The following is a 111,038-nucleotide window of genomic DNA, read 5'->3' as shown; positions in this document are numbered from 1 at the left end:
TCCGCACAACACCTCCGGCGGGCAACTCTCGGTCGGGCAGGCCGGCGCAGCCGGCGCCTATCTCGGTCTCGTCGAAGGGCTGCGGCAGGTCCTGGGAATTGCAGGTCCGACTCAGGTCAGGGATGCGAGTCTCGGCCTGGCGTCCGGCTTCGGTATGATCAATTATGACCGCGGACTTGCCTCCGGTGCCGCGATCTTTGCCGGGCCTTCGCGATGATCGATCCGATTGAACCGCCTCGACGCAAGAACCCGCTGCTGCGGACGCGCCTGCCGACCGCGCCGCCGCGCGCCCGCAGCTGGACCTCGCACGGCTTTACGCGCGCTGCCGCCGAAGGGCGCTTTATGCTCCAGCGCTGCGAGGGCTGCGGCGCCTTCACCTATCCGGCGCGCGAGGCGTGCCCGTCGTGCCTGTCCGCCGCGCTTGCGTTCGTCGACGCGCCGGCCCGCGGCGTGCTGCTGGCGCACACCACGGCGCACGTGCCGAGTGACGTCTATTTCCGGGAGCGGGCGCCCTGGCGCGTCGGCCTCGTCAAGATGGATTGTGGTCCGACCGTCGTGGCGCATCTTCATTCCGATTGTATCGAGGGTGCTCCAGTCTGCGTGTCGTTCCAGCTCGACAAGAGCGGTCAGGCGGTGGCCTTTGCCCGACCCGAAGGGGAGACGCCCAATATGGCTGACGACAGGCAGTGGCGCGAAATGACTGCCGATCCCAAATTTCGGCGCGTGCTCGTGACCAGCGGCCGCAGTGCCGTCGGGCGGGAGGTCGCCTTGGCGTTGAAGGCCGCGGGGACCAAGACCGTGTTCGTGGGCATCGCCGAGCCGTGGCGGCCGTTTGCCGGCGAAGAGCTGCTGCGCGGGCAGGATGGCATCGAGCTCTTACCCCTCGACGCCGCCGATGAAAAATCAACCGCTGATCTCGCTGCCGACATCGGCGGCAAGGTCGACATCCTGGTGAATACGATCGATTATGTGAGGCCCGGCGGCTTGTTGGACCGCAAGGGCACGAGCATCGCGCGCGACGAGATCGATCAGGCTTATCTCGGCTTCATCAATCTCGCACAGGCCTTCGGACCCGCGATGCGGATGCGGGGAGCGGACGGCATCAACAACAGCGTTGCCTGGGTCAACATCCTGTCCGTCCACGCGTTGGCGAACTGGCCCGCCTTCGGCGCTTACTCCGCCTCGCAAGCCGCCTGCCTGTCGCTCTCGCATTGTCTTCGCGCCGAGCTTCGGCCCGGCGGCATCAAGTTGATGAACGTCTTCACGGGGCCCGTCGACACGGAGTGGTTTCAGACCGTGCCGCCGCCGAAGGTGGCGCCGCGGGCCATCGCGCAGGCGGTCGTGGCCGGGCTCAGGGGCGGACTCGAGGAAATGTATGTCGGAGACGTTGCCCAGGAGATTCGGCAACGTCTGGCGGCGAATCCGAAAGCGCTCGAGCGCGAGCTCGACCGGTAAGTGAGACCTTTTCGACCAAGGTGGAGGACGCGACAATGCACGGCAAGGCTCTCCTGGATCTCGCGGGCGCGATCGCTTCGGATGCGGTGCGCGTCATCGACCTGAGCTTCACGCTCAGCCCCGACTTTCCCGTGATCGTGCTGCCGCCCGAATTCGGCCAGGCGGCGCCGGTGCGCATCCAGGAGATCTCGCGCTATGACGCGCGCGGCCCGGCCTGGTATTGGAATAACGTGACTTTCGGCGAGCATACCGGCACGCATTTCGACGCGCCGATACACTGGTTCACCGGCAAGGACCTCGCCAACAATGCGGTCGATACCATGCCGGCCAAGGACATGATCGCGCCCGCCTGCGTCATCGATTGCTCCGCGCAGGCGGCTCTGGATCCGGACTTCGTGCTCACGGTGCCGATCGTCGAGGCCTGGGAAGCCGAGCACGGCCGAATTCCGGCCCGGCACTGGGTGCTGCTGCGGACGGACTGGTCGAAGAAGGGCTGGCGCGATTATTCGAACCTCCGGGACGACGGGGCGCACACGCCGGGTCCGAATGCAGCCGTGATGAAATGGCTGGTGGAGGAGCGCGGCATCATCGGTTTCGGCACCGAGACGATCGGCACCGATGCAGGACAGGCCGGGCATTTCGAGCCGCCTTATCCGGCGCATCATTTCCTCCACGGCGCGGGCCGCTATGGGCTCCAATGCCTGTGCAACCTGGATCAGCTTCCTGCGACTGGCGCGATCATCGTCGCCTCCCCGCTGAAGATCCAGAACGGCTCGGGCAGTCCGCTGCGCGTGATCGCGCTGGTTTCGTCCACGTGAGATGCGCGTACGGCTTGCCGGAATTGACGCATCCAAACCACCAATGACAGGTGCCATGACTTCGATGAAATCACTGCTGGGTTCAGCGCTGCTCCTTCTGGCGGTTCCGTGCTGCGCGCAAGCCGACATTCTCGTCGGCTTCGTCACCGGCCTCAGCGGGCCGGTATCCTCGATCGGCATTCCCAACGCAAAGGGGATCGCTGCGGGAGAGGCCTATGTCGGCGAGATTGGCGGCGAGAAGGTGCGCCTCATCCAGCTCGACGATGCCTCCGATGCAACCGCTTCGGCGCGCAACGCGCGCAAGCTCGTCGAGCAGGAGAAGGTCGACGTCCTGATCGGGACGTCGGGCGCGCCGCAGACGCTGGCGATGGCCACCGCCGCGATCGAGATGCAGGTGCCGATGATCGCGGTCTCTCCGATCGCATCCGTTCCGGCCGGCGAAGGCGGCCCTTGGGTCGTCCAGACACCCCAACCGATGCCGCTGCTGGTCCAGGGCATCGTCGACCACATGAAGGCGCGCGGGCTGAAGACGGTCGCCTTCATCGGATTCTCGGATGCGCTCGGCGATCTCCTGTACGATTCGTTGTCGCAGAGCGCCAAGGCGGCGGAGATCAAGGTCATCGCCAACGAACGCTATGCCCGATCCGATTCGTCGGTGACGGCGCAGGTGCTGCGCGCGCTTGCGGCCCGCCCCGACGCCATCATGCTCGGCGGCACCGGAACGCCGGGCGCGCTGCCCGCCATTGCCTTGTCCGAGCGTGGCTACAGGGGGCCGCTCTACGGCAACAACGGAATGATCAGCGCCGACTTCCTTCGTCTCGCCGGCAAGGCCGCCGATGGCATCATCTGCCCCACCGGGCCGGTGATCGCGGCCGAGCAGCTGCCGCCGAGCAATCCCATCCAGAAGGTCGCCCTGGCCTACCGGGCCGCCTACGAGAAGGCGAACGGCGAGCAGCCGACGGACGGGTTCTCCTCCTACTCGTTCGATGGCTGGGTCGTCTTCGTCGATGCTGCCAAGCGCGCGCTGGCGACCGGGGCCAAGCCAGGCTCGCCGGAATTCCGTAGCGCGCTGCGCCAGGCCCTGTTCGCCACCAAGGAAGTCGTAGGCACGCAAGCCGTCTACAATTTCACGCCGGCGGACCGTCATGGTGTCGACGCACGTTCGCGCGTCCTCGTCCAGATCGAGGACGGTAAGTACAAGCTCCTGCCTTGATCTCGGGCAGGCCATTCGGGCCGGATGACGGAGCATTGCATGCGGGATGACGCCGGGCAGGAGCAGGATACGCCGGCCTGGGCACGTGCGGTCGAGTTGTTTCCCCCGTCCGATCGCGTGCTTTCGACCATCCTGGCCAGGCAGGCGCGCCGCTACGGCGACCGCATCCTGCTGGTTGCAGGAGGGGCGCGCTGGACCTACGCGCAGACTGCGGCGATTGCGGCTGCATCGGCGCAGACGCTGATCGAGGCCGGCATCAAGCGGGGAGACCGGGTCGCCTTGATGTGCTCGAACCGGCCCGAGTTTCTTCAAGTCTATCTCGGCTGCGCCTGGCTCGGCGCCATCACGGTGCCGATCAACACGGCGCTGCGCGGCCTCCAGCTCGCACACATCTTCCGCAACTCGCGCCCTGCGCTCCTCGTCGTCGAGGCCGGATTTCTGGACGCAATCGAGACGATCGGCATCGAGGCCGGCCTGCCGCCGCTGGTGTGGACCATCGATCAGGTCGCGGAGGGGACGGCGAAGGGATCCATGCCGCTGCCCGCGCTCGCATCCATGGCGCCGCCCGGTGCCGTGCGGCCGGGAGATATTGTTGCCATCCTCTACACATCCGGCACCACGGGGCCGGCCAAGGGCGTGTGCTGTCCGCAAGCGCAGCTGTTCTGGTGGGGCATCTGCTCGGCGCGGGCGCTCGGCATCCGCGAGGGCGACGTGCTGTTCACGACCTTGCCGCTGTTCCACACCAACGCGCTCAATGCATTCTATCAAGCGGTGCTGAACGGTTGCACTTACGTGCTCGAGCAAAAATTCTCCGCGTCGGGCTTCTGGGCCGCCGCGCGCCTCCACAATGCAAGCGTAGGTTACCTGCTCGGCGCCATGGCATCCATGCTCATGGCTCAGCCTCGCAAGGAGGAGGATCATGCTCACGGCCTTCGCGTCGCCTTGGGTGGAGGCGTGCCACCGCAGATCCATCGGCCGTTCCTCGAGCGGTTCGGCGTGACGCTGGTCGACGGCTATGGATCGACCGAGACCAATTTCGTGTTTGCCGGCGCAATTCCCTCCGACCGTCCGGGAACGATGGGCTATCTGGCCGATGGCTTCGAGGCGCGGATCGTCGACGACAACGATTCGGAGCTGCCCGACGGCCAGGCGGGCGAACTCGTCCTGCGCGCCAGGGAGCCGTTCGCCTTCGCCACCGGATATTTTGGCATGGCGGAGAAGACGGTCGAAGCCTGGCGGAATCTCTGGTTTCATTCCGGAGATCGCGTCGTCAGGGATGCCGACGGACATTACCGCTTCATCGATCGCATGAAGGACTCGATCCGCCGGCGCGGCGAGAACGTGTCATCCTGGGAGGTCGAGCAGATCATCCTTTCCCATCCGGCGGTTGCGGCGTGCGCGGTCTATCCGCTGCCCTCCGAACTGGGCGAAGACGAGGTTGCGGCGGCGATCTTGCTGGAGCCGGGGCAGTCGCTGGAGCCTGTCGATATCATCAGGCATTGCGAAGGGCAGATCGCCTATTTCGCAGTACCGCGCTATGTGCGCATCGTGAAAGAGATGCCGCTGACGGAGAACGGCAAGATCAAGAAGGGCGCGCTGCAACAGGCCGGCGTAACGACGGAGACCTGGGATCGCGAAGCTGCCGGGATTCGAATTCGGCGTTGAGGCTCATGACCGCTCGCGCCGTTGCAGGGCGTCCCTCACGGCACTCTTCACGTCGTCGAGTTCGCCGACGAGGCCGTCGAGACGGTCGATTGGAAGATCGGCGAGCAATTCGGCGAGCCAGGCGCCGTGACTCTTCGCCATCCGCCTGAAGGTCTTTCGGCCCTCGACCGTCATGCAGACGATCTGGACGCGCCGGTCCAGATGCGAGGGCGTGCGGGTGATGTATCCATCCTCGACGAGGCGGTCGACGATCGGTGTCAGGTTGCCGGCCGACACCATCAGGCGCTTGGGCAGTTCCCCCAGGACCAATCCACTCGGCTCACGGTCGAGCTGGGCGAGGACGTCGAAGCGGGGCATCGTGAAGTCGTATTCCTCGCGAAACCGGCGCCGCAACTCTCCCTCGATCATGGACGTGCAGGCCAGCAGCCGAAGCCAGAGCCTTGTCTGAGCCCTGTACTCGGCCTCCGCGTCGGTCGCCTTCCTGCTGGAGGCCGGAGAGGACTCCTTTGCGAGTGCCAAATCGATCTCCTAAGCCTCGTTCGGGCTGCAAGCGAGTGGAATTCCGTTCAGCTCGTAGAATAGTTCGTGCCAAAACTAAATTCAAGGCGTGACAGGATCAGGACTGGTCCTGATGTGGCGGAACCGTCAGCTTTTCTTCGCTAGTCCTGACGCAACGAAGAGGTGTTCGAATATGGTCCGCGCCTGACGACTTGACAACGGCCCCGGCCAGGGAAATAGTTTATACTTGAAATAATTGATGGTGCGGACGGCTTGGGCGGTCGCTGGTGCGGCAGAGAGCATGCCGGGTCCGGCGGGCCCCCGACCTTGCGGAGCGACCGATGAACTCACCGGCACAGACAATCTCCCGCGACTGGCTGGACTGGCCGTTCTTCGAGCCGCATCATCGTGTGACCTGCGACGCGCTCGATCGTTTCGTCGCACAGGGTGGTGTTCAGGCCGTCGATCACCGCGACATCGACGGCGCCTGCCGCAAGCTCGTGCGGGCGCTCGGTGCCGCGGGGCTGCTCGATTGCGCGGTCGCGGCGCCGGACGGCGACGTGACCAGCATCGATTCCCGCTCGATCTGCCTGTCGCGTGAGACGCTGGCCTATGCCGATGGCCTTGCCGACTTCGCCTTTGCGATGCAGGGCCTGGGATCCGGCGCCATTGCGCTTGCGGGCTCGTCGGAGCTGCGACACGCCGTGCTGCCGAAAGTCCGTTCGGGCGAATGGCTGGCCGCGTTCGCGCTTTCGGAGCAGGGGGCTGGCTCCGACGTGGCGGCCATGACCTGCGCGGCGCGCGAAGACGGCGACAGCTATGTTCTGAACGGCGAGAAGACCTGGATCTCCAACGGCGGCATCGCCGACGTCTACACGCTGTTTGCCCGAACCGGCGAGGCGCCCGGCGCGCGCGGCATCTCGGCGTTCGTCGTGTTTCCGGACGACCCCGGCTTCAGCGTGGCCGAGCGCATCGACATCGTCGCGCCGCATCCGCTGGCGACGCTGCGCCTGGACAATTGCCGCATTCCGAACAGCCGGCGATTGGGAGCGCCCGGTGGCGGCTTCAAGATCGCGATGCAGACCCTCGACATCTTCCGGGCTTCGGTTGCTGCAGCCGCCTTGGGCTTTGCCCGACGTGCGCTGGAGGAGGCGCGACTGCACGCACAAACGCGCCGCATGTTCGGGGCGACGCTGGCGGATCTGCAGCTCACCCAGGCCGCGCTCGGAGACATGGCGACCGAAACCGACGCCGCGGCGCTGCTGACCTACCGCGCCGCCTGGCGTCGCGACGTCCAGAAGCTTCCCACAACGCGTGAAGCTGCGATGGCGAAGCTGGCGGCCACCGAGACCGCCCAGCAGGTTGTCGATCGCGCCGTGCAGATGTTCGGCGGTCGCGGCGTGCGCAAGGGCGAAATCGTGGAGAGCCTGTATCGCGAGGTCCGCGCCCTTCGAATCTATGAAGGTGCGACCGAGGTGCAGAAGCTGATCGTCGCGCGCGAACTGCTCAAGCCGCGCTAAGCCGGCCCCGGGTATCTGTCACTCGCTCCGCCGGCGGAGCTAGCCTGGCCTGATCTCAGGCCCGGGCCCGACAGGCAGCCGGAGCTGTGACGGCCGGGACGGGCCGTGCCAGACCGCAATCGTGGTCACGACGGCATGGGTCCTTGGGGTGCTCACCGGATCTTCGCCCGTTCCTGGGTTGACGGGATAGGCCGGATAGTCGGCCCCCGCGATGGAGAGGCGCAGCCGCTCGCCCTTCCTCAGCGTCACGCACGTGGTGGCCAGCTTCAGCTTGTATCGGCCTGTCATCGCGGTGCGGTAATGCGCATATCCGCTCGAGATCTGAAGAACCCTTTCGTCGGACGTGATGAGCGAAAGAATGCAGCAAAGATCGAAGCTCGGGCGGTCGCAACTCAGCTCGAGCTCGACTTCGGGCTCGCCGACCACCTCGATGGCGTCTTCCAGAGCTCGGGTCGTGAAGGTCACGACGTCGCCGCGTTCATCGGCCGCCCGGCGGTCGACGGGTCCGGTCGGAGCGCCGTAATAGCCGCCGACCGTCGGCGCAGGACGCCAGGGATCATGCACGATGTGCTCGACATCCTCCTCTTGGCTCGGCCGAACACCGAGCGTGCCGTCCTGCACGTCCAGCGATGCCCGTCCCGTGCCGCCAAGGAACAGTGCCTGCGTGCTCTCAGGCAGATCCTGATGCTGCCGCCATGTCTTCAAACCCATGTCGAACAGCTCGATCGGTCGGTCTTCCGCCGGCCCTGACGCCCGCTTGAGGATGCGGTCGAAGAACCGGATGTGATCGATGTCGACGTTGCGCTCCGCCTCCCGGCCGAAGTCGACCGCGCCCACTTTCCGTGTCCACGGAAAATGGATCCAGGGGCCGACGATGAGCCTGGTGTGGTCGCAGCTGCCTGCGACGGCCCGAAAGGACTCGACCGTAGCCGGCAGGAAAGGATCGAACCAGCCACCGACGAACAGCATCGGCAGATGGCGGGCACGAATGGCATCCAGATGTGCCAAGGGTGAAATGCGGTCCCAGTACGGCGAATCCGGCGGCGTTTCGAGCCAGTCCATGACGTGCGAATAATGCCGGTATTTTTGCAGCAGCTGCGGCATTGCCGCGATCGGGCCGCTGAGCGGCAGGTTGGTCCCGGCGGCCTGCAGCGCGCTGAAGGCTTCGTCATCACCGGCACGACGTGCCGCCTCCGCGGTGATCTGGATGCCCCAGCCGATCATGTGCTTCATCTGCAGGGCGCCGTTCTCATAGGCCCAATGCGCGGGATGCCACGGTCCCATCGCCGGCGCGAGGGCCTTCAGCGACGGGCAGTCTCCCGCCGCGGCGAGCAGCTGGTTGTAGGCTTGATAGGAGAAGCCGTACATGCCGACCTCGCCGTTCGCGCCATCGAGACGCGCCGCCCATTCGACCGCTTCGGCGCCGTCCTCGATCTCGGTTTCACCTGGGCGGAATATCCCTTCCGAAGTGCCGCGTCCCCTGACGTCCTGCACCACGACGATATAGCCGTGTGAGGCGTACCAGGACGGATGCGCGTAGCAGATGCTGCAGGCGATGCGCCTGCTATAGGCCTGGCGCTGAAGCAGAATCGGATAGGGCCCCGGTACCGCCGGACGGTAGACGTCGGCATCGAGCCGCGTGCCGTCCTTCAGCGTCATGGTCTCGACTTCGGGCGGCAGCACGGGCAATCGCAAAGACTTCGCTGACATCTGCTGAAACTTCATCGCAGTGAATTCATGGGTCTGAACCTGTTCGAGCTTCTCACCGCTCCAGCGCTCATCTCGCGGCCGAGGAGACGGGGTCTGGCCGAATCCGCGATAGCGGATAGCGCTCGACCTCGGCGATCAGCTTGATCAAGCGGCCCGCCGCGCGTTCGACGGCGGCGCGGCCACGCTCGGCATCGGCGAGCGCGGCGTTGCCGCAGGCTCCCTTAGGATTGATGTCCTGCATCTGCCAGCCGAACCCGACCGGGCCTTCCGGCATCAGGATCTCGCACTCGGTCTCCAGAGCCTGGGACAACGACCTGAAGTCCTCCGCCGATGCCATGTCGACGAGACCTGGATGCAGATGGAGCATCACGCTGGTCTCGATCTCTCCGGCATGGATTCCATGCTTGCGTTCGGCCGCGCTGAAAAGGTCCGAGAGGTCCGTGAAGCGCGACCATTGCGAGGAGACGGCCAGCATGCCCAGCCTGACGCGGAGCTCGCGGCATACGATCTCCATGACCTGCGGCTGGCCGCCATGCGCGTTGACGAAGACGACCTTGCGGACCCCGGCCCGGTGCACGCTCTCGCAGACCTCGTACCAGACGCGGCCGAGGGTTTCCGCCGAGAGCGTCAGCGTGCCGGGAAAGGCGGAATGCTCGTTCGACTTGCCGATCGACATCGTCGGCAGGACGAGGGCCGGAAAATCGTCGGCCATCTGCGCAACCGCGTGGCGGATGATGCCCTCGACGATCGCCGTATCGACCCGAACCGGCAGATGCGGCCCGTGCTGCTCGACGGCGCCGACCGGCAGCACGGCGACGATCCTGCTCATGTCCAGCTGACGGAAATCCTCGGTCGACAGGTCCCACCACCAATGCGACTTCAGTTTCATCTCGCTTGCCTTGTCGATTGTCTTGTCGGTTGCATTGGCCCGGATTGGCGGACGAATCCGGCGAGGCTTGCTCGCCCGTCGGCCTGCCAATCATTGTTGGGCATCCGCACAAGCATGAAAAGTGCTTAATTTCGTCTGTTGTGTTGCCGTTTCGGCAACGCCCTGACGACCGAGGCGACGATCTCGTCTGCCGCTCGGTTCAGCTGGCGACCTCGCGGATCATTGCCTTCAGCATCTCCGCAAGCACGCTGGCGATCGCGCTGGTGCCCCGGACATGGCCGATCAGCATCAGCGCCTGCGCGTCCTGCGCGAGCTCGCGAACGGGAACGTAGCTCAGCCGCCCGGCACGCCGCTCGGATTCCACATCGAACGGGGTGAGGAAGGAGATGCCATCGTTCAGAATGACCGCGTGCCGCATGATCTCGATCGAATTGGTCTCGATCGCCGGCTGCAGGTCGATTGCGACCCGCGCGAACGCCGCCTCCAGATAAGGGCGGATCGCACTCGTGGCGTCGGCGATGACGAGCGGGTAGTCGATGCAGTCGCTGAGCCGGACGTTGCTTCGCTTCGCCAATGGATGGTTCGGCGTCATGACGGCACCGAGCCGGCCGACGGCGCGCGCGAGCACCTTCAGATTACTGTCCTTGCCGAAATCGAACCCGATGCCGAGATCGGCCTCGCCGCTGGCGACCGCAACCTGAATTTCCGCTCCCGTATTGAAGAGCGTCAGGTTGAGCTTGACGCGCGGATTGGCCGCGCGAAACTCCTTCACCTTGTTTGGGACGAGGTTGGAGGCGAGGCCGCTCATCATCGCCAAGGTGATTTCGCCGCGGCGCAGGCCCTTCAATTCCTCGATCTTGACCTGGGTGCGGGCCAGCTCCTTGAGCGTCTGGCGGACATGCCCGATCAAGACTTCCCCTGCGGCGGTCAGGATCAGCTTCTTCGGAAGGCGCTGGAAGATCGGCGTCCCCAGCTGGGTTTCGAGCGCGAGAATCTGGCGGCTGATCGCGGACGCCGCGACGTTGAGACGGTCCGCCGCCTTGCGGATCGAGCCCGTGCGGGCAACCTCGTCGATGTAGTTCAACAATCGGCTGTGAAGCATGTCCTGGGCCCCGATCAATGTCCGCAGGATGGTGGCTCGTTGCCGAAAAGGCAACGGGTCTGTCGAATCAAAGCGCTTTGAGGCGATGCCTCGGCGTGCGACATCGGTCACCGACGAGAGTTGCGCATCGTTCGAGGAAAATGATCCCATGTCGTTCAGCGTCGCCGATCTCAGCCATGCGAAGGTCTTCCGCATCGCGCCGAAGGACACCAATTATTTCGCGGTCCTGTTCGACCAGGTGACCGATCGGATCGGCAACATCTTCGTCATCGAAATCTTCCAGCCCGGCGGCGCGACACCGCCCAACGAGCACGCCGTGGCGCATGAATTCTTTCACGTGCTGCACGGCGTCGGTGTTGCCCGCTGTGACGGCAAGACCCTGCCGATCAAGAAGGGCGACTCGCTTCTGTTGCACCCGGGCTCCGAGCACGTCATCGAGAACACCGGGCCGGGCAAGCTCTACACGCTCACGGTGATGACGCCCAACGAAGGATTTTCCGAGCTGATCCGCAGCGGTGAGCCGGTCGCGCTCGACGCCGAGGACATGCGCGTCCTGCAAGGGCTCTAGGCGATGGGCGTCATGTCATCCGATCCTGCTGTGAACGAAGGCCTGCTGCCGCTCGGTTCGAGCCGCGCCAATCGCTGGATGGTCGCTGAGGGGAGGGCCGATCTGGTGCGCCAGCCGGTTCTGCCGCGGCCGGCGACGGTCCAGGCCATGGGCAAGCTCATCACGTTCGACCTCGCGCGCACCGCGCTCGTCGTCGTCGACATGCAGAACGACTTCTGCCATCCGAGCGGCTGGCTGGCGCATATCGGCGTGGACGTCGCGCCGGCGCGGCGACCGATCGCGCCGCTAAGGCGGTTGCTGCCGCTGCTGCGCAGCTGCGACGTGCCGATCGTCTGGCTGAACTGGGGCAACCGGCCCGACCGGCTCAATCTCAGCCCGTCGCTGCTGCATGTGTACAATCCGAACGGCGCCGGCGTCGGCCTCGGTGACGCGCTGCCGGGCTCGGGCGCGAAAGTGCTGGAGCGGGGCAGCTGGTCGGCGGCCATCGTCGATGAGCTTGCGACGGAGCCGACGGACATCCACGTCGCCAAGTACCGGATGTCGGGCTTCCAGGATAGCGAGCTCGACAGCATTCTTCGCAATCTCGGCGTGAACACCTTGATGTTCGCGGGGGTCAACGCCGATCAATGCGTGCTCTGCACGCTGCAGGACGCGAACTTCCGCGGTTATGACTGCCTGCTCCTGGAGGATTGCGCGGCCACGACCTCGCCCGATTACTGCATGGCCGCGACCATCTACAACGTCAACCAGTGCTTCGGCTTCGTCGTCGGATCCGAAGCGGTCGCGGCGGAGCTCGTGCATCGGGCATCGAAGGGGGCCAATGGTGACTGATCTCGCATCCGATGCGTTGGACCGGCTGATCGCCGATCTCGGCGACGTTCCGGTGGTGACCGAGGAGAAGGTCGTGCGCCGGCGCTCGCGCGACTTCTTCTGGTACAGCCCCATCCTCAACGCGCAGCTCGACGGCAAGTCGGCCGACCTGATCGCGTTGCCGCGCGACGAACGCGACGTGATCCGGATCGCATCCGTCTGCGCGCGACATCGGGTGCCGATCACCGTGCGTGGCGGCGGCACCGGCAACTACGGCCAGGCCGTGCCGCTGCAGGGCGGCGTGCTGCTGGACATCTCCGGGCTCGAGAACATCGAGTGGATCAGGCCGGGCGCGACGCGCGTCGGGGCCGGCGCCAAGATGCACATCATCGATGCGGCCGCGCAGGCGCAGGGATGGGAGCTACGGATGCATCCGTCCACGAAGCGCATGGCGACGATCGGCGGCTTCGTCGCGGGTGGATCGGGCGGTATCGGCTCCATCGCCTATGGCGGCCTGCGGGAGCCCGGGAACATCCTGGCTGCGCGCGTCGTCACGGTCGAGGAGGAGCCGCGCGTGATCGAGTTGCGCGGCGATGCGGCGCAGAAGGTCAACCGTGCCTATGGCACGACCGGCATCATCACGGCGCTCGAAATGCCGCTCGCGCCCGCCTGGAAATGGATCGACGTCGTGGTGGCCTTCGACGATTTCATGGAGGCGGCAAGGTTCGGCTACGAAGCAGCCCTCGCCGACGGCATCGTGAAGAAGGTGCTCTCGCCGATCACCTGGCCGCTGCCGTCCTATTTCGGGGCGCTGAAGCCGTCCTGCCCGGAGGGAAAGAGCGTGCTCATGGCGATGATCGCCGAGCCCTCTCTCGACAGCTTCAAGTCGCTGCTCGGCGGTCGCGGCACGATCACGCTGGAGACCCCGACGGACGAGAGCCCCAGCCGCGTCCCGCTCTACGAATATTGCTGGAACCACACCACGCTGCAGGTGCTGAAGAGCGATCGTTCCGTGACGTATCTGCAGTGTCTCTATCCGCATGACCGCGTGCTGGAGAAGGTTGCCGAGATGCGGGAGCTGTTTCCGGACGAGGTGCTGCAGCACCTCGAATTCATCCGCTTCGGTGGCCGCGTCACCTGCAGCAGCCTGCCCGTGATCCGTTACACCAATGCCGATCGACTGAACGAGATCATGCGGCTGCACGAGGAGCGCGGCGTCTTCATCGCCAACCCGCATGTCTACACGGTCGAGGACGGCAGCCGGTACAAGCGCGCCGATGCCGATCAGCTTGGCTTCAAGCATGAAGCCGATCCGCACGGTCTGCTCAATCCCGGCAAGATGCGCAGCTTCGTGAGCGCGAGGCGATGAGCAGTGCACGTGCTCTACGTGTATTGCCATCCGCTCGCCGATAGCTTCCACGCGGCCATTCGCAGCGAAGCGCTGGCAGGCCTCTCCGAGGCCGGCCATACGATCGATCTGCTCGATCTCTACGCCGAGGGATTCGACCCCGTCCTGAATGCCGAGCTCCGCCGCGACTACCACGATCCCGTGCTGAACCGGCGCAACAACGAGGCTTACGCTGCGCGCCTGCTGGCGGCAAACGCGCTCGTCGTACAGTTTCCCACCTGGTCATTCGGGCCGCCGGCGATGCTCAAAGGCTGGTTTGATCGCATGTTCGGTCCCGGCATCGCGCTCGATCTGTCCGATCCCGCCCATGCGAGGCCGATGTTGCAGCACATCGGACGCATCGTGGGCATCGCCACCTACGGTCGGCCGCGCTGGCAGGCGATCGGCATGGCCGATCCGCCGCGCAAGATCATCAAGCGATATTTGCCGTGGTTCACCGGCGGCAAGGCGCGCGTGCGCTATTACGCGCTCTATCACATGAACGTCGCCACCGCGGAGAAGCGCAGCCGCTTTCTTGCAAAGCTGCGGCGACAGATGGCCCGGCTCTAGCCGCGCGGTGTCACCGGCCCCCGGAGTGCATCATGCTTGCAGCGAGCCGAATGCCCAATTTTCCGTGGCGGATCGCCCACGAAAACGGCATGGCTGCGGGGCGTCAGCGCACGCGGAACCTTCGTTCCCTTTCTGCCAAGCCCTTGTTCGGTTGGCTCATCGGGCGGGGGCCGGACGAGGCGAAAGCGGTCATGACGCCTGCTCCATCTGCATCACACCAGCCCGCTTGCATAGCAAATCGGCGTTGCCGGAAAGGCAACGGATGGCTCGAATCTAAATGCTTTGAGGTGACAGCCGACCCATGCATCCTCACGCTCGGAAAGTCTCGCAGCGCAGTGCTCGCCGGCTGGTCCGGCGAGCTGCAGAAGGGCAACCAGCATGGCCATGAAGAATCTGTCCCGAACGATCGCAGCCGGCCTGTTGGCGAGCGCAGCCCTGGCCGCCTCCCTCGGCACGGCCCAGGCTGCCGACAAGGTGACATTCCTGACCAGCTGGTTCGCGCAGGCCGAGCACGGCGGCTTCTACCAGGCCAAAGCCACCGGGCTCTATGACAAGGCCGGAATCGACGTCACCATCAAGATGGGCGGTCCGCAGGTGAACGGCTCGCAGCTCCTGCTGGCCGGCGATACCGATTTCATGATGGGTTACGACATCCAGGTCCTCAAGGGCCGCGAGCAGAACCTGCCGCTGGTGACGGTCGCTTCGTCGTTTCAGTTCGACCTCCAGGGGATCATGACGCACGACGATGTGGCGGATCTCGCTGCGCTCAAGGGCCGGCCGATCCTGATCGGGGGATCGTCGCGCACGACCTTCTGGCCCTGGCTGCGCGCCAAGTACGGCTTCACCGACGACCAGATCCGTCCCTACACCTTCAACCTGCAGCCCTTCTTCGCCGACAACACGGTGGCGCAGCAGGCCTATCCGTCGTCGGAGCCCTATCAGGCCGAGCAGCAGAACGTGAAAGTCAAGTTCTTCCCGCTCGCCGACGGCGGCTATCCGCCCTACGGCTCGACCATCGTCACGACCGAGAAGATGATCGCGGACAAGCCAGATCTCGTCTCGCGGTTCGTCAAGGCTTCGCTCGAAGGGTGGCGCGACTATCTGAAGAACCCGGAGCCGGCCAATGCCTTGATCAAGGCAGCCAACCCCAAGATGACGGACGGGCAGCTCGCCTTCGCGATCGAGAGATTGAGGGCGATGAAGGCCATCGACGGTGGCGATGCAGCAAAGCTCGGCATCGGGATCATCACGGCTGAGCGTTACGAGAAGACCTACGATTTCCTGGTCACGAACGGGCTGCTCGGCCCAAAGGTCGACTGGCACAAGGCCTTCGACGATCGTTTCGTCAAGAATCTCAAAATCGGCGTCAATTGAGGAGCCGACATGAGGATGTTGTCGCCCGTTGAACCGCTCGCCCCGGTGGTGAAGCAAGCCACGGCCGCAGCCGATGGCGCGCCCGCCGTCGAGGTCCTCTCGGCCGAGAAGGTGTTTGCCAACGGCGCGCGCGGATTGGCGCCGATCGATCTGTCCATCGCCGACGGCGAATTCCTCACCCTGATTGGGCCGTCCGGATGCGGCAAGAGCACGCTGCTCAAGCTGATCGCCAATCTCATCGAGCCGTCCGACGGCCGGCTGCTGTGGTGGCGCGGCGATTTCGCGCAAGTGGGGCAGGAGGGGCGGCGTCTTGCCTTCGTCTTCCAGGAGCCGACCTTGATGCCCTGGGCTCGGGTCGAGGCCAACGTCCGCTTGCCGCTGGAGTTCGGCAACATGCCGCGGGCCACCGCGGATCCGAAGGTCGCCGACGCCATTGCGCGGGTCGGCCTCTCCAAGTTCAACCGGCACTTCCCGCGGCAGCTGTCCGGCGGCATGAAGATGCGTGTCTCAATCGCGCGCGCCCTGGTCACCGATCCCAATCTTCTGCTGATGGACGAGCCGTTCGGCGCCCTCGACGAGTTCACGCGCAACAAGCTGGACGACGACCTCGTCAATCTGTCGTGGGAGCGCAAGCTGACGACGGTCTTCGTGACGCATTCGATCTACGAGGCCGTGTTCCTCTCGACCAGGATCGTCGTGATGGCGGCGAATCCCGGCCGCATCTTTCGCGTCATGACCATCGACGAGCCGCAGCCGCGCGACCAGGGTTTCCGCGACAGCCCGAAATTCGCGGCTTATTGCCGCGAATTGTCGACCTGGCTTGCCGAGGCATCGCTGCAATCAGCCGGCGGAGGCGGATCATGAAGCCGTTGTTCGAATCCGAAGCCTTCGTGCGGATCGCCGCCCCGATCGCGGTGGGCATCATCCTGTTCGCGGTCTGGGAGATCGGCTTCCGGCTCGCCTCTGTTCCCGTCTATCTGTTTCCGAAGCCGACGGACATCTTCGCGAGCCTCCTGCAGAACGGGCCCTCGCTCCTGCGCGCACTCCTCGTGACCTTGCGCGTCACCTTGCAGGCCTTCGTCGCAGCCGTCATTCTGGGCACGCTGATCGCCTTCATGTTCGTGCAGAGCCGGGCGATCGAGATCAGCCTGTTTCCCTATGCTGTGCTGCTCCAGGTCACGCCCGTCGTCGCGATCGCGCCTCTCATCATCATCCTGGTGAAGAACACGCAGCTGTCGCTGACCATCTGCGCAACCCTGGTGGCGCTGTTTCCCATCATCTCCAACACGACGTTGGGCCTGCGCAGCGTCGACCCGGGGCTTGCGAATTTCTTCCGGATGAATCGTGCCAGCCGTTTCAAGACGCTGGTGAAGCTGCGCATCCCGGGAGCGCTGCCGTATTTCTTCGGCGGCCTGCGGATTTCGAGCGGTCTCGCCTTGATCGGCGCGGTGGTCGCGGAGTTCGTGGCGGGCACCGGCGGCCGCTCCTCGGGGCTCGCCTACGAGATTCTCGACGCCGGATTCTCGCTCGATATTCCCCGCATGTTCGCCGCGCTGTTCCTGATCACCTTGACCGGGGTGCTGCTGTTCGCAGCCATGGTCGCGTTGTCGCAATGGGCATTGTCGGATTGGCACGACAGCGAGACCAGGGCCGAAGCATGACCGCGATGCTGATCGACAATGCCGCCGGCATCTTCACCGGCCTGCCCGGAGCCGCGATGCGGAGCGCCGGGCAGATCCGTATCCGTGACGGAATCATCGTCGAGATCGGCGCACTGGAGCATGAGCCGGGCGAGCAGCGCCTCGATGCCCAAGGCGGGGTGATCTATCCCGGCCTGGTCTCGACCCATCACCACCTGTTCCAGAGTGTGCTGAAGGGCGTCCGGTCCGGCATCGACCTGCCGCTGGCCGGCTGGCTGCGCGCCGTGCCCTACAGGTTCTGGTCGAAATTCGACGAGGAGGCGCTTGCGGTCGCGGCCCGGATCGGGCTCGCCGAGCTGCTGCTGTCGGGAACGACCACGGTCGCCGACCATCATTACCTCTTCAGCGACACGTTCGGCTTCGACCCGGCGCAGGTGATCTTCGAGGTGGCGCGCAGCCTCGGCATCCGCCTGGTGTTCTGCCGCGGCGGCGGCACCACGGCGCGCCATGTCGAGACCGACAGGTTTGCGGCGATGCCGGTCGAAACGCTCGATCGCATGTTGCAGTCGGTCGAGGCCTGCGCGCAGCGCTTCCACGATGCCTCGCCGAGCGGTCTGTCGCGCGTTGCACTGGCGCCGACCACGCCGACCTGGTCGCTCGATCCCGGCGAGCTGCGCGAGGTCATTGCCGCGGCGCGCCGCATGGGCGTGCGGCTGCACAGTCATTTGTCCGAGACCGCGGACTATGTCGATTTCTGCCTGTCGGTGCACGGCAAGCGTCCGGTGCATTGGCTGGCCGATCACGGCTGGCTGGGCGAGGACGTCTGGTTCGCGCACCTCGTGCATCTCGACGACGACGAGGTGCGGATTCTCGCGAGCACCGGCACCGGCATGGCGCATTGCCCGCAATCCAATTGCCGCCTCGGCTCCGGTGTCGCGCCCGCCGACGCGATGGCGCGGCTCGGCGGCGCGGTTTCGCTCGGCGTGGACGGGGCAGCCTCCAACGAGGCCGCCGACATGCTCTGCGAAATGCACAGCGCCTGGCACACCCATCGCGCCGTGAAGGGGGCGGCCGCCGTGACCGCCGAGGATATCGTGCACTGGGCGACCGCGGGCGGCGCGCGCGTGCTCGGCATGCCTCACGTCGGCACGCTGGCGCCTGGGCAGCAGGCCGACATTGCCATCTTCAAGCTCGATGACGTCAGGCATTTCGGCATGCACGATCCCCTGATCGCACCCGTCACCTGCGGCGGCTCGGCGAAGCTCCGCTCTCTCCTGGTCGGCGGCCGCATCGTCGTCACAGATGGCGCCATTCCCGGCCTCGACCTGCAAAAGCTCAAATCGGATGCCGCGCGCGTGGTCACGCGCCTGGCCGCGTGATCGCGAAAGGATCATCATGCTGAGCACGAAACAGCCGGTGCTGCGCCGGTTCTGGTACGCGCTGATGCCGCTCGATCACCTCGAGGATGGACCAAAACCCTTCACGCTGCTGGGCGAGCCGATCGTGCTGTTCCTCGATGCCGAGGGCCAGCCCGCCGCGCTCGAGGACCGTTGCTGCCATCGGACCGCGAAGCTGTCGAAGGGCTGGTGCAACAACGGCAACATCGTCTGCGGCTATCACGGCTGGGAGTACGACCGCGACGGCAAGCTGGTGATGATTCCGCAGTTTCCGTTCGAGCAGCCGGTACCGGACGCCAAGGCGCGCTCGTTCCGTGCCGAGGCCCGCTACGGTTATGTCTGGGTCGCGCTCGAGGAGCCCCTGGCCGAGATCCCCGAAATTCCCGAGGACGGCACGCCCGGCTATCGCCGCATCAACCAGTTCTACGACAAGTGGAATACGGCGGCGCTTCGGCTGATGGAAAACTCGTTCGACAACGCCCACTTCGCCTTCGTTCACAAGGGCACCTTCGGCGACATCAATCAACCCAAGCCGGAGAAATACGAGATCGTCGAGACCGAAGCCGGCTTCGATGCGGAGACCATCATCACGGTCCGCAATCCGCCGGGCGCCTACAGGATCACCGGGACGAAAGAGCCGACGACGCGGCGGCATCAGCGCAACAAATGGTACATGCCGTTCTGCCGGCGTCTCGACATGGAATATCCGTCCGGGATCCGGCACATCATTTTCAATTGCGCGACGCCGATATCGGACGGCCAGATCCAGGTGGTTCAGCTGCTGTTCCGCAATGACCGCGAGGCTGATTGCTCGACGCAGGAGCTGATCGATTGGGACGCCGCGATCATCGCCGAAGATCGCGACATGCTGGAATCGACCGACCCCGATGCCATCGTCGACATGGGCCGCAAGATCGAGATGCACATGCCGTCCGATCGGCCGGGCATGATCATGCGCAGGCGCCTGCTCGACCTCCTGCGGCAGCACGGCGAGGAGGAGCGGCCGCGCTGATCGTCGGCCCCATGCCCAGCCGGCGGGGCGGAGCGGGTTCCGTCCGACGCGGTCAGACGCGGAGGAACCCTTGCACATGGTAGAAGCTTGACTCCGCGGGCCAGCCTCGCCGCCGATCGCTGGCCTGCACGGCCCCGCCTCTAAGCCCCCCATACCCCCCAGGGTGGGGCCGTGCTTCCAAGCAGGAGGTGCAATTGTCCGAGCCGACCGAGCAAGAGATCAGAGAACGCGCGCACCAATTGTGGGAGCAGGCGGGCAAGCCCGAAGGGCGCGAGGAGGAATTTTGGCACGCGGCGGAGCAGGAGCTGCGCAACGAGGACAAGTCGAACACGCTGCGGACGCCGGATACGCTGTGACCAACAAGACCTGCCCATTCTGCCAGGGTCTCGGATGGGTCTGCGAAAACCACCCGCTCCGGGTCTGGAGCGAGAAGCTCGGCGGCTGCCGCTGCGGCGAGGGCATGCCGTGCACCTGCAACACGACTGAGGACCCTGAAATCAGAGTGGTGATCGTCGAAGCCGACACGACGTGGCATTAGCGGCGCCGGCTGCGCCGGTTCAAGCGATGCTGCGCAGCTGGTCATTTCCGAAAGCGCAACACCTGAAGGAACGGACCATCCGGGAAGCGAATTTAGTGTCTGCACGGCTCCGACAACGTTCCTTACCCACGGCAGTTTCGGCGGTGGACGAGCAGAAGAAGCTAGAGCACCAGATCGAACTCGCAACGCGAGCGGCCTCGCTCGTCAAGGACGAAACCACCGGACAACGCTTCAGGAGCTTCGCCGAGGAATTGAAACGAAATCTGCTTCGCATGATGCGCCGTGGCAAGGTGCGCACACGCGCATATGAGCTCTGGGAGCAGGCCGGCCGTCCCAGCAATCGGGAGTTGGACTTCTGGCTCGAAGCCGAACGTCAGATCGAAGATGAACGCGAGGAGAAGAAGGGCGGGGGCGCTTCATAGCCAGTGCGTAAGGATGGGTAGAGCCCTTGCGAAACCCATCATGCACCCGCGCTCGAAACATATTGATGGGTTTCGCTTCGCTCTACCCATCCTTCCGAACCAGCAAAACGAAAAAGCCGCCGGGCTCTTCACCCTGACGGCTTTGCAAAGTCCGCAGCTGTTGATCGTCTTCCCAGCCTCGTGCGTACCGCCGTTACCTTGTTTGCGGCCATGCCCGATCCTTGTAGGCGATGGCGCACGATTCCGCTGTGATCTGGAGCACACAGTGGAAGGGATTCGGTGTCACGTTCTAAAAGCCCGCGCTGCGCTGCAACCACAATTGCGCTCGCGAGCCCCCTCGGATCTCGTAGGGTGGGCAAAGCGCAGCGTGCCCACGCTCCTGTGGCTGTTTCGGACAGGTGGTGGGCACGGCGCAAGTGCGCCTTTGCCCACCCTACGGCACCGCTGCTCGGATGTGTACGGTGCGCTGTGGAGCCGAGGCCATGTCGTAGCGGGCCGCGTCGCTCCTGGGTCCCGGCTCTGCGCTGCAACGCTGGCGCGTTGCAGCTTGTCCGGGACAAAAGAGCCTTAAATGCGTGGTGCCCCCTCAGACCCGATACCACGCCGCCAGGTTCCACGTGATGGTGTCCCAGCCGGAGATGTCGATCATCAAATTGTTGGCGCCGGCGTTGACGACGTGGCGCGAGAGCAGGGGCAGGAACACGTGGGCCTCGCAGAAGATCTCGTCGACCTTCATCAGCAGCGCGGCGCGCTTGACCGGATCGAGCTCGTTCTGCGCGGCCTTGTAGGCCTTGTCTGCCTCGGGATCGGAATAGCGCGAATTGTTGCGGCCGAGCCATTTGTTGTCCTTGGTGGCGATCTCCCAGGACACGCACTGGTTCAGCAAGCGCTCCGGATCGGGCTGCGGCTGCGTCGTGTTGTACATCTCCATGTCGGCATAGAATTTCGAGTACGTGTCGGGATTGCCGACGTCGGAGGAGAAGAACACGGAGGCGGTGACCGCCTTGATCTCGATGTCGATGCCGGCCTTCTGGCACGCCTGCTTGATGATGGCCTGCGTCTTCTGGCGCGGGGCATTGGTCGAGGTCTGGAACACGTATTTGAGCTTCTTGCCGTCCTTCTCGCGGATGCCGTCCGTGCCCCTGGTCCAGCCGGCCTCGTCGAGGATCTTGTTGGCCTTGTCGATGTCGAACTCGTATTTGAGCTTCGGCGACTTGAACTGCTTGGGCGCGTTGACGAAGCTCGCCGTCGCGATCGCGGCGCGTCCATAGATGAACTTCTGGATCGAATCGCGGTCGATCAGAAGATTGATCGCGCGGCGAACGGCGGGATCGGACAGCGTCGGGTGCTTGGTCTTGACGTTCGAACGCTCGCCGTCGACCTCGGTCCAGGGGTCCGTCGTGTTGAGGATGATGAACTCGACATTGCCGGACGGCACGATGTCGAGCTTGCCCTTGCCGCCGGCCTCCATGCGCTTGAGGACCTCCTCCTCCACCTGCATGTTCCAGGCAAAGTCGTATTCGCCGGTCTGCAGCACGGCGCGCGCCGCGGACACCGCGTCGCCGCCGCCCTTGATCTCGACCGTGTCGAAATGCGGCTGGTTCTTGATGTGGTAGTCGGGATTGCGTTCGGCGCGGATCATGTCGCCCGGCTTGAACTCGACGAATTTGTACGGGCCGGTGCCGACCGGCTTCAGATTGCCCGGCGCTTCGCGCGACTTGGCGCCGACATAGTCGCCGAAATGATGCTTTGGCAGGATCATCCCGACCGAGCCGACGAACGGATCGGCCCAGAACGGCGTCGGCGCCCGGAAGATCACCTTGACGGTGTGGTCGTCGATCTTCTCGACCTTGATGTCCTTGTAGGAGCCCGTGGTGTAGGCCGCGGTGGCGAGATCCGCGGCGTATTGCCAGGTGAAGACGACGTCGTCGGCGGTGAAGGGCTTGCCGTCATGCCAGGTCACGCCCCGCTTCAGCTTCCAGATCACGCTCATGCCGTCGGCTGCAAGGCCGCCGTTCGCCTTGGTCGGAGCCTCGGCGGCGAGGTAGGGGATGAGGTTGCCCTCCTTGTCCCAGCCCGCGAGCGGCTCGAAGAAGATGCGCGAGGCGATCTGGTCCTTGGTGCCGAGCGCGAAATGCGGATTGAGCAGGGTGGGCGCCTGCCACAGCAGCATCTTGAGCGTGCCGCCGCCGCCGGCCTTGGCTGGCTTGTACGGCAGCGTGGCGTCGGCCATCGCCACGTCGTGCCAGACCAGGATCTGGCTCGCGATTGGCGCTGCGATTCCGACCGCGGCCATTGTCCTGATGAACGAGCGCCGCGACAGCGTGCCTTGTTTTACCTCCGCGACCAGATTGCGAATTTCGTTCTCGTTCATCGGGATCCCCACCTCGTCGCCACCGGCTCAGTGCGCGCTAACTCAGCACGTCGGGCGTGGTGGAGTCAAAGAGAAGGGCGCAGGCCCAGGTGCGCATGGAACGAAAGTGTAATCCGGGAATCTGCCACAAGCGGCAGTGGCCCCGGATCGCGCTGGACGACGTGCGCGCACTTTGTCGCACTCTGCATTCGTTTCCCGTTTGCGGCCGAATGGAGAAAGGCTGGCCTCGACCCGCGGCCAATATGGATTTCCATTTCATTGATTTCGCACCGCAGAAAAGGGAATACGGTTCCGTTGCCGCAAGACCCATGGAGACCAAGATGTCGTTTCGCCTTCCCCTGATTCTCTCCGCCGTGCTGGCCGCATGGTCCGCCGCAGCCGCGGCCGAGACCATCAAGATCGGCGTGACGCCGGGCCCGCATGCGCAGATCCTCGAAGCCGTGAAGCCGATCGCCGCCAAGCAGGGCCTCGACATCCAGCTGCTCGAATTCTCCGATTACGTGGTGCCGAACGCCGCGCTCGATGCCGGCGAGATCCAGGCCAATTCGTTCCAGAACCAGCCCTATCTGGACAACCAGAAGGCCGACCGCGGCTACAAGATCGAAGCCGTCGGCCTGACCGTGAACTTCCCGATCGGCGTCTATTCGAAGAAGCACAAGGCGTTCGGCGATATCCCCGAGGGCGGCAAGGTCTCGATCCCGAACGACCCGACCAATGGCGGCCGCGTGCTGCTGTTGCTGCGCGACAAGGGCGTGATCAAGCTGAAGGACGGCACGGGCTTCAAGCCGACGGTGCTCGACATCACCGAGAACCCCAAGAAGCTGAAGTTCATCGAGGTCGATGCGGCGCAGGCCCCGCGCGCGCTCGACGACGTCGACGCCGCCGCGATCAACACCAATTATGCAACCCAGGCGGGCCTCGATCCGGTCAAGGATCCGATCCTGCGCGAGGACCCGAAGGGACCCTATGTCAACCTGATCGCGGTGCGCAGCGCCGACAAGGGCAAGCCCTGGGTCAAGATCCTCGTGGACAGCTACCACACGCCTGAGGTCAAGGAGTTCGTCCTGACCAAGTTCAAGGGCGCGGTGCTGCCGAGCTGGTAGGCAGACTGCCCGCCCAGAGTCCAGGCAAGGGCGATCCGGCGGGCAGCCTTGCGCAGGAGCCTTGCGCAGGAGCCTTGCGTATGAGCCTTGCGCAGAAATCTTGCGTACGTGCCCTGCGCAATGCCCGCTTGTCTGGAACTGCGGCAACCGACATCATCGGGGCCCATCCTCGCCCGACAGGGATCGTATGAAACGCTTTGCCAACCTGAAACGCCTGGGCTTCTTCACGCGTCTGCTCGACGAGGCGCTGGCGGCGGACCGCTATCGCTTCGCCGCCGAGCAGATCGTCCGCGCCGAGCAGGCCGGGCTCGATTCCGCATGGATCGCGCAGCATCATTTTCATGAGCGCGAGGGCGGCCTGCCGTCGCCCTTCACCTTCCTGGGTTACGTCGCCGCCCAGACCTCGCGCATCCGCCTCGGCACCGGCATCGTCACCCTGCCGCTGGAGAACGCGGTGCGGGTGGCGGAGGATGCCGCGGTGCTCGATCTCCTCTGCAACGGCCGCTTCGAGCTCGGCGTCGGCACCGGCGGCAACCCGTCCGCCTTCGCCGCCTTCGGCCTCGACAGCGCCCAGCGCAACGAGATCTTTGCCCGCAATCTGGAGATCGTCCGCAAGGCCCTGACCGGCAAGCCGCTCGACGGCGGCGACACGCTCTATCCGCAACGGCCGCAACTGGACAAGCGCATCTGGCAGGCGACGTTCTCCGTCGCCGGCGGTGCCCGGGCCGGCAAGGCGGGTGATGGCCTCCTGCTCTCGCGCACCCAGCCACGGGCCAAGGACGCGCCGAACGCGACGCTCGCCGAGATCCAGAACCCGATCATCGACGCCTATCTCGCCGCGCTGCCGCCGGGCTGCGAGCCGCGCATCATGGCCTCGCGCAGCGTCTTCGTCGCCGACGACCATCGCGAGGCGCTGCGCCTCGCCGACATCGGGCTGCGCCGCGCGCTACCGCAATTCATGAAGGGCGGACATCTTCCGCCGGGCGAGACGCTGGAGGAGATGATCACCGCGTTCGACACCCATGTCGGCGATGCCGACCACGTCATCGCCTCGCTCCGTACCGACGCCACGCTGGAGCGGGTGACCGATCTCGTCTTCCAGGTGCATTCGGTCGATGCGCCGCATCCTTACGTCCTGCGCTCGATCGAGCTCGTCGCCGACAAGGTCGCGCCGTCGCTGGGCTGGACCCGGACGGCCGCCAAGGACGTTGCCCTCGCAGGCTAGCCGGAATGAATGGAATCGCGTTGCACGAGGCTGAATGATGGCACCGAAGGATATCATCGACACGCTCGCCGGGATCGAGCCCGGCTCCACTCTGGATGCCATCCGCGCGCGCCGCCTGCAGGCGCGCGAGAATGCGCAGAAGAGCTATCTCTCGCTGTTCGAGCCGATCGACGCGGGCGATTTCTCGCTCGCCGAACGCGCCGCGGTCGCCGCCTTCGTGACCGGGCTGCATGGCGAATCCCCCGTCGCCGCCTTCTATCGCGACAAGCTTGCCGCGACTGCGGATGGCGCGCCGCTGTCTGATGCGATCAAGGCCGAGATCGAGCGCGGCAAGACCTCGGGCCCATACGGCGCCTATCCGGCCGGCCCGCTGTCGATCGAGAACAAGGCCGGCTTGGTCTATCGCGTCGGCGCGGAGCGCAAGCCTGTTCTCGGCGCCCGGCTGGTCGCGGCGCTTGAGCACGCGCATCTCCTGGTGTTCCACCCGCGCGATGCCGCATCCGCCGACATGAAGGCGCTGCTGGCCGCCGGTTGGTCGAACACCGGCATCGTCACGTTCTCGCAGCTCGTTGCGTTCCTGTCGTTCCAGGTGCGCGTCGTCAGCGGCTTGCGCACGCTCGCCGCGGCAAGCGCGTAAGGAGGCCCAATCATGAGCACCGTCAATCCGCCCGTCGTCTTCACCCAGGACGAGCTCGGCTGGGTCTCGTGGATCGACCCGCTGCCTGAGGCCGAGCTGACCGAGCGGCACTATGCCGGCCTCGTCGACCGCGCCCGCGCCAAGTCGGAATACTTTCGTCTCTTGGTGCGCGATCCCGAAGTGCTGGAGGCCCGCACCAAGACCGACAAGGATATCTTCTACAACGTCGCCGACGGCCTGCCGCGCGCCGAGCGTGAGCTCGCAGCCGCCGCGACCTCGCGCTACAACGGCTGCATCTATTGCGCCTCGGTGCATGCGCGCTTCGCCAGCACCTATTCCAAGCGCCGCGACGACGTGCAGCGCCTGCTCGACGAAGGCGTCAACGCCGATCTCGGCGAGCGCTGGAATGCGGTGGTCAAGGCCTCGGTGGCGCTGGCGGTCACGCCGATCGCTTTCGGGCCCGATAATATCGCGGAGCTGCGCCGCGCCGGTCTCGACGACGCCGAGATCGTCGATGTCATTAACGGCGCCTCGTTCTTCAACTGGGCAAACCGGCTGATGTTGTCGCTCGGCGAGCCCTCGAAATAGGCAATCTCACCGGCACGAGAATTGCTGCTTGTATCAACTGAAATGGATGGAGCCGTGCATGAGCAACATCGATCGTCGTACCCTGGTCAAAGGCTCGCTCGCCGCCATGATGGCGGGCGCGGCCTTCTCGCGCAGCACCTTTGCGCAATCCGCCGAGCCGATCCTGCTCGGCGTCAGCGGCCCCCTCACGGGACCGAACGCGCAATATGGTGCGCAGTGGAAGCAGGGCTTTGATCTTGCGCTCGACGAGATTCACGCCGCCGGCGGCATCAACGGCCGCAAGCTCGCCTACCAGTTCGAGGACAGCCAGAGCGATCCGCGCCAGTCGGTGGCGATCGCCCAGAAGTTCGTCTCCGATCCCCGCATCGTCATGGAGCTCGGCGATTTCTCCAGCCCCGCCTCGATGGCGGCCTCGCCGATCTATCAGCGCGGCGGCCTCGTGCAGTTCGGCTTCACCAATTCGCACCCCGACTTCACCAAGGGCGGCGACTTCATGTGGAGCACGTCCGTGAGCCAGGCCGACGAGCAGCCGCTGCTGGCGTCCTACGCCGTCAGGCGGCTCGGCCTGAAGAAGCTTGCGGTGCTGCACCTCAACACCGATTGGGGCCGTACCAGCCGCGACCATTTCGTCAAGGCGGCCAAGGAATACGGCGCCGAGATCGCGGTCACCGAGGGCTACATCGCCGAGGAGCGCGACTTCCGCTCCACCCTGGTGCGCGTGCGCGACGCCAGCCCGGACGGGCTGATCCTGATCTCCTATTATTCCGACGGTGCGCTGATCGCGCGCCAGGCCCGCCAGGTCGGCCTGAAGCAGACGATCTGCGCGGCAAGCTCGGTGTACTCGCCGAAATTCCTGGAGCTCGGCGGCGAGGCGGTCGAGGACGTCCATCTCGGCACGCGCTATTTCCCGCAGGATCCGCGGCCCGAGGTGAGGAAGTTCATCGACGGCTTCAAGGCCAAGTACAACGGGCAGGAGCCCGACGCCTTCAACGCCTATTCCTATGACGCGATGAACATGGCCGCTGCCGTGGTGAAGATCGGCGGCACCGACCGCCGCGCCATCCGCGATGCCTTCGCCAAGGTGAAGGACGTCTCCAGCGTCATCTTCGGAAAGGCGACGTTCGACGTCGAGAGCCGCCGCGTCAAAGGCGCCATGAACGCCGAGCTCGTCGTGCGCAAGGGCCAGTTCTTGCTGTGGGACGGCAAGCCGACCTGACCTGATGGCCGGAGCGCACCGCTCCGGCCGCTTCATCCCTCATTAGGAACGCTGCGTGTCCTCCTGGTTTGACTACACGATCAACGGGCTGATCATCGGCAATGTCTACGCCCTGGTCGCGGTCGGGCTGGCGCTCATCTTCGGCGTCAGCCGTCTCATCAACTTCGCGCAAGGCTCGATCTATCTGGTCGGCGCCTATATCGGCTGGGTCGCGGTGGTGCAGCTGCATACGCCGCTGCCGCTCACCATCATCGTGGTGGCGGCGGCCGCCGCGCTGGTCGGGCTGATCATCGAGCGGTTCGGCCTGCGGCCGCTGCAGAACTCGGTGCGCATCGCGCCGCTGCTCGCGACCATCGGCATCAGCTTCGTGCTCGATCAATTGGTGATGCTGACCTTCTCGCCCAATCCGCGCGCGCTGCCGAGCCAGCTGCCCGATGTGCGCTTCCAGCTCGGCGGCGGCACGATCGGGCCGCTCGATCTGCTCATCGCCGGCGTCGGCATCACCAGCGCGCTCTTGCTGTTCGTGTTCCTGCGCTACAGCAAGCTCGGCTGGGCCGTGCGCGCGGCGTCGCAGGACCGCGACGCCGCGATGCAGATGGGCGTCGACGTCAACCGCGTCAACCAGGCGGTGTTCGGCATCGCGGCGGCGCTGGGCGGCGTCTCCGGCATGCTGGTCGGGATGTACTATAACCAGATCGACACCGCGATGAGCCTGCAGGCGACGCTGAAGGGCGTCGTTGCCGAAGTGGTCGGCGGCGCCGGTAACGTGCCCGGCGCGGTGATCGGCAGCTTGCTGCTGGGCCTCGTCGAGAGCTACGGCGTTGCCGTGTTCGGCACCAGCTATCGCAACCTGTTCGCCTTCCTGCTGCTGGTCGTCGTCCTGGTGCTGCGGCCGAACGGCCTGTTCGTCAGCCCCCGGCAGGCACCGCCCGAGCCGCTCACCGGCACCTTCATCGCGCCGAGCCGCCCGTTGCGCATTCCGCGCTGGGCGTTGGCCGTTGCAGCGGCAATCTTCGCGGTGCTGCCGCTGTTCCCGGTGTCCTTCTATGTGCTCCAGACCCTGATCAATGCCTGGCTGCTCGGCATGCTCGCGCTCAGCCTCACGCTGGTTGCGGGCACCATGGGCCAGGTCTCGCTCGGGCATGCCGCGCTGCTCGCGATCGGCGCCTACACGTCGGCGTTGCTGTCGCTGACCCTCAACGTCCCGGCCGGCCTCGCCATCATCGGTGGCGGCCTGATGAGCGCTGCGCTCGGCACGCTCTTGATCTCGCCGTCCTTTCGCCTGCGCGGGCATTATGTGTCGATCGCGACGCTCGCGATCGGCGAGATCGTGTCGCTGGTGATCCTGAACTGGGAGAGCGTCACGCGCGGCCCGATCGGCATCTCCGGCATCCCGCCGCTGACGCTGTTCGGCTATGACCTGATCAGCCCATCGTCCATCTACTGGTTCAGTTTTGCCGTGATGGTCGTGCTGGCGCTGCTGCAAGGACGCCTGCTCACCTCGCATCTCGGCCGCAGCTTTCGCGCCATCCGCGACGACGATATCGCCGCGCGCGCCTACGGCCTCAGCCTGAACCGCTACAAGTCGCTCGCCTTCATCTTCGGCGGCTTCGCCGCCGGCGTCAGCGGCGGCATCGCCGCGCATCTTTATTCCTACATCAACCACGAGACCTTCAACACGCAGCAATCGATCCTGGCGCTGACGGTCGTCATCCTCGGCGGCCTCGGCAACGTCGTCGGCGCGATCGTCGGGTCGGTCGCGCTGGTCGGCCTGCCCGAGGTGTTCCGGATCGCGGCGGAGTATCGCATCCTGATCTACGGCATCGTGCTGCTGCTGCTCGTGCGGTTCAGGCCGCAGGGCCTGCTGGGGACGATCTGATGGCGGAGCAGCTTCACCCCATGCTGTCCCTGCGCGGACTGACGCGCCGTTTCGGCGGCCTCACAGCGGTCGACGCCATCGACCTCGATCTCGCCAGGGGCGAGCTGATCAGCATCATCGGTCCGAACGGCGCCGGCAAGACGACGCTGTTCAATCTCGTGACCGGGCTGGACCGGCCCGACGACGGCACCGTGAGCTTCGAAGGCCAGGACATCACCGGCCTGTCGCCGGAGCGGCTCGCGGCCGAGGGCATCGCGCGCACCTTCCAGCTCGGCCGCGTGTTCGGCAATCTCAGCGTCATGGACAACGTCCTGATCGGCGCACACACGCGGCTGCGCGCGGTCAAGCCTGCCGTGCCGGTGATCGGTCCGCTGCTAGAGTTGGGTCTGGCCTTGCTGCGTCCTTCCAGCGTCAAGGCGGAGGAAGAGCGGCTGCGCGAAGAGGTGAAAGCCATTCTCGCCCGTTTCGGCGAGCGGCTGCTGCCGCGCATCGACCAGCCCGCCTATAGCCTCTCCTACGCCAACCGCCGCCGGATCGAGATCGCCCGCGCACTCGCGCTGAAGCCGCGGCTCCTTCTGCTCGACGAGCCCACTGCCGGCATGAACCCGACCGAGACCGCGGAGATGCAGTCGCTCGTCGCCGAATTGAAAGCCGAAGGGCTGACCATCCTCCTGATCGAGCACAAGCTGGAGATGGTGATGCGCCTGTCCGACCGCGTCATCGTCATGGACGAGGGCAAGAAGATCGCGGAAGGACCGGGCGAACAGGTGCGAACCGATCCCAAGGTGATCGAGGCCTATCTCGGCCACGGGCTATCTGGGACGACCGAGCAGGAGAGCGCGGCATGACGAACTCTGCTCCCGAAGCACTGCTGGCTTTGTCGAACGTCAACACCTTCTACGGCCAGGCCCAGGTGCATTTCGACCTGTCGATCACGGTCGCGCGCGGCCACATCGTCTGCCTGCTCGGCGGCAACGCGAGCGGCAAGTCGACCACGATGAAGATCATCCTGGGCCTGGTAAAGCCGCGCTCGGGCGAGGTGACGTTCGATGGCGCCTCGCTGATCGGGCTTTCCACGCCGCAGATCGTCCGCCGCGGCATTGCCTCGGTGCCGGAGGCGCGGCGGCTGTTCGCCGACATGAGCGTGCGCGAGAACATCCTGATGGGCGCCTTCGTGCGCAACGATCGCGACGCCATTGCGCAGGATCTCGACAGGATGCTGACGCTGTTCCCGAAGCTCGGCCAGCGGCTGTCGCAGCGCGCCGGCTCGCTCTCCGGCGGCGAGCAGCAGATGGTGGCGATGGCGCGCGCGCTGATGAGCCGCCCCCGCATGATCGTGATGGACGAGCCGACCATGGGCCTGTCGCCGCTTTACGTCGACCGCGTGCTGGAGCTGATCCGCACCATCAACCAGGAGGGCGTCTCGGTCTTCATGGTCGAGCAGAACGCCAGCCTCGCGCTCGAGATCGCGCACGAGGCCTATGTGCTGCAGACCGGCAAGATCGTGCTGTCAGGCCCCGCGCGCGCGCTCAAGGACGATCCCCGCATCCGCGACGCCTATCTCGGCGGCTCCGAGGCGGCGTAGGCGTCCAACCTCTCCCCTACGCAGGCACGGCCATCGCATATGACGCAGCGGCCCGCGCGCACGCCTCGTCCTTCGAGACGGCGCTTACGCGCCTCCTCAGGATGAGGCTCATCAGCATCAGTGCGTGTGTTGCCGCGCACTCCGCCCTCATCCTGAGGAGCCCGCCTCAAGCGGGCGTCTCGAAGGATGGCCGCAGGGAAGAATTCTAAAATGCTATAGCGCTGCGCAAGGCGGGAGCGCATCTCAGTCGTGGTAACATCAAGCCGACGCCGCGCTCGCGACCCGCTCCACCGGCTGAGCATCTCCGTTGGGATCGCCCGGCGCGGTTGCCCAGGCGAGCTCCACCAGCGTCACGATCCGGCGGCCGCCGCCGTCGAGCTGGACGACGATCAGGCCCTGCTCCTCCATGTAACCGAGCAGGCGTTGCGCGCGGCGCAGCGAGTGCGAGCCGTAGGCGCGGGCGATCGCGGCATCGCCGGGGCAGGGCCAGCCTTCCTTCGCCGCGCGCGCGATCATCATGAACACGCCCTGCATGTCGTCGGGCAGGATCGAGGCGCGCAGCGCCACCTCCTGCCAGGCGTCGTCGTCGGTGAGATCCGCCCCCAATCCGGCGCGCGCATGCGTCAGCATGCGCCGGAATTCGTTGAGATCAGGGACTGCCGCCCCTAAGCCCTCGATGCGGCAGCGGACCACGAACTCCTGATAGAGCACGCCGATCGCGCGGAAGCCGGCATCGGGCTCGGCCAGCACGGCACGCAGCGTACGATCCACGCGCTCGCGCCGCTCGGCGAGCTCTTCGGCGCTGATGGGAGCCTCGACCGCCTCTGGCCGAATCTCCGGCACGGCGGCGGCCTTCGCCGCGCGAAGTTGTTCGAGCAGATCCGGCGCCGGCCGGCGTTGCGGCCGGCTGGCATCGGGCGGTGGCGCGGCGAGGATCACCGCGCGGGCGTCTTCAAGCGTGGCCTCCGGCAGCGGCATCAGCCGCGGCGTCGAATTGCGCGGGCTCGTCTCGGTCGGGCCGATGTTGAGACGCAGCGGCCGGCGCGACAGCGCAGGTCCGAGCGCCATGAACTGGCCGCGCTCGAGATCGCGGAAGGCTTCGGCCTGCCGCCGCTCCATGCCGAGCAGGTCGGCGGCGCGCGCCATGTCGATGTCGAGGAAGGTGCGGCCCATCAGGAAGTTCGAGGCTTCCGCCGCGACGTTCTTGGCGAGCTTGGCGAGGCGCTGGGTCGCGATGATGCCGGCAAGCCCGCGCTTGCGGCCGCGGCACATCAGATTGGTCATGGCGCCGAGCGAGAGTTTTCGGGCTTCGTCCGAGACTTCGCCCGCCACCGCCGGCGCAAACAGCTGGGCCTCGTCGACAACGACCAGCATCGGGTACCAATGATCGCGGTCGACGTCGAACATTCCGCCGAGGAAGGCAGCTGCGCGTCGCATCTGGTTCTCGGCATCGAGGCCTTCGAGATTGAGCACGGTGGAGACACGATGTAGCCGTGCGCGTTCGCCCGCGACCTGAAGGCCGCGCTCGGTGTGGTCCTCAGCCTCGATCACCAGATGGCCGAAGCGCTCGGCCAGCGTGACGAAATCGCCCTCGGGATCGATGATGGCCTGCTGCACCCACGGCGCGCTCTGTTCCAGCAGCCGCCGCAGCAGATGCGACTTGCCGGAGCCCGAATTGCCCTGCACCAGGAGACGGGTCGCCAGCAGTTCCTCGAGGTCCATGGCGGCCGCGGCGCCCGCCGTGGTCTGCCCCATCTCGATCGCAACCGTCATGTCCCCGACTCAAGTCCCCGTCATTCGCGGACAGCGGCTTATCAATCCAGCGGTGGCGCGTCGAGCGCTCCAGCGCGAATCAGGCGGTGTTGCCCACGTCAAAACCGGAAAGCATTCACTGTGAGCGGCAGGACCCGGTGCCGAACGGCGTCGGTTCGCCGACGATGGGGCCGCATCGGCGATCGCTCGGCCCGAAATGACGCAGATCAAGATCAGCGGGGCCGAGACCTGCTATCTGGCCGTATGACGTTTCTGACCTTCTTCACGGCGACCTATTTCCTGCTGGCGGTGCCGGGGCCGACCAACACCCTGCTCGCGACATCGGGGGCCGGAGCCGGCATCTCGCGCTCCCTTCATCTGCTCGCGGCGGAGCTGTGCGGTTATCTGCTGGCGATCGCGGTGCTGCGGCTGGCGCTCGGTCCGGTCATCAGCGACATCCCGATTGCAGCGCTGGTGCTCCGCGTCGCCGTGACGATCTACATCCTGTGCCTCGCGGCCATGCTCTGGCGCGTCAACACGCGCGAGCTGCGCGACGGTGCTGCGGTGACGTTCGGTCAGGTGCTGCTGACGACCCTGTTGAACCCGAAAGCATTGGTCTTCGCGTTCCTGCTCCTGCCGCTTGGGGCCGGCCCGCTCGAACTGGTGCCGTGGCTCGGCGTGATCGCGCTTCAGATTCTCACCGCCGGCGCCGCATGGATCATTCTGGGCGCAACGCTCGGACGCGGCGCGCGTCGCCTCGGGCGCCCTGACCTCGTCACGCGCACCGGCGCGGTCACGCTGGTCGCGGTGACCGGCCTGATCTGGCTGCAATCGTTCCTGATCGCCTGAGCGCCGACGTCGCTTGAAGCGGCGCTACTGCGCGCCGGAGCCGCCCTGCACGATCTTCTCGTTCAGCTTCTGGTCCACGGTGTCGACGGTGCGGTCGATCTCGGCGTTGGGCACGCCGAGCTGGTGCGAGATCAGCTTCACCAGGAGGTCGACGCGCTCGATGAAGGGCGCGCCGCTCGCGACCGCGCGCGCGGCCGATGACGGCTTGAGCAGGCTCTCCGCGGCCTTGGCATATTTCGCGAACGGCACCTGGTCCTGCGGATCGGCGCCGAGGCGGCGGGCGATCGCGTCGACATGGTCGTAGATCGTCTGCGAGCGCTTGAGATCGCCGTGCACGGCATCGCGGATCGACTGCGGCTCGTTCGGCGTGATGCAGCGGTAATTGCCGGTGAGCAGCATCGACCATTTCGCCAGCGGCACGAACAGGGAATCGAACACTTTCAGTTTCACCGGCACGTCGTGGCCGTCGAGCGTCACCGCGTCGATGTCGGCCTCCAGCTCGCGCAGCAGCTTGTTGTGCTTCTCGTCGGCGAAGACCGACGCCTTGAAATTGGTGGGCAGGCCGACATGCAACACGTTGGCGGCTTCTTCCGGCGGACGGAAGGCCTGCGGGTCGGGCGAGCACAGCGTCACCAGCCCGGGCTCGAACCGCTCCCACACCTGCGCATTGGTGTAGGCCTCCTCGAGATCCATGTCGGCGAGTGCCGGAATCCGCTTCAGATAGGGCAAGGGCGGCATGTTCATGATCGACAGGCACGGCAGCTTCGCCGCGGCGATCTTGACCATGAGGACGCGCACCGTGTGGTTGGTGTATTGCGGCTCCTGCATCGCGAGGCCGACCAGATCGTAACGGGAGAGGTCGACATTGGCCGGCGTCACCGCATCGAGCTTGCCGGGGAGGTTGCGGGAGAAGATCGCCCGGTGCACCGCCTCGTCACGCAACTTGATGCGGACCTCGGTACCGTCGCGGTTGATCAGCTCCGCCGTCTTGGCGCGGCAGACCAGGGTCACGTTGTGCCCGGCCATCAGCAGCTTCGTGCCCAGCAGGGAGCCGTAAGAAGCCCCGAGAATCAATATGTTGCGCGCCATGCTCCGTCCCTTTGGCAATGTGTGTGATTTTTCGGCCCCGGCCGTCATCCGCGGGGCGCGTTGGGGGGCATGTAAAGCGAACTGCGGAAGGATGGCAACTGGGATAATGCATACAAGGCGAGGCCGGGCTCCCGCCGCGCTCGCCGTCCCGCCCTTGTCCCGGACTGCGCTCCAACGCGCCTGCGCGATCGCTCCTGTTTCGCCCGCCGTCAAGCTGGTAAGGCAAAAATATTCCTCTTTACCGAAATTCGGAAATATCGTATGTCTCACCCATCCCGGCTCACCTTGAGGGGCGATCGCGTCGTCGTCTTGTTCGCGAGCCGGGCTTGCGGTGGACGCGGCAGCGTCGGGCGCGAGAGGTGCGGGCAGGGAGGGTAGTCCCCGGTGAGCCCGCGGCCGCGCGCAGACGAACGGCGCTGCTAGGCTTCGTCTCGTCTGTAAGTTTCCGGCTCTGTCGACGGAGTTGGAAAAACTGCGGCGAAATGGCGGGCCGCGCGTACGGCAAAACCGTGTGGTCCTGGCCGTCGTTGCTACGGTCAAGCCTTGGCGAATGTGACATTGGCGTCAACCGGCGTCGTGTTAGCGACTTTCGCGAAGGTGAGGGAGGCCAGAAGGAATTCGGCTCCCGGGAGAGCGCGGCATAAGCCGTCCGACCATCGCGCAGGGAAGGCCGAGTGCTTGGCTACACCTGTATGCTGCTGTGCGGTTCTTTCTGCGTGTGCTTTTCGCGCAGCGGACCGCGGGTGCCAGTCGGCACCCGGTCTTCCCTGCGCCCTCTTGCCTATGAGGGCGGCGAGACCAGTAAAGCTCGGGCGAAATGCGCCGCGAGGCTGTGAAGGCGTGTCTGCGTTCAAAATGCCAGGTGGAAGAGCGAAGCTGCACCCACATACTCCGTCATTGAGAGGAGCCCTTGCGACGAAGCAATCCAGAATCTCTCCGCTGAAAGACTCTGGATTGCTTCGCTTCGCTCGCAATGACGATGTTGATGGAGCGCATGCCGCTCCTTGGCGGCCGATCCGCTGCGCCTCAGCCCTGGCTCGCCACGCGGTCGCGGTCGAGATGCTGCTCGATCTTGGGACGGTCACGCGTGCGCTCGAAGCTGGTGCAGAGCAGCTCGGTCTCCTCGAGCGAGATCGGAGCACGATAGAGCCGGCACATGAACTCGGCGTTTCCACGTCCCTTGCCGGTGCCCGGGCCGCGCTCTGCGAGAAACATGCAGTCCCGGCAGATGCTCGCTTCGAGCCGCTGATGGGCCGCATCGAGGTGATTGAGGATCTCGCGGAGAGAGTCGCGCAGCTTGATGCACTCGTCGGTCCCGAGCGCCGTCACCGCGTTCACCACGTGATTGATCGGATCGTGCTGGCTCAGGCATTTCTCGCCCTGGGACGTGACATTCAGGACGACGGAACGCTTGTCCTCGTGCGACGGCTTTCGCACCAGGAACGACTTGCTCTCCAGAGTCTTCACGATCTGCGATGCAGTCGCTCGTGTGGCGCCGATGAAGCCGGCCAGTGCGGACGGCGTGCGCGAAAACCTGTTGGCGCGCCCGAGAAAGCGCAGCGCCATCCACTCCCGATCGCGCAATCCATGCTGATTGCCCTCGAAATACCAAGCCCTCGCCGCCTGAACCAGCAGCTCGACGGCTTCCCGCGCCAATGGCATGAATCTACCTCGTCCCCGGAACTTCGTCTGCGGCGTCCCGAAGCCGCTTTGCGCCCTGAGTGCCAGACGAGCATGTCGGATCGAACTCTTGCACAAAGGCACGGATCGCAACGCGCTCGACCTGGGCGGATGAGCCTCGCATCGTCCGGAGCGAGAAGCCGTATCGCTGATGGCATGCCGACAGCGTCGTCGTCGCGCGGGAGCTCGGGTTGCCGTCGCCGGCGAACGGTGGACCGGAATAGCTCAACCGAAGCCCCCAAAAGTTCAAGTCACAAGCAGACGTTTCTTCTACTCAACCAAAACGATGGATGAGCTTCTCAACAAAATCAAGTAGAGACCCTCTCGCAGACTGGATGTCGTTGCAGGCGAATGTAACGTTCAAGACAATTTCACTTCCAGGGACACATGATAGTGAACGCAATACGCTGCCCCGCGCGCAACATGCACGCAACTATACGACGGTTTGATTGCACGGCACGTTGTTGTCTGGCGTTGATGCAAATTGATCGAAGCTTGTGCATCACGACCGTGTTTGGCGGCACGTCATCCACAACTTGTGCGTTCTGCCGAGGAATCGTCGAGGGAACTCGTTGGAATTACACGTGACGGTTGTTTCCGCACTGCTTGCAGAATCGACCCTTCGATTGCTTGCATCGCGTTTGCGGGCTTGTGCTCACCTGAACGGGTGAATTCGCTCAAGAGAAAAATCGGCGACCGGTGTGCATGCGCATGCGCTGGAAGCGTAGCGACATGCGCAATCTCCTGTCGAAAACCACCGGCACGGCGCGCGGCAGGCGCCTCGCCCTCTCAATCCGTCAGTCGCCCTTGAGCATGTCCCGAAGCTCGCGGAACGGATCGGCGCTCGGCGGGGCCGACGCGCCTTGCCGCATCGCGCTGTAGATTCGCGGGACCATCTCGACCGCCTGGTCGAGACTCGAATCACGTCCCGGCTGATAGCCGCCCATCAGGCGAAGGTCGCGCGTATCCTCGTATTTCGCGATCATGGCGCGCAGCTTGCTCACCAATTCGCGCTCCTCCGGGTCCCAGACGTTGTGGGCGAGGCGGGAGACCGACGCCAGAACGTCGACGGCCGGATAGCGCGCCTGGTCTGCGATGTGCCTGGAGAGCACGATGTGCCCATCGAGCGTGCTGCGGATGGTGTCGGCGATGGGTTCGTTGTGATCGTCGCCGTCGACCAGCACGGAGAAGATCCCGGTGATGGTGCCGGATCCCTCCTCGCCCGGGCCGGCGCGCTCGAGCAGGCGCGGCAGATCGGTGAAGACGGTCGGCGCGTAGCCGCGTGCTACCGCGGGCTCGCCGGCGGCGAGCGCGACCTCGCGAGCGGCGTGGGCGAAGCGGGTGATCGAATCCACCATCAGCAGGACCGATTCGCCGCGGTCGCGGAAATATTCGGCGACCGCCATCGCCGTCTTCGGCGCCAGCCGGCGCATCATCGGGCTTTCGTCGCCCGTCGACACGATTGTGACAGCGCGGTGACGGTCGTTGCCCAGCACGTCCTCGATGAACTCGCGCACTTCGCGGCCGCGCTCGCCGACCAGGGCGAGCACGACGGTGTCGAAGCCCTGGCTGCGGGCGAGCATCGCGAGCAGCGTCGATTTGCCGACACCCGAGCCGGCAAAGATGCCGACGCGCTGGCCGGCGCAGATCGGCGCGAACAGGTCGATGACGCGCACGCCGGTGCGCAGCGGCTTGTGCACGCGTGCGCGCTTCATGGCCGACGGCGCTTCGGTCTCGGCCGAGACCGCCTGCGCCCCTTGCGTGAGGGGCCCCAGTCCGTCCAGCGGCGCGCCGAGGGCGTTGATGACGCGGCCCTTCCAGCTCGGATCGGGCGCAAAGGACAGAGGCGGCATGCGGGAGGCGACCGAGCCGAGCCCGCCGCCGAATTGCCGGTCGAACGGCTTGGCAATGATGCCGTCGCTGTCGATTCGAACCACCTCGCCGATCTGGCGCTTGCCGCCGCAATCGACGCCGATGAGCTCGCCGAGCCTGACGAAGCGCGACAGGCCGGAGACGCGGAAATGCGTCGGCGCGATCTCGGAGATCGCGCCGCTGACGCTTGCCAGGGGAGTGCTCTGCTGAAGCTCCAGCAGCGCCCACTCGAGTTGCCGAAGAGCGTTCAAGGAAACCGTCCAACCTTATTGCGCACGCGGCACACTCTACTTGCCGGGTTCGCCGAGCGTCCGGATCGCGTTCTGCAGCGAGCTCTCGGTGCCCTCGATCATCGAGTTGGTGCCGTCGAAGGCGCGCGAGGCCGCGATCAGCTTGGTCAATTCCATCATCGGATTGGCGCCGGAGCCCTCGACATAACCCTGCTTGAAGCCGTCGCGGGAGAAGTCCGCGATGGCGGTCGCGGGCCGGTCGGGCGTCACGCCGGAATTGCCGTAGCGTTCGAGATTGGCGTCGGCCGGGATGCTGAACAGGCCGATGGTGCCGATCTCGTTGTTGTCCTGGATGATCGCGCCGCTGCGCGCGATCGAGATCGGTCCGCCGTTCGGGTCGAGCGTGATCTGCGCGCCGCCGGAATCGACGACCGGAAAGCCGCTCACGGTCTGAAGATCGCCGTTGGGGGCGATCTGGAGCCTTCCGTCGCGCGTGTAGACCGTGCCGTTCGGACCGGCGAAGGCGATCCAACCCTGGCCGACCACGGCGACGTCGAGCGGGTTGCCGCTCTCGGTGATGTTGCCCATCTCACGCGAGATGATGTTGTCGCCGGGCGAGGAGAACGCCACCGGCGTCGGGCCCGCCTTGGACAGCACGGTCTCGAACTTCACCACGTCGGTGCGGAACGCCGCCGTGTTGACGTTGGCGACGTTGTTGGCGATCGTCTGCAGGCGCTTTTCGAGGGCGACCTGCGCCGACAATCCCACATAGAGAGCCGATTGCATGACTTACCTGTTGAACTTGATGTTCTGAAGCGTCGCCAGCACGTTGGTATCCATGCTGACCGACGTCGCGGCGCCGGCGATCAGGACCAGCGCGGGATTGGTCGAGCTGTCGTTCTGGGCCTGGGTCGCATCCCACATCGCCGCAAAGCGCTGCACGAACTTGGTCACCTTGGCCGGGTCCTGGAAGTCGGCGAGATTGATCTTGTCCGCGATCATCTTGGCCTGGGCGTCGATGTCGGCCGAGCTGATCGTCGCCGGCAGGCCGAGCGCGGTCTGCACCACCTGCGTCAGCGCCTTGTCGGCCAGGACCTGGTAGGCGGTCGTGATGGTGGAAGCCTTGCGGGTGAAATACAGCGCCAGCCGCAGGCCCTCGTTCTGGTCCCCGGCCTTCTCCTCCATCGTCTGCGTGACGAACTGGGTCGCCGTCCCGGTCGTGGCCGCGGCGGTCTGAGTCGCCTTGTCGCCGAGCGCGGCGAAATTGAAGGCGGTTGCGAATTGCCGATAGCGGACGTCGGTCAGCTTGTTGGCGAAGGCGTCCTTGCTCGCGACCCCCTCGGTCAGCACCTTGCGCATGAACGCTTTGGCGTAGGTCATGTCGCTGAGGCCATAGGCCTTCATCGCATAGGAGTAGAGACGATAGTCCTTCAGGAAGTCGTCGATGGTCTTAACCTTGCCGATATGGCTGAGGAAGTAGTCGGTCTCGCGGCTGACATCCGGCTGCTGCGCGACCTGCGTCAGCGACTTGCCCATGTCCTTGGTCAGCCTGGTGTAGTCCGCGATGGTGGATAGCATGACACGCGCCCCTCTGGCGCCGTTTGCGACGCCGCTTCAAGCTGCCGCCAATTGCTTGCGCGGGGCTGGCGACCTCGAAGCCAGCTTCGCGCAAGCGTCGCCGACTAGGTATTCCCGGTGGGATCGGCGATGGAGCGGCGCGTTGGGCAGTTTCGTGGGGATTTTCATCACGGTAGCGGCGCTGCTCGGCGGTTTTGCCGCCATGGGCGGGCACCTGGCCGTGCTCATGCAGCCGTGGGAATTCGTAATCATCATAGGCACGGCGGTCGGCACCTTCATCGTGGCCAATCCGTGGAAGACGGTCGTCGACAGCGGCGTCGCCTGCATGCAGGCCATCACCAACGCGGTGCCGGGACAGCGCTATTACCTCGACCTGCTCGGCGCGCTGCACGCCTTGATGCGAGAGCTGCGGGGCAAGGGCCGCAACGAGGTGGAGGCGCATATCGACGACCCCTCGAACTCCGAGATCTTCAAGGCATTCCCCAGCGTGCTCGGCGACCCCTCGCTGCTCCAGTTCATCTGCGATTACGTCCGTCTCATCATCATGGGCAATGCGCGCACGCACGAGATCGAGGCGCTGATGGACGAGGAGATCCACACCATCGTCAAGGGCAAGCTGGCTCCTTACCATGCACTGGTGACGGTGTCGGAGGCGATGCCGGCCCTCGGCATCGTCGCTGCGGTGCTCGGCGTCATCAAGGCGATGGGCGCGCTCGATCAGTCGCCGAAGCTGCTGGGCGGCTTCATCGGCGCCGCTCTCGTCGGCACCTTCGCCGGCATCTTCCTGTCCTACGGCATCATTTCGCCCTTCGCGATCAAGATCAAGATGATGCGCGAGAAGAAGTGCCGGCCCTACATCATCGTCAAGCAGACGCTGCTGGCGTTCATGAACGGCGCCATGCCCCAGATCGCGGTCGAGCACGGCCGCAAGATGATCTCGAGCAGCGAACGTCCCTCGATCGACGTCGTCGAGAACGAGACGATCGCAGGTCCCAAGGCCGTCGTTGCCGACGCTGCACCCAAGGCGGCGCGCGCATGATGATGGAAGACGCCGAGGTCGATCAGCGCAAGCAGCTGCCGAACTACCTGCTGGACGCTGCCGGCATATCGATCGACCGTATGCCGATGCTCAATGTGATCTTCGATCGCATGGCGGCATCGTGCACCGACAGCCTGCAGCCGATGGCCGGAACGCCCTGCTATTTCTCGGTCAACGGCATCACCAACGATCCGCTCGGCGACATCATCAAGGACTACGAGGGCAACGCGGTCGCGGCCGTCCTCTATGCCGAGCAGTGGGACTCGCGCGTCATCATCATGCTCGACCGCGACTTCGTGTTCACGATGGTCGAGGCGATGTTCGGCTCCGACGGAGCGGAACCGCCGCTTGACGTCGAACGCACGTTCTCGAACATTGAGATCCGGCTGGTCCAGGCGCTGTTCGAGCGGTTCGCCAAGGCGCTGCAGGGCGCCTTCGCCGGAACGTCCAACGTCACTTTCCGCGTCGAGCGTGTCGAGACCGCGATGGCGTCGCTGGCGATCGGACGCGCCAGCAACATGTCGATCTGCGCGAACATGATGGTGCAGGCGCTCTACCGCGGCGGTCAGATGTTCCTGATCATTCCGCACTCCGCGCTCAACCCGCTCAGGCAGAAGCTTGCAACCGTCACCGCCAGCGACGGCCGCACGACCGATCCGCGTTGGCGCGAGCAGATGGAGAGCGAGGTCCAGCGTACCGAGGTGACGCTGAGCGCGGTGCTCGACGAGAAGATGATCTCGCTCGAGGACGTCGTGAAGTTCAAGGTGGGGCAGGTGCTGGAGCTGGAGGCCACGCCGCGCACGCTGGCTCGCCTCGAGAGCAACAATCAGGTGCTGTTCTGGTGTCAGATCGGCCAGCTTGATGGCTATTACGCCATGCAGGTGTCCGATCCCGTCGATCAGAAGCGGGAGTTCGTCGATGATATCCTATCTCGTTGATGCCGTGCTGCTGATCGCGCTCGCCTTCACCAGCATGCGGGTGACCCGGATGCACCGCGAGCTGGCGCGGTTGCGCAGCTATCAGGGCGAATTCTCGACCATCGTGCACGAGACCGCGGGCGCCTTCGACACCGTGATTACCGCGGCGCACGATTCCACCGCAAATCTCGGACGCCTTGCCAACGTGCTGAGCACGAAGATCGATCAGGCCCACGAGGCGATCGCGGCGCTCGACGCGCGGAGCGGGCTCGCACCAATCGCGACGGCGGCGACCGCCGATCTGAACAAGCACTGAAGCCCTCACCCGGCAGAAGAATACGACCGGAACGCCGCGGCGCTCCGGCAGCGGAAATACCAAGAGGCAATACCAAATGGCGCAATCCTTCGACTATGAGTCTGCATCTGCATCGACTGAGGCCGAGACGTCACCGCTCGAACGCCTGGCCGAGATCGCCCAGCGCACGGCCGAGGAGACCGGCAAGTTCGCCAATGTCGACGCTATCCTGCGCATTCCCGTCACCATGCAGGTGGTGCTGGGATCGGCGACCATTCCGGTGGCGAACCTGATGAAGCTCGGACGCGGCGCGGTGGTCCCGCTCGATCACCGGGTCGGTGAGCCCGTCGATGTCGTCGTCAACGGCCGCATCGTCGCCCGCGGCGAGGTGGTCGTCGTCGAAGAGGACAATTCCCGCTTCGGCGTCTCGCTCACGGAGATCGTCGGGCCGCTGGGGCAGGGTGATACCTGACCATGGCGGCACCGGTCGGCATCGCTCCCGTCAAGCAGCGAGGCGTTACCACGCTGGGCGGCACGGAAAAGGTCGCCGCGCTCCTGCTGGCCATGGGCCGGCAGGCGGCCGCGAGCGTGCTGCAGCAGTTCGAGCCGCAGGAGATCCGCATCGTCACCAAGGCGGCGGCGGAGCTGCGGCCGATCACCGCGCAGGAGCTCGAGGGAATCGTCGAGGAGTTCGCCCAGCAATTCTCGATGGGCGCGAACATTCTCGGCACCCTCGGCGGTCTGGAGGCCGTGCTCGGCGACGTGCTTCCGGCTGATCAGGTTTCGGCGATCATGACGGACCTGCTCGGCAATTCGAGCCGCTCTGTGTGGGACCGCGTCTCGTCGGTGTCGGAAAATTCGCTGGCCACCTATCTGTCCAAGGAGCATCCGCAGACCGCGGCGCTCATCCTGTCCAAAGTCAAGCCGTCCTGCGCCGCCAAAGTGATGAGCCAGCTGCCGTCGAGCCTGCGCAACGAGTTGATGCGGCGCGTGCTCAGCCTCAAGCCGATCGTTGATGACGCGATGAAGGTCCTCGAGAAGACCCTGCACGAAGATCTGACGTTGAATTTCGCCCGCAACCTCGGCGCCGACACCTACGCTCGCGTCGCCGACATCATCAACAAGATGGAGCGCGGCCACATCGAGGACATCCTGAAGAGCCTGTCGGAGAAGCGTCCGAAGTCGGCCGAGGTGCTGAAGGAGCTGCTGTTCACCTTCGACGACGTCATCAACCTGGCGCCGAAGGCGCGCACCATGATCTTCGACCAGGTTCCGACCGACCGCATCGTGGTCGCGCTGAAGGGCACCGACAAGCATTTCCGCGAGGTGATCCTGTCCGCGGTCGCCTCGCGCGTCCGCCGCGTCGTCGAGGCCGAGCTCGCGATCGGCGAACCGTCGAACCAGCGCGACGTGCTCGAGGCGCGCCGTGTGATCACCGACCTCGCACTTGACCTCGCGGAGAAGGGCGAAATCGAGCTCAACCCCGACCAGGAGGATGAGCTGGTCTTCCGCTGACCGCTAAACGGGCATGGCAGAAACATCCGATCAGGAGAGCAAGACAGAAGAGCCGACCGAGAAGAAAGTCCGCGATGCGCTCGAACAGGGCAAGATTCCGGTCTCTCGGGAGGCCTCCATTTTCGCCTCGATGGCCGCGCTGATGGTGATCCAGGCGTTCCTGATCGGCCAGGGCGTGCAGCAATTGACGCCGACCCTGAAGAGCCTCCTCGACGATCCCGAGGGCTTCCCGCTCTCCAGCGGCGCGGACGCGCAGAACCTGCTCACCGTGGTCGGCCTGCAGGCCCTGCGGTTCCTGGTGCCGCTGGTCGTCATCCTCGTTGTGTTCGGGCTCGCCGCCTCGCTGCTGCAGAACGCGCCGCGCTTCGTGCTCGAGCGCATCAAGCCTGACTTGTCGCGAATCTCTCCCGTCAGCGGCTGGAGCCGGTTGTTCGGAACGCAGGGCCTGATCGAGTTCGCCAAGTCGCTGTTCAAGCTTGGTGCGGTGACCGCCGTCGTCGCCTTCGTGCTGCGCGCGTCCGAAGCGAAGGCATTCGAGGCGATGTACACCGATCCGGTCGCGCTGCCGGAGATGATCCTCAACATCGCGATGCGCATAGTCTCGGCGATCTGCATCGCCACCATCGTCCTGGTGGCGATCGATCTCGCCTGGGCGCGCTTCCATTGGCGGCGCGAGCTGCGCATGACCAAGCAGGAGATCAAGGACGAGCACAAGCAGGCGGAAGGCGATCCGTTGATCAAGGCGCGCCTGCGCTCGCTGGCGCGCGACCGTTCGCGCCAACGCATGATCGCCTCGGCCTCGCGCGCGACGCTGGTGATTGCCAACCCGACGCACTTCGCGATCGCGCTGCGCTACAAGCGCGAGGAAAGCGCCGCGCCGCTCGTCGTGGCCAAGGGCATGGACGTGATCGCGCTGAAGATCCGCGAGGTCGCCGAGCAGAACCGAATCCCCGTCATCGAAAACAAGGCGCTGGCGCGCGCGCTCTACGAGGCGGTCCAGGTCGACCAGGTGATTCCGGCGGAATTCTTCCGGCCCGTCGCGGAGATCATCTACTTCCTCCAATCCAAGCAGACGCCGCGGCCCGAGAACGTCCGATAGATTTCCGCGGATGGTGCTTCGCGCAACAGCTTGACGAAAGCTTAACGCCCTAGGCTCGTCCCGAATGGATCAGAATGGGGCCGTCGTGGGACCGCTTTATCTCTTCGAACTCGCATCGTCGCAGGCGCGCTATCTCGAGCTGCGTCAGTCGACCATCGCCACCAACGTCGCCAACGCCAACACGCCGGGCTTTCGGGCCCGCGACGTCGAGCCGTTCAACAAGGTGCTCGACGGCATGCCGGTCAGGCTTGCGACGACGTCGGCTTCGCACATGCAATTGTCCGCAGCCGAGACCGATACGCGGGCGACCGCGAAGAAGGACAGTTGGGAAGTGGTTCACTCCGGCAACTCCGTCAGCCTCGAGCAGGAAATGATCAAGGGCAACGACGTCAATCGCGACTATTCGATGAACGCGGCGATCGTGCGGTCGTTTCACCGCATGGTCCTGTCGAGTGCAAAAGCCTGAGGTGAACTGAGATGCTGGACTCACTGAGCGCCTCTCTGACGGTCGCAAGCTCCGGGCTCGAAGCGCAGTCGACGCGCATGCGCATCGTCTCGGAAAATCTCGCGAACGCCACCTCGACGGGACGCGCCGCCGGCGCCGATCCGTATCAGCGCAAGACCATCACCTTCGACGCCGCGATGGACCGCGCCTCGGGCGCGCAGCTCGCGAAGGTCAAGGAGATCGGGGTCGACACCACGCCCTATCGCGTCGAGTACGATCCGGGGCATCCCGCCGCCGACAAGGCCGGCTACGTCAAGCTGCCGAACGTGAACATGATGATCGAGATGGCCGACATGCGGGAAGTCAACCGCTCCTATGAAGCCAATCTTCAGGTCGTAAAGCAGGTGAGGTCCATGCTCGGCATGAGCATCGACCTCCTGAGGAGCTGACCATGCTTGAAGCGATTTCATCCACCGCGATTTCCGCAGGGCAAGCGGCGAGCCGCGCGACCGAGACGCAGGCCGTCTCGCCTGCCGCGAGAACGTCTGTCCAGGCCGGTGACGATGTCGGCTTCGAATCGGTGATGAAGCAGGTGACGTCCGACGCGATCGGGACGCTGAAGGCGGGCGAAGCCGCATCGATCTCGGCAATGCAGGGCAAGGAATCGACGCGCCGCGTCGTGGAGGCGCTGATGTCGGCCGAGCAGGCCCTGCAGACGGCGGTCGCGGTTCGCGACAAGGTCGTGCAGGCCTACCAGGAAGTCGTTCGGATGTCGATTTGATCTGAAGGAGTGAGACAAGTGAAATCGCTCGCCATTGCGGCCACGGGCATGAACGCCCAGCAGACCAACATCGAAGTCATCGCGAACAACATCGCCAACATCAACTCGACGTCGTACAAGCGGGCGCGCGCCGAGTTCACCGATCTGTTCTACCAGATGGACCGCATGCAGGGCGTCGCGAACACCAACGGCTCCTCGCCGATTCCGGAAGGCGCCAATCTCGGCCTCGGCGTCAAGTCCGCGGCGATCCGCAAGCTGCACATCCAGGGCGCGCTGACGCAGACCGGAAACCCCTACGATCTCGCGATCAACGGCCGCGGCTGGTTTCAGGTGCTCGGCCCCAACAACGAGGTGCAATACACCCGTGCGGGCTCGTTCAACACCAATGCCAACGGCCAGCTCGTCACCATTGACGGTTACCTGCTGGACCCCGCGATCACGGTGCCGCAGGGAACGGTGGAGGTCACCGTCAATGCCACCGGCCAGGTGTTTGCCAAGCTCGATACGGAAGTGAATCCGCGGCAGATCGGCCAGCTCAACCTCGCCAATTTCGCCAACGAAGCAGGCCTCGAGCCGCTGGGCGGCAATCTCTACAAGGAGACCACGGCGTCCGGCACGCCGGTCGTCGGGCTGCCGGGCGATGCCGGCTACGGCAAGATCAACCAGAAATATCTCGAGGCCTCGAACGTCGACCCGGTCAAGGAAATCACCGAGCTGATCTCGGCGCAGCGTGCCTACGAAATGAATGCCAAGGTCATCCAGGCCTCGGATGAAATGGCCCAGACGGTCTCGAAGGGCATGCGCTAGTTCCGGTGTCTCGATGTTGAACAGGGTGGGCCTGATCGTGCGCGGGTTGGCCGCCGTACTGCTGGTACTCGTCGCGGCGCGGGGCGCCGCGGCCGAGGAGAAGCGGCTTCCCGTGCCGGCCGTCTCGATCCGCGCCGGCGAGCTGATCCGCGAAGAGATGATCACCGAGCGCGCCTTCGCGCCGAGCCTGCTCGGCGTTGCCATGTTCATCGAGGGACGTCAGGTCCTGGTCGGCCGCATGGCGCGGCGCGCGCTGTTGCCGGGCCAGCCCATTCCAACCAATGCGGTCGAGGATCCCTGGACCGTCGCGCGCGGCGCCATGGTCAAGGTCGTGGTCGAGGACAGCGGCCTGTCCATCGTCACTTACGGCTCGGCGATGCAGTCGGGTGCGGCCGGTGCGCTGATCCCGGTGCGCAACACGGACACCGGCGTGATCATCAGGGGCGTCGTCCAGCCGGACGGCACCGTCAAGGTCGTGGACGGGTCATGACCAGACTCCTGCTTGCGCTCATCCTGCTGGTGTCTGCCGCCAGCGCCCAAGCCGCCGTCCGCATCAAGGACATCGCGGACATCAAGGGTCTGCGCGAAAACCAGATCGTCGGCTACGGCCTCGTCATCGGCCTCAATGGCACCGGCGACACGCTGCGTAACGCGCCGTTCACCGAACAGTCCCTGCAGTCGATGCTCGAGAACATGGGCATCAACGTCAGGAACGAGACCACGAGCACGAACAATCCCCCGCGGCCGACCACGCTGCGCACCCGCAACGTCGCAGCGGTGATGGTGACGGCGGACCTTCCGCCTTCGATCGGGCCCGGCGAGCGCATGGACGTCACCGTCTCGTCGCTCGGCGATGCGACGTCGCTGCTCGGCGGCACGCTGGTGATGACGTCGCTGCGCGCGGCGGACGGCGCGGTCTATGCGGTGGCACAGGGCGCGATCACGGTTGCCGGCTACAGCGTCGGAGGCCAGGCGCAGAACGTCAGCCAGGGCACGCCGACGGCCGGACGCATCCCGAACGGTGCGCTGGTCGAACGCGAGGTGCAGGGAAGCCTCCACGAGATGGAGTTCCTGGTGCTCCAGCTGAAGAACCCCGACTTCGTCACCGCAACGCGCATCCTCGACGCGGTCAACCGCTACGCCGGCGGTCGCTACCGCGCGCAGATCGCGTTCGAGCGCGACTACCGCACCATCGTGCTGTCGAAGCCGCGTCATGTCGGCCCTGTCCGCTTCCTTGCCGAGATCGGCGAATTGGTGGTCGAGCCGGACACGCCGGCGCGGGTCGTGATCAACGAGCGCACCGGCACGGTCGTGATCGGGCGCGACGTGCGGATATCGACCGTTGCCGTGACCCACGGCAATCTGACGGTTCGCGTCACGGAGATGCCGGTGGTATCGCAGCCGGCGCCGTTCTCGCGAGGACAGACGGTGGTCGTCCCGCAGACCGTGGTCGAAGCCAACGAGGCCGGATCGCAGGTGGCAATCCTGAGCGGGGTCGATCTCCAGCGCCTGGTGCGCGGGCTGAACCAGATCGGCCTCAAGCCATCAGGGATCATCGCGATCCTCCAGGCGATCAAGACGGCGGGCGCGCTGCAGGCCGACGTCATCGTGCAATGATGCGCAAGCGTCGTGCAAGCTTGGTCGCTCAATGCTCAGGTCTGAAGCGAGAATCGCACGCGGCCCGATGCTGAAGCTGGATCACAAAGCCAAACTCCTCCTGCTGGCCGCGGCAACAATGCTCGCGAGCGTCTCGCCGGTGCTCGCCCTGGACGAGGCCAAGCCCTCGAAACCGCTCAACCTGCTCTCCTTCGCCCGTGCTCGTGCGGGCGGACCGCAGAAGCCGCAGCCGCCGGCCACCGCGACACCTGGCGAGAATGCGTCGGTCCGGGCCACGGCATGGGCGGCTGAAGATTCGGGCCCCGTCGTCACCGGCGCGGTGCCGGCTCCGGAAACGCCGACACCTGCGCCCGCGCCGGTCCGTCCGGCCAAGCCCGGCAGCGTCACGGCGCCGCCGAAGCCTGCGCTGCCGCAGGCCGCGCCGGCTCCCGACAACGAAATCGCCCTGTTCTGCAGCAACGTCGCCGATCCCGCCGTCGACGCAAGGCTGGCTTGGCAGCTCAAGGAGCTCGAGAAGGCCGAGAGCCTGCTGCGCGAGCGCATCGCGGAAGTCGAGGCCAAGCGCGTCGAATACGAGAAGTGGATGGCGCTGCGCGACGACTTCCTGAAAAAGGCCGAAGCCAGCGTCGTCGAGATCTATTCGCGCATGAAGCCCGAAGCTGCGGCGACCCAGATCGCCGGCATGGCAGACGAGACCGCCGCGGCCGTGCTCGCCAAGCTCAGCCCGCGCAGCTCGAGTGCGATCTTCAATGAGATGGACACGGCACGCGCGGCGCACCTCGCCGACCTGCTCGGCGGCATGCGTCGCGTGGACGACGGAAAGAGCAAATAGATGAACAAGCCGATCCTCTCCCTCCTCGCGGCATCCGTGCTCCTGGCCGGGTGCTATCATGATCCGGCCGAAGTCCTGATCGGTCCGCAGATGTCGCCTGTCGGCAGCGGCCTGCGGATGCAGGCCGATCCGATCCCGGTGACGCCGCGCATGCGCACGCCCGTGAGCTACCGCTCCACCTGGGACGACGGCACCGATCTTTACCGCGATCCCCGCGCCCGCCGCACCGGCGACGTCGTGACGGTGATCATCTCGATGCAGGACAAGGCCAAGCTGGACAACAAGACCGGCCGTTCGCGCGATTCGCAGGTGAAGTTCGGGCTCGACTGGCTGATGGACGTCGCCGGATGGAAAGACACGGGTTCGGCCAACGCCAATCTCAGCACCAACACCCAGATCAAGGGCAACGGCCAGATCGACCGCACCGAAGACATCAAGCTGTCGATCGCGGCCATCGTCACCGACGTGCTGCCGAACGGCAACATGATGATCAGCGGTTCGCAGGAATTTCGCGTCAACACGGAGATGCGCGTGCTGAACGTCGGCGGCATCGTACGTCCGCGCGATATCTCGCGGGCCAACACGATCTCCTACGACAAGATCGCCGAGGCGCGCGTGTCCTATGGCGGGCGCGGAAATCTGTCGGACGTGCAGCAGCCTGGATGGGGACACCGGATCTATGATGCCGTGGCACCGTTCTGAGACCGGCACCGCGTCGCGATGGCAGGGGATGCCATGCGCCTGATCGCCGCCATCGTCGTGCTGACCCTGATCGCGATCGGCGCGGGCGCGGTTGCCGGCCTGCATCTGATCGCAACCGCCGAGCGCGTTGCCGACGCGAAGAAGAGCGCCACCCCGCCGCCGATCGCGTCGAGCTACGCCGGCAGCGCGCGGCTCAGGAAATTGTCCCCGATCGTGACCAATCTCGCCGCGCCGGCCAACAATTGGGCGCGCATCGAAGCCTCGATGGTGACCGACAGCATGAGCGACGAGGATGCCGGCATTCTGGCCGCCCATATCAGCGAGGACATCGTGACCTATCTTCGGTCGGCGACCGTTACCCAGTTCGAGGGATCGCGCGGGCTCCAGCATCTGCGCGACGACCTGACCGAGCGCGCCAATATCCGCTCGTCGGGCAAGGTCCGCGAATTGATCATCGAGACGCTGGTGATCCAGTGAGGGTGAAAGTCCTGCTGCTCGCGCTGGTTCTGGTCGTGCTGCCCGAGGCGGCGCTGGCCCAGATTCCGGACCTTAATTCCCTGCTGCCGCCCGGAAACGGCTCGACCAGCGGCCGGATCATCCAGCTGATGGCGCTGATCACGGTGCTGTCGGTGGCGCCGGGGCTGCTCATCATGGTGACGAGCTTCACGCGATTTGCGGTGGCGTTGTCGTTCCTGCGCGCCGGTCTCGGCCTCCAGACCACACCTGCCAACCTGGTGCTGATCAGTCTCGCGCTGTTCATGACCTTCTACGTGATGGCGCCGACCTTCGACCGGGCCTGGGAGAGCGGCGTCCAGCCGCTGATGAAGAACGAGATATCGGAGGAGGAGGCCTATCTGAAGATCACGGATCCGTTCCGCGAGTTCATGCTGGCCCATGTCCGCGACAAGGATCTCCAGACCTTCGAAGCGCTCGCCGCCGAAAGCTTCCGCAGGAAGTTCGACGACAAGCGGATCGATCTGCGCGTCATCATTCCGGCCTTCATGATCTCCGAGCTCCGCCGCTCGTTCGAGATCGGATTCCTCATCATCCTGCCGTTCCTGGTGATCGACATGATCGTGGCGACGCTGACCATGTCGATGGGCATGATGATGATGCCGCCGACGATCCTCGCGCTGCCGTTCAAGATGCTGTTCTTCGTGCTGATCGACGGCTGGAATCTGCTGGCCTCCGGCCTGGTCCGCTCGTTCTCGTGAGCGCCGCGATCGCCGGCCGGCCGTTATGGTTAAGCGAAACGCACTGGTTATGGTTAGCGGGGTGTAATGTTAACCATATGATTTCACTGCGGAATTCAAGCCCATCTTAATCCGGAAGCAAGATTCGGCGTGCTAGCAATGCGGCACGGCGGGTTGGACCCATACTGATCGGTCCAAAGGCATGATGCCGCCCTTCCGTACCGGTGAAAGCCCGGTATGTCCCCTCGTGAAAATGTAAACGCGTACATAAAGGGACATTCGCAATGTCAAGCCTGCTTACGAACTCGACCGCCATGACCGCACTCCAGACGCTGCGGTCTGTGGGTTCGCAACTCTCCACCACGCAGAACCGGATCTCCACCGGTCAGCGCGTGGCCACCGCTTCGGACAACGCCGCCTATTGGTCGATCGCCACCTCGATGCGCGCCGACAATGCCGCGCTCTCCGCCGTCTCCGACTCGCTCGGTCTGTCGGCTGCGACCGTCGACACCGAATATACCGCTCTGACCACGGTCATCGGTGACAAGGACTCCGGTCTGACCAAGCTCCAGTCGCTGCTGGTGCAAGCCAAGACCGCGGGTATCGACCGCACCAAGATCCAGGCGGACGTCACCCAGATCCAGCAGCAGATGAAGAGCACGGCCAATGCCGCGACCTTCAACGGCATCAACTGGCTGAGCACGACGACCGGCACCACGCCGACGAGCTTCAGCCTGGTGTCGTCGTATTCTCGCGTCGGCGGCACGCCCACCATCGGCTCGATCACCGTGACGACCGCCAACTACACGCTCTACTCGACCACCCAGACCGGCATTCTGGACACCGTGGCCGGCAGCGCCTCGGTCGACACGATCAACATCTCCGCGCTGACGGACTCGGCAGCCGACCAGACCACGCTCGATGGCTACATCGCGCAGGTGACGACCGCCATCAACTCGGTGGCCGCGTCCGCCGCCAATCTCGGTGCCGTCAAGAACCGTATTTCGACCAACACGGAGTTCGTGAAGTCGCTGATGGACTCGGTTGACCGCGGTGTCGGCCAGCTCGTCGACGCGGACATGAATGCGGAATCCACCCGCCTTGCCGCGCTTCAGGTTCAGCAGCAGCTCGGTGTTCAGGCGCTTTCGATCGCCAACAACAGCAGCCAGAGCATCCTGTCGCTGTTCCGCTAAGGCTTGGATCGTCGGGGGAGGGCCGCGCTTCTCGCGAAGCGCGGCCCTTTCGTTTGGCGTCACGCTGCGCACGCCGTCATTTCGGCTGCCAGTTGCAGGCAGAGCACAGAGCCACAAGCCCCGCACAAGCTTCGCTCGTTAACCTCGCCGCTACGACAGATTGGGCCTTGAACCCGCGTTTGCGGCACGCCCAAAGGCATGACGCCGCTCTGTCGTACCGGTGCAAGCCCGGTATGTCCCCTAAGCTCGTTTCAATCTTCAAAGGGACATCAAAATGGGTTCTAGCCTTCTCACCAACTCCTCCGCCATGACCGCGCTCCAGACCCTGCGGTCTGTCAGCGCGCAACTCGCCACCACGCAGAACCGGATCTCCACCGGTCAGCGCGTGTCCACTGCTTCGGACAACGCCGCCTACTGGTCGATCGCGACCTCGATGCGCTCCGACAACGCCGCACTGTCCGCGGTCTCCGACTCGCTCGGTCTGTCGGCTGCGACCGTCGACACCGAATACACCGCTCTGACCTCGGTGATCGGCGACAAGGAATCCGGCCTGACCAAGCTGCAGGCGCTGCTGGTCGAAGCCAAGACCGCGGGTATCGACCGCACCAAGATCCAGGCGGACATCACCCAGATCCAGCAGGACATGAAGCTCAAGGCCAATTCGGCCACCTTCAACGGCATCAACTGGCTGAGCACCACGACGGGTACCACCCCGACGAGCTTCAACCTCGTCTCGTCCTACTCGCGTGTCGGCGGAACCCCGACGATCGGTTCGATCACCATCACGACCGCCAACTACACGCTCTACTCCACCACGCAGACCGGCATTCTCGACACCGTGGCCGCCAGCGCCTCGGTCGACACGATCAACATCTCCGCGCTGACCGACTCGGCGGCCGACCAGACCACGCTCGATGGCTACATCTCGAAGGTCACCGCTGCGATCAACTCGGTGGCCTCGGCCGCTGCCGATCTCGGTGCGGTCAAGAACCGCATCTCGACCAATACGGAATTCGTCAAGACGCTGATGGACTCCGTGGATCGCGGTGTCGGCCAGCTCGTCGACGCCGACATGAACGCGGAATCGACCCGGCTCCAGGCGCTGCAGACCCAGCAGCAGCTCGGCGTTCAGGCGCTCTCGATCGCCAACCAGAACAGCCAGAGCATCCTGTCGCTGTTCCGCGGCTAAGCGGCGCACTCGAAAACGACCGTGCTCCATCGGGGAGCACGGTCCCCGCCGCGATGGTGGGCGCGCCGACGCGCGACGTGCCGGCAATCGACTTCCCGACGCCAGACTTCTTGCGACACGCTGCAGCCGGTCGGGCTGCCGAGCGCCCGAGCGCTCGCTCGCGGTTGCCAGACCGATTGCATCGTCCAGCCTTGTAAAATTGCAACGCCTCGCCAGCGAACCCGCACATTCGCGCCTGCCGCAACCTTCAGACAAGGTTGGCAGCTGAGTGTCCTCACCATTCGCATTGTACGAGGTCATATGCTCAGTCGTGCGCAGGTACAGCAACTGCTCAACAATCTGCTGGAGCTTGGGCCGCGACGCCTGATGGCCTTGGGACTGATCGGCTTTGCGGTTCTCGTCACCGTCGTCGGCGGCGCCTATTATCTCAGCCGGCCCGAGTTCGAAACGCTCTACACCGGCCTCACCCGCGAAGACGTGACGCGCATCGGCGCGGCGCTGCGCGAGCAGAACATCACCTTCGACGTCAATTCCGCCGGTGATGCGGTCTCGGTGCGTCCGAGCCAGACCATGCAGGCGCGGATGCTGCTCGCCGAAAAGGGGCTGCCGACCAGCGCCAATTCCGGTTACGAGCTGTTCGACAAGATCGGCTCGCTCGGGCTGACCTCGTTCATGCAGGAGGTCACCAAGCTGCGCGCGCTCGAGGGCGAGATCGCCCGCACCGTCCAGCTGATGAAGGGCGTGAAGGCGGCGCGCGTGCATATCGTGCTGCCGGTGCGCGGATCGTTCCGCGCGACGCAGCAGCCGCCTTCGGCCTCGGTCGTGCTGCGCACCGACGGCGCGATCGAGGCACGCACGGCGCAGTCGATCCGGCATCTCGTCGCCGCCGCCATTCCCGGCATGAGCCGCGACAAGGTGACGGTGCTCGACGCCGACGGCTCGATGCTGCTCGCTGAAGAGGACGAGGCCAGCGCCGCGCCGACCAAGATGGCGAGCCTGCAGAAGACGGTCAGCGGCATGGTGCAGGAGAACATCCGCAAGGCGCTGACGCCGTATCTCGGCCTCGACAATTTCGAGGTGAGCGTCGCTCCGCAGCTGTCCACCGACAAGCGGCAGATCAACGAGACGGTCTACGATCCCGAGAACCGCGCCGAGCGCTCGGTGCGGGCCGTGCGCGAGAAGGAATCCTCGCAGAACGCCGACCGTTCGTCGCCGACCACGGTGCAGCAGAACCTCCCCGACCAGCAGGTGAATGCAGGCGGCGGCAAGAACTCCAGCGAGGACAAGACCCGCCGCGAGGACGTTACCAATTTCGAGGTCTCGTCCAAGACCACGACGACGGTCAGCGACGGCTATTCGGTCAAGAAGCTGTTCATCGCCGTGCTGGTGAACCGCGCGCGGCTGGTCGCCGATCTCGGCGACAAGAGCAACCAGGCCATCATCGACAGCAAGCTCGCCGAGATCAGCCAGCTCGCGGCGACGGCGGGCGGATTGGACAAGGCGCGCGGCGACCAGATCCAGGTGACGGCCGTCGACTTCATCGAAGGTTCGCGTGAGCTGGCGCCGGTGCCGCCGATCAGCTTCGTCGAGATGATCAACAAGCAGCTCGGCAGCGTCATCAACGCGATCACGATCCTGGCCGTGGCCTCGATGCTGGTCTGGTTCGGGCTGCGGCCAGCGGTCAACGGAATTCTGACCCATCGCGCGCAGCAGGAGCAGGTCGAGGCGACCGAGGCCGCCCAGCTCGAAGCTTCGGCGGCCCTTGCGCTGGCCGACAGCGAGGAGGCCGAGCTCAACCTCGTCGAAGACCTCGAAGGCAAGATGCAGCGAACGCCGCAGAAGCGGCTGGAGCAGATCGTCCGGCTCGATCAGATGCAGGCGGCGGCGATCCTTAAAGACTGGATGCGACGCGAGGAGGCGGCATGAACGCGGCAATCGGAAAACTCCTGACGCAGTTCGACGCGAATGGCCGGGTCAAGTCGCCGCCGCCTCCGCCGCTGAAAATCCAGGACGTGCTGACCAGGCCGAAGGAGGCGAGGCGCGATCCGCAGCCTCAAGCGCAGCCGCAGGCCCAGACGCAGCTTCAGGCGCCGTCTCCGGTGCCTGCGACGGAAGCGCCGCCGGTCAATCTGCTGGACGATGCCTATCGACGCGGCCATGCCGCGGGCGTCGCGGAAGCCGACGCCAAGCTGGCCGAGGAGCGCGTCCGCAGTGCGATCCGGCTCGGCGAGGAGCGGGCCAAATGGTCCGACCAGCAGGCGGTCGCGATCGTCAGCGGCTTCGAGGCGGCGTGCCGCGAGATCGAAACCAACATCGCAAGCTCGGTGGCGCGGATCCTGCTGCCGTTCCTCACCGATGCGGTGCGCGACAAGGCGATCGGATCGCTGGTCGAGCAGATCGCGGCGCTGACCGGCAACTCGTCGGTGCCGGCCTTCAAGGTCACCGGCCCGAGCGAGCTGCTGGATCTCGTGAAGACGCAGCTCGAGGCATCCAGGCGAACGGGCATCGCATACGAGGCCGCCGAGACGCTCGAGGTTCGCGTCGTGGCCGACCAGACCGTGATCGAGACGCAGATCACGGCCTGGAGCGAACGCCTCAAGGAAGCGCGCCGGTAGTCCGTCATGGAGGAGGTCAAGCATGAGATCGTGATCGTCCGCCGCCGCAGCGCCTTCGCCGAGGAGGCGCATCACGGCGGCGTCTGGAAGATCGCCTATGCGGACTTCATGACCGCGATGATGGCGTTCTTCCTGGTCATGTGGCTGCTCAACGCGCTCAACCAGGACCAGAAGCAGGTGGTCGCGAGTTATTTCAACCCGATCCAGCTCGCGGAAAATGCCCCGGCGCCGAAGGGCCTGAAGAATCTCTCCAAGAAGGAGCCGACCTCGTTCGAAGGTCAGGACGGCAAGCGCCAGCCGGCTGGCACGAACGAAGAACGTCGTGGTGACTCTCCGACCGCCGAGAAGCCGGCCTCCTTCGAGGAGAAGGTCCTGTTCCGCGATCCCTATGCGACGCTCGCCGAGATCGCCAATAGCGCGAACCAGTCTAGTGGCCAGCGGCGCGCCGGCGCTCTGACCTCCGCCGAAGAGGACGGCCTCAAGGGAGGCGACGCCTATCGCGATCCGTTCGATCCCGGCTATTGGAAGCTGGCGCCGCAGGCGTCCAAGGACGCCGATCGCTTCATCGAGAGCGAGCCGAAGCCGAATGCCTCCGCGCGAGACGCCGCTGCCGGAGCCAATCCGGGCGAGCCGCAAGCGCGCCGGACACGAATGGATGATGCCGGCGGCAGCGTGGCTCCGAACCCGGAGAGCTCGAGTCTGTCGCCTCTGCTGCCACCGGGCTCCGCACCGACGCAGTCGGCGCGCGAGGGCAGCGTCCAAGCCGGCGTTCAGGCCAACGCCGCCCCGCAGGCGCGTCTTAACGATACGGCGAAGGAGTCGGAAACGCGCGAGGTGGCGCAAACGCAGCAGCCGACCCTCAAGCAGCTTCAGTCCGCGATCGCAGAGGCGCTGTCGGACATCAAGGCAGGGGCGGGACCGGCGGCCGAGGTGCGTCAAGTCGAGGAGGGGCTCCTGATCAGCCTGACCGACGATGCGAGCTTCGGAATGTTCGCGGTCGGTTCGGCGGAGCCGCGTCCCGAGCTGATCCGCGCGATCGACAAGATCGGGCCGCTGCTGATGAAGCGCCAGGGCATGATCATCGTCCGCGGCCATACCGACAATCGGCCGTATCGGTCGGAGGCTTACGACAATTGGCGACTGTCGACCGCGCGTGCGCAGATGGCCTATTACATGCTGGTTCGCTCCGGCGTCGATGTGCGGCGGATCGAGCATATCGAAGGTTACGCCGATCGGCGGCCGAAGCTTCCGAACGACCCGGCGGCCGCCCAGAACCGCCGGATCGAGATCCTGATCCGGGAGAAGCGCCCTTGATCAGGCTGCTGCGCCGCGCCGCTTGGCTGCTCCTGCCCTTCATGGCGGCAAATGCCCTTGCCCAGCCTGCGCCCCAGGGCGGCGAACCCTATGAGCTCGTCCGCGCGCTGCAAGCGGTGCAGGACGGCATCGCCAACGGCGACACTGCTGCACATGGCAGTCATATCGCGCTGATCCGGCAGATCGGGGAGAAGTTTCTCGCGGCCGATCCCGCCGTGTGGAGCAATCCGCAGAACGGCCAGGCGGTCGTCATCTACCTGCTCAGCGGCGGTGCGCCGCAAATCGTTCGCAAGCTGCCGCGGGACAAGATGAACGTCGACGAGCGGCTGTTCAATGGTGCGCTCGCCTATGTCGAGGGTCGCCAGGAGGAAGCGCGGGAGCTGCTCAAGGAGATCAAGCCGCGGACCATTCCCTCAGGACTGGGCGGACAGGTCGCGCTGGTTCAGGGCGCGCTGTTCGCGCGCGCCGAGGCGTCGCTCGCGATCGAGCGTCTGGACGATGCGCGCCTGCTGTTGCCGGGCACGCTGGTCGAGGAGGCGGCGCTGCGGCGCGAGATCCTGCTGGTGGGGCAGGCGGAGGATTTCGAGAAGTTCGAGTTCCTGACGCTGGCCTATATCCGCCATTACCGCAATTCGATCTATGCCGGCGATTTCTGGCAGCGCTTCTCCGCGGGGCTGACGCAGTCGAGCCTTGCACTCGACGAGCGCCGCTTTGCGCGGATCTCCGCCCTGCTGGAGCAGATCGATCGCGCCAGCCGCCTCAAGCTCTATCTCGTGATCGCGCGCGCGGCGATGGTGCGCGGACGGCTGGCCGTCACCCGACTTGCGGGCGAGCGGGCATTGACGCTCAGCGCGGACGCATCAGCGGAACGCGAGCGCGCCCATTTCTTCCGCGGCGCCTCGCGGGTGCTCACCGACGAATATGACGGCGGTCTCGCCGAACTCAAGGCGCTCGACCGGTCGAAGCTGCCCGAGCGCGACGTCCCCCTTCTCAATGCCGCCGTGCAGCTCGCGCTCGACGTCCGCAAGCCGTTCGCGGGCGGATCCGCCGCAGCAGCGGACAAGCCTCCGGCAACGCCGGCGCGGCTCGATCTGGCGTCATCGACCGCGACGCTCGCACGCGCGCAGAAGCAGCTCGGCGAACTCGAACTCCTGACCAAGGACCGCCGTCCATGACCAAGCTCAATGGAACCTCCGGACAGCTCTTCTCCGGTCTCGCCGAGAGTCTCAACGTGCGCGGGTCGCGCTCGGCAAAGGGCGCCGGGACCAAACCGCAGGCGAATTCGTCCTTCAACGATCTGCTCCACACCGTCTCGAACCTCGCCAAGCAGGCACTGAGCGAAGATGGCCGCGAGACGGCCGCGAAGACCGGAACGTTGCGCACGCGCCTGACCCACCCGACCGAGCAGGAGAAGCCGAAGGAGGCGACGCCGCGCGAACGTGTGGCGACAACTCCACATCCAAAGTCCATGGACGAGGCCTCCGACAACAAGTCCGAAAAGTCGACGGAGAAACCACGTCCGGTCGACGATGTCGCCGGGACGGATCGCCAGGACCAATCCGGCATCGCTGTCATGGTCGGCCAGGAGATCGCTGCCGCGCCTGCCGCGAAGCCGCAGATGCAATTGTCGTCCGCGGACAAGGACGCGCCCGCGCGCGACGAGCGGCCCCCCTCGCTGAAGCACGAGGCGCCAAGCGCCGTGAAGGCGGCGACCGCCGATACCGTCCCATCCGGTGCTGCCCAAGCCGGCGCACGCTCGCAGGCCGCGACGTCGCAAGCGATGGCCGAGTCGCAGCCGACACCGACGCAAGGTGCGGAGTCTTCGAGCGCGATGCCTGCATCATCTGGCTTCGAGGCTGTTACGGCCGATGTCGAGCGCGCTGCCAAGGCCTCAGTGCGCGCGGCGCTGCCCGAGACGACCAAGGTCACCGTGGTCCAGCAGGAAACCCATCTGCCGCCGGCGCAGTTCAACGCCCCGCAGCAGGTCGCCAACGCTGTCGTGGCCGAGCTGAAGGAACCGTCGGCCGCGGCGGCGTCCGCGGCGCCCGATCTCGCGGCAGCCCAGACCAACGCACCGGATCAGCCGCTCAGGATCCTGACCGTCAATCTCGAACCGCCCGCGCTCGGCAACGTCACGGTGCGCCTCCGCCTCGTCGGCACCGAAGTGTCCGTCCAGCTCGCGGCCGAGCGCAAGGACACGAGCCAGATGCTCGACCAGCAGCGCGACCAGATCCGCGATCTCATGCAGTCGGCGGGCTATGTCGCCGACGTCGCGCCGGTCCAGCACGGCTCGCTGGATGGATTTCAGAGCGGCTCGGGCCAGTCGCAGCCGCAGCTCTCGGGCCAGCAACAATCCTCGCCGCAGTCGCAAGACGCGTTCGGCGGTGGAGGCACGTCGTCGGGGCAGTCCGACGGCGGCGCGAAGCAGGCTCGCCAGGAGCGCCCGTTCAGCCAGGAGACGCGTCATGATCAGGATGTGGCGGCGTATCATCGTCGCGGCCCTGTTTATCTCTAGTGCGAGCGCGGCCCAGGCGGCCGCCGAAACTGCGCGCCCCTGCGAGCGCGAGATGGCGCGCGCGGCGCAGCAGCACGGGATTCCGCTCGGCATTCTCTATGCGGTCGGGCTCACCGAGACCGGACGGCGCGGCGCGCTCCATCCCTATGCTCTCGGTGCCGACGGCCAGACCGTGTTCGCCAAGGACATGGATGATGCAATCGCGAATTTCGAGACCATGCGCAGCAAGGGGATCAAATTGATTGACCTCGGATGCATGCAGATCAATCACTATTACCACGGCGACAAGTTCGCTTCGGTGCGGGCGATGTTCGATCCCGCCAGGAACGTCCAATACGCCGCGCACTTCCTCAAGGAGTTGAAGCAGCGCGAAGGCAGCTGGACCATGGCCGTCGCCCGCTACAATGCAGGTCCCAACAATCAGCCGGCGCAGAAGCGCTACGTCTGTCACATCGTCGCGCACCTCGTCTCGAGCGGCTTCGGCGCATGGACCGACAAGGCTCGCTCCTTCTGTCAGCCGAAAACGACCTGACAACATGAAGTTGTGCATCACGCCCAATCATCAGCCCCGCGCAAGCAAGACCCCGCATTGTAGCTGCAACCTGACCAAGGAGTCCAATTCATGAGCCTGTATGGTGTTATGCGCACCGGCGTTTCCGGGATGAACGCGCAGTCCAACAAGCTGTCGACGGTCTCGGACAACATCGCCAACGTCAACACGACGGGCTACAAGCGGGCTTCGACGGAGTTCTCCTCGCTGATCCTGAAGAGCGGCTCCGGCAATTACGATTCCGGCGCGGTCGAAACCACCGTCCGTTATGCCATCTCCGACGCCGGCAACTATCACTTCACGACATCGACGACGGATCTTGCGGTCCAGGGCAACGGATTCTTCGTCGTGCAGGACGCGAACGGAAATAACTTCCTCACCCGTGCGGGCGCGTTCGTGCCCGACGAAACCGGCAACCTCGTCAACACAGCCGGCTTCCAGCTGATGGGCTACAACATCGCGAACGGTGCCGTGCCCAACGTCGCCGCCAACGGTTTCGGCGGCCTTCAGGTCATCAACGTCAATCAGATGGCGCTCCAGGCCGCGCCATCGACCAAGGCGACCGTGGCCGCCAATCTCGATCCGAGCGCAACCGCGATCGCAGCGCCGGCAGGGCCCGCCAACTACACGTCGAAGACGTCGATGGTGACCTACGATAATATCGGCAATGCCGTGACGCTCGACGTCTACGCTGCCAAGACCGGCGCCAATACCTGGGATATCCAGGTCTACAACGGCGCCACTGCGTTGACGACGCCGGGCCCCGCAACCACGTTCACCTTCGACGTCACCGCGACCGGCAAGGGCAAATTGGCCGCGGCGAGCCCGACGGCGCTCTCGGTCGCGATCCCGGGCGGTTCCGCCGCCTTCAATATCGACATGTCGGCCATGACCCAGGTCGCTGCCGCCTTCGACTTCAAGGCGACGGTCGATGGCAACGCTCCGTCCGCCGTGGAGAAAGTGAACATCGACGACAAGGGCATCGTCACCGCCGTCCTCAAGAACGGCACCACGCTACCGAGCTTCCAGATCGCGCTCGCCACGGTGCCGAGCCCGGACCATCTGACGCCCGAAGTCGGCAACGTCTATTCGCCGAACCTGGAGTCCGGAAACGTGCAGGTTGGCCTCGCCGGCCAGGGCGGTCTCGGCACCGTCAAATCCGGCGCGCTGGAAGATTCCAACGTCGATCTCGCGGACGAACTGACCTCGATGATCGAGGCCCAGCGCGGCTTCACGGCGAACTCGAAATCGTTCCAGACCGGCGCGGATCTGCTGGACGTCGTCGTCAACCTGAAGCGCTGAATTCTTCGGCGCTCGTTTCGGGCAAGAGCACGCCATGTCGCTTACCGCCGCTCTCAACTCGGCTCGCTCCTCGCTCATGGCGTCGAGCATCCAGTCGTCGGTCATCTCGCGCAACATCGCCGGTGCCAGCGCCACCGGCTATTCGCGCAAGCTCACCGTGCTGGACAATCTGCCCGGCACCGGCGTCTATGTCGCGGCGATCCAGCGCGCCGCCAGCTCGGGCCTCTACAACAACGTCCTGATCGCGACCTCGTCGTCGGCCAAGCAAACCGCGATCTATGACGGCCTGCAGAAGATCGCCACCGCGACGGTGGACGATCCCGAGCTCGACCAGTCGCCGACGGCGCAGCTCAATGCGCTGAAGCAGGCATTGCAGAAATATGCCAACGCCCCTGATAACACCACGCTGGCACAGGCGGCCGTCGCGTCCGCCAAGGACATGGCGACCGCGCTCAACCAGGCGACCCGGACCGTGCAGTCGGTCCGCGAGAGCGCCGATGCCGACATGAAGACGTCGGTTCAGAACATCAACCAGCTGCTCTCGCAGTTCGAGACCGTGAACACGGCGATCGTGAAGGGCACGATCTCCGGCGACGACATCACCGACTACCTCGACCAGCGCGACAGCATCGTCTCGCAGCTGTCGCAGGAGGTCGGCGTCACCATGTCGATCCGGCCCAACGGCGACGCGGCGCTCTACGCCGACAGCGGCGTCGTGCTGTTCGACAAGACGGCGCGGTCGGTGAGCTTTGCGCCGACGACCGCCTACACCGCCGGCACCACGGGCAATGCCGTCTACATCGACGGCGTCCCCGTGACCGGGGCCAATTCGGTGATGCCGCTGAAGTCGGGCAAGCTCGCAGGGCTGGCTCAGCTGCGCGACCAGGACACCGTCACCTATCAGAGCCAGCTCGACGAAATCGCGCGCGGCCTGATCAATACGTTCAGGGAAAGCGATCAGACCGCTGCGGCACTGCCCGACGTTCCCGGTCTCTTCACCTATCCGGGCGCGCCGGCGATGCCGGCGAGCGCAACCGTCTCGGTGGGCCTCGCCGGCACGATCTCGGTCGCCGCATCGGTCGATCCGGCCCTGGGCGGCAACCCGAATCTGCTGCGCGACGGTGCGATCAGCGGCAACCCCGCCTATCAATACAACACCGCCGGCAACGGCGGCTATTCGACCCGGCTGCAGCAGCTCATCGGCGGCATGGATGCCTCGCAGCCGTTCGATGCAACGACGCAAGGCAAGCCGAGCGGCAGCCTGATCGACTTCGCATCGTCCTCGGCAAGCTGGATCGAAAACCAGCGCAAGGCCGCCAACGACAACTCCGAGTACCAGAGCACGCTGCTCAACCGCAGCATCACGGCGTTGTCCAACGTCAACGGCGTCAACATGGACGACGAGATGGCCTTGATGCTCCAGGTCGAGCGCACCTATTCGGCCTCGTCGAAGATCATCTCGACCGTCGATGAAATGCTGCAGAGCCTGCTCGCTGCCGTAGGGAACTAAGTCATGATGAGCGCGAACTACATTTCCACCCTGATGTTGTCCTCCTCGTTGAGGTATTCGATCACGAACAACCAGGCGGCGCTGAGCAAGGCCTCGACCGAGGCGACCACCGGCCGCTTCGCCGATATCGGCCTCGAGCTCGGTGCAACGACGGGAAGCGACCTCACGCTGCGGGCGGACTTCAGCTTCGCCGATCAGCTCGTCGACACCAACGGGCTCGTCTCGGGGCGCCTGGACGTGACGCAGAACCGGATCACCCAGCTCAGCAAGACCGCGACGGATTTCCTTAAGGACCTGATCGCGGCCCGCAGCACCGACGGCGGCGGGCGGGTCATCCTGCCGCCTGCATCCTCCAATCTCCAGGATCTGATCGGCGCCCTGAACGTCTCCTATAACGGCTCCTATCTGTTCTCGGGCATCAACACGCAGAACGCGCCGATCACGCCTTACGCCGCGGGCTCGGCCAGCAAGAACCAGGTCGATGCGGATTTTCTCGCGGCCTTCGGCTTCTCGCAATCCTCAGCCAGCGTCGCCACCATCACGCCGGCCCAGATGCAGACCTTCCTCGACACCACCTTCGATGCCGAGTTTGCCAGCCCGGCCTGGAACACCAACTGGTCGTCGGCGACCGACCAGACCATGCAAAGCCGGATCTCCACCACCGAGATCGCCGATACGTCCGTGAGCGCCAACCAGACCGGCTTCCGCAAGCTCGCCGAGGCCTACACCATGATGGCCGACCTCGGGAACGTGAAGCTGAGCCAGGAGACGTTCCAGGTCGTGGTGGACAAGGCCATCGGGCTCGTCGGCAACGCCATCAACGACCTCGCTGCGCTCGGCGGCAGCGTCGGCACGGTCCAGCAGCGGATCACCACAGCAACCACCAAGCTCAAGACGCAGCAGGACATCCTGAACAATCAGATCGTCGGCATGGAGAAGGTCGACCCGACCGAAGCCTCGGTCCGGGTCAACACGCTGCAGACACAGATCCAGACGGCGCTGGCGCTCACTTCGCAGCTCCAGAAGATCAGCCTCATCAATTATCTCTGAATAGGGGCTCGTAACCTTTGTCCAGTTGTTCGGTCTCCTGCGAAGAGTGGTCCTGATGACGTTTGAAGCCTATGAAGCGGTCGTCGACGAAAGTGGCTATGAGGCGCGCAGCCGCGAGCGGCAGGCGCTCAGCCTCGGCATCGACCGGCTCGAGCGGATCCAGAAGGGGCGTTTCAGCCTCGAGGACCAGGTCGAGAGCCTGCTCTATGTGCGGCGGCTGTGGACGATCTTCATCGAGGATCTCGCACACCCCGAGAACGGGCTGCCGGACAAGCTGCGCGCCGACATCATCTCGATCGGGCTGTGGGTGGTCAAGGAAGCCGACCGCCTCCGCGAGCAGAGGTCGAGCGACGTGGTGCAGCTCATCGAAATCAACCGCCTGATCCGAGACGCGCTTTAATGAAGATCTCCTTGCGCGCGGGCGAACGGATCTACATCAACGGCGCGGTGCTCCGCGTCGACCGCAAGGTCTCCGTCGAGCTCGTCAACGACGTGATGTTCCTGCTCGAAGGGCAGGTCATGCAGGCGTCCGACGCCACCACGGCGCTGCGACAGCTCTATTTCATCGTCCAGCTCATGCTGATGAACCCGACCGACGTCCGCGACGCCGCCGCGCTCTACGCGCAGCATTACGCGGCCCTGTGTGCCGTTTGCGAGAGCCGCGAGATGCTCGACGGGCTCGGCGCGATCCACGAGCTGGTCGGCGCGACCCGCTATTTCGAGGCGCTCAAGCGGATTCGGGCGCTGTTTCCGGTGGAGCAGGCCATCCTGGCGGGCGCCGCCAATGTTTCCCCAGTCGAAGCTGCCTGACAGCGGAGAGACAAGATGAACGTCAACAGCGCGACCGACACGACCGGCAAGTCGTCCAGCTCGAACGCGACCAACTCGCCGACGTCGAGCAACAGCGTGGACTACAACACGTTTCTCCAGCTCCTCATTGCCGAGATGAAGAATCAGGATCCGACCAATCCAATGGATACCTCGCAATATATGAGCCAGTTCGCCCAGCTCTCGACCGTCGAGCAGGCGATGCAGACGAATTCGAAGCTCGACGCGCTGCTGTCCTCGCAGTCCTTGTCGCAGGCCAACGGGTTGATCGGGAAGACGGTCAGCTTCACCGACTCGACCGGCGCCACCTTCAGCGGCAAGGTCGTCTCGGTCTCCATCAACAGCGACGGCTCCATCGCGACCCTTCAGGACGGCACGAAGGTCGCGGTCGGACCGGGGCTCACGATCAGCCAGTCATGAACGAGCGGGACGCCCTCGATATCGTCCAGGCGGCGATCTGGACCATCATCGTCGCCTCCGGGCCGGCAGTCGGTGCAGCCATGCTGGTCGGCACCGTCATCGCGCTGATCCAGGCGCTGACCCAGATCCAGGAGGTGACGCTGACCTTCGTTCCGAAGATCATCGTCATTCTCCTGGTCGTAGCCGTCTCCGGCTCCTTCATCGGCGCGCATCTGTCGACCTTCACCGAGATGGTCTATTCGCGGATCGAACGCGGCTTCTGATCCGGACGGCCCCGGCACCATCCCCGCGTAAGCTTTGCGCGGCAGATTGCGAACCGGACCCCTCTGCCGGTGACCCATGGCCGATACGTTAGCTGCTAGCCTGCCCAATCCGCGCCGCCTCGGAACGGATGCCTTCTTCGCCGGCGGCATCGTGACCATGCTCACGATCCTGTTCCTGCCGATTCCTCCGATCCTGATCGACCTCGGCCTCGCGTTCTCGATCGCGCTGTCGGCGCTGATCCTGATGGTCGCGCTGTGGATTCAGCGGCCGCTCGACTTCTCGGCCTTCCCGACCGTGCTGCTGATCGCGACGATCCTGCGCCTGGCGCTGAACATCGCGACGACGCGCCTGATCCTGTCGCGGGGTGGGGAGGGCGAACAGGCGGCAGGCCATGTCGTTGCCGGCTTCTCGAAGTTCGTCATGGGCGGCGACTTCGTCATCGGCCTCATCATCTTCGCGATCCTGGTGACGGTGAATTTCGTCGTGATCACCAAGGGCGCGACGCGTATCGCCGAGGTCGGCGCCCGCTTCACCTTGGACGCCATTCCCGGCAAGCAGATGGCGATCGACGCGGACCTGTCCGCCGGCCTGATCGACGACAAGGAGGCCCAGCGCCGGCGCCGCGAGCTCGAAGAGGAGAGCGCGTTCTTCGGCGCCATGGACGGCGCCTCGAAATTCGTCCGCGGCGACGCCATTGCCGCCCTCATCATTACCGCGATCAACATCTTCGGCGGCATCGTCATCGGCGTCACTCATCACGGATTGACTCTGTCCCGCGCCGCCGACGTCTACACCAAGCTTTCCGTCGGCGACGGTCTGGTGTCGCAGATGCCGGCGCTGATCGTCTCGCTGTCGGCGGGCCTCCTGGTCTCCAAGGGCGGTACCAGGGGCTCGGCGGAGCAGGCGGTGCTGCGGCAGCTCGGCGGCTATCCGCGCGCGGTGTCGGCGGCCGCGCTGATGATGTTCGTGCTCGCTCTGATGCCGGGGCTGCCGATGGCGCCGTTCGTGCTGCTCGGGGGCGTCATGGCCTTCGTCGGCTACTCGCTGCCGAAGCGCCAAGCCGCGCGGGAGCGCAAGGAGGCGGCCTCCAAGGCCGACGAGCGCGCCCAGGCCGAGGCCAAGGAATCCGTCAAGGAGCAGCTCAAGACCGCCGAGATCGAGCTCGCGCTCGGCGGCCACCTTTCGGTCCATCTGTTGGGCTCGCGCAACGAGCTTGCCCACCGCGTGGCCAAGATACGCAAGAAATTCGCCAAGCAGTACGGCTTCGTCATTCCCGAGATCAAGCTGACCGACAATCTGTCGATCGATCCCAAGAGCTATCAGATCCGCATTCACGACACGCGCGTTGCCCATGGCGAGCTCAGGCTCGGCGAGGTGCTGGTACTGGTCGACAAGGACGGCAAGCCCGACGTGCCAGGCGACGAGGTGATCGAGCCTGCGTTCGGCATGAAGGCGCTGTGGGTGACGGAAGCCTTCACCGACGAAGTCAAGCGGCAGGGCTGCAAGCCGGTCGACAATCTGTCGGTGCTGCTCACGCATTTGAGCGAAGTGATCAGGGCGAACCTCGCCCAGCTCCTGTCCTACAAGGACATGCGTGCCCTGCTCGACCGGCTCGATCCCGAATACAAGCGCCTGGTCGAGGATCTGTGCCCGTCGCAGATCTCCTATTCGGGCCTGCTGGCGATCCTGAAGATCCTGCTGGCCGAGCGCGTGTCGATCCGAAACCTCCACCTGATCCTCGAGGCGATCGCCGAGATCGCGCCGCATGTGCGGCGCTCCGAGCAGGTCGCAGAGCACGTGCGGACGCGGCTCGCCCAGCAGATCTGCGGCGATCTCTCCGACTATGGCGTGCTCAACGTGGTCCGTCTCGGCAACCGCTGGGACCTCGCCTTCCACCAGAGCCTGAAGCGCGATGCCAAGGGTGACGTCGTCGAGTTCGATGCCGACCCGCGCCTGATCGAGCAGTTCGCGACCGAAGCCAGCGCCGCGATCCGGAAGTTCACCGAAAGCGGCACCAGCGTGGTGCTGGCCGTCACGCCGGAAGCGCGGCCCTATGTCCGGATGATCCTGGAGCGGGTGTTCCCGACATTGCCGATCCTGTCGCATGTCGAAGTCGCGCGCAGCGCCGAGATCAGGGCGCTCGGAGCCATATCGTGATCTCCGGGCTCGCCGACAGCGTGCTGGTGACGTTCATCGTGTTCTGCCGCATCGGTGCCTGCCTGATGCTGGTGCCCGGCTATTCCAGCGTCAACGTGCCGCCCCAGGTGCGCCTGTTCGTCGCGCTGGTCACCACGTTTGCGCTGACGCCGATCCTGATCGCCGTCCTGAAGCCGCTCACGGACAACGCGGCGCCGCTGACGCTGGCGCTCCTGATCTGCTCCGAGCTCGTGGTCGGCAGTGTCATCGGGCTCGGCGGGCGCGTGTTCTTCCTCGCCCTCCAGACCATGGCGACCATGATGGCGGGCGCGATCGGCCTGAGCAACATCCCGGGCACGCCGGTCGCCGACACCGATCCGGCACCGGCCCTGGTGCCGCTGATCATGGCCGCCGTCACCACTTTGTTCTTCATGACCGACCAGCACTGGCAGGTGCTGCGGGGGCTGATGAACTCCTACGACGTCTGGAAGCCCGGCAACAGGCTGGGAGGCGGCGTGGCGCTCGACCTGCTCGTCGGCCGCCTTTCGGAAGCGTTCGTGCTGACGCTGCGGATCTCGAGTCCCTTCATCGTCTATTCGGTCATCGTCAACCTGGCGGTCGGCCTGATCAACAAGCTGACGCCGGCCATTCCGGTCTATTTCATCTCGGTGCCCTTCGTGCTGTTCGGCGGCTTCCTGCTGCTCTACCTCACCAGCGACGAGCTGCTGACGCAGTTCATGCTGGGCGTGTCATCGTGGCTGGCGGAGTGACGTCATGACGTCGCGCGCGGACAAGCTCGGCCGGATGGTCTCGCTGGTGAAGCTTCAGCTCCGGCTCTCCGAATGGCAGCTCGCACAATTGCGGCAGCAGGAGCGCAGCCTGCAAGAAGAGCAGGAATGGTTGGTCGGAGCCTTGAACGATGGAAAGCCGCCGGCGGGATCGTCGAACGAATCGATCGCCCGGCGGCTCAACAGGACGAGCGTCGGCGCCCGCGCGGTGCAGGCGCAGGCCGCGCAGCAGCTCGACCAGGTTCGCCGCGAGACCCGCCGCGTGAAACAGCTCGAGGAGGTCGCCAAGGCCGCGCTCGCCGACAAGCTCCGCGATGCCGAGAAGCGCTCGCTCGAGGACATGACGGGAACGAGCCTTACCGTGCGCGCGTGGACGCCACAGACAGCCAACCGGAACAAGACATGATCGTGACAGCGACGCCCGACCTCGTCCTCGACGTCCTCGAAGCCGCCGACCCCGTGACGCAGCGCGCCGCGACCGCGAAGCTCGATGCGCTGAAATCATCGGACGCCGATTTCGCCGCCACGATGGAGGCGGAAGTCGGCAAGGCCAAAGCGGCGACTGCCGACCAAGTCGCGGCGAAAGTCGCCGAAGCGCAGTCGGGGGCAGTGAACGGTGCACCGGTGCAGGTGATCAAGGCGCCGGCATCCGGCGAGGTTTATCGCAAGTTCGAAGCCTTCATCCTCCAGACCTTCGTCGAGACGATGTTGCCGAAGGACTCGGAGGAGGTCTTCGGCAAGGGCACGGCTGGCGGCGTCTGGAAGTCGATGCTTGCAGAGCAGCTCGGCAATCAGCTGGCAAAGGGCAAGGGCGTCGGCATCGCCCGGCAGCTCGCCGCCGCACATCCGGCCGGACCGGACGCTGCGGGGAAGGCCGGATCGTGATCGGCGAACGGGTGACAGAAGTTGAGAGGTGAATTTCCAATGCAGGCACAAGAAGGCGCGGTGGCCGTGGCGATGGACCAGGCGGTCGCTGACACCGAGATGGTGACGACGGAAGCCGCAGCGAGCGATGCGCTGCTGCCCGTGCTGCTGCCGATCGGAGGTGGCGAGGCGATGGTCGACGCCGCGGATGCGGTGAGATCGGACGAGATGCGTGGCCTGCTGGCTGCAATCCGCCGGCTCGCGAGTATCGTCGAGGAGGAGACGACCGCACTCGCGACGGGCCAGAAGATCGATTTCGACGACTTCAGCGCGCGGAAGAGCCGGAGCATGCTCGAGTTCGTCCGCCTGATGCGGGCGCGGATGCACCTCGGCGGCGAGGTCGAGATCACCGAGGAGATTCAGCGGCTGCGGGAGAAGCTCGAACGCAATCGTTCCATTCTGGAAATGCACTACGACGCGGTCCGCGAGGTCGCGAGCATCATCGTCAAGGCGGTCAAGGACGCCGAGTCGGACGGCACCTATACCGGTCGCACAGCGCAGGACGGAAAATGATCAGACTGGTGCTGGCCGGGCTCTGGGTATGCATCCTCACGGCGGGCACGAGCTATGCCGTCGCCTATTGGAAGGAGAAGGGCAGCCTGCTGCCGGCGAAGGACGAATATCTCGAAGGGCTGCAATATCACAAGACGCGGGCGCTGAGCGTGCCGATGGTCGAGAACGGCAATGTGCAGGGCTACATCGTCGCGCGCTTCGTCTACACCATGGAGGGGCGGACCATGCACCAGCTGAACGTTCCGCCGGAGCCGTTCGTCGTCGACGAGGCCTTCCGCAGGATCTATGCCGACGATCGTCTCGACTTCAGGAAGCTCGCCCGCTACGACCTCGCCGTCCTGACCACGGCCATCAAGCAACGCGTCAACGAACGGATGCAGGGTGACATCGTCCAGGACGTCCTGGTCGAGGACTTCAACTACGTCTCCAAGGAAGAATTCCAGCAGAAGCCGTAGGGCATGTTGTTCGGAATAGCGCGGCGCTTGCGCCGCCACGGCAAGCCCGCGTGCTGCCCTCTCTGCCGCTGAAAGCGCAACGGCCTCTGCTGCTCGCAGAGGCCGTTACCGGTTTGGTGGCGATGTCCTGCCGCGTCAGTTGCTGGTCGGGTACGCGGCCGGGGCGGCCTGCGCCCGGTTCAGGAGGATGCCGACGTCGTCGAGCTCCTGCACCGGCTCGTCGAGGGTTTCGCCCGCCGGGATGTTGAGGCGGTATCCGACGTAACGCCGGGCCACGATCGCGTCGAAGCCGAGGCGGTCGCGGAGCTTCTTGCGCAGCTTGCTGACGTGGCTCTCGATCACGCTCTCGTCGAAGGTGGACTCGAAGATGCCGTAGACCGCGTTGAAGATCTGCGTCTTGGTGATCCACTTGCCGTGGTTGGCCACCATATATTCGAGAATGCGCAGTTCGCGGCGGGGCAGGGTGAGGGCGTGGCCCGCGATTTCGGGGTCACGGCCGTTGAAGAAGACCTGGATCCTGCTCTCGCAGGGCCGCGGCAGCTCGCCCACCCGGCGGCGCGCGATCGCGGCCGTTCGGGCGAGGATCTCGCGCAGGTGTATAGGCACGTGCACGACGTCGTCCACGCCCGATTCGAACAGCTCCAGCGTGTTCTTGAGCATCTTCTGGCCGCTCATGGCGATGATGGGAGCCGATGAGCGCTTGCGCATCGCCCGCGGCAGGCTTCCGCGGGCATCGCAATCCCCGAGGAGAAAGGCGTCCACCGCCGCCAGATCGGATTCGCTCGCAGATTGCAACCAGTCCCAGAATTCTCCGGAGGAGAAGCCGATCGACGATACGCCTTCGCGAACGAGCCCTCCGACGTAGCTGTTCGCGACGCTCTCGCGATCATCAACGATAATATACATCAGTCTTTCGCCCCTGTTTCGCACTTGTTGCGGCCGGTTGGGTTGTTGTGATGCCCCGGCTCGGCAACGATGCTGTTTGACGACATTCCATCCCGCGAACCGTTGTTATGGTTTCGATATTCGCGGGCAGCCCTACGCGTTCAGTGCCTGCGTCTCGCGGGCCTGTTACTTCAACTCGATACTGAAACGCTTACTGCGTGAGGCTCGGCGGGTGTCTTACGGATCACCTCGCGGAGCAGATTGAGAAACGACCTAGAACAGTTGCGCCAAGTTGCTCATCGCGTCCGAACACTGCTGAACTGTGTCGATCTCCTCGCCAACTGGCGAGAATCACTTGAGTAGGACCGTAACAATTGCCGATTCCCGATCAAGCGTGCGTAAGAAAGCGATTGCTACGTGTGCTTGATGCTGTTGATTCGTTTCTGGTTGTTTCTTGATATATCCAATCGTATCAGTTGATTTGAATCCTAAACTAGTTTTGCACCGTCGTGGTTGTATGGTTCCGCATCCCCGTACAATTACAGCCGTTTTGGGTGGTGCTCCGGGTCATGCAAATTGTGGGGTTTTCAACCCCGGATTGACACTGGAACCCGCTTTACCGCGTGCGACAATTCGACTCACGTCTGCGCCGCGACTCCAGCTTGGTGAAATCTTGGCGAGTGTGTGTCTTTCGAGTCGCACTCTCGCCACGTGTATGACGCGATCGACTCATGCGACGCCTCATCGCGCGTGATGAAAAGCTTTCGACACGCACGTTTCAGGCAAGCTTCGGCAAATAGCGTCACCGCTCGACAGACCGAACCGAACGGAGCATTTGCATATGTTGTCCGATGGACAAGCTCGTCCCAACGCGACCGCGGATGTTTTCGCGGCGGCGAAGCCGGCGCCGGAGGCGAGCGATACAATGGACAACGCGGCGCGAACGCCCAAGCCTGCCGCGAGCGCAAAGCGTGTATCGGCCGCGGCGAGCGACGAAGCTCTCGCAAAGGAGGCACTCGAGGGCTTGAAGCGCATTCGTGCCAAGGCACGGCTCGACAAGATGGCAATCCCGAAACCTGCGCCGGTCGCGATCAAGCCGGCCGTGATCGTGGCGAAGCCGCCGCCGCCTCGTCCGACATGGGTCGTGCCGCTCGCAACGCTGGCGGTCGCTGCCATGTTGGTGGTCTGCGCCTGCACCGGCGTGATCGCCTATCTCACCACCCAGCCGGCGCCGAACAACGTTGCGGCCAATGCGGAGATCAGGAATCTGCGCGAGACCGTCGCGCAGCTGCGCAAGCAGGTGTCGGGCGTGTCTGAAAATCTCGACGGCTTGCGCACCGCGGTCGATCAATCCAGCAAGGTCACGAACGATCGCTTCGGCAGGTTTGCGGAGAATCTGGACCGGATCGAGCGGGTGAGCTCGTCCTCGACGGCAAAGCTCGACAAGCTCGCTCAGGTGCAGGCCCAGGCTCCTGCGCCGGCGACGGTGCAAACGCAGCCGGTGTCGCCGCAAGGGCCGATGATGGCCGCAGTCGCCGCGCCCGAATTCACGGGATCGGTGCCTGCACCCGAGCGGGCGTCGGCGCCGCGCAAGGCAATCAAGGGCTGGTCGGTCCGTCAGGCCTATGAGGGGATCGCGATCCTGCAAGGCCCGAACGGCGTCATCGAAGCCGTGCTGGGACAGCAGGTGCCCGGTCTTGGACGCATCGAAGAGATCAGGAACGATAACGGGCGCCTGGTGGTGGAAGCCAGCGGCGGCGTCATCTACTCGTCGCGCAAGGCAACGCCCTGATCGAGCGGCCTACTATTGGCGGTGATGCTCGAAGCTGGTGCACAGCAGATCGACCTCCGCCTCGGCAATCGGCGCGCGAAACAGGCGGCAGCTGAACTCGGCCGCCGTCTTGCTGTCGGTACCGGCGCGATCCTCCCGCAGGAAGATGCACCGCTTGCAGACGTCGGTGTGGTGCCGCTGCTCGGCGGCATCGGAGTGGTCAAGCGCGTGCCGGAACGTGTCGCGGAAGCGGATCTTGACCTCGTCACCGAGAACGGCAATCGCTTCGACGAGGACGTTGACGGGGTCGCGCACCAGAAACTTCTTGCCCTGCTGGGTCACGCTCAACGTCACCGACCGCTTGTCGGTGGCCGAGCGCTTCCGCTCGAGATAGCCGAGCCGCTCGAGCTCGCCGATGATGAACGAGGCGGTGCCGCGCGTGGTGCCGACGTAGCTCGCCAGCGCCGAGGGGGTTCGGGAAAACCGGTTGGCGCGGGAGAGGAAGCGCAGCGCCATCCATTCGCGGTCGCGCAAACCATGCTTGGTGCCTTCGAACCACAGGATGCGTGCGGCCTGCTCCAACAGTTCTATCGATTCGCGCGCCAAATTCATTTCAGTTCCAGGTCGGATAAACTTTATTCAATTGAGCCTTGAGTAGCGCAATCGGGGCGGACGGGAATGAACCCGCTTGCGCTTCGTCGTCCGTTGCCGGCGAGCGTCGCGCGTCGCGGGAAGAAGCCTCTGCGTTTCCGAAGATGGAACTTCCGGCCGTGGAACTAGGGTGTCACAAAGAAAGACCGGGTAAATCGCGCGGCCCAGATCTTCCGAAAATTTCAATCAAATGACGTCGGTTTGCATGTGAATTGGTGATGACGCACGGTGCACGAACAACATGATGTGTCACCATCGTCACCGGGATTGCAATTTGTTGCGGCAGAGCCTCTCGGGTGCGCGAATAGGAGCATTCTCTGCAGCGACGGCAGGCCTGGCGCCAGGGAAAGAACCGCTTCTTTCGGTTAATGGATGTTGCGATGCAGTGCAGCTAGACGGTTAAGTCCGGCACACGATCGGGCTCCGGCGGACGGCGGACACCGGTGCTCGCCAACGAAGGGGTGAGGCGGTGAGCCGTGTCCTCGCAGGCTGGTGAGTTGCCTTTGTCCCGCAATTATTGGCGAATGCGGCGCCCGAGGGGCATCAGCATGGGAATCAGGAATGGGAAGATCGATGAGCTTTGAAAACACCATCACATCCGACGTCATTGGACTGACGAAAGTCGCCCCGCTCTCGCGCCGCGGATTCATGAGCGCCACCGCAGCCGTCGCCGCGGGCTACACACTCGCGGCCGGTCCGGTCCGGGCCGATATCGTCACGACGGATACCAGCGGCCTCCAGGCCGGTGATGCCAAGATCAAGGTCGGCTCCGAGGAAATGCCCGCCTATTTCGCCCGCCCGGCCGGCAATACCAAGGCGCCGGTGATCATCGTGGCGATGGAGATCTTCGGCCTGCACGAATACATCAGGGACGTGACGCGGCGCCTCGCCAAGCTCGGCGCATTCGCGGTCGCGCCCGACTATTATTTCCGCAAGGGCGTCGACCTGACCAAGGTCGCGGACGTCAAGGAGCTGCTGCCGGTGGTGAATGCGAAGCCGGACGCGGAGCTGTTGTCGGATCTGGATGCGACGGTCGCCTGGGCAGGATCGCAAGGCGGTGACGCAACGCGGCTCGGCACCATCGGCTTCTGCCGGGGCGGCCGCGCGGTCTGGGAATATGCCGCCCACAGCGGTGCGCTCAAGGCGGGCGTTGCCTTCTATGGGACCCTGGTCGATCCCGCCAACCCGTTGTGGCCGAGGAGCCCGCTGCAGCTCGCGCCCGAGATGAAGGCGCCGGTGCTCGGCCTCTATGGCGGCGCCGATACCGGCATTCCCGTCGCCCAGGTCGAGCAGATGAAGGCAGCGCTCGAGCAGAGCAAGAAGCCGGCCGACTTCAAGATCTACCCCGAAGCGCCGCACGGCTTCCATGCCGATTATCGCGGCAGCTATCGCAGAGACGCCGCGGAGGATGCCTGGAAGCAGGCAGAGGCCTGGTTCAAGAAATACGGCGTGTTGAGCTGACGCTCAATCAAGAGGGCGGCCAGAGCGGCCGCCCTTTCTCTTTCAGGGCGTGACGATCTCACTTCGTCATCGCGCCGTAGACGATGTCCTGGACCTGCTCGCGATAATATTTCCTGAGCTCACCCGGCGCCGCCGTCCCCACGACGACGACGAGACGTTCCTTGGGATCGCAGAAGAACTGCGTCCCGTAAGCTCCGTTCCAGGTGAATTCGCCGGGATTGCCGGGGACCGACGATAATCCTTCGGCCGTCCGGACCGCGACCGAAAGGCCGAAGCCGAAGCCACCGCGATGCGGCTCGACATTGGCGACGTTGTTCTTGATCTCGGGGCCGAGATGGTTCGTCGTCATGTGACGGACCGTCTTCGGACCGAGGATGCGCTGACCGTCGAGCTCGCCGCCGTTGAGCAGCATCTGTCCGAAGCGGATGTAGTCGCCGACCGTTGCGAACGAGCAGGCGCCGCCGCACTCGAACTTGGTCGGGATGTCCAGGAGCTTGATGGCCTGCGGCTTGCCCGTCAGCGGATCGTTCGCGAAGGGGCGGGCGAGGCGCGGGCGCTGCGCGTCGGTCGGATGGAAGGTCGCATCCTTCATGCCGAGTGGCTGCCAGACATTGGCGGCGAGATAGTCGCTGAGCTTCTGCTCGCTGACCTTCTCGACGACGGCGCCGAGCACGTCGATCGAAAAGCCGTATTCGAACTCGGTCGAGGGCTGGTGCGCCAGCGGCAGCTTGGTGAGGCGATCGATGAAGGCCTGGGTGTCGCCTTCGATCGCCGGCGCTGTGCCATCGGGATATTGCCGCGCCACCGGGCTCGAAGAGTCCGGACGGCCGCCATACATCAACCCCGACGTATGCCGGTAGAGATCGTGGATGAAGATCGGCGAGGCCTGCGGCTCGAGCTTGAGCGAACCGTCGGCCTGGGGAGCGGCGACCTTCATGTCGGCGAAGCCCGGGTAGTAATCGGACAGCTTGGCCTGGAGCGGCAGCCGTCCCTGCTCCATCAGCGTCAGGCCGGCGACCGCTGCCATCGGCTTGGTCATCGACGCCAGCGCGAAGATCGCATCGATCGGCATCGGCGTGCCCTTGGCCGGGTCGAGCTGGCCATAGGCCTTGTAATGGACGAGCTTGCCGTCACGGGCGATGGCGACCACTGCGCCGGGCACGCGCTTGGCCGCGATCTCGCGCGCGAAGAAATCATCGAGGCGTGCAAGGCCCTGTTTCGAAAATCCGACATCGTCGGGATTGGCTTCGGGCAGCGGCGCGGCGCGCGCGGCGCTGAGCGCGACGACGGCAATCGTCGCCGCGATCATGGCGATCGTCTTGTTCATTGCATCCTCCCAAGGGGCGAGCTCGTTGTGTGGTGGCTCGCTCGACGCCTAGATCATGACCGCGCAGGCACGGAGTCAAGCGCGGGTAAGGCATGTCTGGCAGGCATCGGAGCGCAGGAACCCTATCGTCCTTCGCCCGCGCGCCAGAGCGAGTCGAGGCCGTGCCGATAGGTGGGATGGACAAGCGTGACGCCGAGCTCGCGCTTCAATTTCGCATTGGAGACCCGCGCGCTGCTGGCATAGAAGCTGCGGGCCATCGCCGACATCTCGGCGGTGGCGAACGCTTCTTCCGGCGGCGGTGCCACGCCGATCAGTTGCGCGGCATAGGCGATCACGTCCTGCGGCGGCGCGGGCTCGTCGTCGCAGATGTTCCAGGTGCCGCCGCGCTCGTGGTGGATGGCGGCCATGATCGTGCTCGCGATGTCGTCGACGTGGATGCGGTTGAAGACCTGTCCCGGCTTGATGATGCGCCTCGCCGTTCCCGCGCGCAGCGTCGCCAGCGCGTTGCGGCCGGGACCATAGATGCCGGCAAGCCGCAGGATCGCCGCATCGCCGCCCGTCGCATCCGTCCAGGCCTGCTCTGCCGCGATCCGCATCCGTGTGCGGTCGAGGACGGCCTGCGGCGGCGTGCTCTCGTCGACCCAGCTGCCCGCGTGATCGCCATACACGCCGATAGTCGAGAGATAGACGACTTTGCAGCGGTTTCCCTTGAGCACGCCGCCGAACGCCGCGATCGCGGGATCGCCGGTGCTGCCGGGCGGGATCGACACCAGGAGGACGTCGGCATGGCGAACCCGTTCAACCGTCTCGGGCGACGGATCGCTACCGGAAAACGGATGCACCTCGATGCCGGCGAGATCGTTCCGCTGCGCGGGATCGCGCACGGTGCCGGCGACATGCGAGAAGCTGTCGCCGTGCTTGCGGACGAAGTGCCGGGCACTGTAGCCGAGGCCGAGAATGAAGAGCCGCATGCGCCTCCTGTGCAGGTCGAAAGTTCCCGTTTGCGCCGTCATGCGCAGTTCGCTCATAAGAGATTTTTGGGTCCGGCAAAAGATATTGCGATTTGTCTCCCCCACAGGCTCGGTCGATGCTCGCTTCTCGCAGCATCGGAAGGGAGGGATCGATCATGCAGGCCGAAGCGTTGGTTCAGTCGCCAGCAGGCGCCGCCGAATTGATCCGCCGCGCGGCCGCGCTGATCTTCGACGTTGACGGCACCCTGGCCGAAACCGAGGAGCTGCATCGGCAGGCCTTCAACCTTGCCTTCGCCCGCCGCGGTCTCGACTGGCAATGGGACCGCGCCGTCTACAAGGACCTGCTGCGGGTGACGGGCGGCAAGGAACGCATGCGCGCCTACCACAAGAGGCTCAAGACCGCTCCGCCGTTGTCGGATATGGACATCGCAGAGCTTCACCGCATCAAGACCGCGCACTATGCCGAGCTGGTCGAGACTGGTCGTTGCCCCTTGCGGCCGGGCGTGACGGATCTGCTCACGACCGCGAAGGCGCGCGGCCAGCGGCTTGCGATCGCGACCACCACCTCGCACGGCAATATCGATGCGCTGCTGTCGCAGGCGCTGGGCCAACGCTGGGCTGCGGATTTCGACGCGATCGTCGCCGGCGATGACGTCAGGCACAAGAAGCCGGCGCCGGACGTCTATCTCGAGATCCTGGCGCGGCTGAAGCTCGAGGCGTCCGATTGCGTTGCGATCGAGGATTCCGCCAACGGTCTGGTCGCGGCCTCGCGCGCCGGCATCCCGGTTCTGATCACCCGCAGCATGTTCTTTGGGGACGATGACTTCACCGGGGCACATGGCGTGCTGGACGATCTGTCGGAACTTTCGGACCGTCCAACAAAAAACTGAAAAACAACCCCATGCACAGTAGATCACGCTCGCGTGATCGCCGCGCTCAGTGGACGCGGTGACTGGCTCTATCGTCCTCAGCCTGCTCGACAATCTGCGCGATCGGGCTGGACTGATGGTGCACCAGGCGCCAATCGTTGCCGACGCGGCGAAAATGGTTGGCGGCGGCCAGTGCGGTGCCGTCGACGATCTCGATGCAGAGCACGCGGGCGCTGTCGCCGTCGATGATGGCCTGCGGCTCGGCGCAGACGATCTGCGGCCGCTGCGGGTTTTGCAGGATATCGCGCCAGCTTCCGATCACGGTGGCGCGTCCGATGATCGCTGGCCAGCCGGGATGGATGCAGGAGATGCCGTCGTCGTCCGCCCACATCCGTTCCATGCCGGCGAAGTCGCCCGTTGAAAAAGCGGCGTAGAAGGCCGCGTTGGCGGCGATGACCTTGGTGTCGTTTCCCATCGCTCTCGGGTGGGGCAACGACGGCCAAAAATCAAGCGCGACTTCTGTCGATTTTGGCCGCAGTGCAGCATTCAAGATGCTGCCCGCGTCGTGGTCACGCCGAAACGTGCGTCGCCACGGTCCGTCGTGCGCCGTCGGCATAGAGGCGGCCGAGCGCCGCGGTGACGGCCTCGCGCAGGCGCGGTTCGGCGCCGAGCGGTCCGAACACCTTCGCCACCCCAAGCAGTGCCGGCGCGAGGCGCTCGGCAACAGGCCCCGCCTCGCGCGCCAGCGCGGCGAACTCGCCGGCGAGGGGATCGCGCACGTCGATGGCGCGGCCCTGCTCATCGACGGCGCTGACGTAGCGCATCCAGCCGGCCACCGCGAGCGCATGCGTTGCGATCGGCAGGCCCCTGGCAAGGCGATCCTGCATCGCGCCGAGCAGCCGCTGCGGCAGCTTTTGCGAGCCGTCCATGGCGATCTGCCAGGTGCGGTGATGCAGCGCCGGATTGGCGAAGCGCTTGAGCAGCGAGGCGCGGTAGGCGGCGAGATCCGTACCTGCGGGCATCGTCAGCGTCACCGCGGCCTCTTCCATCACCTGTGCGGCGAGGCGCGCGAAGTGGGGATCCTGCATGGTGTCGGCAATGGTCTCGTAGCCGGAGAGATAGCCGAGATAGGCCAGCGCGGAATGGCTGGCGTTGAGCAGCCGCAGCTTCATCAGCTCGAACGGCTTCACGTCGCCGACGAGTTCGACACCCGCTGCGGCAAAGTCCGGCCGGCCCGCGGTGAAGCGGTCCTCGACCACCCATTGCGTGAACGGCTCGGTCATGACAGGCCAGGCGTCGCGCATGCCCAGCACTGACGCGACCGCATCGCGATCGGCATCCGTCGTCTCCGGCACGATGCGGTCGACCATGGTCGAGGGGAAAGCCACCGTCTCGGCGATCCACTTGCCGAGTTCCCTGGAGCGCAGCGCGGCGAATTGCGTCACGATCCGCTGCACGGTATCGCCGTTGGCGGCGAGGTTGTCGCAGCACAGCACGGTGAAGGGCGAAAGACCCTGCGCCCGCCGCCGTGCCAGCGCGGCGACGACGAAGCCGGGCGCCGAGCGCGGCGCGTCGAAACTATTGAGGTCGTGCACGACATCGGGATGGCGCTCGTCGAGGTCGCCGGTCTGCGGCGTGTGGCAATAGCCCTTCTCGGTGACCGTCAGCGAGACGATGCGCGTGGCGGGGTCGGCCATCCGTTCGACCAGGGCTGCCGGCTTCTCGCGCGCGACGACACTGTCGAGCAGGGCGCCGATGACCCGGTGCTCGGTGCCTTCGGCCGCGCGTACGGCAATTGTGTAGAGATGGTCCTGCGGGGCGAGGGCGTCGCGCGTATCCGGGCTGCGCAGGCTGGCGCCGACGATGCCCCACGACGTCGCTCCCGCAGCAAGGCAATCGTCGATGACCACAGCTTGGTGCGCGCGATGAAAAGCCCCCAATCCTAAATGCACGATGCCGGGCGTGAGGCGCGATCGGTCATAGGCCGGACGGCGGATGGCAGTCGCCAGCCGGTCGAGATTGGCGCGACCAAGGCGCATCGAGCTCTGGCGCATGGACGTCTCCCCTTTGCTTTGCCGCTGCTTGACACGGCGCCCCTATCAGGTCAATGCTCTGGTCAATTGGTAAGACCAATTTTCCAAAATTGGCAGGCCGCGGGTCCAAACGACCTCGCGAGACCTTTCGGGAGGACCAGCGTGCCGCTGGAAGCTGTGGAGGCGAGACGGCTCTATCGCCAGGTCGCCGATCAATTGCGAAGCCTGATCGACAGCGGCGAGTACGCGGTCGGCAGCCGCTTGCCGACCGAGCGCGAGCTCGCCGAGCAGCTCAAAGTGTCGAGGCCGACGGTGCGCGAAGCCTTGATTGCGCTCGAGGTCGAGGGCCGGCTGCGCATCCGCGTCGGGTCCGGCATCTATGTGTCCGAGCCCGCCGACGCCGTGCCGGCGCCATCAGCGGTTATCGAAGGCCCGTTCGAGCTGCTGCGTGCCCGCGAATTCCTCGAAAGCGCCATCGCAGAGCAAGCCGCGCGCGTGGCGACCAAAGACGACATCGACCGCATCGACGCCGCGCTCGTCGCGATGGAGAATGTCGACCATCCTGGCGAAGCCTCGATGGTTCATGACCGCGCCTTCCATATCGCCATTGCGGGATGTCTCGGCAACGCCGTGCTGGTGCGGGTTGTCGGCGAGTTGTTCGACCAGCGCCTCAATCCCTATTTCGCGCAGCTAGCGCATTATTTCGAGAACCCCACCACGTGGCGAACCGCGCTCGACGAGCACCGGGCCGTGCGCGACGCGATCGCTGCGCGCCGGCCGCTGACGGCCCATGACGCCATGCGCGATCACCTCGCGCATTCGCAGGAGCGCTTTGCACAGAATTTTGGTGCCGAGACATCAGCAGAAGCAGCGGCTGCACGGAAACGGGCGGCGCCGTCCGCGGTTCAGCCGGCGAAATCAAAACGACCGTCGACGAAACAGGCCAAGAGCGGCAGCTCGCGGCGGCGGTGAGATTGGGCGGCCCGCATCCGTGCCGGGGCGGGTCAACAAGAAGCAGACTTGAACGATGGAGGAAAAGTCGATGTTGAAGAAGATGACGATTACAGCAGTGATTTCCGCCGCCACGCTGTTGGCGGCGACCAGCCCGAGCCTGGCGCAGACCAAGCTCAAATGGGCCCACGTCTACGAGACCTCGGAGCCGTTCCACACGGCGTCGGTCTGGGCCGCCCAGGAGATCGCCAAGCGCACCAACGGGCGCTACCAGATCGAGGTCTATCCGGCCTCCCAGCTCGGCAAGGAAGCCGACATCAACCAGGGCCTGTCGCTCGGCTCGGTCGACATCATCATCTCCGGCTCGAGCTTCGCGGCCAAGAGTTTTGCGCCGATCGGCGTGACCTATTATCCCTACACCTTCCGCGATGCCGATCACCTGCTCGCCTACACCAAGAGCGACATCTTCAAGGAGCTCGCAAAGGGCTATGAGGACAAGAGCGGCCACCACATCGTCGCGGTGACCTATTACGGCGTGCGCCAGACCTCGTCGAACAAGCCGATCAAGACCTGTGCCGACATGAAGGGCCTGAAGATGCGCGTGCCCGATGTACCCGCCTATCTCGCCATGCCGCGCGCCTGCGGCGCCAACACCGCGCCGATCGCGTTCGCCGAAGTCTATCTCGCGCTCCAGAACGGCACCGTCGAGGCGCAGGAAAATCCGCTGACCACGATCGAGGCCAAGAAGTTCTACGAGGTGCAGAAGCACATCGTGCTGACCGGCCACATCGTCGATCACCTCAACACCGTGATCGCCGGCGCGCTGTGGAAGAAGCTCTCGGACGAGGACAAGAAGATCTTCACCGACGTGGCGCAGGAGGCAGCGGCCAAGGCCACAGGAGAGATCAAGCAAAACGAAACCAAGCTGGTCGCCTTCTTCAAGGACAAGGGCCTGACCGTGACCGAGGTCGACAAGAACGAGTTCCGCGACACCGTGCTGAAGAACGTCGCGTTCGAGACCTTCGGTTACCGCAAGGCGGATTGGGAGAAGATCCAGGCGGTGAAATAAGCCAGACCCTCATGGTGAGGAGCGCGAAGCGCGCTCCGGACGATGCTTCGCATCGCCGGGCGAACCATGAAGGCCCCGGTGCCACCTAGGTGTCGCCTGGGGCCATCCTTCGAGACGCTTGCTTCGCAAGCTCCTCAGGATGAGGAGCGGAGCGAGGTTACGCAGCAGAACTCGTTCGAGGTTCCGGGTTCGACGCTGACGCGTCGCCCCGGAACGACGTGAGAGAGGTTTGAGAGGTACCCATGTCCACCGCCGAAATCCACCGGCAGATCACCGCGGACGAGATCGCCCATACCTTCGAGGAGGAGGCGACGCCGAAGGTCGATCTCGGCGTCTACGCGTTCGAGGACTGGGTCGCGCTGGCGATCTTCTGGGTGATGGCGCTTGCCGTCTTCCTGCAATTCTTCACCCGCTACGTCCTCAACGACAGCTATGCCTGGACCGAGGAGATCGCGACCTATTGCCTGATCGGCGTGGTCTTCATCGGCTCGTCGATGTGCGTGCGGCTGTCGCGGCACATCCAGGTCGACCTCGTCTATCGCTACCTGCCGCATGCCGTAGGGCGTGTGCTGTCGACGGCGATCGACCTGATCCGGATCGCCTTCTTCGGCTACGCCATCAAGCTGGTCTGGGTCTACATCAAGATCATCGGCGACGAGCAGATGACCACGATCAATCTTCCCAAGGACTACGTCTATTACGCCGTGCTGCTCGGCTTCGTGCTGATGTTCGCACGCTCCGCGCAGGTGGCACTCCAGAACTGGCGGCAGGGCTACTCGGTCCTCGAACGTCCCGGTGCCTACGACGGATCGGAAGGATAAGACCATGCTGCTGTTGCTCGGAGGCTTTCTCCTTCTGATGCTGCTCGGCGTTCCCGTGGCGATCGCCATGGCCGCGTCGTCGCTGCTCTACATCCTGGTCAGTGGCGTGACGCCCGACGTCACGCTGGCGCAGCGCATGATCGCCGGCGTGGAGAGTTTTCCTTTGCTCGCCGTGCCGTTCTTCATCCTGGCCGGCAATCTCATGAACATCGCCGGCGTGACCGGGCGCATCTACAAATTCGCCGTCGCGCTGGTCGGGTGGATGCGCGGCGGCCTCGGCCACGTCAACATCATCGGCTCGGTGATCTTCTCCGGCATGTCCGGCACCGCGATCGCGGATGCTGCCGGCCTCGGCACCATCGAGATCAAGGCGATGAAGGACCACGGCTACTCCACCGAGTTCTCGGTCGGCGTCACCGCGGCCTCGGCGACGCTCGGGCCGATCATTCCGCCCTCGCTGCCCTTCGTGATCTACGGCATGATGGCGAACGTCTCGATCGGCGCGCTTTTCCTTGGCGGCGTCATCCCCGGCATCGTCATGACGCTGCTGATGATGGCGACCGTCACCTATTTCGCGCACAAGAACAAATGGGGCAGTGATACGCCGTTCTCCTGGCCGCAGCTCGGTTCGGCCGGTCTCGAGATCGCCATCGTACTCGCTTTCCCGCTCGCAATCTGGCTGATGGTCGTTGCCGGCATGTCGGTGAACATGGCGGTCGTCATCGGCCTCGGCACGCTGCTCCTGATCGACTGGTATTTCGACTTCTCCGCGGTGATGGCGCTGATGGCGCCCGTGATCCTGATCGGCGGCATGACGCTCGGCTGGTTCACGCCGACGGAAGCCGCGGTCGCGGCGGTGATCTGGTCGCTGTTCCTCGGCCTCATCCGCTATCGCACCATGACCCTGAAGACGGTGGCGAAGGCGACCTTCGACACCATCGAGACCACGGCTTCGGTGCTGTTCATCGTCACCGCGGCCTCGATCTTCGCCTGGCTGCTCACGGTATCGCAGGCGGCGCAGATGCTCTCGGACTGGATGCTCAGCATCACCCACAACAAATGGGTGTTCCTGGCGCTCGCCAATGTGCTGATCCTGTTCGTGGGATGCTTCATCGACACCACGGCGGCGATCACCATCCTGGTGCCGATCCTGCTGCCGATCGTGCTCAAGCTCGGCATCGACCCGATCCATTTCGGCCTGATCATGACGCTGAACCTGATGATCGGTCTGTTGCATCCGCCGCTCGGCATGGTGCTGTTCGTGCTCGCCCGCGTCGCAAAGCTCTCGGTCGAGCGCACGACGGTGGCGATCCTGCCCTGGCTGGTGCCGTTGCTGCTCGCGCTGATCGCGATCACCTACATTCCCGACCTGACCCTCTGGCTGCCAAAATACATGGGACTCTCCAAATGACCTCGACTGCTCTCGCCGCGACCCTGTTCGGCCCCGAAGACCTGCGCATGATCGAGCATCCGCTCGACAAGCTCGCGGACGGCATGGTGCGCATCCGCTTCGGTGCCGGCGGCATCTGCGGCTCGGACATGCACTATTTCCGCCATGCCCGCACCGGCGACTTCGTGGTGAAGTCGCCGCTGGTGCTGGGACATGAGATCTCGGGCGAGGTCGTGGAGATCTCCGGTACCGCCGCCAATCTGAAGGTCGGCGACCGCGTTGCCGTCAATCCGTCACGCTGGTGCGGCCATTGCGTCGCCTGCCGCGAGGGCCGGCCGAACCTGTGCGAGAACATCTACTTCATGGGCTCGGCCTCGAAGACGCCGCACATGCAGGGCGGCTTCGCCAATTACTTCGACGCGATCCCCGCGCAGTGCGTGAAGATCCCCGATCACGTCTCCTACCAGGCCGCGGCGCTGGCCGAGCCGCTCGCGGTCTGCCTGCACGCGGTCGCGCGCGCCGGCAAGATCGAGGGCAAGCGCGGCATCATCTTCGGCGCCGGCCCGATCGGACTTCTAACCATGCTCGCGGCGCACCGTGCCGGCATGGCTGACATCACGGTCGCCGACATCGCGCCGGCGCCGCTGGCCTTTGCGACCAAGCTCGGCGCCTCGCATGTCGAGAACGTGTCGGGCGGTGAAGAGGGCCTGAAGGCACAGGCTGCCGCGCGTCCTTACGACGTCGCCTTCGAGGTCTCGGGCACGGCCGCGGGCCTTGCCAGCGCGATTCACATCGTCAGGCGCGGCGGCGTCGTGGTGCAGATCGGCAATCTGCCGGGAGGCCAGATCCCGACACCGTCGAATGCCGTGATGGCCAAGGAGATCGACCTGCGCGGCTCGTTCCGCTTCGGCTTCGAGTTCATGAATGCGGTGGAACTGATCGGCAACGGCAGCGTCGATGTGCTGTCGCTGGTCACCGCCGAGCGGCCGCTCTCGACCGCGCCCGATGCGCTGCGGCTGGCGCTCGACCGCTCGCAGAGCGTCAAGGTCGTGCTGACTGCGAACTGATGGGAGGCAGCCTATGATGCTGGAGGGATGGCGCTGGTACGGGCCCGATGATCCGGTCTCGCTCGACGACGTCAGGCAGGCCGGCGCGAGCGATATCGTCTCGGCGCTGCATCAGGTGCCGATCGGGGAGGCCTGGACGCGCAAGGCGGTCGAGGAGCGCAAGAACTTCATTGAGAACGGCCAGCCCGGCCGTTCTCAATTGACTTGGTCGGTGGTGGAATCGATTCCGATCCCCGACGACGTCAAGCGCCTTGGCGGAAAAGCGACGAAGTCGATTGAGGCCTGGATCGCGAGCCTGGAGGCGGTGGCGGCCAGCGGCATCAAGATCATCTGCTACAACTTCATGCCCGTGGTGGACTGGTGCCGCACCGATCTGGAATGGGAGCTGCCGAACGGCGCCCGTGCCATGCGCTTCGACCAGGACCGCTTTGCCGCGTTCGAGCTGCACATCCTGAAGCGCCCGGCCGCCGTACAGGAATATTCGCCGGAACAACAGGCGCGCGCGAAGAAATTGTTCGAGCAGATGAGCCAGGCGGATATCGACTATCTCGTCATGGTCATCGCCAGCGCGCTGCCGGGCTCGACCACCGAGCCGATGACCATCCCGCAATTCCGCGATCGGCTGGACACCTACCGCGACATCACGCCTGAGATCCTGCGGCAGCACCTTGCGGAATTCCTCGCGCGCGTGACGCCGGTGGCCGAGCAGCTCGGCGTGTCGCTGACGCTGCACCCGGACGATCCGCCGCGACCGCTGTTCGGCCTGCCGCGCATTGCTTCCAGCGCCGACGACTATCAGGCGCTGTTCGACGCCGTGCCGTCCAAGGCGAACGGCATCTGCTTCTGCACCGGCTCCCTCGGCGTACGCGCGGAGAACAATCTGCCAGAAATGGCCGAGCGCTTCGGCCCACGCGTCGCGTTCGCCCATCTGCGCGCGACCAAGCGCGAGGCGGACGGGTTGTCGTTCTACGAGTCCGACCATCTCGACGGCGACGTCGACATGATCGCGGTGCTTAAGGCGCTATTGAAGGAGAACGCACGGCGCGCACCGGACAAGAGAATCGTGTTCCGGCCCGACCACGGCCACCGCATGCTCGACGATCTCGCCGCCACCAAGCGCACCAACCCCGGCTACACCGCCATCGGCCGCCTGCGCGGCCTCGCCGAGCTACGTGGTGCGATCAGGGCGATCGAGCATCGGTAGGGGCGGAATTCGAGCGCAGCTCTATCCACATCGTCATTGCGAGCGCAGCGAAGCAATCCAGAATCCCTCCGCGGAAAGACTCTGGATTGCTTCGCTGCGCTCGCAATGACGTGGAGAGAGCGGGGCTTCACCGCGACGCCACCTGCTCAGTAACACGCCGCCATGGCGCCGAGCTTCGGATAGAGCCGGTCGATCGCGGCGATCTCGCTTTTCATCTGCGCAATGATCCAGTCGCGGATCTCGGCGGCGATGGGACGCATGATCCGGTTGCGCGGCGGCAGGAATTCGCAGATGCGGCGCGTGGTGGTCAGCGTGTCGGAGGCCGGCACCAGCGCGCCGGTGAGCAGCCAGTGCGAGGCGACCGTCAGCCAGCCGAGCGCGATGCCCTGGCCGAGCAGCGCGGCCTGCACCACGACTGCATAGTCGGTGAAGCTCAACGCCTTGGCCGCGCCGCGTCGTCCGGTGAGGAGCGATGCGTAATCCGCGGCCCAGTCGCCCGGCGTCTCGGCGAGGCGGATGATGGTGTTGCCCTCGGCGGGATCAGTCTCGCCGAGATAGCCGGGGCTGCACATCGGCAGCATCACTTCCTTCATCACCAGCGTGCCGCCGGATGACGGCTCGTCGCGGTCGCGGAAGCGCATGCCGAGATCGACATTCTCCACCGGCCCGCGCAGCGCGCCGGAGATCAGCTGGAAGCGCAGATCCACTTGCGGAAACTGCTTCTGCAGCTTGTCGATGCGCGGCATCAGCCAATGCGTGGTGAAGGCGGAGGAGACCGACAGCGTCACCGTCTCGGTGCCCTTGCGGCGCCGCTCGATCTCGACGAGCCCGCTCTCGATGCTGCGAAAGCCTTCGAGCACGCGGCGATAGAGCAGCTCGCCTTCCTCGGTGAGCACCGCGCGGCCCGCCTTGCGATCGAACAGGCGGACGCCGAGATGCTCCTCGAACTGGCCGAGCATCCGGCTCACCGCCGGCTGCGTCACGTTCAATTCGGCCGCCGCCGCCGTGAAGCTGCCATTGCGCGCCGCCGCGTCGAACACGAACAGGGCGTTACTGGACGGCAGCATGCGGCGGAGCTCTGGCATAACGTCATGTTATGAGCGCGGTGAGAATTTGGCAATTGCCGAGTTTTGGCAAGTCTGGTGTCATGAGCATGACAGCCTAAACACAGGGGCTTCGGGAGAAGGTTTGGTGCAGCGCACGCTTAGGCCGTGAGTGCTCCAAAGCCCTGTCTATAAAGCAGCCTTATGGCGCGCAGTGAGGCACGCCAGCGCAGGGACATCGCGAGGTCGATCGTTGGACAAGCGAGCGGAAAGCGTCGAGATCAGGTCCGCCAGCAAGGCCTATGGCGCCGTTCGCGCCCTCGACGACGTTTCGCTCAATGTCAGCGCCGGTGAATTCGTCTCGCTGCTGGGCCCCTCCGGCTCCGGCAAGACCACGCTGCTCGGCATTTTGGGCGGCTTCATCCTGCCGACCTCAGGCACGATTCTGTTCGGGGGCCGTGACGTCACCTATATGCCGCCGCACAAGCGCGACATCGGCGTGGTGTTCCAGAACTATGCGCTGTTTCCGCATATGAGCGTCGGCGAGAACGTCGCCTTTCCCTTGCGCGCGCGACGCCTGCCGAAATCCGTCTGGCCGGACAAGGTGCGCGCAGCGCTCAGCATGGTCGGCCTTGCCGGCTATGAAGAGCGCGGCATCGCGCAGCTCTCCGGCGGTCAGCGTCAGCGCGTGGCCCTCGCACGCGCCATGATCTTCGAGCCGCGCCTGATCCTGATGGATGAGCCGCTCTCGGCGCTCGACAAGCAGCTGCGCGAATCCATGCAGATCGAGCTGCGCGCGTTGCACAAGCGCATCCAGGCGACCATCATCTACGTCACCCATGACCAGCGCGAGGCGCTGACCATGAGCGACCGCGTCGCCGTCATGAAGGACGGCCGGCTGGTTCAGATCGACGCGCCGGCGCGGCTGCACGATCATCCCGCCGATTCCTTCGTCGCCAGCTTTATCGGCGAAGCCACGATGCTGCCGGTCCGCCGCGTCGATGCTTGCAGCGTCGCACTCGGCAATGCCCTGCTGCGCAGCGCGCGCGCCATTCCCGATGGCGATGCCCTGATGCTGGCCGTGCACAGCGAGAAGCTGCTGATCGACGACGGCGCGCAGGATGAGGCCTGCAACCGGCTGACCGGAACGGTCACCGACATCGTCTATCAGGGCGAGAGCTTGCGCATTTTCCTCGCGCTCGCCGATGGCATCGCGCTCAGCCTGCGCCAGCCGAGCTATCACCAGGCCTATCACCGCATTCCGCCCCTCGGCGGCAATCTCACCGTCACGCTCCACCCCGAGGACACGATCGTCGTGCCCCGGGCAACCTGAGAGAAGAAGACCATGTCGACCCAAGCCGCGTTCAGCAATTTCAAGGTTCTCACCTTCGATGTCGTCGGCACCTTGATTGATTTCGAAACCGGCGTGCTCGAAGCCGTGCGCAAGATCGGAGGCAGGAAGGCAGCCGAGCTCAGCGACGAGCAGATTTTCGAGCCCTACAAGCGGGGCCGCGACAAGCACTACGAGCGCTCCAGCGAAGTGATGTTCCACGTCTATCGCCATCTTGCCACCGAGCTAGGTTTGCCCTCTGACGACGCATCCTGCGACGTGTTCCAGCTTTCGGTGCTGCGCTGGGGGCCATTCCCGGATTCGGTGGAAGCGCTCAGGCGGCTGCGCACGAAGTTCCGCCTGGTCGCGATGACCAATGCCGACCGCGTCGCGCTGTCGTGCTACGCGCATGCGCTCGGAAATCCCTTCGATGACACGGTCTGTGCCGACGACACCGGTGTTGCCAAGCCCAATCCGGAATTCTTCGCCTACAACAAGGGCCGCCAGTCGGCGTTCGGCTACAAGCAGTCGGATATCCTGCATGTCGCGCAGAGCCAGTATCACGACATCGGGATCGCGCGGAAGCTCGGCTACAAGGTGTGCTGGATCGAGCGCCGCCAGGGCATTGCCGGCTTCGGCGGCACGCCGGCGGTGGAGACGCTGACCAAGCCGGACTTCCATTTCCCGACGCTGAAGGCGCTCGCCGACGCCGCGATCGGCCCGGCGGCGTAACGGAGGGCTGTGGCATGACACGGGACTGGCGCGCGCTGCCATCGGTCAATTCGCTGTGGGAAGCCACGGCGGATCCGGCGCGCGACTATCCCGTGCTGTCGGGCGAGAGCCAAGCCGATGTGGTGATCATCGGTGCCGGCTATACCGGCCTCTCCGCCGCGCACCACATCGCCAAGAGCGGGCTCAGCCCCGTCGTGCTCGAGGCCAACCGTCCCGGCTGGGGCGCGAGCGGGCGCAATGGCGGCGTGATCACGGCAAAGTTCCGCCTCTCGTTCCGCGAAATCGATGCCGTGCATGGCCGCGCCATGGCGCGGCGCATGTACGAGATCGCCCATGAATCGACCGACATGGTCGAGGAGCTCGTCTCCGAATTCGGCATCACCAGCGCGAACCTTGTGCGCACCGGCCAGGTCAAGGCTGCGCACAACGAGACGACGCTCCGGGCCGCGATTGACGAAGCCAACTGGATGACGCGCGAGATGGGCTCGGCCGCGGCTCGCATCCTCGACAAAGGCCAGGTGCGCGAGGAGACCGGCTCCGACATCTTCGTCGGCGGCGTGCTCAATCCCGGCTCGGGCGGCATTCATCCGCTGAACTATTTGCGCGGCCTCGCCGATGGCGTCGCGCGCCGCGGCGTTGCAATCTTCCAGGGATCGCCGGTCACAACGCTTCGAAGGGAAGGCGACGGCATCGTCGCCGAGACCCCGCAAGGCGCGGTGCGCGCCAAGCAGGCGATCATTGCCACCAACAGCTATTCGGACCTGACCAGTGCCACCGCGCATCTGCAGCGCACGCTAATTCCCTTCCGCAGCGCCATAGTCGCAACCGAGCGGCTCCCCGGCAATCTCGCGGGAAAATTGATGCCGACCGGGCGCACCTACACCGAGACCAAGCGCATGATGCGCTGGTTCCGCATGGTCGACAACCGTGTGATCTTCGGCGGCCGCGGCGCCTTCGGCAAGCAGGACTCGCAAGCCGCGTTCGACGCCTTGCGCAAGGCGATGGTCGGCATCTTCCCCGATCTCGCCGATGTCCCGCTCGCATACAAATGGTCGGGGCTGGTCGCGATGACGCTGGACTCGGTGCCGCATATCGGTCGGCTCGACGACCGCACGCTGTTCGCGGTGGGTTACAACGGCGCCGGCGTTGCGATGTCGAGCCTGATGGGCCGCTATCTCGCCGCCTTCGTGCGCGGCGAGACGCCCGACGTCGGCCTGCTCGACATCAGGCGCATGAAGGCGATCCCGTTCTATCCGCTGCGCGAGCCCGCCGTGCGCATGGTCGCCGGTTGGTACCAGTTTCTCGACGCGATCGGTCAGTGAGCTCTATTTGGAGGAGGTGAGGATGACGATGAAGCAGAAATTCGGATTGGGCTGCGCGCTGCTGGGCGCAATCGGGTTGACCAGTGCGGCTGATGCCGCCGAGCAGATCACCTTCGTCTCGCAAGGCGGCGCCTATCAGCAGGCACAGACGGTGGCGATCCTCGATCCCTCCGCCAAGAAGCTCGGCATCACCATCAACCAGGACTCCATTCCCGACGCCTGGCCCGCGATCAAGACGCAAGTCGGCAGCGGCAAGCCGATCTGGGACGTCGTCGACACCCCGACCGGCAACTGCCTGCGCGGCGGCGAGCAGGGGCTGATCGAGAAGCTCGACTTTTCGAAGATTCCAAACGGCGCGGCGATGCCGGAGGCCTATCGCAGTCCCTATTCGGTGTCCTACGAGTTCTATTCCAGCGTGCTGGCCTACAGCCAGAAAGCCTTCCCGAAGGACGCGCCGAACAGCTGGGCCGATTTCTGGGACGTCAAGAAATTCCCCGGCCGCCGCGCGCTGCGCAACCACCCGTTCGCGACGCTCGAGGCGGCGCTGATGGCCGATGGCGTCGCGTCCGACAAGCTCTATCCGCTCGATGTCGACCGCGCCTTCAAGAAGCTGGAAGAGATCAAGCCGCACATCACGGTGTGGTGGACCTCGGGCGCGCAGTCGGCGCAGCTGCTCAATGACGGCGAGGTCGACATGGAGATGGCCTGGAACGGTCGGGTCAGCGCGGTGGCCAAGGAGGGCGCGAAGGTCACCTTCACCTACAATCAGGGCATTTTGCAGAGCACCTCGCTCTGCATCCTCAAGGGCGCGCCGAATCTGGAAACCGCGGTGAAGTTCCTCAACGCGGCGGTCGATCCCGTGCACCAGGCCAATCTGCCGCTGCACATCGATTATGGCCCGGGCAATCCCAAGGCGTTCGAGACGGGCGTGATCAAGGCGGAGCGCGCTGCGCAATTGCCGAGCGAGCCGGCGAATGCGGCCAAGCAGGCGCTGATGTCCTACGCCTGGTGGTCCTCGTCCGCGGGCGAAGCCGCCGAGAAGCGCTGGGCGTCCTTCATGCAAAAGTAGGCGAGGCCAGCGTTGACGACATCCGTGCCAGATCCCTCCCAAAAGCATCAGCGCCGCGAGCACGGCCTGATGCTGGCATTGGTGTCGCCGGCGCTGCTGGTGATCCTTGCCCTGATCGTGCTGCCAGTCGGTTGGCTCGCCTGGCAGTCGATCTATCATGACGGCTTCACGCTGGAGAACTATCGCCGCGTCTTCACCGAAGATGTCTACTGGCGCAGCTTTGCACTGACGTTCGAGATCAGCCTCGCGGTCACGGCAATCGCGCTGCTGCTGGGCTATCCCGTGGCCTACCTCGCCAATTCGGTGCCGAAAGGGTGGAGCATCCTGATCCTGTCGCTGGTCGTGCTGCCGTTCTGGACCAGCGTGCTGGTGCGCGCCTATGCCTGGCTGGCGCTGCTCCAGCGCAGCGGCGTGATCAACCAGTTCCTGCGCTATCTCGATGTGATCTCCGAGCCGCTCGCGCTGGTCCACAACACGTTCGGCACGGTTGTCGCGACCGTGCACATCCTGCTGCCGTTCATGGTGCTGCCGCTCTATGCCACCATGCAGAAGATCCCGAACGATCTCATGCAGGCCGGCGCCAGCCTGGGCGCGAGCCCCTCGCTCACTTTCATGCGCGTGTTCCTGCCGCTGTCGCTGCCGGGTGTGCTTGCCGGCTGCACCATGGTGTTCGTGCTCTGCCTCGGCTTCTACATCACGCCGGAACTGCTCGGCGGCGGCCGCACCGTGATGGTGTCGATGCTGGTGAGCCGCAACGTCGAGCTCTACAACCAATTCGGCGCGGCCAGCGCGGTCGCTGTCGTGCTGCTAATCAGTGTGGTCGCGATCTTCTTCATTGTAAGCCGCTTCGTCTCGCTCGACCGCGTGTTGGGGCAGAAATGATGCGCGCCTCGCCCGCACGGATCGTCCTGTATGTGATCAGTTTGCTGGTGCTGGTCTATCTGATCCTTCCCGTTCTGATCATCGCGCCGATCTCGTTCTCCAGCGCGCGCTTCCTGACCTTTCCGCCGCCGTCCTTCTCGCTGCGCTGGTACCAGCAATATTTCTCAAATCCCGCCTGGATGCAGGCGACGCGGGTGACGCTGACGGTTGCGCTCCTCACCGTCGTGATCGCGACCCCGTTCGGGGTGGCCGCCGCCTATGCCATCAGCCAGTCGAAGCTGCGGATCATGCGTCTCATCCACATGGCGCTGCTGCTGCCGCTCGTGGTTCCGATCATCATCACCGCGGTCGGCATCTTCTTCGTCTATGCCAAGGTCGGCCTGGTCGCGACCATGCCCGGCCTCGTGCTGGCCAACGTGATGCTGGGCCTGCCTTATGTCGTGATTTCGGTGCTTGCGGGTCTGCAGAGCTTCGATCCCGCGCAAGAGATGGTGGCGCGCAGCCTCGGCATGAACCGCCTGCGCAGCTTCTTCGCGGTGACGCTGCCGCAGATCAAGTCCAGCGTGGTCGCCGGCGGAATCTTCGCCTTCATCTCGGCGATGGACGAGACCATCGTCGCGCTGTTCATCTCCGGCGGCCAGTATCAGCCGCTGACCAAGCGCATGTTCACCGCGCTGCGCGACGAGATCGATCCGACCATCGCCGCGATCTCGACCTTGATGACGGCGGCCTCGTTCATGCTGGTGCTGCTGGCGAGCGCGCGGCAGAAGCGGAGCGGGTGAGGATAGCCCACCTTCCAGGGACCTCGATCCCGGAACGGGGCTGAAGAGGGATCAAATTCACCCGATCGCGAAATCGGCGGCCGTTTCCGCGTGAATGGCCGTGGTGTCGAACGTCTCGACAGACGTGTCGTCCGGGCCGACCAGCATGGTGATCTCGGTGCAGCCGAGAATGATGCACTCGGCTCCGCCGGCGACGAGGGCCGCCATCACCTCCTGGTAGCGGCGGCGCGAGGGCGCGGCGACGTTCCCGAGGCACAGCTCGTCGTAGATGATGCGGTTCACCTCCGCGCGCTCGTCCGCGGGAGGGACCATGACGTCGAGATCATGCGCGCGCAATCGATCGATGTAGAAATCTTCCTCCATCGTGAACCTGGTGCCGAGCAACCCGACCCGCCGATATCCCTTGGCCCGGATCCGCTCGGCCGTCGCGTCGCCGATGTGGATGAACGGAACGCTCACGCTGGATATGATCTCGGGCGCCAGTTTGTGCATCGTGTTCGTGCACAGCACGATCGCCCGCGCGCCGGCACTTTCGAGCAGGCGCGCGACCTCAGCGAGGCTGGTCGCCGCCTCCTGCCAGCGGCCGGCATATTGCATCTGCTTGATCTCCTCGAAATCGTAGGAATACATCAAGAGCGGGGCCGAATGCAGCTTGCCGATGCGGTCGCGGACCCGCTCGTTGATGAGCTTGTAGTAAAGTACGGTGCTCTCCCAGCTCATGCCTCCGATCAGGCCGATGGTTTGCATTCCGGTGCTCCCGACGATTTGGATCGCCGGATCGTAGACGAAGATCTCGAAGCTCGCCATCATCGCCGCGCCGGGACCTGTAGTGCAAACGGCAGGGACGGGCATGACGCCTGCGCAGGGTGCGAGAAGCCTTTCGACCTTGCGCACGCTCTCGGCCTGTCCTAGGCCAGTTCCCGCATAAGTGCGCATCGCTGAAGTCTTGAGGGAGCCGACATGACCATTCGCAACACCCGCACCGGGGGCCAGATCCTGATCGATCAGCTCGTCGCCCAGGGTGTCGAGCGCGTCACCTGCGTGCCGGGTGAGAGCTATCTGGCGGCCCTCGATGCGCTGCATGACAGCCCGATCGACGTCGTGATCTGCCGTGCCGAAGGCGGGGCGGCGATGATGGCGGAGGCCTATGGCAAGCTCACGGGCCGGCCCGGAATCTGCTTCGTCACCCGCGGCCCCGGTGCCACCAATGCCAGCCACGGCGTCCACATCGCGATGCAGGATTCGACGCCGATGATCCTGTTCGTCGGCCAGGTCGACACCGGCATGCGCGAGCGCGAGGCGTTCCAGGAGCTCGACTACAAGGCGGTGTTCGGCTCGATGGCGAAATGGGCGGTCGAGATCGATCGTCCCGACCGCATTCCGGAGCTGGTGGCGCGCGCCTTCCGCGTCGCCATGCAGGGCCGCCCCGGTCCCGTCGTGATCGCGCTGCCGGAGAACATGCTGACCGAGACCGCGGCCGTTGCCGATGCCATGCGCATCGAGCCGGCGGTGAGCTGGCCGGCGCCTGCCGATATCGAGAAGCTCGGCGCCATGCTGGCCGGCGCCAAGGCGCCGCTCGTCATTCTCGGCGGCTCGCGCTGGACCGAGGAGGCGACCAAGAGCATCGCGCGCTTCGCCGAGCGGTTCGACCTGCCGGTCGCGACCTCGTTCCGCCGGGCTTCGCTGATCGATGCCGACCATTCGCACTATGCCGGCGACCTCGGCATCGGGCCGAGCCCGGGCCTGAAGGCGCGCATCGACAATGCCGACGTTCTCCTGCTGGTCGGCGGCCGCATGTCGGAGATGCCGTCCTCGTCCTATACGCTGCTCGACATTCCCAATCCGAAGCAGAAGCTGATCCATGTGCATCCGGGCTCCGAAGAGCTCGGCCGCATCTATCAGCCGGCGCTGGCGATCCAGGCCACGCCGGCCGCCTTCGCCGCTGCCGTCGAGACGCTGAAGCCTTCCGGCGCGGTGGCGTGGAAGGGCGAAGCCGCCAAGGCGCATGCCGATTATCTGGCCTGGACCGGGAAGGCGCGCGAGCTGCCGGGCAGGTTCCAGTACGGCGAGGTCATGACCTGGCTGCGCGACCGCCTGCCCAAGGACGCGATCGTCTGCAACGGCGCCGGCAATTATGCCGGCTGGATTCACCGCCATCACCGCTTCCACAGCTTTGCCGCCCAGCTCGCACCGACCTCGGGCTCGATGGGCTATGGCGTGCCGGCTGGCGTGCTCGCCAAGCGGCAATATCCGGATCGGGTCGTCGTCGCGTTTGCGGGCGACGGCTGCTTCCTGATGAACGGCCAGGAATTCGCCACCGCCGTGCAATACGACGCGCCGCTCGTCGTCATCATCGTCGACAATGCGCAATACGGCACCATTCGCATGCATCAGGAGCGCGACTATCCCGGCCGCGTCGTCGGCACCCAGCTGAAGAACCCGGACTTTGCGATGTACGCGAAGGCGTTCGGCGGCCATGGCGAGCGTGTCGAGCGCACCGAAGAGTTCGCGCCCGCCTTCGAGCGCGCGCTCGCTTCGGGCAAGCCGTCGATCCTCCATTGCATCATCGATCCCAGGGCGATCTCGGTTGGCAAGGATTTTACGCCCGCAGTGAAGGCTTAAAGCGATGCCGGCCGGCCGCCACGTCGCCATCATCGGAGCCGGCGCGGTCGGCGTGATCAGCGCGATCGAGGCGCTGCGCGAGGGGCATCGCGTCACGCTGATCGATCCCGGCGACCCGGGCGGCGAACAGGCGGCGAGCTACGGCAATGCCGGCTGGCTGTCGTCGCATTCGGTGATCCCGCCGGCGGAGCCGGGCGTGTGGAAGAAGGTGCCGGGCTATCTGATGGACCCGCTCGGTCCGCTCGCGATCCGCTGGTCCTACTTGCCGAAGGCGCTGCCCTGGCTGATCAAGTACCTGCTCTCGGGCTGGACCGCGGCGCGGGTCGAGACCACGGCGTTCGCGCTGCGCGACCTCTTGAAGGACGCGCCGCTGCTGCACAAGAAGCTCGCGGAAGAAGCCGGCGTCCCCGAATTGATCGAGCGCAACGGCGTGATGCACGTGTTCACCTCGCGCGGCAATTTCGACAACGATCTCGGCTGGCGCCTGCGCAAGAAGGTCGGCGTCGAATGGCTGGAGCTCAATGCCGACGAAATGCGCCAGCGTGAGCCGGACCTGCATCCGCGCTACACCTTTGGCGTGGTGGTGGAGGAAGCCGGCCGCTGCCGCGATCCCGGCGCTTACGTTGGCGCGCTCGCCAATCACGCGATCGCCAGTGGCGCCAAGCACGTGCGCGCCAAGGCGACCGGGCTGAAGCTCAACGGCGGCAAGCTCGTGGCCGTTCTCACCGAGACCGGCGAGATCGCTTGCGATGCCGCTGTGGTCGCGGCCGGTGCCCGCTCGAAGCAGCTCACTGCGTCGATCGGCGATCCCCTCCCGCTCGAAACCGAGCGCGGCTATCATGTCGTGATCGAGAATCCGGAAGTAGGTCCGCGCAGCTCGATGATGGCCTCCGACGCCAAGCTTGTGGTGAACTGGACCAACAAGGGCCTGCGCGCCGCCGGCACGGTCGAGATCGCCGGCTTGGAAGCCGCGCCGAACTGGAAGCGCGCCGAGATCCTGCGCAACCACCTCGTCGGCATGTTCCCGAAGCTGCCGAAGGACATTCCGGCCTCGCGCGTCAAGACCTGGTTCGGCCATCGCCCGAGCATGCCGGACGGACGTCCCTGCATCGGCTACGCGCGCGCCTCGCGCGACATCGTCTATGCGTTCGGCCATGGCCATGTCGGCCTGGTCGGCTCGGCCCGCACCGGTCGTCTCGTCGCCCAGCTCGTGAGCGGCAAGGCGCCGGAAATTCCGCTCGCGCCGTTCGCGCCCGATCGTTTCCTCTGAGAGCAAGGTGAAATCGTCCCAAGTCCTGGAGTGAGACCATGAGACTATCCGGCAAGGTCGCGGCCATCACCGGCGCGGCGCGCGGCATCGGCAAGGCCTGCGCGAAGAGGTTTTTGGACGACGGCGTCAAGGTCGTCATTTCCGACGTCGATGCCGAAGGCCTCGCCGCCACGGCCGCCGAGCTTGGCCGGCCGAATGCGTTGCGCACGATCGTCGGCAACGTCGCCAAGCGCGCGGACGTCGATCAGCTGGTCGCGACCGCGGTGAAGGAGTTCGGCCGGCTCGACATCATGGTCAACAATGCCGGCGTCGCCCGCAACCGCGACATCCTCGACATCACCGAAGAGGAATTCGACGAGATCATCGGCATCAATTTGAAGGGCGCGTTCTTCGGCGTGCAGGCGGCGGCGAGGCAGATGATCGCGCAAGGCGGCGGCGGGGTCATCATCAACATGTCCTCGGTGAATGCGCTGCTGGCGATCCCGGCGCTGGCGACCTACGCGATGTCGAAGGGCGGCATGAAGCAGCTCACCTCCGTCGCGGCCGTCGCACTCGCTCCCCACAACATCCGCGTCGTCGCGGTCGGGCCGGGCACGATTCTGACCGACATGGTGGCGTCGTCCATCTACACCTCGGAGGACGCCCGCAAGACCGTGATGTCACGAACGCCCGCCGGCCGCGGCGGCGAGCCGAGCGAGGTCGCCTCCGTCGTGGCGTTCCTGGCCAGCGACGATGCGTCGTACATCACCGGGCAGACGATCTATCCGGATGGCGGCCGGCTGGTCCTGAACTACACGGTGCCGGTGAAGGAAAAGTAGGGGGCGAGGTCGCTCCACATTCGCTGTCATCGCCCGGCTTGACCGGGCGATCCAGTATTCCAGAGGCGCGCGTTGGAGATCTCGCTCTCGCCACATTCGCCGCGGCGTACTGGATGCCCCGCCTGCGCGGGGCATGACAGCGGTGTTTGTGTTGGGCTGCGAAGCCTCACTCGGCCGCAACGGTGATCCCGTAACCCAGCCGCTTCGAAATGCTCTCCGCGCACTCGCGCAGGGCATGCGCGATCGGGCTGTCCCAGCGGGCATCAAACGTGCCTTCCGGGCCCATCGCGGTGATGACCAGCGCGACGTGGCCGGAATGGTCGAACACCGGCGCGGAGAACGCGTTGACGCCGGGCAGGGGATCGCCGAGCGCACGGGCGAGGCCGTGCTTGCGCACCTCAGCGAGCATCTCGGCCACTTTGGTACCCTTCACGGCGCGCTTCGGGTTGTAGCCGACGCCATGGCGGTCGAGGCCGCTGTCGAGCGCGGCGCTGATCGTCTTCTCCGGCAGGAAGGCCGCGAACGCGCGGCCGGTCGCGGTCTCCAGCAGTGCCATCACCGAGCCGACGCGCATCACGATGTGCACCGGCTGGGCGGGCTCTTCGAGCTGCACCACGGTCGGGCCGTGCGTGCCCCAGACCGCGAGCGAGACGGCGTGGCCGATCTGGCTCGCGAGGCCCGAGATCTTGGGACGCGCGATGCGCACGCCGGAGAGGCGGCGCAGGCTGATCAGGCCGAGCTCCAGCGCAAGTGCGCCGATCTCGTAGCGGCCGGTGGTCTCGTCCTGCTCGATCAGGCCGATGCGCGAGAAGCTGGCGAGATAGGGATGCGCCTTGGCCGGCGTCATGCCGGCTTCGCGGGCGAGATCGCGCAGCATCATCGGCTCGCCGCTCCGGGCGAGCGCGCGAAGCAATTCGCCGCCGACCTCGATCGACTGGATGCCGCGGCTCTCTCTCTTCATGCGCCTCTAAGCCTGGCTTACGCCGCGTCGCGCTTGGCGGCGCTGTCGGCAAGATGTCTGCCGGCAATGTAGCCGAAGGTCAGCGCCGGCCCAAGCGTGATGCCGGCGCCGGGATAATTGCCGCCCATGATGCTCGCCATGTCGTTGCCGGCTGCATAGAGGCCGGGGATCACCCGGCCCTCGGCGTCGAGCGCCCGCGCGTTCTCGTCGGTGACGATGCCGGCATAGGTGCCGAGATCGCCGATCACCATCTTGATGGCGTAGAACGGACCATTCTCGATCGGCGCCACGCAGGGGTTGGGGCCGTGCAGCGCATCGCCCTGGTAGCGGTTATAGGCTTTTGAACCTTTGCCGAAGGCGGCGTCGTGACCTTGCGACGCCGTCGCATTGAATTGCTTGACCGTCTCGGTGAACGCCTTCGCATCGATGCCGGCCTTGGCGGCCAACGCTTCCAGCGTGCCGCCGCGCATGAGATAGCCGGTCCTCAAATGGTGACCCAGCGGCATCGGGAAGGGCGGCACGCATCCGAGGCCGTATTTCCGCAACGTCTTGTGATCGCAGACGAGATAGGCGGCGATCTCCTCGCCGGGCTTGGCCGCCTTGATCATGGCCTGGACGAAGTCGTGATAGGAATTGCCCTCGTTGGCAAAGCGCCTGCCGTCGCGCATCACCGCGATCACGCCGGGTTTGGCGCGATCGATGAAATGCGGCATCACGCCCTTGGAGCCGTCCTTGCGCGTGGTCAGCGACACCGGCACCCACGCCGCCGCGTTTGGCAGGCGATTCTCGACATGTCCGCCGGCGCTCTCGGCAAGCCGCAGGCCGTCGCCCGTGTTGCCGATGGGGCCGGGCGAAAAATGCTCCTTGCCGGTCGGTGCGTGCGGGAACATTTTCTTGCGACGTTCGACATCGTGCGGGAAGCCGCCGCAGGCGAGCACGACGCCCTGCCGTGCGCGGACACGCACCTCGCGTCCCTCGCGCGACACGATCGCACCGGTCACCGCGCCGTTCTCGACCGTCAGCTCGCGCACCGGGGAGGACAGCCACATCGGAATCTTCAGATCCTGCGCGGATTTCGCGAGCCGCCCCGCAAGCGCATTGCCGTTGGTCAAGGTCATGCCGCGGCCGTAGCGCAGCACGTCCATCAGATGCCGCGATAGCCGCTTGGCGACATAGACCGCCGAGGTCAGCGACTTCGTCACGCGCATGAAGTGAATGATCTCCTTGCCGCTTCCGAGCATCATGCCGAACACGGTGAGCTCGGGCAGGGGCATGCCCAACGTCTTGATCTGGTCGCCGAGCTCGCGGCCATCGAACGGGCGCGTCACCATGGAGCGGCCACCCTGCGCGCCGCCGGGCGCTTCGGCGTGGTAGTCCGGGAACACCAGCGGCATGTCGAAGCGCAGTGCCGTCTTGGTGGTGAAGAAATCGACGGCTTCAGGACCGGCGCTCAGGAAGGCATCGACGCGTGCCGCGTCGTAATTGTTGCCGGCCTCGTGCCGCAAGTAGGTGCGGGCCTGCTCCGGCGACTCCTCGATGCCGTAGGCCTTCGCCAGCGAGGTGCCGGGGATCCACAGCCAGCCGCCGGAGCGGGCCGTGGTGCCGCCGAAGCGCGGTTCCTTTTCCACGATCAGCACGTCGAGGCCGCGATAACGCGCGGTGATCGCGGCCGACATGCCGGAGCAACCCGATCCGGCCACGAGCACGTCGCACTCGTAAGTCTCCATGGCGCCATGCTCGTTGCCAGCCATATCGGGCCTCACTTTTTCAGGAGCGGACACTTGGATTCGGAGATCGGGCGGAAGGCGTCCTCGCCCTTCACGGTCTTGACGATGTCCAGATAATCCCACGGCTCCTTGGACTGCTCGGGCGACTTCACCTTGGCGAGATACATGTCGCGGATGACACGGCCGTCCTCGCGCAACTTGCCGCCGTGGACGAAGATATCCTCGATCGGCAGCTCGCGCATCTTCGCCATCACCTTGGCGGAATCGTCGGTGCCGGCCGCCTTGATCGCCTTGAGATAATGCAGCACCGAGCCGTAGACGCCGGTCTGGATCATCGTCGGCATCACCTTGGTGCGCTCGTAGAACTTCTTGGACCAGGCGCGGGTGGCCTCGTCCATGGCCCAGTAGGACGCAGTGGTCATGTAAGTGCCCTGCGCGGCCTTGAGGCCGATGGCGTGCACGTCGGTGTCGAACATCAAGAGGCCGACCAGCTTCTGGCCGCCCTGGACCAGGCCGAACTCGCCGGATTGCTTGATGGCGTTATCGGTGTCCTGGCCGGCATTGGCGAAGGCGACCACGTCGGACTTCGAGCTCTGCGCCTGCAGCGCGAAGGAGGAGAAGTCCGCGGTGTTGGTCGGATGCTTGACGCCGCCGAGCACCTTGCCGCCCATCTCGTTGATGAAGCGGGTTGCGTCCTTCTCGAGCTGCTGGCCGAAAGCGTAGTCCGCGGTGATGAAGTACCAGGACTTGCCGCCCTCCTTGATCACGGCGGACGCGGTCACCTTCGACAGCGCATAGGTGTCGTAGGTGAAGTGCACGGTGTTCGGGCTGCACAGCTCGTCGGTCAGCGAGCTCGCGCCGGGGCCGGAGAGCAGCGCGATCTTGCCGCGCTCGCGCACCATGTTGTGGACGGCGATCGCGATGCCGGAATTGGGGATGTCGACGACGGCGTCGACCTTGCCGTTGTCGAACCAGCCGCGCACGATCTGCACGCCGACGTCGGTCTTCATCTGGTGGTCCGCGCTGATGATCTCGATCGGCTTGCCGAGCACGGTCGGCCCGAATTCCTCCACGGCCATCTTGGCGGCCTCGACCGAGCCCGGCCCGGAGTTGTCGCGGCCCCAGCTCGACAGATCCGTCAGCACGCCGATCCGCACCACGTCGTCGGAGACTTGCGCGGTCGCCGCCGATGTCATGGCTGCTGAAGTCATGGCCGCGAGCATGGTGCAGGCCAGGAGCCCTCTCATTGTCGTTTCCTCTCTCTTATTGGCCGCTTGGTGCGGCAGGGTCGTTTTGTGGAGGTAAATTAGATATTGGCGAATGAGTTTGTCAATGGCGAATAAGGGGGCGGAATGGGTTCCACGATAGTTGGGCAACGTCGCGCAGGGAGCGCTAATGCATCAACACCCGTCATTGCGAGCGAAGCGAAGCAATCCAGAATCTCTCCGCGGAGGCAGTCTGGATTGCTTCGTCGCAAGGGCTCCTCGCAATGACGGGTGTCGGAGCGGCGGCACCGGACGCTCTCGCGTCCCGGACGCGCTGCAGCGCTCTAGCGCTGCTGCGCAGAGCCGGGACCCAGCAGGCCGCGCAACTCGCAGCGACATGGGCCCCGGCTCTGCAGCGCATCACTTCGTGCTGCGCAGCGTCCGGGGCACGCGAGCGACCAAGTGCGCGGGCAGGTTGCAACCCTGACCCTGATTATTCATGATGCCCACCGGAATCGTTGGGGCAGGGCATGACGACAGCAATGGGGGTCTCCGCTTCCGCGGAGAGATCGACGACGGCGCATGTGGTGTGGGCGAGTGCGCTCGGCACCGCCATCGAGTGGTACGATTTCCTGATCTACGGCACGGCGGCGGCTCTCGTTTTCAACAAGCTGTTCTTCCCGAGCTTCGATCCCTTCGTCGGCACGCTCGCGGCATTCTCGACCTATGCGGTCGGCTTCGTCGCGCGGCCGATCGGCGGCGCGATCATCGGGCATTACGGCGACCGGCTCGGCCGCAAGACCATGCTGGTCGCGACCATGATCGCGATGGGGCTCGGCACCTTCCTGATCGGCTGCCTGCCGACCTACGATCAGATCGGCGTCTGGGCCCCGATCCTGCTGATCGCCTTGCGCTTCGTCCAGGGCATCGGGCTCGGGGGCGAGTGGAGCGGCGCGGTCGTGATGGTGATTGAGCACGCCGGCAATCGCCGCGGCTTCTACGGCAGCCTGGTGCAGGTCGGCTTTCCCGTCGGCGTCGCCGCCTCCACCGGCATCTTCGCCCTGATGACGAAGCTGCCCGAGGCGGATTTCCTCAGCTGGGGCTGGCGCGTGCCGTTCCTGATCAGCATTCTGCTGGTCGGCGTCGGCTTCATCGTGCGGCTCAAGCTCGCGGAGACGCCTCACTTCAAGGAGATCGTCGAACGCAAGGAGGTGCTGGCGCAACCGGCCCTCGAAGTGCTGCGCCGCGACTGGCGCAGCTTTCTGCTCGCGATCGGGATCACGGTGTCGGAGGTCGGGCTCGCTTATCTCCTCACCGTGTTCACGGTGGTTTACGCGACGACCAAGCTTGGCCTGCCACGGCAGGTGATCCTGGACGCGGTGGTCTATGCCGCGATCGTCGAGTTCGCGACGCTGCCGCTGGCCGGCTGGCTGTCCGACATCTTCGGACGCAAGGCGCTGTACCTGGCCGGCGGCGTGTTCTCGGTGGCGTTGGCGTTCCCGCTGTTCTGGTTCCTCGACACCAAAGAGCCGGCGCTGATCACGCTTGCGCTCGTCGTCACGATGACGCTCACCCATGCGCTGCTGTTCGGGCCGAAGGCCGCGTTCATGCCGGAGCTGTTTCGCACCCAGGTGCGTTACAGCGGTGCCTCGCTCGGCGCCAACGTCGCGGCGGCGTTGAGCGGCGGCTTCTCGCCGCTGATCGCGGCTGCGCTGCTGGCATGGGCCGGATCGTACTGGGCGGTGTCGGTCTATATCGTTGCGCTGTCGGTCATCACGATCCTCGCAACGCTGATGGCGCCGGAGACGGCGCGAGACTCGCTAAGATCCTGAGCGTCGGGACAGGCAAGCCGGATTTGCAGCGTTCGGAAGCACCAGGAAGGTGATCGTTGTCGGCGCGAGCCGAAACGCGCCCGGTGGCGCTACACGTGCCTGAAGCGGCGGCAGCCGGCCATCGTTGCTCAGTGCGAGCGTCTTGCCGTTCAACTGCACCATCGTGCCCTGCAGCCGCGCCGCGTGCAGGATGTATCGCTCGGTGGAAACCGGCAGCGATAGCGTGCGCGCTGTGTTGCGGGACGTGTTGATTGCGAGCAGCGACACCGCACCTGCCTTGTCGGGATGGCAATGCGCATAAAGATGGAGATCGCGCGGAGCAGACTTGCCTGCGTCGAGCACGATCGTTCCCATCAGCCGGCGCCACAGCAGCGCGGCCCAATAGCTTGGCCGCGGCCGGAACGTCGTTTCCTCGAGCAGGCCGTAATCGCTGGCGGCCAGCGTGTTGTGCATCACCACCTGCACGCCGGCCTTCGCCAGGCGTCCGAGCTGGTCGAGATAGCGGAACGTGTCCAGAAAAGTCCGGTCCCATAAGCCGCCGCCGCAGGCAGCATCAGCCGTCTCGGTCAGCCAGATCGGCTTGCCCGGCTCGAATGCGTCGCGCAGGGCCTGGTAGGTCGCGCGTGTCGTATCCGTGCGGCCCAGCCATTGCTCCGAGAGGGCTTGCGCCGGATCGTCCTGCCCGCCGCAGCGCGGCGAGATCGTGTTGTAATGGTGATAGGAAAACCGATCGACGCCGGGACCGGATGCGGCAAGCAGATCGCGCGTGGTGAGCCCCGCCCCGGATGGCGACGGTGGATCGCCGGCCGAGCCCGGGCCGAGGATCAGCGTCTCCGGTGCGGCGCGCCGCATCCAATCGCGAAAGACCTTGAAGTCGCGGCCATAGGCGGCCGCGTCATAGCCGGCCGGTGCACCGTTCGTCGCCGCGAGCGTCGGCTCGTTCATGAATTCGGCGGCGGCGATGCGGCCACCGAGCGCGCGCGTCGCCTCGATCAGCTGCTGCGCCTGGTCCGGCGTCCAGGTGCCGTGGGCATCGCGGCTGCCGGGGCTGATCGCAAAGGAGGTGACGATCTCTGCATCGACCGCACGCGCGAACTCCACGACGCCGCGCCATTGCGCCCGGCTGAGCACCGAGCTGAATCCCGGCGGCGGCTGTCCCGGCGCCTCCGCAAAGACCGTCGCATTGGCCCAGGTGCCGCTGACGCGCAGATAGGCCGGCGACAACGCCGCCGCGAGCCGGCGTAGCCGCCCATTGGCAAGGTCGATCGGCGGGCGCGCGCTGTAACGATCCCGTTGGTCGAAGGCGCGTGCGGTTCGCGGATAAGGTGTCCAGAACCGCCCGCCGGTCACCTCCACCATTTCGATATTGTAGGACTGAAAGCGCGCATCGACCTTTCCGATCGGCGTCAGTCCGGCGGGCGAGATGGCGATGTCGTCGGCCTGCGCCGCACAGGCCGTTGCGGCGGCGAGCAGGGCAATCGCGCCGGCCGCGAGACCGGCCGGCCGCGGTCGGGACCCTGGTCTGTGGTGTGCTGCCGCCTGGTACGCCATGCGCGTTGCCCGGTGCCACAAGGCCGGAGGCAATCTGGCCTTCCCTTCGACCCGGCTATTTTATCCCTATTTTACCTTGCCGTTGCCGCCGAGAGCGTGCGGGCCCGGCGGACCACCCATGGGGACAAAAAAATTTTGCAGGCCCCTCTTGAAACCGGTTGCCGGTTTTCTAAGTCGTTTTTCGCCGCGAGAGCGGTGTGCCGGATGCCAGATCGGGTCCGGCACGGGCGCCGGGCAGGTCTTTCGGACCCGTCTGAATTCCCGCCTTGCGCTCCTTCGTATCCATCTTGCTCTTTGGAGGACTTGGTTATGAGGACCAGTTTTGACTTCGCGCCCCTGTGGCGATCCACCATCGGCTTCGACCACCTCGCCGACCTCGTCGACAGCACGCTGCGCCAGGCGACCGAGGACAATTATCCCCCCTACAACATCGAGCGTTCCGGCGAAGATCACTACCGGATCAGCCTTGCGGTAGCGGGGTTCGGCGTTAACGACATCACCGTGACGGCCGAACAGAACGCGCTCACCATCGAGGGCAAGAAGCCCGAGACCGCCGCGCGCGAATATCTGTACCAGGGCATCGCCGCGCGTCCGTTCCGGCGCGTGTTCAACCTTGCCGACTACGTCCAGGTGAAACAGGCCTCGTTCCAGGACGGGCTCCTGATCATCGACCTCGTCCGCGAGGTTCCGGAAGCCATGAAGCCGCGCCGCATTCAGATTGCGGGCGGCGCTCCCGCGGCATCGCAGATCGAGCAGAAGAAGGCAGCCTGAGCGCTCGCATGAACGTCAAGCGGGACGGCGGCGATGTGGCGCCGCCGTCTCCTCGCCAACAAGCCGTCCCCCTGGAAAGGAGCATGTGGGAGACTTAACCGATGACCAACGTGAATACCGGTTCCGGCACTCTCAATCCGCTGTTTCATCCTGCCGCCCACTACGATTCGCCCGCCGACGTCCTGAATGCCGAAGAGCTCGCTTCGCCCGAGAAGCGCGTCATCCTGTCGTCCTGGGCATCGGACATGTACGCGGTCGAATCCTGTCCCGCCTTGCGCGAGATTCCCGGCATGAGCCACACGGTCCGGCTCGCCGACATTCTGGCCGCCTTGCGCAAGCTCGACAGCGACAACGATAATGACGACCCGCCGCGCGGCGGCGGCGTGCCGATGCGGCTGCGGCGGCCATGGGCCGCCGCAGAAGGGCGGGCGGCATGATGGTCACGCCCACCGTCCTCGCCCTCGTGCTGCTCGGCCAGGCCGCGGCAGCCTGGACCGTCCCGTTTCTGGTCCTGCAGGGCACGATCGTCGCGTCAGGCGACGAAGGCTGAAGCCACGGTTTCGAATATCCCCACAATACAAGCGGCAGGGTGACGATGATGAATGCTGTGCGTCTCTTGTTCCTGGCCTTGCTGATGCTGACGCTCACGGCATCGCAGCCTGCCGCCGGCCAGATTCCGGATCTGAAGACCGGTGGCCCGGTGCCGACCCTGGCGCCGCTGGTGCGCCAGGTGACGCCCGCCGTGGTCAATATCTCCGTGCACGGCCGCGTGCGCGAGGACAACCCGCTCTATCGCGATCCGCTCTTTCGCGAGTTCTTCGACGTTCCCCGGCAGATCGAGAAGGAGGTCAATGCAACCGGCTCCGGGGTGATCGTCGATGCCCAGCGCGGCTATGTGCTGACCAACAATCACGTGGTCGAAGGCACCTCCGCCGTTCAGATCACGACCAAGGACGGCCGGCAGTTTTCCGCCAAGGTCATCGGCCGTGATCCGCCGACGGATGTCGCGGTGCTCCAGGTCCAGAACCCGGTCGGGCTCAAGGCGCTTGCCTTCGGCGACAGCGACGGGCTCGATGTCGGGGATTTCGTCCTTGCGATCGGCAATCCCTTCGGCCTCGGCCAGACCGTGACCTCGGGGCTCGTCAGCGCGCTGGGCCGCACCGGCCTCGGCAAGCAGGGCTATGAGGATTTCATCCAGACCGACGCGGCGATCAATCCCGGCAATTCCGGTGGCGCGCTGGTCAGCCTGCGCGGCGAGCTCGTCGGCATCAACTCGGCGATCATCTCGCCCGCGGGCGGCAATGTCGGCATCGGCTTTGCCATTCCGGTCAATATGGCGCGCAAGGTGATGGAGCAGATCATCGTGAGCGGCCGCGTCGAGCGCGGCCGCATCGGCGTTTCGCTGAAGGACCTGCATCCGTCGGTCAACAAGGGATTGAATCAGGGCGCCGTCATCGCCGAGATCGCGGCGGATTCGCCCGCGGAGAAGGCAGGCTTGCGCAAGGGTGACATCGTGACCGGTGCCGACGACCGCCCGATCCGCACCGCCGCCCAGCTCCGCAACACGATCGGCCTCGCGCGGGTCGGCGAGGACGTGAAGCTCACGCTGCTGCGCAATGGTGCGCCGTTCACCGCCACCGTCAGAGTGGCGCCGGCAGCCGAGCCGAGCCGCGCGCTCGCAGGCCCCAATCGCCTCGTCCGCTGAAACGAATGCGCCGACGAACCGCGGAAGCGGTTCGCCCCCTGCGTCGGCAGGGCTATCGCATACGACTTGTAGCGGCGGCCGGTGCGCACGCCTCGTCCTTCGAGACGGCGCTGACGCGCCTCCTCAGGATGAGGCTCATCGGCGTCAGCGTCTCTTGAAACTGCAACCACACACGCCGTCCTCATCCTGAGGAGCCCGCCTCAAGCGGGCGTCTCGAAGGATGGCCGCGGGAAGGGCTCTCAAATGCGATAGCCTTGGGGTGTCGTGCCGTGTGATCTCCCATCTCAGGCCGCGCGGTGATCCCATTCGCCTTGCAGGGCCCGGATCAGCCGCCGCTCGCGTTCGATGCGCTGGCGATAGAGCTCGCGCTCATGCTCGCTCTTGGCGCTGGCAAGAAGCAGCTCGTAATGGCCGATGACCTTCTCGCTGCCGCGGATGAGCAGGTCGCGTTGGCTGTTCATTGCGCCATCCCCATTGCGCCAGCCGGCGCCTCAGAGGCGCGGAGGCCGACGGGAAAGGTCGCTGCGGTCAGGCCATCGAGCGCCGATTGCTCTTCGGCGAGGCGCCTCTCGATGAACTGGCGCTCCAGCTGCGACAATCTGGTCTTCAGCAGGCGCCGGTAGCGGTGGATGTTGTTGCGGTGCGCACGAATGCGGGCCAGATTCTCATCGAGCATCGTCGTCTCTCCAGACGGTCGCGTTGGATCCTTTGGTTGTGCGAGGATGAGAAGGTCTCTTCTCGGCGAAAAAATATTCAGCGGGCGAGCGCTGTCAAGATCTTGGCGCACCTGTCCTTGTTGCTGGCTCCTGGAGATCGACGATCGGCCAATCGACCTGTCCGGACGGCCGGTTCCGGGCGCGATTGCCTTTTGTTGGCCGGCAAGCGAACCTCGTGTGGCCATATTTGAGCAGGAGTGATCTGTCGCGAGGGAGGCGCTCCGATGACCAAGGCACTGATCACTGCTGTCGCAATGCTGGCTTGCGTACCCGCGAGTGCGCTCGCACAGGAGCGCGCGGGCGATGCCGCGCTGGGCGCGGTCTCGGGTGCGGTCGTGCTGGGCCCCGTCGGTGCGGTCGCCGGAGCCTTGATCGGCTACACGGCCGGACCGTCGATCGCCCGTTCCTGGGGCCTGAGAGGCTCGCAGTCGGCAAGGCACCGGCAGCCGCCGCCGCGTCGTGCCGCCGCGACCGGCAGCCCGTCGCGCACGCGCGAAGCGATGGCCGCCAACGGCCAGATGAGAGCCGCCGGCAATCCGGCCCCGCCGGTCCAGGCTCCGCCGGTCCAGGCCGCGCCTGCCGCGCCGGCGCAATCCCCCGCGCCGCCCGTTCAGGGATTCGACTGAGGCCAACAGCTCCAAGCCGCAGCCTACGCCCGCTCTAGGCCTCGCCGAGAATTTTCTTCGCGGCGCGCAGGTGCGGCTTGTCGATCATCTGGCCGTCGAGCCGCAGCGTGCCGGAATTGGGATTGCTCGCGAAGGCCGCGATCACCTTCTCCGCCCAGGCGCGCTCGGCCTCCGTCGGCGCGAAGGCCGCGTTGACGATGTCGACATGCTTGGGGTGGATCAGCGCCTTGGCCGAAAAGCCGTCGCGCCGCGCGGCGCGCGTCTCCTGCTCGAGGCCGGCGAGGTTGTCGATGTCGGTGTAAACCGTGTCGATCGGCGCGACCTCGGCCGCGGCCGCCGCCATCAGGCAGAGATCGCGCGCCAGGCGATAGGGGCTGTGGAACACGCCGCCGCTCGCCTTCTCGGTGGCGCCGAGCGAGGCGGAGAGATCTTCTGCGCCCCACATCAGGCCGGCGAGGCGAGGGGAGCAGCCCTTGTAGCTGCCGAGCCCGAAGATCGAGCCGGCGGTCTCCGTCGCGACGCAGACGATGCGGGTCGAACCGATCGCGATG

113 protein-coding genes (2 of these 113 cut by a window edge) are annotated in these 111,038 nt (G+C 65.3%); 87 read left to right on the top strand and 26 right to left on the bottom strand.

Translation table 11 applies throughout. The features are described 5' to 3' along the window. The 5 genes in view from ACNJYD_RS30295 to ACNJYD_RS30275 are tightly spaced (at most 55 nt apart) and all read left to right on the top strand, a layout consistent with a single transcriptional unit that may run on beyond the window. Positions 1-217, top strand: the final stretch of a protein-coding gene (locus ACNJYD_RS30295; protein WP_212254396.1) for a thiolase family protein. It extends 962 nt beyond the left edge of the window; the window shows 217 of its 1,179 coding nt (coding positions 963-1,179); its start codon lies off the left edge, out of view; its stop codon occupies positions 215-217. Next, the gene (locus ACNJYD_RS30290; RefSeq protein WP_212254397.1) at positions 214-1,455 is read left to right on the top strand and encodes an SDR family NAD(P)-dependent oxidoreductase; all 1,242 of its coding nucleotides are present in this window, start codon (positions 214-216) and stop codon (positions 1,453-1,455) included. Before ACNJYD_RS30295 ends, ACNJYD_RS30290 begins: the two co-directional genes overlap by 4 nt. Before the next feature lie 35 nt (positions 1,456-1,490). After that, entirely contained in the window at positions 1,491-2,273 is a 783-nt protein-coding gene (locus tag ACNJYD_RS30285) for a cyclase family protein (protein ID WP_212254398.1), read from the top strand. A gap of 55 nt (positions 2,274-2,328) precedes the next feature. Continuing rightward, positions 2,329-3,486, top strand: coding sequence for an ABC transporter substrate-binding protein (locus tag ACNJYD_RS30280; RefSeq protein WP_439364160.1), 1,158 nt, complete (start codon positions 2,329-2,331; stop codon positions 3,484-3,486). 39 nt (positions 3,487-3,525) lie between these two features. Continuing rightward, positions 3,526-5,151, top strand: coding sequence for an ATP-dependent acyl-CoA ligase (locus ACNJYD_RS30275; RefSeq protein WP_439364159.1), 1,626 nt, complete (start codon positions 3,526-3,528; stop codon positions 5,149-5,151). Between the two features lie 3 nt (positions 5,152-5,154). Here the strand turns inward: ACNJYD_RS30275 and ACNJYD_RS30270 are convergent, their stop codons facing one another. Continuing rightward, positions 5,155-5,670, bottom strand: a complete 516-nt coding sequence (locus tag ACNJYD_RS30270) for a MarR family winged helix-turn-helix transcriptional regulator (protein WP_212254401.1) — start codon at positions 5,668-5,670, stop codon at positions 5,155-5,157. A gap of 320 nt (positions 5,671-5,990) precedes the next feature. On the opposite strand from ACNJYD_RS30270, the gene ACNJYD_RS30265 reads away from it, so the two are divergent. Further along, positions 5,991-7,169: an acyl-CoA dehydrogenase family protein gene (locus ACNJYD_RS30265; protein WP_212254402.1), complete on the top strand. Its 1,179-nt coding sequence runs from the start codon at positions 5,991-5,993 to the stop codon at positions 7,167-7,169. 39 nt (positions 7,170-7,208) lie between these two features. On the opposite strand, the gene ACNJYD_RS30260 is transcribed toward ACNJYD_RS30265, so the two are convergent. The 3 genes from ACNJYD_RS30260 to ACNJYD_RS30250 all read right to left on the bottom strand — a co-directional run bounded on the left by ACNJYD_RS30260 (position 7,209) and on the right by ACNJYD_RS30250 (position 10,870). Beyond that, the gene (locus ACNJYD_RS30260) at positions 7,209-8,879 is read right to left on the bottom strand and encodes a CocE/NonD family hydrolase (RefSeq protein WP_212254403.1); all 1,671 of its coding nucleotides are present in this window, start codon (positions 8,877-8,879) and stop codon (positions 7,209-7,211) included. A 67-nt stretch (positions 8,880-8,946) separates the two neighbouring features. After that, positions 8,947-9,768, bottom strand: coding sequence for a creatininase family protein (locus ACNJYD_RS30255; protein WP_212254404.1), 822 nt, complete (start codon positions 9,766-9,768; stop codon positions 8,947-8,949). Between the two features lie 199 nt (positions 9,769-9,967). Continuing rightward, positions 9,968-10,870, bottom strand: coding sequence for a LysR family transcriptional regulator (locus ACNJYD_RS30250; protein ID WP_439364158.1), 903 nt, complete (start codon positions 10,868-10,870; stop codon positions 9,968-9,970). Positions 10,871-11,018: 148 nt separating this feature from the next. Here ACNJYD_RS30250 and ACNJYD_RS30245 point away from each other — a divergent pair, with 148 nt between their 5' ends. The 12 genes from ACNJYD_RS30245 to ACNJYD_RS30190 all read left to right on the top strand — a co-directional run bounded on the left by ACNJYD_RS30245 (position 11,019) and on the right by ACNJYD_RS30190 (position 20,588). Next, positions 11,019-11,438, top strand: coding sequence for a cupin domain-containing protein (locus ACNJYD_RS30245; RefSeq protein WP_212254406.1), 420 nt, complete (start codon positions 11,019-11,021; stop codon positions 11,436-11,438). Positions 11,439-11,450: 12 nt separating this feature from the next. Further along, positions 11,451-12,269 carry a cysteine hydrolase family protein gene (locus tag ACNJYD_RS30240; RefSeq protein WP_246570594.1) on the top strand — a complete coding sequence of 273 codons (819 nt, stop codon included), beginning with the start codon at positions 11,451-11,453 and terminating at the stop codon, positions 12,267-12,269. Then, a complete protein-coding gene (locus tag ACNJYD_RS30235; protein ID WP_212254408.1) occupies positions 12,259-13,617 on the top strand; it encodes an FAD-binding oxidoreductase in 1,359 nt (452 codons plus the stop codon). The genes ACNJYD_RS30240 and ACNJYD_RS30235 overlap by 11 nt, the downstream gene beginning before the upstream one ends. Positions 13,618-13,626: 9 nt before the next feature. Next, the gene (locus tag ACNJYD_RS30230; protein ID WP_433996046.1) at positions 13,627-14,205 is read left to right on the top strand and encodes an NAD(P)H-dependent oxidoreductase; all 579 of its coding nucleotides are present in this window, start codon (positions 13,627-13,629) and stop codon (positions 14,203-14,205) included. Between the two features lie 378 nt (positions 14,206-14,583). Then, positions 14,584-15,579: an ABC transporter substrate-binding protein gene (locus ACNJYD_RS30225; protein ID WP_212254410.1), complete on the top strand. Its 996-nt coding sequence runs from the start codon at positions 14,584-14,586 to the stop codon at positions 15,577-15,579. Between the two features lie 9 nt (positions 15,580-15,588). Then, the gene (locus ACNJYD_RS30220; protein WP_439364157.1) at positions 15,589-16,443 is read left to right on the top strand and encodes an ABC transporter ATP-binding protein; all 855 of its coding nucleotides are present in this window, start codon (positions 15,589-15,591) and stop codon (positions 16,441-16,443) included. Further along, on the top strand, positions 16,440-17,240 hold the full coding sequence (locus ACNJYD_RS30215; RefSeq protein ID WP_212254411.1) for an ABC transporter permease: 801 nt from the start codon (positions 16,440-16,442) through the stop codon (positions 17,238-17,240). Before ACNJYD_RS30220 ends, ACNJYD_RS30215 begins: the two co-directional genes overlap by 4 nt. Beyond that, positions 17,237-18,598, top strand: a complete 1,362-nt coding sequence (locus ACNJYD_RS30210) for an amidohydrolase family protein (protein ID WP_439364156.1) — start codon at positions 17,237-17,239, stop codon at positions 18,596-18,598. The genes ACNJYD_RS30215 and ACNJYD_RS30210 overlap by 4 nt, the downstream gene beginning before the upstream one ends. A gap of 16 nt (positions 18,599-18,614) precedes the next feature. Further along, complete coding sequence (locus tag ACNJYD_RS30205) at positions 18,615-19,628, top strand: aromatic ring-hydroxylating dioxygenase subunit alpha (RefSeq protein ID WP_212254413.1); 1,014 nt, start codon at positions 18,615-18,617, stop codon at positions 19,626-19,628. A gap of 194 nt (positions 19,629-19,822) precedes the next feature. Further along, positions 19,823-19,984, top strand: a complete 162-nt coding sequence (locus tag ACNJYD_RS30200; RefSeq protein ID WP_081493716.1) for a DUF2934 domain-containing protein — start codon at positions 19,823-19,825, stop codon at positions 19,982-19,984. Continuing rightward, entirely contained in the window at positions 19,981-20,166 is a 186-nt protein-coding gene (locus ACNJYD_RS30195; RefSeq protein WP_212254414.1) for a hypothetical protein, read from the top strand. Before ACNJYD_RS30200 ends, ACNJYD_RS30195 begins: the two co-directional genes overlap by 4 nt. A gap of 26 nt (positions 20,167-20,192) precedes the next feature. Next, a complete protein-coding gene (locus ACNJYD_RS30190; RefSeq protein ID WP_439364155.1) occupies positions 20,193-20,588 on the top strand; it encodes a DUF2934 domain-containing protein in 396 nt (131 codons plus the stop codon). 586 nt (positions 20,589-21,174) lie between these two features. Here ACNJYD_RS30190 and ACNJYD_RS30185 read toward each other — a convergent pair. Beyond that, the gene (locus tag ACNJYD_RS30185) at positions 21,175-22,962 is read right to left on the bottom strand and encodes a peptide ABC transporter substrate-binding protein (RefSeq protein ID WP_439364154.1); all 1,788 of its coding nucleotides are present in this window, start codon (positions 22,960-22,962) and stop codon (positions 21,175-21,177) included. A gap of 308 nt (positions 22,963-23,270) precedes the next feature. Between ACNJYD_RS30185 and ACNJYD_RS30180 the strand changes: the two genes are divergently transcribed. From ACNJYD_RS30180 to ACNJYD_RS30145, 8 genes are all read left to right on the top strand, one after another. Next, positions 23,271-24,065, top strand: a complete 795-nt coding sequence (locus tag ACNJYD_RS30180; protein ID WP_271499424.1) for a MetQ/NlpA family ABC transporter substrate-binding protein — start codon at positions 23,271-23,273, stop codon at positions 24,063-24,065. A 187-nt stretch (positions 24,066-24,252) separates the two neighbouring features. Beyond that, positions 24,253-25,290 (top strand): putative FMN-dependent luciferase-like monooxygenase, encoded by a 1,038-nt coding sequence (locus tag ACNJYD_RS30175; RefSeq protein ID WP_439364153.1) that lies wholly within the window; start codon positions 24,253-24,255, stop codon positions 25,288-25,290. A gap of 37 nt (positions 25,291-25,327) precedes the next feature. After that, complete coding sequence (locus tag ACNJYD_RS30170) at positions 25,328-25,927, top strand: CMD domain protein (protein ID WP_439367533.1); 600 nt, start codon at positions 25,328-25,330, stop codon at positions 25,925-25,927. A 12-nt stretch (positions 25,928-25,939) separates the two neighbouring features. Further along, positions 25,940-26,515, top strand: a complete 576-nt coding sequence (locus ACNJYD_RS30165; RefSeq protein ID WP_439364152.1) for an alkylhydroperoxidase domain protein — start codon at positions 25,940-25,942, stop codon at positions 26,513-26,515. 58 nt (positions 26,516-26,573) lie between these two features. Then, positions 26,574-27,731 carry an ABC transporter substrate-binding protein gene (locus ACNJYD_RS30160; RefSeq protein WP_172786980.1) on the top strand — a complete coding sequence of 386 codons (1,158 nt, stop codon included), beginning with the start codon at positions 26,574-26,576 and terminating at the stop codon, positions 27,729-27,731. Between the two features lie 55 nt (positions 27,732-27,786). Then, complete coding sequence (locus ACNJYD_RS30155; RefSeq protein WP_172786979.1) at positions 27,787-29,610, top strand: ABC transporter permease; 1,824 nt, start codon at positions 27,787-27,789, stop codon at positions 29,608-29,610. After that, a complete protein-coding gene (locus ACNJYD_RS30150) occupies positions 29,610-30,458 on the top strand; it encodes an ABC transporter ATP-binding protein (protein ID WP_212254421.1) in 849 nt (282 codons plus the stop codon). Before ACNJYD_RS30155 ends, ACNJYD_RS30150 begins: the two co-directional genes overlap by 1 nt. Then, positions 30,455-31,195, top strand: a complete 741-nt coding sequence (locus tag ACNJYD_RS30145) for an ABC transporter ATP-binding protein (RefSeq protein WP_172786977.1) — start codon at positions 30,455-30,457, stop codon at positions 31,193-31,195. Before ACNJYD_RS30150 ends, ACNJYD_RS30145 begins: the two co-directional genes overlap by 4 nt. Before the next feature lie 258 nt (positions 31,196-31,453). Here the strand turns inward: ACNJYD_RS30145 and ACNJYD_RS30140 are convergent, their stop codons facing one another. After that, positions 31,454-32,968 carry a helicase HerA domain-containing protein gene (locus tag ACNJYD_RS30140; RefSeq protein ID WP_439364151.1) on the bottom strand — a complete coding sequence of 505 codons (1,515 nt, stop codon included), beginning with the start codon at positions 32,966-32,968 and terminating at the stop codon, positions 31,454-31,456. A gap of 243 nt (positions 32,969-33,211) precedes the next feature. Here ACNJYD_RS30140 and ACNJYD_RS30135 point away from each other — a divergent pair, with 243 nt between their 5' ends. Next, entirely contained in the window at positions 33,212-33,796 is a 585-nt protein-coding gene (locus ACNJYD_RS30135; protein ID WP_172786975.1) for a LysE family translocator, read from the top strand. A 24-nt stretch (positions 33,797-33,820) separates the two neighbouring features. Here the strand turns inward: ACNJYD_RS30135 and ACNJYD_RS30130 are convergent, their stop codons facing one another. From ACNJYD_RS30130 to ACNJYD_RS30110, 5 genes are all read right to left on the bottom strand, one after another. Then, positions 33,821-34,885 (bottom strand): ketopantoate reductase family protein, encoded by a 1,065-nt coding sequence (locus ACNJYD_RS30130; RefSeq protein ID WP_128263912.1) that lies wholly within the window; start codon positions 34,883-34,885, stop codon positions 33,821-33,823. 1,026 nt (positions 34,886-35,911) lie between these two features. Continuing rightward, positions 35,912-36,547 (bottom strand): MarR family winged helix-turn-helix transcriptional regulator, encoded by a 636-nt coding sequence (locus ACNJYD_RS30125; RefSeq protein ID WP_172786973.1) that lies wholly within the window; start codon positions 36,545-36,547, stop codon positions 35,912-35,914. Positions 36,548-37,362: 815 nt separating this feature from the next. Then, entirely contained in the window at positions 37,363-38,688 is a 1,326-nt protein-coding gene (fliI, locus tag ACNJYD_RS30120; RefSeq protein ID WP_439364150.1) for a flagellar protein export ATPase FliI, read from the bottom strand. Between the two features lie 36 nt (positions 38,689-38,724). Next, positions 38,725-39,453 carry a flagellar basal-body rod protein FlgF gene (gene flgF / locus ACNJYD_RS30115; protein WP_172786971.1) on the bottom strand — a complete coding sequence of 243 codons (729 nt, stop codon included), beginning with the start codon at positions 39,451-39,453 and terminating at the stop codon, positions 38,725-38,727. 3 nt (positions 39,454-39,456) lie between these two features. After that, positions 39,457-40,245 carry a DUF1217 domain-containing protein gene (locus ACNJYD_RS30110; RefSeq protein WP_260382458.1) on the bottom strand — a complete coding sequence of 263 codons (789 nt, stop codon included), beginning with the start codon at positions 40,243-40,245 and terminating at the stop codon, positions 39,457-39,459. A gap of 142 nt (positions 40,246-40,387) precedes the next feature. On the opposite strand from ACNJYD_RS30110, the gene motA reads away from it, so the two are divergent. The 37 genes from motA to ACNJYD_RS29925 all read left to right on the top strand — a co-directional run bounded on the left by motA (position 40,388) and on the right by ACNJYD_RS29925 (position 71,053). Then, entirely contained in the window at positions 40,388-41,284 is an 897-nt protein-coding gene (gene motA / locus ACNJYD_RS30105; protein ID WP_439364149.1) for a flagellar motor stator protein MotA, read from the top strand. Beyond that, positions 41,281-42,222, top strand: coding sequence for a flagellar motor switch protein FliM (locus ACNJYD_RS30100; RefSeq protein WP_172786968.1), 942 nt, complete (start codon positions 41,281-41,283; stop codon positions 42,220-42,222). The genes motA and ACNJYD_RS30100 overlap by 4 nt, the downstream gene beginning before the upstream one ends. Continuing rightward, complete coding sequence (locus tag ACNJYD_RS30095; protein ID WP_172786967.1) at positions 42,203-42,517, top strand: hypothetical protein; 315 nt, start codon at positions 42,203-42,205, stop codon at positions 42,515-42,517. The genes ACNJYD_RS30100 and ACNJYD_RS30095 overlap by 20 nt, the downstream gene beginning before the upstream one ends. Positions 42,518-42,593: 76 nt before the next feature. Next, positions 42,594-42,968 (top strand): flagellar motor switch protein FliN, encoded by a 375-nt coding sequence (gene fliN, locus ACNJYD_RS30090; protein ID WP_172786966.1) that lies wholly within the window; start codon positions 42,594-42,596, stop codon positions 42,966-42,968. 2 nt (positions 42,969-42,970) lie between these two features. Then, positions 42,971-44,011 (top strand): flagellar motor switch protein FliG, encoded by a 1,041-nt coding sequence (locus tag ACNJYD_RS30085; protein ID WP_172786965.1) that lies wholly within the window; start codon positions 42,971-42,973, stop codon positions 44,009-44,011. Positions 44,012-44,024: 13 nt separating this feature from the next. Next, the gene (flhB, locus tag ACNJYD_RS30080; protein WP_439364148.1) at positions 44,025-45,110 is read left to right on the top strand and encodes a flagellar biosynthesis protein FlhB; all 1,086 of its coding nucleotides are present in this window, start codon (positions 44,025-44,027) and stop codon (positions 45,108-45,110) included. Between the two features lie 64 nt (positions 45,111-45,174). Beyond that, positions 45,175-45,576 (top strand): flagellar basal body rod protein FlgB, encoded by a 402-nt coding sequence (gene flgB / locus ACNJYD_RS30075; protein ID WP_439364147.1) that lies wholly within the window; start codon positions 45,175-45,177, stop codon positions 45,574-45,576. An 11-nt stretch (positions 45,577-45,587) separates the two neighbouring features. Continuing rightward, the gene (flgC, locus tag ACNJYD_RS30070; RefSeq protein WP_172786962.1) at positions 45,588-46,004 is read left to right on the top strand and encodes a flagellar basal body rod protein FlgC; all 417 of its coding nucleotides are present in this window, start codon (positions 45,588-45,590) and stop codon (positions 46,002-46,004) included. Between the two features lie 2 nt (positions 46,005-46,006). Beyond that, positions 46,007-46,336 (top strand): flagellar hook-basal body complex protein FliE, encoded by a 330-nt coding sequence (locus tag ACNJYD_RS30065; protein ID WP_172786961.1) that lies wholly within the window; start codon positions 46,007-46,009, stop codon positions 46,334-46,336. Between the two features lie 18 nt (positions 46,337-46,354). Continuing rightward, positions 46,355-47,143, top strand: a complete 789-nt coding sequence (gene flgG / locus ACNJYD_RS30060; RefSeq protein WP_172786960.1) for a flagellar basal-body rod protein FlgG — start codon at positions 46,355-46,357, stop codon at positions 47,141-47,143. Positions 47,144-47,156: 13 nt separating this feature from the next. Further along, positions 47,157-47,633, top strand: a complete 477-nt coding sequence (flgA, locus tag ACNJYD_RS30055) for a flagellar basal body P-ring formation chaperone FlgA (protein ID WP_172786959.1) — start codon at positions 47,157-47,159, stop codon at positions 47,631-47,633. Continuing rightward, a complete protein-coding gene (gene flgI / locus ACNJYD_RS30050) occupies positions 47,630-48,760 on the top strand; it encodes a flagellar basal body P-ring protein FlgI (RefSeq protein WP_128263899.1) in 1,131 nt (376 codons plus the stop codon). Before flgA ends, flgI begins: the two co-directional genes overlap by 4 nt. A gap of 67 nt (positions 48,761-48,827) precedes the next feature. Continuing rightward, positions 48,828-49,592, top strand: a complete 765-nt coding sequence (locus tag ACNJYD_RS30045; RefSeq protein WP_439364146.1) for a MotE family protein — start codon at positions 48,828-48,830, stop codon at positions 49,590-49,592. Then, positions 49,593-50,294, top strand: a complete 702-nt coding sequence (flgH, locus tag ACNJYD_RS30040) for a flagellar basal body L-ring protein FlgH (protein WP_172786957.1) — start codon at positions 49,593-49,595, stop codon at positions 50,292-50,294. It begins immediately after the preceding gene. 33 nt (positions 50,295-50,327) lie between these two features. After that, on the top strand, positions 50,328-50,771 hold the full coding sequence (locus ACNJYD_RS30035) for a flagellar basal body-associated FliL family protein (protein ID WP_172786956.1): 444 nt from the start codon (positions 50,328-50,330) through the stop codon (positions 50,769-50,771). Then, positions 50,768-51,508, top strand: coding sequence for a flagellar type III secretion system pore protein FliP (gene fliP / locus ACNJYD_RS30030; protein ID WP_128263897.1), 741 nt, complete (start codon positions 50,768-50,770; stop codon positions 51,506-51,508). Before ACNJYD_RS30035 ends, fliP begins: the two co-directional genes overlap by 4 nt. A gap of 263 nt (positions 51,509-51,771) precedes the next feature. Beyond that, positions 51,772-52,680: a flagellin N-terminal helical domain-containing protein gene (locus tag ACNJYD_RS30025; RefSeq protein ID WP_172786955.1), complete on the top strand. Its 909-nt coding sequence runs from the start codon at positions 51,772-51,774 to the stop codon at positions 52,678-52,680. A gap of 274 nt (positions 52,681-52,954) precedes the next feature. Then, a complete protein-coding gene (locus ACNJYD_RS30020; protein ID WP_172786954.1) occupies positions 52,955-53,869 on the top strand; it encodes a flagellin N-terminal helical domain-containing protein in 915 nt (304 codons plus the stop codon). A 300-nt stretch (positions 53,870-54,169) separates the two neighbouring features. Further along, positions 54,170-55,795 carry a flagellar basal-body MS-ring/collar protein FliF gene (gene fliF, locus ACNJYD_RS30015; RefSeq protein ID WP_439364145.1) on the top strand — a complete coding sequence of 542 codons (1,626 nt, stop codon included), beginning with the start codon at positions 54,170-54,172 and terminating at the stop codon, positions 55,793-55,795. Next, on the top strand, positions 55,792-56,484 hold the full coding sequence (locus ACNJYD_RS30010; protein WP_439364144.1) for a hypothetical protein: 693 nt from the start codon (positions 55,792-55,794) through the stop codon (positions 56,482-56,484). The genes fliF and ACNJYD_RS30010 overlap by 4 nt, the downstream gene beginning before the upstream one ends. Positions 56,485-56,490: 6 nt before the next feature. Further along, positions 56,491-57,798 carry a MotB family protein gene (locus tag ACNJYD_RS30005; protein ID WP_439364143.1) on the top strand — a complete coding sequence of 436 codons (1,308 nt, stop codon included), beginning with the start codon at positions 56,491-56,493 and terminating at the stop codon, positions 57,796-57,798. Continuing rightward, positions 57,795-58,973, top strand: coding sequence for a chemotaxis protein (locus tag ACNJYD_RS30000; protein WP_439364142.1), 1,179 nt, complete (start codon positions 57,795-57,797; stop codon positions 58,971-58,973). Before ACNJYD_RS30005 ends, ACNJYD_RS30000 begins: the two co-directional genes overlap by 4 nt. Next, a complete protein-coding gene (locus ACNJYD_RS29995) occupies positions 58,970-60,313 on the top strand; it encodes a flagellar hook-length control protein FliK (protein WP_439364141.1) in 1,344 nt (447 codons plus the stop codon). The genes ACNJYD_RS30000 and ACNJYD_RS29995 overlap by 4 nt, the downstream gene beginning before the upstream one ends. Then, a complete protein-coding gene (locus tag ACNJYD_RS29990; protein WP_439364140.1) occupies positions 60,264-60,845 on the top strand; it encodes a transglycosylase SLT domain-containing protein in 582 nt (193 codons plus the stop codon). Before ACNJYD_RS29995 ends, ACNJYD_RS29990 begins: the two co-directional genes overlap by 50 nt. A 90-nt stretch (positions 60,846-60,935) precedes the next feature. Beyond that, positions 60,936-62,165, top strand: coding sequence for a flagellar hook protein FlgE (locus ACNJYD_RS29985; protein ID WP_212254441.1), 1,230 nt, complete (start codon positions 60,936-60,938; stop codon positions 62,163-62,165). A gap of 34 nt (positions 62,166-62,199) precedes the next feature. Further along, on the top strand, positions 62,200-63,675 hold the full coding sequence (gene flgK / locus ACNJYD_RS29980) for a flagellar hook-associated protein FlgK (RefSeq protein ID WP_260382468.1): 1,476 nt from the start codon (positions 62,200-62,202) through the stop codon (positions 63,673-63,675). 3 nt (positions 63,676-63,678) lie between these two features. Then, on the top strand, positions 63,679-64,725 hold the full coding sequence (locus ACNJYD_RS29975; protein ID WP_212254443.1) for a flagellar hook-associated family protein: 1,047 nt from the start codon (positions 63,679-63,681) through the stop codon (positions 64,723-64,725). Positions 64,726-64,780: 55 nt separating this feature from the next. Continuing rightward, positions 64,781-65,125: a flagellar biosynthesis regulator FlaF gene (gene flaF / locus ACNJYD_RS29970; RefSeq protein ID WP_172786944.1), complete on the top strand. Its 345-nt coding sequence runs from the start codon at positions 64,781-64,783 to the stop codon at positions 65,123-65,125. Then, complete coding sequence (gene flbT, locus ACNJYD_RS29965) at positions 65,125-65,535, top strand: flagellar biosynthesis repressor FlbT (RefSeq protein ID WP_172786943.1); 411 nt, start codon at positions 65,125-65,127, stop codon at positions 65,533-65,535. Before flaF ends, flbT begins: the two co-directional genes overlap by 1 nt. A 15-nt stretch (positions 65,536-65,550) precedes the next feature. Next, the gene (flgD, locus tag ACNJYD_RS29960) at positions 65,551-65,973 is read left to right on the top strand and encodes a flagellar hook assembly protein FlgD (protein ID WP_172786942.1); all 423 of its coding nucleotides are present in this window, start codon (positions 65,551-65,553) and stop codon (positions 65,971-65,973) included. Next, positions 65,970-66,236: a flagellar biosynthesis protein FliQ gene (fliQ, locus tag ACNJYD_RS29955; RefSeq protein ID WP_025034323.1), complete on the top strand. Its 267-nt coding sequence runs from the start codon at positions 65,970-65,972 to the stop codon at positions 66,234-66,236. Before flgD ends, fliQ begins: the two co-directional genes overlap by 4 nt. A 76-nt stretch (positions 66,237-66,312) precedes the next feature. After that, positions 66,313-68,394: a flagellar biosynthesis protein FlhA gene (gene flhA, locus ACNJYD_RS29950; protein ID WP_439364139.1), complete on the top strand. Its 2,082-nt coding sequence runs from the start codon at positions 66,313-66,315 to the stop codon at positions 68,392-68,394. Next, positions 68,391-69,143: a flagellar biosynthesis protein FliR gene (gene fliR / locus ACNJYD_RS29945; protein WP_172786940.1), complete on the top strand. Its 753-nt coding sequence runs from the start codon at positions 68,391-68,393 to the stop codon at positions 69,141-69,143. The genes flhA and fliR overlap by 4 nt, the downstream gene beginning before the upstream one ends. Before the next feature lie 4 nt (positions 69,144-69,147). Continuing rightward, positions 69,148-69,567, top strand: coding sequence for a hypothetical protein (locus ACNJYD_RS29940; RefSeq protein WP_439364138.1), 420 nt, complete (start codon positions 69,148-69,150; stop codon positions 69,565-69,567). Further along, complete coding sequence (locus ACNJYD_RS29935; RefSeq protein WP_439364137.1) at positions 69,564-70,046, top strand: rod-binding protein; 483 nt, start codon at positions 69,564-69,566, stop codon at positions 70,044-70,046. The genes ACNJYD_RS29940 and ACNJYD_RS29935 overlap by 4 nt, the downstream gene beginning before the upstream one ends. A gap of 39 nt (positions 70,047-70,085) precedes the next feature. Next, entirely contained in the window at positions 70,086-70,598 is a 513-nt protein-coding gene (locus ACNJYD_RS29930) for a flagellar biosynthesis protein FlgN (protein WP_439364136.1), read from the top strand. Further along, positions 70,595-71,053, top strand: a complete 459-nt coding sequence (locus ACNJYD_RS29925; protein ID WP_212254451.1) for a hypothetical protein — start codon at positions 70,595-70,597, stop codon at positions 71,051-71,053. Before ACNJYD_RS29930 ends, ACNJYD_RS29925 begins: the two co-directional genes overlap by 4 nt. 135 nt (positions 71,054-71,188) lie before the next feature. Here ACNJYD_RS29925 and ACNJYD_RS29920 read toward each other — a convergent pair whose 3' ends face one another. Next, the gene (locus ACNJYD_RS29920; protein ID WP_439367532.1) at positions 71,189-71,959 is read right to left on the bottom strand and encodes a response regulator transcription factor; all 771 of its coding nucleotides are present in this window, start codon (positions 71,957-71,959) and stop codon (positions 71,189-71,191) included. Between the two features lie 820 nt (positions 71,960-72,779). Here ACNJYD_RS29920 and ACNJYD_RS29915 point away from each other — a divergent pair. Then, positions 72,780-73,730: a hypothetical protein gene (locus ACNJYD_RS29915; protein ID WP_439364135.1), complete on the top strand. Its 951-nt coding sequence runs from the start codon at positions 72,780-72,782 to the stop codon at positions 73,728-73,730. 12 nt (positions 73,731-73,742) lie between these two features. On the opposite strand, the gene ACNJYD_RS29910 is transcribed toward ACNJYD_RS29915, so the two are convergent. After that, positions 73,743-74,321, bottom strand: a complete 579-nt coding sequence (locus ACNJYD_RS29910) for a MarR family winged helix-turn-helix transcriptional regulator (RefSeq protein WP_439364134.1) — start codon at positions 74,319-74,321, stop codon at positions 73,743-73,745. Between the two features lie 612 nt (positions 74,322-74,933). Between ACNJYD_RS29910 and ACNJYD_RS29905 the strand changes: the two genes are divergently transcribed. After that, a complete protein-coding gene (locus ACNJYD_RS29905) occupies positions 74,934-75,821 on the top strand; it encodes a dienelactone hydrolase family protein (RefSeq protein WP_439364133.1) in 888 nt (295 codons plus the stop codon). 58 nt (positions 75,822-75,879) lie between these two features. Here the strand turns inward: ACNJYD_RS29905 and ACNJYD_RS29900 are convergent, their stop codons facing one another. Next, the gene (locus ACNJYD_RS29900; RefSeq protein WP_439364132.1) at positions 75,880-77,148 is read right to left on the bottom strand and encodes a serine hydrolase domain-containing protein; all 1,269 of its coding nucleotides are present in this window, start codon (positions 77,146-77,148) and stop codon (positions 75,880-75,882) included. A gap of 122 nt (positions 77,149-77,270) precedes the next feature. Continuing rightward, the gene (locus ACNJYD_RS29895; protein WP_439364131.1) at positions 77,271-78,119 is read right to left on the bottom strand and encodes an SDR family oxidoreductase; all 849 of its coding nucleotides are present in this window, start codon (positions 78,117-78,119) and stop codon (positions 77,271-77,273) included. 155 nt (positions 78,120-78,274) lie between these two features. Here ACNJYD_RS29895 and ACNJYD_RS29890 point away from each other — a divergent pair, with 155 nt between their 5' ends. Next, positions 78,275-79,009, top strand: coding sequence for an HAD family hydrolase (locus tag ACNJYD_RS29890; RefSeq protein ID WP_439364130.1), 735 nt, complete (start codon positions 78,275-78,277; stop codon positions 79,007-79,009). Between the two features lie 46 nt (positions 79,010-79,055). On the opposite strand, the gene ACNJYD_RS29885 is transcribed toward ACNJYD_RS29890, so the two are convergent. Together ACNJYD_RS29885 and ACNJYD_RS29880 are read right to left on the bottom strand one after the other, a co-directional pair. After that, positions 79,056-79,463, bottom strand: a complete 408-nt coding sequence (locus ACNJYD_RS29885; RefSeq protein ID WP_212254458.1) for a nuclear transport factor 2 family protein — start codon at positions 79,461-79,463, stop codon at positions 79,056-79,058. 94 nt (positions 79,464-79,557) lie between these two features. Then, a complete protein-coding gene (locus ACNJYD_RS29880) occupies positions 79,558-81,042 on the bottom strand; it encodes a mannitol dehydrogenase family protein (protein ID WP_439364129.1) in 1,485 nt (494 codons plus the stop codon). Between the two features lie 141 nt (positions 81,043-81,183). Between ACNJYD_RS29880 and ACNJYD_RS29875 the strand changes: the two genes are divergently transcribed. The 6 genes from ACNJYD_RS29875 (at position 81,184) to uxuA (ending at position 87,523) form a co-directional block, all read left to right on the top strand. Next, on the top strand, positions 81,184-81,993 hold the full coding sequence (locus tag ACNJYD_RS29875; RefSeq protein ID WP_439364128.1) for a FadR/GntR family transcriptional regulator: 810 nt from the start codon (positions 81,184-81,186) through the stop codon (positions 81,991-81,993). A gap of 82 nt (positions 81,994-82,075) precedes the next feature. Then, entirely contained in the window at positions 82,076-83,041 is a 966-nt protein-coding gene (locus ACNJYD_RS29870) for a sialic acid TRAP transporter substrate-binding protein SiaP (protein ID WP_439367531.1), read from the top strand. A gap of 242 nt (positions 83,042-83,283) precedes the next feature. Next, positions 83,284-83,862 (top strand): TRAP transporter small permease, encoded by a 579-nt coding sequence (locus ACNJYD_RS29865; RefSeq protein WP_172786925.1) that lies wholly within the window; start codon positions 83,284-83,286, stop codon positions 83,860-83,862. A 4-nt stretch (positions 83,863-83,866) separates the two neighbouring features. Continuing rightward, on the top strand, positions 83,867-85,273 hold the full coding sequence (locus ACNJYD_RS29860; RefSeq protein WP_172786924.1) for a TRAP transporter large permease: 1,407 nt from the start codon (positions 83,867-83,869) through the stop codon (positions 85,271-85,273). Then, positions 85,270-86,319, top strand: a complete 1,050-nt coding sequence (locus tag ACNJYD_RS29855; RefSeq protein ID WP_439364127.1) for an L-idonate 5-dehydrogenase — start codon at positions 85,270-85,272, stop codon at positions 86,317-86,319. The genes ACNJYD_RS29860 and ACNJYD_RS29855 overlap by 4 nt, the downstream gene beginning before the upstream one ends. A 13-nt stretch (positions 86,320-86,332) precedes the next feature. Further along, positions 86,333-87,523: a mannonate dehydratase gene (gene uxuA / locus ACNJYD_RS29850; RefSeq protein ID WP_212254464.1), complete on the top strand. Its 1,191-nt coding sequence runs from the start codon at positions 86,333-86,335 to the stop codon at positions 87,521-87,523. Between the two features lie 146 nt (positions 87,524-87,669). Here the strand turns inward: uxuA and ACNJYD_RS29845 are convergent, their stop codons facing one another. Further along, on the bottom strand, positions 87,670-88,608 hold the full coding sequence (locus tag ACNJYD_RS29845) for a LysR family transcriptional regulator (RefSeq protein WP_172786921.1): 939 nt from the start codon (positions 88,606-88,608) through the stop codon (positions 87,670-87,672). A 211-nt stretch (positions 88,609-88,819) separates the two neighbouring features. Between ACNJYD_RS29845 and ACNJYD_RS29840 the strand changes: the two genes are divergently transcribed. From ACNJYD_RS29840 to ACNJYD_RS29815, 6 genes are all read left to right on the top strand, one after another. Next, a complete protein-coding gene (locus ACNJYD_RS29840) occupies positions 88,820-89,899 on the top strand; it encodes an ABC transporter ATP-binding protein (RefSeq protein ID WP_172786920.1) in 1,080 nt (359 codons plus the stop codon). Between the two features lie 12 nt (positions 89,900-89,911). Next, positions 89,912-90,628 (top strand): HAD family hydrolase, encoded by a 717-nt coding sequence (locus tag ACNJYD_RS29835; protein WP_439364126.1) that lies wholly within the window; start codon positions 89,912-89,914, stop codon positions 90,626-90,628. A 14-nt stretch (positions 90,629-90,642) separates the two neighbouring features. After that, the gene (locus ACNJYD_RS29830) at positions 90,643-91,950 is read left to right on the top strand and encodes an NAD(P)/FAD-dependent oxidoreductase (RefSeq protein ID WP_439364125.1); all 1,308 of its coding nucleotides are present in this window, start codon (positions 90,643-90,645) and stop codon (positions 91,948-91,950) included. Positions 91,951-91,972: 22 nt separating this feature from the next. Continuing rightward, entirely contained in the window at positions 91,973-93,019 is a 1,047-nt protein-coding gene (locus tag ACNJYD_RS29825) for an ABC transporter substrate-binding protein (protein WP_439364124.1), read from the top strand. A 69-nt stretch (positions 93,020-93,088) separates the two neighbouring features. Then, complete coding sequence (locus ACNJYD_RS29820) at positions 93,089-93,901, top strand: ABC transporter permease (protein ID WP_172786997.1); 813 nt, start codon at positions 93,089-93,091, stop codon at positions 93,899-93,901. Further along, positions 93,898-94,683 (top strand): ABC transporter permease, encoded by a 786-nt coding sequence (locus ACNJYD_RS29815; RefSeq protein ID WP_172786916.1) that lies wholly within the window; start codon positions 93,898-93,900, stop codon positions 94,681-94,683. Before ACNJYD_RS29820 ends, ACNJYD_RS29815 begins: the two co-directional genes overlap by 4 nt. Positions 94,684-94,740: 57 nt before the next feature. Here ACNJYD_RS29815 and ACNJYD_RS29810 read toward each other — a convergent pair whose 3' ends face one another. Beyond that, positions 94,741-95,430, bottom strand: coding sequence for an aspartate/glutamate racemase family protein (locus ACNJYD_RS29810; RefSeq protein ID WP_439367530.1), 690 nt, complete (start codon positions 95,428-95,430; stop codon positions 94,741-94,743). A gap of 213 nt (positions 95,431-95,643) precedes the next feature. Here ACNJYD_RS29810 and ACNJYD_RS29805 point away from each other — a divergent pair, with 213 nt between their 5' ends. The 3 genes from ACNJYD_RS29805 to ACNJYD_RS29795 are packed head-to-tail and all read left to right on the top strand — an operon-like array spanning position 95,644 to position 99,393. Next, on the top strand, positions 95,644-97,305 hold the full coding sequence (locus tag ACNJYD_RS29805) for a thiamine pyrophosphate-binding protein (RefSeq protein WP_212254470.1): 1,662 nt from the start codon (positions 95,644-95,646) through the stop codon (positions 97,303-97,305). A gap of 4 nt (positions 97,306-97,309) precedes the next feature. Then, positions 97,310-98,575, top strand: a complete 1,266-nt coding sequence (locus tag ACNJYD_RS29800; RefSeq protein ID WP_212254471.1) for an NAD(P)/FAD-dependent oxidoreductase — start codon at positions 97,310-97,312, stop codon at positions 98,573-98,575. 38 nt (positions 98,576-98,613) lie between these two features. Then, positions 98,614-99,393 (top strand): SDR family NAD(P)-dependent oxidoreductase, encoded by a 780-nt coding sequence (locus ACNJYD_RS29795; RefSeq protein WP_439364123.1) that lies wholly within the window; start codon positions 98,614-98,616, stop codon positions 99,391-99,393. Between the two features lie 166 nt (positions 99,394-99,559). Here ACNJYD_RS29795 and ACNJYD_RS29790 read toward each other — a convergent pair whose 3' ends face one another. From ACNJYD_RS29790 to ACNJYD_RS29780, 3 genes are read right to left on the bottom strand one after another with little or no spacing between them, the layout of a single operon-like run. After that, positions 99,560-100,354, bottom strand: a complete 795-nt coding sequence (locus tag ACNJYD_RS29790) for an IclR family transcriptional regulator (protein WP_212254473.1) — start codon at positions 100,352-100,354, stop codon at positions 99,560-99,562. A 17-nt stretch (positions 100,355-100,371) separates the two neighbouring features. After that, positions 100,372-102,105 (bottom strand): FAD-dependent oxidoreductase, encoded by a 1,734-nt coding sequence (locus ACNJYD_RS29785; RefSeq protein ID WP_439364122.1) that lies wholly within the window; start codon positions 102,103-102,105, stop codon positions 100,372-100,374. An 8-nt stretch (positions 102,106-102,113) separates the two neighbouring features. After that, positions 102,114-103,328, bottom strand: coding sequence for an ABC transporter substrate-binding protein (locus ACNJYD_RS29780; RefSeq protein WP_212254475.1), 1,215 nt, complete (start codon positions 103,326-103,328; stop codon positions 102,114-102,116). 488 nt (positions 103,329-103,816) lie between these two features. On the opposite strand from ACNJYD_RS29780, the gene ACNJYD_RS29775 reads away from it, so the two are divergent. Continuing rightward, positions 103,817-105,118: an MFS transporter gene (locus tag ACNJYD_RS29775; RefSeq protein WP_212254476.1), complete on the top strand. Its 1,302-nt coding sequence runs from the start codon at positions 103,817-103,819 to the stop codon at positions 105,116-105,118. Here the strand turns inward: ACNJYD_RS29775 and ACNJYD_RS29770 are convergent. Then, entirely contained in the window at positions 105,107-106,669 is a 1,563-nt protein-coding gene (locus ACNJYD_RS29770; protein WP_439364121.1) for a hypothetical protein, read from the bottom strand. The genes ACNJYD_RS29775 and ACNJYD_RS29770 overlap by 12 nt on opposite strands. A gap of 309 nt (positions 106,670-106,978) precedes the next feature. Between ACNJYD_RS29770 and ACNJYD_RS29765 the strand changes: the two genes are divergently transcribed. The 3 genes from ACNJYD_RS29765 (at position 106,979) to ACNJYD_RS29755 (ending at position 109,145) form a co-directional block, all read left to right on the top strand. After that, positions 106,979-107,440: an Hsp20 family protein gene (locus ACNJYD_RS29765; RefSeq protein WP_439364120.1), complete on the top strand. Its 462-nt coding sequence runs from the start codon at positions 106,979-106,981 to the stop codon at positions 107,438-107,440. 101 nt (positions 107,441-107,541) lie between these two features. Next, positions 107,542-107,877 carry a hypothetical protein gene (locus tag ACNJYD_RS29760; RefSeq protein ID WP_439364119.1) on the top strand — a complete coding sequence of 112 codons (336 nt, stop codon included), beginning with the start codon at positions 107,542-107,544 and terminating at the stop codon, positions 107,875-107,877. Positions 107,878-108,038: 161 nt separating this feature from the next. Beyond that, positions 108,039-109,145: a trypsin-like peptidase domain-containing protein gene (locus ACNJYD_RS29755; protein WP_439364118.1), complete on the top strand. Its 1,107-nt coding sequence runs from the start codon at positions 108,039-108,041 to the stop codon at positions 109,143-109,145. Between the two features lie 284 nt (positions 109,146-109,429). Here the strand turns inward: ACNJYD_RS29755 and ACNJYD_RS29750 are convergent, their stop codons facing one another. After that, entirely contained in the window at positions 109,430-109,606 is a 177-nt protein-coding gene (locus ACNJYD_RS29750) for a hypothetical protein (protein WP_439364117.1), read from the bottom strand. After that, a complete protein-coding gene (locus ACNJYD_RS29745) occupies positions 109,603-109,821 on the bottom strand; it encodes a hypothetical protein (protein ID WP_212254481.1) in 219 nt (72 codons plus the stop codon). The genes ACNJYD_RS29750 and ACNJYD_RS29745 overlap by 4 nt, the downstream gene beginning before the upstream one ends. Before the next feature lie 264 nt (positions 109,822-110,085). On the opposite strand from ACNJYD_RS29745, the gene ACNJYD_RS29740 reads away from it, so the two are divergent. Then, positions 110,086-110,487, top strand: a complete 402-nt coding sequence (locus ACNJYD_RS29740) for a hypothetical protein (protein ID WP_439364116.1) — start codon at positions 110,086-110,088, stop codon at positions 110,485-110,487. A 34-nt stretch (positions 110,488-110,521) separates the two neighbouring features. On the opposite strand, the gene ACNJYD_RS29735 is transcribed toward ACNJYD_RS29740, so the two are convergent. After that, positions 110,522-111,038, bottom strand: partial view of an HpcH/HpaI aldolase/citrate lyase family protein gene (locus ACNJYD_RS29735; RefSeq protein ID WP_439364115.1) — the 3' portion only. It continues 335 nt past the right edge of the window; 517 of the gene's 852 nt are visible here — the last part of the coding sequence; its start codon lies beyond the right edge, outside the window; its stop codon occupies positions 110,522-110,524.

The sequence above is a fragment of the Bradyrhizobium sp. SPXBL-02 genome, assembly GCF_051853065.1.
Taxonomy (GTDB): domain Bacteria; phylum Pseudomonadota; class Alphaproteobacteria; order Rhizobiales; family Xanthobacteraceae; genus Bradyrhizobium.
This window is presented reverse-complemented; position numbering and strand designations above follow the sequence as displayed.

Bases quoted from the DNA above. Each gene is read 5' to 3' on its own strand.
- ACNJYD_RS30240 (WP_246570594.1), top strand. From the start codon at position 11,451: ATGTCATCCGATCCTGCTGTGAACGAAGGCCTGCTGCCGCTCGGTTCG.
- ACNJYD_RS29830 (WP_439364125.1), top strand. From the start codon at position 90,643: ATGACACGGGACTGGCGCGCGCTGCCATCGGTCAATTCGCTGTGGGAA.
- ACNJYD_RS30225 (WP_212254410.1), top strand. From the start codon at position 14,584: ATGGCCATGAAGAATCTGTCCCGAACGATCGCAGCCGGCCTGTTGGCG.
- ACNJYD_RS30150 (WP_212254421.1), top strand. From the start codon at position 29,610: ATGGCGGAGCAGCTTCACCCCATGCTGTCCCTGCGCGGACTGACGCGC.
- ACNJYD_RS30255 (WP_212254404.1), bottom strand. From the start codon at position 9,768: ATGAAACTGAAGTCGCATTGGTGGTGGGACCTGTCGACCGAGGATTTC.
- ACNJYD_RS29760 (WP_439364119.1), top strand. From the start codon at position 107,542: ATGACCAACGTGAATACCGGTTCCGGCACTCTCAATCCGCTGTTTCAT.
- ACNJYD_RS29905 (WP_439364133.1), top strand. From the start codon at position 74,934: ATGAGCTTTGAAAACACCATCACATCCGACGTCATTGGACTGACGAAA.
- flbT (WP_172786943.1), top strand. From the start codon at position 65,125: ATGAAGATCTCCTTGCGCGCGGGCGAACGGATCTACATCAACGGCGCG.
- ACNJYD_RS29995 (WP_439364141.1), top strand. From the start codon at position 58,970: ATGACCAAGCTCAATGGAACCTCCGGACAGCTCTTCTCCGGTCTCGCC.
- ACNJYD_RS30170 (WP_439367533.1), top strand. From the start codon at position 25,328: ATGGCACCGAAGGATATCATCGACACGCTCGCCGGGATCGAGCCCGGC.
- ACNJYD_RS30175 (WP_439364153.1), top strand. From the start codon at position 24,253: ATGAAACGCTTTGCCAACCTGAAACGCCTGGGCTTCTTCACGCGTCTG.
- ACNJYD_RS30145 (WP_172786977.1), top strand. From the start codon at position 30,455: ATGACGAACTCTGCTCCCGAAGCACTGCTGGCTTTGTCGAACGTCAAC.
- ACNJYD_RS29910 (WP_439364134.1), bottom strand. From the start codon at position 74,321: ATGAATTTGGCGCGCGAATCGATAGAACTGTTGGAGCAGGCCGCACGC.
- ACNJYD_RS30235 (WP_212254408.1), top strand. From the start codon at position 12,259: ATGGTGACTGATCTCGCATCCGATGCGTTGGACCGGCTGATCGCCGAT.
- ACNJYD_RS30035 (WP_172786956.1), top strand. From the start codon at position 50,328: ATGCGCCTGATCGCCGCCATCGTCGTGCTGACCCTGATCGCGATCGGC.
- ACNJYD_RS29975 (WP_212254443.1), top strand. From the start codon at position 63,679: ATGATGAGCGCGAACTACATTTCCACCCTGATGTTGTCCTCCTCGTTG.
- ACNJYD_RS29920 (WP_439367532.1), bottom strand. From the start codon at position 71,959: ATGTATATTATCGTTGATGATCGCGAGAGCGTCGCGAACAGCTACGTC.
- ACNJYD_RS30160 (WP_172786980.1), top strand. From the start codon at position 26,574: ATGAGCAACATCGATCGTCGTACCCTGGTCAAAGGCTCGCTCGCCGCC.
- ACNJYD_RS30025 (WP_172786955.1), top strand. From the start codon at position 51,772: ATGTCAAGCCTGCTTACGAACTCGACCGCCATGACCGCACTCCAGACG.
- ACNJYD_RS30140 (WP_439364151.1), bottom strand. From the start codon at position 32,968: ATGACGGTTGCGATCGAGATGGGGCAGACCACGGCGGGCGCCGCGGCC.
- ACNJYD_RS29860 (WP_172786924.1), top strand. From the start codon at position 83,867: ATGCTGCTGTTGCTCGGAGGCTTTCTCCTTCTGATGCTGCTCGGCGTT.
- ACNJYD_RS29890 (WP_439364130.1), top strand. From the start codon at position 78,275: ATGCAGGCCGAAGCGTTGGTTCAGTCGCCAGCAGGCGCCGCCGAATTG.
- ACNJYD_RS29800 (WP_212254471.1), top strand. From the start codon at position 97,310: ATGCCGGCCGGCCGCCACGTCGCCATCATCGGAGCCGGCGCGGTCGGC.
- ACNJYD_RS30110 (WP_260382458.1), bottom strand. From the start codon at position 40,245: ATGCTATCCACCATCGCGGACTACACCAGGCTGACCAAGGACATGGGC.
- ACNJYD_RS29940 (WP_439364138.1), top strand. From the start codon at position 69,148: ATGACGTCGCGCGCGGACAAGCTCGGCCGGATGGTCTCGCTGGTGAAG.
- ACNJYD_RS30285 (WP_212254398.1), top strand. From the start codon at position 1,491: ATGCACGGCAAGGCTCTCCTGGATCTCGCGGGCGCGATCGCTTCGGAT.
- ACNJYD_RS29765 (WP_439364120.1), top strand. From the start codon at position 106,979: ATGAGGACCAGTTTTGACTTCGCGCCCCTGTGGCGATCCACCATCGGC.
- ACNJYD_RS30210 (WP_439364156.1), top strand. From the start codon at position 17,237: ATGACCGCGATGCTGATCGACAATGCCGCCGGCATCTTCACCGGCCTG.
- ACNJYD_RS30010 (WP_439364144.1), top strand. From the start codon at position 55,792: ATGAACGCGGCAATCGGAAAACTCCTGACGCAGTTCGACGCGAATGGC.
- ACNJYD_RS29855 (WP_439364127.1), top strand. From the start codon at position 85,270: ATGACCTCGACTGCTCTCGCCGCGACCCTGTTCGGCCCCGAAGACCTG.
- flgI (WP_128263899.1), top strand. From the start codon at position 47,630: ATGACCAGACTCCTGCTTGCGCTCATCCTGCTGGTGTCTGCCGCCAGC.
- flgB (WP_439364147.1), top strand. From the start codon at position 45,175: ATGGATCAGAATGGGGCCGTCGTGGGACCGCTTTATCTCTTCGAACTC.
- ACNJYD_RS30185 (WP_439364154.1), bottom strand. From the start codon at position 22,962: ATGAACGAGAACGAAATTCGCAATCTGGTCGCGGAGGTAAAACAAGGC.
- ACNJYD_RS29770 (WP_439364121.1), bottom strand. From the start codon at position 106,669: ATGGCGTACCAGGCGGCAGCACACCACAGACCAGGGTCCCGACCGCGG.
- ACNJYD_RS30125 (WP_172786973.1), bottom strand. From the start codon at position 36,547: ATGCCATTGGCGCGGGAAGCCGTCGAGCTGCTGGTTCAGGCGGCGAGG.
- fliN (WP_172786966.1), top strand. From the start codon at position 42,594: ATGGCGCAATCCTTCGACTATGAGTCTGCATCTGCATCGACTGAGGCC.
- ACNJYD_RS29865 (WP_172786925.1), top strand. From the start codon at position 83,284: ATGTCCACCGCCGAAATCCACCGGCAGATCACCGCGGACGAGATCGCC.
- flhA (WP_439364139.1), top strand. From the start codon at position 66,313: ATGGCCGATACGTTAGCTGCTAGCCTGCCCAATCCGCGCCGCCTCGGA.
- ACNJYD_RS30275 (WP_439364159.1), top strand. From the start codon at position 3,526: ATGCGGGATGACGCCGGGCAGGAGCAGGATACGCCGGCCTGGGCACGT.
- ACNJYD_RS29985 (WP_212254441.1), top strand. From the start codon at position 60,936: ATGAGCCTGTATGGTGTTATGCGCACCGGCGTTTCCGGGATGAACGCG.
- ACNJYD_RS30095 (WP_172786967.1), top strand. From the start codon at position 42,203: ATGATATCCTATCTCGTTGATGCCGTGCTGCTGATCGCGCTCGCCTTC.
- uxuA (WP_212254464.1), top strand. From the start codon at position 86,333: ATGATGCTGGAGGGATGGCGCTGGTACGGGCCCGATGATCCGGTCTCG.
- ACNJYD_RS29820 (WP_172786997.1), top strand. From the start codon at position 93,089: ATGCTGGCATTGGTGTCGCCGGCGCTGCTGGTGATCCTTGCCCTGATC.
- ACNJYD_RS30290 (WP_212254397.1), top strand. From the start codon at position 214: ATGATCGATCCGATTGAACCGCCTCGACGCAAGAACCCGCTGCTGCGG.
- ACNJYD_RS30180 (WP_271499424.1), top strand. From the start codon at position 23,271: ATGGAGACCAAGATGTCGTTTCGCCTTCCCCTGATTCTCTCCGCCGTG.
- ACNJYD_RS29915 (WP_439364135.1), top strand. From the start codon at position 72,780: ATGTTGTCCGATGGACAAGCTCGTCCCAACGCGACCGCGGATGTTTTC.
- ACNJYD_RS29835 (WP_439364126.1), top strand. From the start codon at position 89,912: ATGTCGACCCAAGCCGCGTTCAGCAATTTCAAGGTTCTCACCTTCGAT.
- ACNJYD_RS29895 (WP_439364131.1), bottom strand. From the start codon at position 78,119: ATGCGGCTCTTCATTCTCGGCCTCGGCTACAGTGCCCGGCACTTCGTC.
- ACNJYD_RS30135 (WP_172786975.1), top strand. From the start codon at position 33,212: ATGACGTTTCTGACCTTCTTCACGGCGACCTATTTCCTGCTGGCGGTG.
- ACNJYD_RS29935 (WP_439364137.1), top strand. From the start codon at position 69,564: ATGATCGTGACAGCGACGCCCGACCTCGTCCTCGACGTCCTCGAAGCC.
- flaF (WP_172786944.1), top strand. From the start codon at position 64,781: ATGACGTTTGAAGCCTATGAAGCGGTCGTCGACGAAAGTGGCTATGAG.
- ACNJYD_RS30245 (WP_212254406.1), top strand. From the start codon at position 11,019: ATGTCGTTCAGCGTCGCCGATCTCAGCCATGCGAAGGTCTTCCGCATC.
- ACNJYD_RS29740 (WP_439364116.1), top strand. From the start codon at position 110,086: ATGACCAAGGCACTGATCACTGCTGTCGCAATGCTGGCTTGCGTACCC.
- ACNJYD_RS29885 (WP_212254458.1), bottom strand. From the start codon at position 79,463: ATGGGAAACGACACCAAGGTCATCGCCGCCAACGCGGCCTTCTACGCC.
- ACNJYD_RS29750 (WP_439364117.1), bottom strand. From the start codon at position 109,606: ATGAACAGCCAACGCGACCTGCTCATCCGCGGCAGCGAGAAGGTCATC.
- ACNJYD_RS30165 (WP_439364152.1), top strand. From the start codon at position 25,940: ATGAGCACCGTCAATCCGCCCGTCGTCTTCACCCAGGACGAGCTCGGC.
- ACNJYD_RS29790 (WP_212254473.1), bottom strand. From the start codon at position 100,354: ATGAAGAGAGAGAGCCGCGGCATCCAGTCGATCGAGGTCGGCGGCGAA.
- ACNJYD_RS29785 (WP_439364122.1), bottom strand. From the start codon at position 102,105: ATGGCTGGCAACGAGCATGGCGCCATGGAGACTTACGAGTGCGACGTG.
- ACNJYD_RS30005 (WP_439364143.1), top strand. From the start codon at position 56,491: ATGGAGGAGGTCAAGCATGAGATCGTGATCGTCCGCCGCCGCAGCGCC.
- ACNJYD_RS29825 (WP_439364124.1), top strand. From the start codon at position 91,973: ATGACGATGAAGCAGAAATTCGGATTGGGCTGCGCGCTGCTGGGCGCA.
- ACNJYD_RS30215 (WP_212254411.1), top strand. From the start codon at position 16,440: ATGAAGCCGTTGTTCGAATCCGAAGCCTTCGTGCGGATCGCCGCCCCG.
- ACNJYD_RS29990 (WP_439364140.1), top strand. From the start codon at position 60,264: ATGATCAGGATGTGGCGGCGTATCATCGTCGCGGCCCTGTTTATCTCT.
- ACNJYD_RS29815 (WP_172786916.1), top strand. From the start codon at position 93,898: ATGATGCGCGCCTCGCCCGCACGGATCGTCCTGTATGTGATCAGTTTG.
- ACNJYD_RS29880 (WP_439364129.1), bottom strand. From the start codon at position 81,042: ATGCGCCAGAGCTCGATGCGCCTTGGTCGCGCCAATCTCGACCGGCTG.
- flgF (WP_172786971.1), bottom strand. From the start codon at position 39,453: ATGCAATCGGCTCTCTATGTGGGATTGTCGGCGCAGGTCGCCCTCGAA.
- ACNJYD_RS29845 (WP_172786921.1), bottom strand. From the start codon at position 88,608: ATGCCAGAGCTCCGCCGCATGCTGCCGTCCAGTAACGCCCTGTTCGTG.
- ACNJYD_RS29925 (WP_212254451.1), top strand. From the start codon at position 70,595: ATGATCAGACTGGTGCTGGCCGGGCTCTGGGTATGCATCCTCACGGCG.
- flgH (WP_172786957.1), top strand. From the start codon at position 49,593: ATGAACAAGCCGATCCTCTCCCTCCTCGCGGCATCCGTGCTCCTGGCC.
- ACNJYD_RS30065 (WP_172786961.1), top strand. From the start codon at position 46,007: ATGCTTGAAGCGATTTCATCCACCGCGATTTCCGCAGGGCAAGCGGCG.
- ACNJYD_RS29795 (WP_439364123.1), top strand. From the start codon at position 98,614: ATGAGACTATCCGGCAAGGTCGCGGCCATCACCGGCGCGGCGCGCGGC.
- ACNJYD_RS29870 (WP_439367531.1), top strand. From the start codon at position 82,076: ATGACGATTACAGCAGTGATTTCCGCCGCCACGCTGTTGGCGGCGACC.
- flgK (WP_260382468.1), top strand. From the start codon at position 62,200: ATGTCGCTTACCGCCGCTCTCAACTCGGCTCGCTCCTCGCTCATGGCG.
- ACNJYD_RS30100 (WP_172786968.1), top strand. From the start codon at position 41,281: ATGATGATGGAAGACGCCGAGGTCGATCAGCGCAAGCAGCTGCCGAAC.
- ACNJYD_RS30205 (WP_212254413.1), top strand. From the start codon at position 18,615: ATGCTGAGCACGAAACAGCCGGTGCTGCGCCGGTTCTGGTACGCGCTG.
- ACNJYD_RS29745 (WP_212254481.1), bottom strand. From the start codon at position 109,821: ATGCTCGATGAGAATCTGGCCCGCATTCGTGCGCACCGCAACAACATC.
- ACNJYD_RS29805 (WP_212254470.1), top strand. From the start codon at position 95,644: ATGACCATTCGCAACACCCGCACCGGGGGCCAGATCCTGATCGATCAG.
- ACNJYD_RS30220 (WP_439364157.1), top strand. From the start codon at position 15,589: ATGAGGATGTTGTCGCCCGTTGAACCGCTCGCCCCGGTGGTGAAGCAA.
- ACNJYD_RS29780 (WP_212254475.1), bottom strand. From the start codon at position 103,328: ATGAGAGGGCTCCTGGCCTGCACCATGCTCGCGGCCATGACTTCAGCA.
- ACNJYD_RS30085 (WP_172786965.1), top strand. From the start codon at position 42,971: ATGGCGGCACCGGTCGGCATCGCTCCCGTCAAGCAGCGAGGCGTTACC.
- ACNJYD_RS30130 (WP_128263912.1), bottom strand. From the start codon at position 34,885: ATGGCGCGCAACATATTGATTCTCGGGGCTTCTTACGGCTCCCTGCTG.
- ACNJYD_RS29810 (WP_439367530.1), bottom strand. From the start codon at position 95,430: ATGCAAACCATCGGCCTGATCGGAGGCATGAGCTGGGAGAGCACCGTA.
- ACNJYD_RS30190 (WP_439364155.1), top strand. From the start codon at position 20,193: ATGCTGCGCAGCTGGTCATTTCCGAAAGCGCAACACCTGAAGGAACGG.
- fliF (WP_439364145.1), top strand. From the start codon at position 54,170: ATGCTCAGTCGTGCGCAGGTACAGCAACTGCTCAACAATCTGCTGGAG.
- ACNJYD_RS30020 (WP_172786954.1), top strand. From the start codon at position 52,955: ATGGGTTCTAGCCTTCTCACCAACTCCTCCGCCATGACCGCGCTCCAG.
- ACNJYD_RS30260 (WP_212254403.1), bottom strand. From the start codon at position 8,879: ATGTCAGCGAAGTCTTTGCGATTGCCCGTGCTGCCGCCCGAAGTCGAG.
- flgD (WP_172786942.1), top strand. From the start codon at position 65,551: ATGAACGTCAACAGCGCGACCGACACGACCGGCAAGTCGTCCAGCTCG.
- ACNJYD_RS30265 (WP_212254402.1), top strand. From the start codon at position 5,991: ATGAACTCACCGGCACAGACAATCTCCCGCGACTGGCTGGACTGGCCG.
- flgC (WP_172786962.1), top strand. From the start codon at position 45,588: ATGCTGGACTCACTGAGCGCCTCTCTGACGGTCGCAAGCTCCGGGCTC.
- fliQ (WP_025034323.1), top strand. From the start codon at position 65,970: ATGAACGAGCGGGACGCCCTCGATATCGTCCAGGCGGCGATCTGGACC.
- ACNJYD_RS30045 (WP_439364146.1), top strand. From the start codon at position 48,828: ATGCTGAAGCTGGATCACAAAGCCAAACTCCTCCTGCTGGCCGCGGCA.
- flgA (WP_172786959.1), top strand. From the start codon at position 47,157: ATGTTGAACAGGGTGGGCCTGATCGTGCGCGGGTTGGCCGCCGTACTG.
- ACNJYD_RS29930 (WP_439364136.1), top strand. From the start codon at position 70,086: ATGCAGGCACAAGAAGGCGCGGTGGCCGTGGCGATGGACCAGGCGGTC.
- ACNJYD_RS29900 (WP_439364132.1), bottom strand. From the start codon at position 77,148: ATGAACAAGACGATCGCCATGATCGCGGCGACGATTGCCGTCGTCGCG.
- ACNJYD_RS29775 (WP_212254476.1), top strand. From the start codon at position 103,817: ATGACGACAGCAATGGGGGTCTCCGCTTCCGCGGAGAGATCGACGACG.
- ACNJYD_RS30250 (WP_439364158.1), bottom strand. From the start codon at position 10,870: ATGCTTCACAGCCGATTGTTGAACTACATCGACGAGGTTGCCCGCACG.
- flhB (WP_439364148.1), top strand. From the start codon at position 44,025: ATGGCAGAAACATCCGATCAGGAGAGCAAGACAGAAGAGCCGACCGAG.
- ACNJYD_RS29755 (WP_439364118.1), top strand. From the start codon at position 108,039: ATGAATGCTGTGCGTCTCTTGTTCCTGGCCTTGCTGATGCTGACGCTC.
- ACNJYD_RS30280 (WP_439364160.1), top strand. From the start codon at position 2,329: ATGACTTCGATGAAATCACTGCTGGGTTCAGCGCTGCTCCTTCTGGCG.